Below are 103,861 nucleotides of genomic sequence, written 5' to 3'. Positions count from 1 at the left end.
TGCCCCAAACAGACACATTCCACTCCGTCGCTGAAGCCTCAAGCGCAAAGCTCAACGAAACGAGACCGGCAACGCCGCCAACGGCAAATTTATTCATGATGTTTCTCCCTTGGTGCGGGACCTTCTGGCCCGCTTGGGTCAGAGGCTAGCGCGGCAACACCGCTCTGCCAAGTCATGCATGGGTATCAGGGATGTGGGCTGATCGGCTTTTCCCGCGATTCGTGCGCATCCTCAGGGAATGACGACGATGTTGCCCACATGCGCCTTGTCGATAAATGCCTGCTGTGCCGCGCGCAGATCTGCGAGCGGATAGGTTGCGGCGACGAGGGGGCGGACGTCACCCGCAGAGATGTAGCCGACAAGATCCTGAAACACGTGGGGTGGGATGACGGTCGATCCGGTGAACGTCAGATCCCGCAGGTAGAGCGTGCGCAGATCAAGTTCGACCATTGGCCCCGCAATCGCACCGGAACATGTGTATCGCCCTCCGCGCGCCAGCACGTCGATCATGGTCGGAAAATATGGGCCGCCCACGATGTCGGCCACGACGCTGACCGTGTCCCGGCCAATCGCCGCGCGTAGCGCCGCACCGAGATCCTCCGGCGCGCGTGGCAACAGGGCGTCTGCACCGAGCTCCGCCATCTGGCCGTGCTTGGCCTCGGACGCCATGCCGATGACCGTCGCGCCGCGTCGTTTGGCCAATTGGATCAAGGCGGATCCGACCCCGCCGGACGCGCCGGTGACGAGAACGGTATCCTCCGCCGTCACGTTCGCACGGACCAGCATGCCCTCGGCTGTGGAATAGGAACAGGAAAACGTGGCCAGTTCGGCATCCGACATGTCGCTATCGATCACGGCAACATTGCGCCGGTCGGCGGTTGTGTATTGTGCAAAGCCGCCGTCGCGTTCGCTGCCGAAATAGCCGGTCTTGTCTCGGTTCATCGGATCGGACCAATCGCGCAACCAGCAATCCACGATGACCCGCTGGCCGATCAGATCCGCATCAGCGTTGGCGCCCACGGCGACCACTTTGCCCACCGCATCAGCGCCCTGAATACGCGGGAACTGAACCGGCGCGCCACCCCATGCCGGGTCGTCCTCACCCACATCGGAATAGCCATCGCCGCTGGTCGCGGCACTCACGGATTTCGAATACCACCCGGAGCGGGTGTTCACGTCCGTGTTGTTCAACCCGCAGGCTCCGACTTTGATCAGGACATCATCGGCGCCGATCTCGGGCACCGGCCAAGCGGGCTCAAACTCAATGGCATCCATGCCGCCGTGGCGCTTGAGCACGAAGGCATTCATCGTTGCGGGTAGTGTCATTGGGGTGTCCTTTGCGATCGGGCTTTGTCACTCTGCGTGACACAAAGGCCGATGCAATCTCAAGGTGTTTGCACAAACCGTGTCGTGTACCCAGAAAGGGTACAGCATTTGCATCCCCTCCACAGTAAGACAAGGACCCGAACCATGAGCCTCTTCGACGAAGACCTTTTCACAACCGGGCTGACCCAGCGCAAGGCGACGCTGGGCGCGGAATACGTCCAGCGCAATCTGGACGCCTCGGACGATTTCAATCGACCGTTTCAGGAGGCCATGACCGCGTGGTGCTGGGGCTTCGGCTGGGGTGACGATGCCATCGACGCCAAGACGCGCAGCCTGATGAACCTCGCCATGATCGGCGCATTGGGCAAGATGCAGGAATGGGAACTGCACTGCAACGGCGCGATCAACAATGGCTGTTCCGTCGAGGAAATCCGCGCCGCGGTGCACATGGTCGCGATCTATTGCGGGGTGCCCCAAGGCCTCGAAGCGTTTCGGGCCGCGCGCAAGGTGCTGACCGAGCGCGGCATGCTGTAATCAGGCGTTGATTCTGGACACGGCGGGGCTTCGCGGGTGAGCCGAGACACAATATGTCACACCACCCATGTCAATGCGCATGAATATTCCGCGGGCTCACTTTTCCCTCTGTCAAACAGGCATGCGGCATGCTTTGACATTCAAATCCGCGAAATCGCGGACAAATTTACTGATCTGTAAGAAAATTTTACAAATACACTATGCGCGGGGAAACTGATTTACATTAAAACCCTTATAATCCAGCCTTTTATTCCTTTCTTTTCAGTGATGCGTATTATCGCGACACGGGGAGAGAGGACCCAGCACACATGCACTAGCCATGGAGGACGGCTTTGCCTTGTGTGCCCTGTACCCCAGCGACCAAAGTGAAGATCCGGAGGACCCCGCATGCCAGACACGAAAACCTTTGCCCCATCGGCGGACATGGTGGCGAATGCCCATGTGGATGCCGCGACCTATGACGCCATGTATGCCGCGTCGATCAACGATCCGGACGCGTTCTGGGCGGAACATGGCAAGCGGATCGACTGGATCAAGCCGTTCACCCAGGTCAAGGACGTCAGCTATGATTTCGGCAACGTCAACATCAACTGGTATGCCGACGGCACTCTGAACGTCTCGGCCAATTGCATTGACCGCCACCTTGCCAGCCGGGGTGATCAGACAGCGATCATCTGGGAACCGGACAGCCCCGAGGATGAGGCGCAGCACATCACCTACACGCAGCTGCACGCCGAGACATGCAGAATGGCGAACGTGCTGAAATCGATGGGCGTCGGCAAAGGCGACCGGGTTGTGCTGTATCTACCCATGATCCCCGAGGCCGCCTATGCCATGTTGGCCTGCACCCGCATCGGGGCAATACATTCCATCGTGTTTGCCGGCTTCTCGCCGGATGCGCTGGCGGCGCGTGTGTCGGGCTGCGACGCCAAGGTTGTGATCACCGCCGATGGCGCGCCACGCGGTGGACGGACCACGAACCTCAAGGACAATGTGAACCAGGCGTTGATCAACGTGATCGACCCCACCAAGTGCCTGGTCGTGCAGCGCACCGGCCAGCAGATCGCATGGCGCGACGGGCTGGATTTCTGGCTGCACGAAGAGGCCGCCAAGGTCGACGCCGACTGTCCACCCGAAGAAATGGCGGCCGAAGACCCGCTCTTTATTCTCTATACATCCGGCTCCACCGGCCAGCCCAAAGGCGTCGTGCACACCACGGGCGGCTATCTGGTCTATGCGGCGCTGACGCACCAGATGACCTTTGATTACCATGACGGTGATGTTTACTGGTGCACCGCGGATGTCGGCTGGGTCACGGGTCACAGCTATATCGTCTATGGTCCGCTCGCCAACGGGGCCACGACCCTGATGTTCGAAGGGGTGCCGACCTATCCGGACGCGTCGCGGTTCTGGCAGGTCTGTGAAAAGCACAAAGTGGCGCAGTTCTACACTGCGCCGACCGCGCTGCGTGCGCTGATGGGACAAGGCAACAGCTTTGTCGAAAAGGCGGACCTGTCGTCACTGAAGCTGCTGGGCACCGTGGGCGAGCCGATCAATCCAGAGGCGTGGAACTGGTACTACAATGTCGTCGGTGGCGGACGTTGCCCCATCGTTGACACATGGTGGCAGACCGAAACCGGCGGCCACCTGATGACCCCCCTGCCCGGCGCGCACGCGACCAAGCCCGGCTCGGCGATGAAACCGTTTTTCGGCATCAAACCGGTTGTGCTGGAGCCTGCCTCGGGAGAGATCACCGAAGGCAACGGGGTCGAGGGCGTTCTGTGCATTGCCGACAGCTGGCCCGGACAGATGCGCACCGTCTGGGGCGACCATGAGCGGTTCGAGAACACCTATTTCTCTGACTACAAAGGGTATTATTTCACTGGCGACGGGTGCCGCCGCGATGAGGACGGCGATTACTGGATCACCGGACGCGTGGATGACGTGATCAATGTGTCGGGCCACCGGATGGGCACGGCCGAGGTGGAAAGCGCGCTGGTCGCCCATGCCAAGGTGGCCGAGGCCGCGGTCGTCGGATACCCGCACGACATCAAGGGTCAGGGCATCTATTGCTATGTCACGCTGATGAACGGCGAAGAGCCAAACGAAGAGCTTCGCAAGGAATTGCGCACATGGGTGCGGCAGGAAATCGGCCCCATCGCGTCGCCTGACCTGATCCAGTGGGCTCCGGGTCTGCCCAAGACGCGGTCGGGCAAGATCATGCGCCGCATCCTGCGCAAGATCGCCGAGGATGATTTCGGCGCTCTTGGGGATACATCGACGCTGGCCGATCCATCCGTTGTGGACGACCTGATCGAAAACCGCATGAACAAGGGCTGAGGTCATGGACGGTACATCCCACCCAGCGACACCCCCCGTTCTGATCCTGCTTGGCCCGCCCGGAGCAGGCAAGGGGACGCAAGCCCGCATGCTTGAGGAACGGTTTGGTTATGTTCAACTGTCCACAGGTGACCTGCTGCGTGCCGCCGTGGCGGCGGGCACTGATGCGGGCAAGGCCGCCGACGCCGTGATGAAGGCAGGCGGGCTGGTCAGCGACCAGATCGTGATCGACATCCTGCGCGACCGCATCGCCGAGCCTGATTGCGCGCAGGGCGTCATCCTTGACGGCTTTCCACGCACCACCGTCCAGGCCGAGGCGCTGGACACGCTCCTGATCGAAAGCAGCCAGCAGATCGACGCCGCAATTTCACTTGAAGTGGATGATGCCGCCATGGTGACCCGAATTGCCGGGCGCTATACCTGTGCGGGATGCGGCGAAGGGTATCACGACAGCTTCAAGATCCCGACGCGGGACGGCATCTGTGACAATTGCGGCGGGACCGAGATGAAGCGGCGTGCCGACGACACGGTCGAGGCCGTCGGCGCGCGGCTGGAGGCCTACCACGCGCAAACCGCGCCATTGATTTCGTACTATGATGACAAGGGCGTGCTGCAACGCATTGGTGCGATGGGCCCCATCGACGAGGTCGCAACAACTTTGGGTCGGGTGGTCACAGCCGCCACCACAACATAAAATCGGGGAGCGTCCTGCGACGCTCCCCGATGTAACCACTCACCATACATATCGTTTATCCGGCGACGCGCTCCAGCTGGATATTCCCCACACCCACTGCAAGGTTCACACCGGTTTGCGTGCCAAGGCTGACCGGTTGGAGAGTCAACTGGTCTTCCCCACCGCCGACCATCACGTTGCCTTCAACACCGACGCCAAGCGTCGCCTGGGCCGACACACCTCGATAGGTGCCGTCAAGGCCTGCTTCGGGAATGCCGCGCTCTGTCGGAGCCAACACGGCCCAGCGCATCACACCTTTTTGCGTGGCACCCACATTCAGGCCGAAACGCGTGATTTCACCGGTATAGATTTCATCAGACAGAGAACTGTCCGCCGGGTTGAAGGTGCAGCTCAGGTCACGGGCCTGCTTCAGCTCGATGAGCTTGTCTGTATCGGCGACATCACAGGACAACATGCCCACTTCGATGTGATCCACGGTTTCACCGTCACCAATTGTCCCGGTGTCGGCCAAGGCCGCGGTTGCCGTGATCGCTGTCATTGCCAGTGCGCCTGCAAACGTGCGTTGACGTGTCATCGTATGTCTCCTTCATGTCTTCTCTGAGCGGTCAACGCGCTGCGGTCGCTTTGGTTCCACCTGATCCGGATTGCAAATCGCGCCATCCAGCAATCAATTCGCGCCAAGGCTCTGGCCTTGATCACTCATCCACCCCATTTTTAAGAGATGACCCAAGACACCCAGATCCGATACAAGATCGCCCGCACCACCCAACAGTTGTGCGGGCTGCTGCAAATCGATCCGGTCGCCGTGCTGCGGCGGATGCGCTATCCGCCCGACTTTTTCGAAACCGAAGGGCGCGGTGTTACAGCGGCAGAATATTTCGCGGGCTGGAACGCGCTAATGGCGGAATCCGGTCGGGACGACACCCCGATCTTTCTGGGGCAGGCCTATGCGCGCGGTCCGTTCAACCCTGCGTTCTTCGCCTTTACATGTAGCCCGACAGTGGCGGTCGGTCTGGACCGGCTGGCCCTGTTCAAACCCCTGACCGGGCCGCTCTGCCTGGGTTCAAAGCGTACCGAGACCGGGGATCTGCGTATAATCAAATCGTCGAATGTCCCGGCGATACCCCTGCCCGCCACATTTGCCGCAACCGAATTTGTGTTTCTGATCGAAGCCATCCGCGCCTGTACCGGGCATCACGTCGTGCCGCGGGCGGCAACCTTGCCAGCGACGGTGCCTTGCCTGAAACAGATCGAGGATTTTGCGGGATGCGCGGTCACCATCGGTCCGGCGGCAGCTCTGACGCTGCATCAGGACGACGCGGACCGGGTTCTGCTGTCGGCAGACCCGGATCAGTGGGCACAGCTGGAACCGAACTTTCGGCGGCAGATGCAGGTGCAACTGTCCGAACAGGCCGTCAGCGCACGGGTACGCGCCATCCTTCCCGAAATGCTGCCCGCAGGTGAGGCCACCATAGACGCCGCGGCGGCGCGCCTGCGGCTGAGCGGGCGGAGCCTGCAGCGCAAACTCAAGGACGAAGGCACGCGGTTTCAAAACTTGCTGGATGAGACGCGCGAAGATCTTGCGCGGCAATATCTCGGGCTGACCGATCTGAACGTCGAAGAGATCAGTTACCTGCTGGCCTACCGCGATCCGAACTCTTTTTACCGCGCGTTCCAGAACTGGACGGGCCAGACCCCGTTGGCGGTGCGCCTCGATGCTCAGGGGGCGACCGTCACGTCGTGACGGTACACCCAGTCCTGCCGCGCATGGATCAGACCGGGGGCCAATCGCGCGCCTATCGTCATGGGCCCGTAAAATCCGACACGGCCCAGCCATGTGGCCCGGTGGAACAGCCGCGCATTGGCGCGCGATCCGGCCTGTATCCGTGATACCCGGTCAATGCGCGCATCACGGAACGCCTGCAAGGCTGCGGGTATATCCGCATGGCCCACGTCAAGACAGGCAGCCAGCACCCAGGCATCCTCCAGCGCTTGCACGGCGCCTTGCGCCATTGATGGCAACATCGGGTGGCTCGCGTCGCCCAGCAGGACGACGGGCCCGTCATGCCATCGCGGCAGTGGCGCGCGGTCGAAGAGCGCCCATTTGTTCAGCAGCGGAGCCTCGGCAATCAGCCGGGCGATGGTCGGGTGCCAGCCGTGGAAGTCCGCTTGCACGTCCGCCCGCGACCCTTCGATCCGCCAGCCTTCGGGCCCGGGATCCGGCGTTTCGACCATGCCGACGAAATTGGCCAACGTACCGCCACGCAGCCGGGTCGTGACCGCGTGCCGCTTGTTTCCCGCCCAGACGCATGCCGTGGGCGGTGGCGCATACGCGCCGAGCGCATCCACGGGCACAACCGCGCGCCACGCCACATTGCCGGTATAGATTGGCTGGTCCGGCCCCAGGATCTGTGTGCGGATCACCGAGTGCAGCCCGTCCGCCCCGACGATAACGTCACCTTCCTCGGCCGTGCCGCCGACCTTTAACGCGGCCCGTGCGCCGATCTTTTCGTATCCGGTAACTGTCTGCCCGGTGTGCACCGCGTTCGGGGAAATCTCGGCCAGGCGCGCCGCAAGCGCATCAACTAGATCCGCCCGGTGCACGTGCATGTAGGGTGCACCCCAACGCTCCTTCGCATAACCCTTCATGGGCAGTCGAAAGACCGGGCGCCCGGACCGGCCCATGCGCATCTCGATGGCCTCCGGCTCAAACGCCGTGAGGCGCAGTCGGTCAACAACACCAAGCGCCTTCAGAACCTTCCAGCCATTGGGAGAAATCTGAAGACCCGCACCAATCTCGGACAGGGCCGGTGCTTGTTCGTGTACCGACACGGCGTGCCCGCGCAGCGCGCAGGCGATGGCCGTGGCAAGCCCACCAATGCCGCCCCCTGCGATGACGATTTTCACGTCAGAACCCCGTCGGCGCGCAGCTGCTCAATCGCTGCTGTATCGTATCCCAGCCTGTCCAGAATTGAGTGCGTGTCCGCCCCTGGCCCGGTGGGTGCGGTGATGGCACGGGCAGGCGTCGCACTCAGCCGCGGCGCGGGTGCCGCCTGTTGCACACCGTCCACGGTGACATAGACACCCCGGGGGCCAAGATGGGCGTCCTCTGCCGCCTCTTGCAGGGTCAACACCGGCGCCACGCAGGCATCCGTGCCGGCAAACACCTCCACCCAGTGGTCGCGGTGGTGGCGCGCAAAAATCCCTGCAAACCGTTCCGAGGTGGCGGGCCACCCCGCGCGGTCCATCTGTTCGGGCAGATCCGCCGAATCAACGCCAAGACCTTGCAGCAGCAATTCGTAGAACTGCGGCTCCAGCGCGCCTACAGCGACATCGCGCCCGTCCGCGCAACGGTAGCAGCGATAGAACGGCGCCGCGCCATCCAGCCAATTGCCGCCCGGATTGTGCCAGCCGCCGCTGGCCATCATCCCGTGGATCAAGCCCATCATCGCGGGCACTCCGTCAATCATTGCGGCATCAACCACCTGTCCTTTGCCTGTCACCCCGCGCGCGATCACAGCCGACAGAAGACCATACAGCAGGAACATCGTCCCACCGCCATAATCCGCGACAAGGTTCAGTGGCGGGCGCGCTGGCGCGTCCGCCGTGGCCATCAGGCTCAGCACGCCGGTTTGCGCCAGATAGGTGATGTCGTGACCCGCAGTGTGCGCCAGTGGGCCGGTCTGCCCCCATCCCGTCATGCGCCCGTAAATCAGGGTGTCAGAGCATGCCTCGGGGCCAAGGCCCAAGCGTTCCATAACGCCGGGGCGGAACCCTTCGATCAGGACATCCGCATCGTTGATCAGAGCCTTGGCAATGTGCAGACCGTGGTCAGACTTGAGGTTGAGCGCAATCGACGCCTTGCCGCGTCGGTTTACATCATGCGCCTGCGCCGGGGCCGAGGCACGGTCGATCACAGTCACCTCTGCGCCCATGTCCGCCAGCATCTGCCCGGCCAGAGGCGCGGGACCGAGCCCCGCAAATTCCACCACCTTCAATGTCGCCAGAGGACCATCCATGCCTGTGCCCTTGTTTCGCCGTCCAGCCGATTGGACAGAATGCGCGAGCCAGGTGCAAGTCCGTTCCGTCCGATGCGATCAAACCCCGTCCAACAGGAGATCGCGCGCGAAGGCAATGCGCGGATGCCGCAAGGCCGATCTGGTCCAGACAAGAAAGATCTCGTTTTCCGGAGCGCGTGCCCCACTGCCCAACATGTGCAACGTGCCTGCATCCATCGACCTTGCACAAAGGTAGTCAGGGATCACCGACCATCCTGCCCCGGCCTCGACCAGCGCGCGCAACACCCGGATGTCCGGGGCGGTGACCGCGGGCTCCTGCGCCGCCATCGTGACATCGTTCTGTGCGCACCAGTCGCGCACAAGGGGTAAGTCTGTGTCGTAGGCCACGAACGGTTCGCTGGCGAGCGCCCCGGACATATCCGCCGCTGCATTGATCCGCGCGGCCATGGCGGGTGCTGCAACGGCGAGCAGCTTTTCGGAACTGACCCTTTGCCCGGCCAGTTGCGGGCCGTCGGGGCGAGACGCGGTAAAGGCCAGGTCCACCTCGCCTGCTTGCAAGGCCTCATAGATCGATGACCGCCCGCCCAGGCGCACACGCGCCTGCACCCCTGCTTCGGCCAGCTTGCACAGGTGAGGCGCGATTTTTTCCGCCATCAATTCCGCCGGGCCCGCAATATGCACCACGCCCGACAGGTTGGATGATCGGGCCTGCATCCGCGCCAGCGCGGCTTCTGCCCGGTCGAGACCATCGCCGACTTGTGCGGCCAAATCACGGGCAAAGGCCGTGGGCTCAACGCCACGCGGCTTGCGCTCGAACAGTTTGCGATCCAGCTGTGCCTCAAGTGCCATGATGTGCTGCGACACCGCAGGCTGCGTAAGATTGAGATTGCGCGCCGCCGTACTGATCGACTGGCAGCGAAATGTTTCGATGAACGATCTGAGGTTTTGCAAGGACATGGAGTTATATCAATATTTTTATGCCTAAGCGCAAATCGTTTTATTTTTCCTTATGCAAGCTCGCACCTACCTGCCCCTGAGACAAAAAAACAGGAGACAGTCATGACACCCGCAAAAATCCTCATTATCGCCACTTCGGCCAAACAGATGGACAATGGCGAGGCCACGGGCCTTTGGCTCGAGGAACTGACCACACCTTACTATGCGTTCACGGATGGTGGGGCGGATGTCACGGTGGCCTCCATCGCCGGCGGCAAGATCCCCGTCGATGACCGCAGCTTGTCGCCCGAAGGCGAGAACGACGCGTCTGTGGAACGCTATCTTGCGGACGAGGACACCCAAGCCCTGTTCGCCGCAACCCCAAAGTTCACCGAGATCGATACATCCGGCTTCGACGCGGTCTTTTTGCCGGGCGGACATGGCACGATGTTCGATTACCCCCAAGACCCGGACCTGGCTGAACTGGTCACAACGTTCAACGCGCAGGGAAAAATCGTGTCCGCGGTCTGCCATGGCCCTGCCGGTCTTGTCAGCGCCAAGGCCGCAGACGGGAGCCCATTGGTCAAAGGGCGCAAGCTTGCCGCCTTTACCGACAGTGAGGAAGTCGCCGTGGGGCTTCAGGATGCGGTGCCTTTCCTGCTCGAGAGCAGGTTGAAGGAGCTTGGCGCGCACCATGTATCCGCCCCTGATTTTCAGGCCTTTGCAGTGCGTGATGCGAACCTGATCACAGGCCAAAACCCGGCCTCGGCAACCAAGACCGCAGCTCTGGTAATGGATGCCATCGCCGAGCGCGCATAGGCACTGATGGTGGCCCCTTGCCACCGAACCAGGTGCAAGGGGCACAAACCGCCATGTCGCAAACCTGACCGCCCTGCGCAATGCGCGGAACGGTCAGGTTCTATTGTGACACCTTACAAAATCAGGTCTGATGCCAAGATCGCCGGGCCACCATCCAAGAGCAGCACAGCGTTGGCGGCGCCGTTCCCGCTGGTGTCGATCATCAGCGCCCCGGTCCCGCCAAAGACACCGTAGATGATCTCGTCCTCTGTGCCCGAGAAGAAGCCCATGCTGTTGAAGGTGAACGCCTGATCCCCCACCGCGCTATCTGTATCGATGAGCGAGAAATCAATCATGTCGATGCCGCTTTCAAAGTCGGTAATCCGATCAAAGACCGTGACCGACGATCCAATGTCCGAGACAGAGTCAAAGATGAACGTATCCATCCCCGCGCCGCCGGTCATCGTGTTCTGCGAGGACCCCGCAAGGAACGTATCATTGCCAGCGCCGCCATCGGCATCGGTGATCGAGTTCAAATTGAAACTATCGTCAAAACCTGAGCCGATGATCATGTCGATATCACGCAAGGTGTCCGTTTCAGATCCGCTCTTGGTCACGCTGGAGGACACCAAGGTGATGCCTTGGCCCCATGCCGAATAGTCAGCCGTGTCAAAGTCCCCACTTGCAACAGAAGAGCTTGGCGCGCCGTCAAGGAGGTCGTTGCCGGCCGATGCAAGCAGAACATCATCGCCACCGCCCCCCTGCACGGTGTCGTTGCCGATCCCGCCGTCCAGCGTGTCATTGCCAAGGTCACCCGCAAGGTTGTCATTGCCGACCCCACCAAGCACAGAGTCATTTCCATCCCCACCGGACAGCGCGTCGTTTCCGTCCAAACCGTTGAGAATGTCATTGCCGCCCGCACCAAACAACCGGTTCACAGCGGCATCACCCGTCAACACATCGTTCTGGTTCGAGCCTTCGAGATCTTCGATGTCTCTGAGACGGTCGGTCCGGTTTGCATTGACGGATTGGAAACCACCGAGGCGCAGGTCAACGGTGACGCCAAGTGACGCGTCAATGTAGGACGCCATATCCGTGCCGGTCCCACCGTCAAGCGCATTGGTGCCGGTGCCGCCAAGCAACAGATCGTCGCCTGTTTCACCAAAGAGGAAATCGTCCCCGGCCCCGCCAATCAGAGTATCCAAACCAGCGTCGCCGCGGATCGTATCATTGCCGGCCTGGCCATCGATCAAATTGTTGCTGGTATTGCCCAGCAAAAGATCGTTGGCCTGTCCGCCAATCAGGTTTTGAATATTGGTGATGGTGTCGACATCTCCGCCCAAAGTATTCTGTGCGACCGTGATATTCAGATCCACACGGACATTTGTCAGGATGTCCGAATAGCTGGCCGTGTTGTTTCCAAGACCACCATCAATTTCATCGCGACCAAGGCCGCCTTGTAGCAAGTCGTCGCCCTCGTTCCCGAACAGCCGGTCATTGTCCGCGCCGCCGACAAGAGTGTCATTGCCCTCGCGCCCTTCAATAAAGTCCCGACCGCCACCGCCCAGTATTTCATTGTCCAGCGCGTTGCCACGCAGGATGTCGTTGAAATCGGTGCCGATCACACCTTCGAGCTGGGTTTGCGAAGCAATGCCAAGCGCCGAGTCAATCGCAGTCAACACGTTTGCACTGTCGCTGGCCAATTGCACGACTGATCCGAACCCAAACTGACCAACCAGGTTGTTGTAGTTGCCTATTTGGCTGCTCGTGACAGCAAAGATCGGCAGGATCCCCGCGTTCAACAAGGCCAGCCGTACCTGTTCTACCGTCGGATAGTCCTCGCCAGTGCCCGGTGGGGTGCCGTCGAGCTGATCGTCACCGTTGTTCGGGGGCGCCGTCGAAAAATCGCCCGCGCGGTGGTAGTCGGCATCCGTAAAGAGCACCACAATCCGGTTCGAGTTGCTGTCAAATCCTACCTCCTCCTCACGGTTGGCAATCTGCAGCAGCGCCTCAAGTTGCGACTCCTGTCCGTCACCGCCACCGAGGATGGTCAGATTTGCGTAAGCGGCCTGAATCGCAGCGGCATCCGTGGTCATGCTCAGATCCGTCCGGTACGGATAGTCCGCACCTGACCCGAAACCGGCGACCGGTTTATCGACATAGCTTGTCACGGCAAAGGCCGCAGAGCTGGAGAACGATTGTACAGAACTGACAATGTCAGGCACCAGCGCAGTCACATTGTCGATGTCATCGCTAAACGAACCCGACAAATCCTGAGCAAAGGCAATGTTGATGCCGCCGCCGATATCATCAATGCCGCTGGGGTCCACGATAATGTCACGGCCATCCATCGTCCCGATCTTGGTGCGCGTCAGGTCGATGTTCACCCCGGACATGCCCGCCGACAGATCAACCGTATCGACGCCGAGGAAGTCATCGATGTTGACAGTGCCCGTTCCGTTCGACTGTACTACATAAAGATCGTCACCCGAGCCGCCCACCAGGGTATCTTCGCCCTCGCTAGAGACAAGCGTATCGTTTCCAAATCCGCCAAAGGCGGCATCGTCTCCGGGGCCGGTTAGGATGTAGTCGTCTCCATCGCCGCCCAGCAAAGTATCATTGCCCTGATTGCCGAACAGCCGGTCGTCACCCTCGAACCCGTCGATCAGGTTGTCGCCCGACGTGCCCCGAAGTGTATCGTTCATCGTCGTGCCGATGATATTTTCGATCTGGAGGAACCTGTCGATCGATCCGTCGCCGGTGGTCTGGAAGCCAGTCACCCGCAAGTCGACATTTGCACCGGTGATCGCGGCGATGCCGGACAAATCGGCGGTGTCGGAATCGCCGCCACCGACCAGAACGTCGTTGCCGCCGCCCCCGGTAAGCGTGTCATCGCCATTGCCACCGCGCAGCGTATCATTGCCGCCGCCGCCCAAGAGCACGTTGGCACCATTGTCGCCCGTCAGGTCATCGGCAAAATCCGACCCAACAACGCCTTCGATTCCCGACAGAATGTCGGCCCCATCCGGTCCGGCGCTTGTACCGGCCAATAGGTCTACGGTCATGGCCCCGGTCGCGGTGGAATAGTCGGCAAAGTCAAACCCGGCCCCGCCGTTCAGACTGTCATTGCCCAGACCACCGCGCAATGTGTCATCGCCATCACCACCCTCGAGCGTGTCGTTGCCGGCATCGCCAATCAGCAGGTCGTCACCGTCCTCGCCGCGCAGCAGGTCAAGGCCCCCGCCACCGACAACCGTGTCGTCTCCGCTGCCCGCGAGGATGGTGTCATCGCCGGCGATCCGTCCTGTCAGACTGTCATCAAAGCTTGATCCGATCAGCTGTTCGAAGTTTCGGATCTGGTCGGTTCCGGCTCCGCCTGTGTTTTGCAGACCGGTGTTGTTCAGATCGACCGTCACGCCCGCGACTGCATCAAAATAGGTGACGGCATCAATGCCAGCGTTGCCGTTCAGATCATCGTCGCCCGCGCCTCCACCGATAGTATCGTCGCCGCCATTGCCGGTGATGGTGTCATCCCCATCGCCGCCGAGGAGTTCGTTGTTCAGGACATTGCCTTCCAGCGAGTCGTTGCCAATTGACCCGTGCAGGTTCTCGATACTGATGAACGTGTCATTTCCGCCTGCGCTCGTGGCTTGGACAACGCCCTGCGTCCGCAGGCTCGCATTCACACCCGTGCTGGACGTGAGGGATGCGTAGCTGACCGTATCGTTGCCATTTCGACCATCCAGAACGTCATCTGAAAAGCGCGAATTGCCACCATCGAGGATGTTGTCTCCGTTGCTGCCGGTCAGCGTGTCGTCGCCCGTCCCACCAATCAGGTTCTCGACAGAAATCAAGCGGACGGTTCCTGTGGACACCGTCTGTGCCGCCGTTGTGAGTAGGCTCAGGTTCAACGCCGCCGAGGTGTTGGCGTGATACGTGTCACTGCCCGCGCCACCATTCACCGTGTCATTGCCACGGATGTCGAAGGAAACAAAGCGGTCGTCCCCGTCAAAGCCGTTGATGCGGTTATCAAGTTCGTTCAACCCAATCAGGTCGTCGAAATTCGAGCCGTTTAGATTTTCGACCCCGTCCGAAAAGGTGTTGCCCGATGACGTATCAATGCCACCCGGAACAAAACTGTTCAGCGTTGACAGCGACCCGTCCAGATTGATGCGGATACCGGTTGTCATCATCGACGCATTGATGGTGTCAATCTCCGTGCCACCGCGCACCGTGTCGCCCGCATCGACGCCAAGAAACAGGTCATTCCCTGCGCCGCCATCCATGGAGTCGCGCCCGTCACCACCAGCTAACGTATCGTTGCCAATCTGCCCGCGCAGAGTGTCATTGCCACCGTCACCGCGCAGATTGTCGTTGTTGTCCCCACCGTCCAGAAGATCATTTCCAGCACCGCCATCCAACGTGTCGTTGCCGAGGTCACCAAACAACTGGTCGGTGCCATCGTCGCCACGCAGCATATCGTTGTCGTCGCCGCCGCGCATCGTATCGTTGCCTGCGCCACCGTTCAGCGTATCCAATCCGGCACCGCCAAGAATCGAATCGTTCCCGTCGCCGCCGTTCAAAAGGTCATTGCCCAAGCCACCGTCCATCGTGTCGCGCTGGTTCGTTGCAGAAAGCGTATCGTTGCCAGTAGACCCGGTGAACACGTTTGAGAATTCCTGGATCAACGCGACCAGAGTTGCCGGATCAAGAGACGCAGAGAACGTCGAAGCAGGCACCGAAAAACCACTGACGTCGTAAACCGGGCTACCGCCGTTGGTCACAATAATGCTTGTGACCGTTCCCGTATCAGGCAACGCACCCGAGCCGCTCGGAACCGTAAAGCCCGAGCCCACGATTTGGACGGTAAAACCGGCTTCCGGTCCGGAATTGATCGTGAACGTGAAGGACGTCGTTGTCTGCACACCGGCGGTTCGAGGCTGGTTCGTAAACGTCAGAAAATTCAGGTTTGTGTTTACAGCAGTCGAAAAAATGAAATCGGTCATATCGTTTCGCCTTTCAAGTCAATTCAAATAAAAGCCGACCTCGGGGTCGCGGCCAATTCGATGAAAAAATCTGAGCCGGTGGCCGTGCAAAATAGTGCATCTAGGAATCACGCTAGGATGATGCGCGACGTTATCGACGTTTCGCAAGGATTCATTTTGAGTGAATATCGAGGAAAATCGAAGGAAATGCGGCTGGTTTCTCACGATCCCCATGGGCGGGCCTTGTCGGTCGAAAGACGGGAAAGAGGGCCTACCCACTGAACTCAATTTGAAAAAACTATTTGTCGGCCAGCCAAATCCGAGGCGACGGTAAAGGTTTGGCGCAGGAAACGCGCCAGCTCAACTTAGGGATTTTGCCGCCGTCATGCGTACCGTCTGACGTCATATGCCCGATCCCGAGACATTGCCGGAGGCGCCAGATCGCAACGAATTCGAGAAAATCTGGTGCGGCCGAGAAGACTCGAACTTCCACGGGTGTTACCCCACAGCGACCTCAACGCTGCGCGTCTACCAATTCCGCCACGGCCGCACGCCTTGACTTGGTGCTGGGTCTTTAGCTGCGAACGCACGCAATGCCAAGACCGAAATACCAAAGAAATCCGGGACCCCGATGGGTCCCGGTCATCAGTTGCTGTCTGTCAGTCACTGACAATTCCGAACGTGGGCAAAGCCGCGGGTTGAACGGTGGGTTGTGCAGGTGCCGCTCCGCCCACCGTCAGGGACGCCTTGCGCAAAAGCTCGGTGCGCTCGGGCTGGCCTGGCGCGAACACGGCCGCCTGCCCTTGATCAACCGCGCGGATGCCCTCGGCGTACCAGACACGCGCCGCATCGACCCGTTTGGACGTGCCGAACCCTTGGGCCAAATGGTGTCCCATCAGCTCACCATAGACATGATCCCCCATCGCATAGAGCATCAAGGCTGACCCAAGTGCGACATCCAGGTCATCGGTGCGGTATCCGACCCCCATGCAGATCTTGGCCGTGCCCTGCAACTGCGCGGGCGACATTCCCGTCGTCAGAATGAAGCCAGCGACGTCGCTGACAACCTCGGCTTGCGGCTTGAGCGCCAATGCGGCCACGAATGGCTGCATGGCGGGGCCGAACTGTTTGCACTGCGTGGCGATCTGATCAGGAGTGAACCCCTGCACCTTGGCGATCATGTCCTCGCTCTTGGCGATGGCATAGGTACGAGCAAGGCAGAACTGTTCGTTCAGCACCACGTTCGGATCGGACATGGACGCCACGGTTGTGAAACCGCCATTGGAATTGGTCAGCAACGATACCGTGTTGCAATGCGATGCAAGGGACTGCTGCGCGCCGCCGCCCAGAAAGTTCGGAAGGGCGGCAACAACCGGCTCTTGTGGCTGTGGCGCAGGCGTTGACGGCTCCACGGCTGTGACCACAGGCGCCGCGGTCTGTCCTGCCAATTCCGCGCGATAAGTCTTGAGCAGTCCTCGGGTGCCTTCCGGTGTGGCGGCGATCTGTTGGGTGACAGCATAGCCCCCGGCTTGCGCCCTGTTGTAGGAACTGATCAGCAGGTTCTGCTCGAACGGGGTCAGGGCACCCGTTGCCGGGTAGCCCATATAGGCCTGATAGGATGAAATGGCGTTCCGCGATCGTTGCCCCAGCTGGCCGTCCACCGATCCGGCGTTGAACCCAAAGTAATTAAGCGATGCCTGAATTTCGCGGCCTTCCTGCGTGGACGGCAAACGTGGCTTGTACGTCTTTTTGGTGCTGTAGCTGCGTGTCGCCGCTTTCTTGCGTTGGTTCTGTTTGGTGGCTGCGTGCCCGACAATTCCGCCGATGATCGCACCCGCAACGAAATCTCCGGCATCGGCGCTCACGCGGGTGGCGGGAACCATCGCCATGGACAGCGCCACCACGGACGCCGCAATCGTCTTTGTAAACATCAAATTCCCTCCGTAAAATATACACCCAGCCTACCACCTGAGGGCGATTTGCATAGTCTCGAATTCCTGACCATGACGGTGCTACCCTTGAAATCCCCTCGCGGGACAGCGATGTAATTTGCCTTGCTGCACAAACAAAAGCGACCATCTGCCATGCCCCAAGACGCCCCATTCATCGATATCGACATTGTGTCCGATGTCATGTGTCCTTGGTGCATTGTCGGCTTTCGCCAACTGGAACAAGCCCTTGCCATGACAGGCTCGGGCGCGCGCATCCGGTGGCATCCATTCGAATTGAACCCGGCCATGCCGCCGGAAGGCCAGAACCTGACCGAACATATCGCAGAGAAATATGGCGCGTCCGCCGAGCAATCGGCACAGAACCGCGCCCACCTCGTTGCACTGGGCAAGACGCTCGGCATCGATTTCGCGTTTTCAGCACAAAGCCGCATCTACAACACGTTTGCGGCCCATCAGGTGTTGGATTTCGCCCTGTCCCAGGGCGTGCAGCACCCACTGAAACTGGCCCTGTTCGAAACCTATTTCACTGGCCAGCGCGATGTGTCGGACTGGGACGTGTTACGCGACGTCGCTGAAACCGTGGGCCTTGACCGCGACGACGTCACAGACGTTCTTGAAAGCGGCCGATTGGCGCAAGGCGTTCGGGAAAAGCAGCAGTTCTGGACAGCGAACGGTATTTCTGGCGTGCCGAGCATGGTGTTTGACGGCAAGTACCTTTTGACAGGCGCACAGGGCGCTGACACTTACGCACAGTTGTTGCAAAAGGTGGCCGTCGAGGCGGCCTAGACCCCGGCCGCGCGCCCCTCAAGCCGGGCACGCGCCCCCGCAAGGACAAGCGCCGCGATCCCGGCTGCGATCACCGCATAGCCCGCTTCGGGCGTGTCGGGAAAAACCATGCGATTGGTCGTTCGCTCGGGCAGAAAGTTGAACAGACCGGCGACGCATAGGCCGCGCCAGTAAAGCGAGCGCATCACGACCCTGTGCAGGGTGACACGGCCCTGAAAAATGTGTCGCATGCCTTCAAAGAGCGACCACAAGGCAAAGAGTGCGAGCAAGTGGATCGGGCTGAACGGACCGATGACCGGGAAGCTGTGGATACCAAAGGACGACAGGGCCGCAGCCCCCATTGCCAGCACCCAGACATAGCCCATGATCTTGTGCACCCGCAATTTACGGCGCCCGTAAATCACAAAGGGCCCCAGTATCAGTGCAAGCACGGCGCTGACCACGTGCAGCTGGATGATCGGCGAGGCGGACAGGAGTGGAAGCAAAGTCATGGCGGGGTCTTTCCAGTTGCGGTGTCGAACGACCCTCAGCTAGACAAGGCACAGGCGGCCATTCCATTGTGTTTGCGTGAAAAAGGGGGCGTGCTTCGTGAATGACGATGAACCGCAATTCACGCTTCGTGAATGGCGGCTGCACATGGCCCACCCCGCGACATTGACGGCCTTGGCCGGGGTGGCGCTTGTGCTGGCGATGGCAGGCCCCTTTGGCACCGACATGCGGCTGAGCTTTGGTGCTCGGCTCGTTTATTGGCTGACAACCGCAGTCCTGTGCTATGGCGTCGGTGCCCTGAGTGATGTGGCGTTGCGCCCGGTCCTGAACGGGCGCGACATCTGGTTGCGCATTGGGATCACGGCCCTTTTCAGCGGTATTTGCATTGCCGGGGTCGTCACGCTAATCAATCTGCTGGCGTTTGGATTGCTGCCCGATCTGAAAGAATTACCCGGTGCTCTGGGCCCCGTGATCGCGATTGCCGCAGTCATCACTGCCGTTCTCGCCGTGGTGCGGCTCCAACTGCCGGACGCACCGGCACGGCCCACGCCTGAACCGGCCCGCATTCTTCGTCGCATCGCCGTCGAAAAACGCGGTGCGCTTGTGGCGCTGTCGGTCGAAGACCACTATGTGCGCATCCAGACCACGAAGGGAGAGGACCTCGTCCTGATGCGCCTGTCCGACGCCATAACAGAGACCGGGGAGACCCCCGGCGCACAAGTGCACCGGTCGCACTGGGCCGCTTTCGATCAGGTTCACAGTGCCAGGCGTGCGGGCGACCGTGCAATCCTGACCATGTCCAACGGTGCCGAAATTCCCGTGAGCCGCGCCAACGTGGCTGCCATCAAGGAGGCGGGGCTTTTGCCCTGAACCGAGCATGGTGGAATGGATCACGAGCCCCGGCCTGACGGACTATCGCACGGCCGAAACCTGGATGGAGAACCGCGCCAACGCCATCGCCGCCGGTGACGCGGCCGAGTGCATCTGGCTGCTGGAGCACCCGCCCCTATATACCGCGGGTACCTCAGCAAAGGCCGAGGACCTGACCGACCCGGACCGGTTTCCGGTCTTCGACACCCGGCGTGGTGGCCAATACACCTATCACGGACCGGGACAGCGCGTGGCCTATACCCTGCTCGACGTGGGCAAACGCGGCCATGATGTCCGCGCCTTTGTCCACGACCTTGAAACATGGGTGATCGACACGCTGGACAGCTTTAATGTCCGGGGGGAAATCCGGGAGGGCCGTGTGGGTGTCTGGGTTGAACGGCCCGAAAAACCGCCCCTGCCCGACGGCACCCCTGCAGAGGACAAAATCGCCGCCATTGGCATTCGCCTGCGCAAATGGATCAGCTTTCACGGCCTGTCGATCAATGTCGAACCCGACCTGTCCCATTTTGACGGCATCGTGCCATGCGGCATCGCAGACCACGGCGTGACGTCGCTGGTTGATCTTGGCCTGCCTGTGACGATGGACGATGTGGATGTCGCCCTGCGCCGCAGTTTCGAAACCGTCTTTGGGGCTGATTAACCAAGCATCCCGGCCAGCGCACGCGCCTCATACCCTTTCATCACCGGACGCACGCACCGGCTGGCGCACATCAGCAGTTCAGGGAAGATACGCGCGATCTCTGCGGCGACGGCGCCCTCTTCGGCATCGCCGTATTCAGCTGCATCTACCGCCTCGCGGGACAGATGGAAGCTTTCGGTCGCGGCGCCTTCGGCAAAGATGATCTCGTGCCGGTCCAGCAGGATGTGGTAATAGGTCACCTGCGGGACAGGCGCACGATAGATCATGTCGCCCCGCACGAGATTGATCGCGCTCACCAGCACCTCATCGGCACCAAAGAGCATCTGCGCCCGCCAATCCGAGATCAGCATCCGGTGGGCCGGGGACACGATCAGGTCGCGGTCGTTGTCCAGCGCACCGGCAGAGATATGGACAGGTGCAAGCTCACCCGATCCGTTAACACTGCGGCGCAGAACGGCGCGCACAGGCCGGTCGCCATTGTCATACGTGCGCAAGCGCATGCCGCGGCGCAACTGTTCCACGGGCACGGGGCCGTCAACCGTGTCGATCAGCACCCCTGCGGTGAAGCAGGCCACGTTTGTGTTGTCGAATGTCAGGTCGTTCGCGCCAACACCTGTCATGGTGATCGAGCCACCGAGCGCCGTGTTGTCCGCGAAATCGCCGACAGATTGGTTCAGCACCCCGTCATCGGCCAGATCCGACCGCAATTCGTGAATGTGGGAGTAGTAGGCGCTCAGATCGATAAAATCGTTGTTGGTCTGATCGCCATCATCCAGCGCGCCGCTATTGCCCGCGTTGAAATCGGTGATGACATCATTGCCGTCGCCGGGCGTGTAGACAAACACATCATCCCCGTCGCCGCCTGTCAGGGTGTCGTCGCCAGTTCCGCCGGTCAGCGTGTCGTCTGCCCCAACCGCGAGGCCGGACTGGACGGACGCCAGAGTGTCGTTTGGATCATCCGTGGCAATGACCGACAGGTTGTCGATGGCAAAGCTTTCGTCTGTCGTCGACTGATCCAGCGTACTGCCAAAACCGATGGTCAGATTTGCGGGCGGGTCTTCGACCGTGATCTTGACGGCAAATGTCGCGTCTTCAAACCCGCCACCCGATCCGCTGGAGAAGGCAAATGCGCCGTGGGCGGTCGGAGTGTAATCGACCGTGTAGGTTGCGCCATCCGATCCGACAAAGCTCTGGCTGCCGCCGACGGCGGGCTGATTGTAAACGTGGGTGAACGACACGTCTTCGCCGTTCAGAGTGATGACAAAGCTCTCTCCGTCCCAACTGTCGATCAGGTGGGCGTCGAATTCGATAACCGCGAAATCCTTGGTGGCATCAAGGGCAAAGGTCTTTTGCGTGGCGTTCACGCCGTCAGCGGAACCAAAACGGCCCAGCACCTCGCCAACACCCGGGTCCGTTTCGGTCGCGTTGTCGGACCAGCCGCTGGCGCCACCCTCGAAATCCTCAACCGCGAGGACAGAGCCCGTAGTAGCACCGGCCCCTCCGAGCGTATCGCCAACCAGAATATCGTTGCCCGCCCCCCCGAACAGATTGTCAGACCCCAGTTCGCCCAGAATGGTATCATTGCCATCCCCGCCCAAGATCTGATCGTCGCCGGTTCCGCCGGTCAAAAGGTCTTCACGCGCGCCGCCGTCAATGGTGTCGTTGCCGCTGCCGCCGTCGATCGTGTCGTCGGAGAGGGCGCCGCCAGTGTCCGTTATGCTGTCGTTGCCCGCCCCGCCGTAGATGAAATCAGTATTGTCGCCGCCATCAATGACATCGTCGCCGCTGCCGCCATCGATCGTATCCTGACCCGCACCGCCCAAAAGCGTGTCATTTCCGCCGTCTCCGTCGATACTATCGGCACCGGCCCCGCCATCGATATAGTCATCTCCTTCGATGCCCGCCGGCGTGCCGGTGACCGAATATTCCGGTCCGGGCGGCATGCCGATCATATCAGTGGTCAGCAGGCTTTCGGATACATTGCCGGTGTCCGGCCCGCTGATCGTGGCCGCCAGCGTGTCACCGCCCTGATTCTCCCAATAGCGGATCTGGATGGTGTAGGTTTCATTCGGGTCCAGCACCACGTCGCCGAACCGCGTGGTGGTGCCTTGGTGGAAATCGTTATTCAGATAGTCGAGCGTGCCGCCGGACTGGTTGGCGAATTGCAGGGGATTGCCCGCGGAATCAAAGATCTGGATCGTAGAGCCGTCGTCCGACGACGTGGTCAGACGATACGTCCCCCCCGAAACGACGTTCAACGTGCTGGTATAGATGACGCCGAAGTTTTCCGGGTTGCTGCCGGGCGTGCCGCGCACGGTGTTGGTCAGGCCGCCTTCGTTGAAGTCGCTGACATAGCCCGATCCGGTGCGCACACCGTTCTCGATGTCAAACGCCTGCCCTGCGGCAGAGGTGAAATCATAGTCGAAGGTTTCGAAATGCCATGCGCCCTGAACCGGACCGTCACCGCTTAGCACATCTGCGCTGTCGCCGCCGTTGATCGTGTCCGAGCCGAACGCACCCGTCAGTGTGTCCGCGCCAGTTGTCCCGCTGATAACCTGGTCACCCTCGGTTCCGGGATTCGTATTGTCATTCGTTGCCATTGATCTTCACTCACTCCACAGCGCTTTGCACGCATTCACGGAGCGTTAATGGCGGTGGAATCAGGTTTATCGGTGGATGAAAGATGCGCACAAAGCCACGAAACCTAGGCCATTTTGTGCGGTCGGCCCTGATTTGGAAACGCAAGCACAAGACAGGCGCGATCGTTTCCACGGTGGAAACACCGGCACCAATTTGGCTGGGTTTTCAAACCAGACCCCAACGGACTATGCATCATGGTTCACACGCGACAATTCATCCCGGTCCCAAAGGCGATCTTCCATTGATGCGGGCGTGCCAAAACTCTAGAACCACTCAAGAATCCGTGTGCGGATGGGAACCCCGCGCGCGTTAACAGTTCCAAGCCAGGAGGCACCGCATGGCAGACGCAGCCATTCACGGGCACGAGCACGAAGACGAACGGGGCTTTTTCACCCGTTGGTTCATGTCCACCAACCACAAAGATATCGGTATCCTGTACCTCATCGTTTCGGCCCTTGTCGGCTTTGTCTCGGTGGCGTTCACGGTTTACATGCGCCTCGAACTTATGGATCCGGGCGTACAGTACATGTGTATGGAAGGCGCACGCCTGACAGCCGCGGCCGCGGGTGAATGTACGCCCAACGGCCACCTCTGGAACGTGCTGATCACCGGACACGGCATCCTGATGATGTTCTTCGTCGTGATCCCCGCGCTTTTCGGCGGGTTCGGCAACTATTTCATGCCGCTGCAGATCGGTGCTCCGGACATGGCGTTCCCGCGGATGAATAACCTGTCCTTCTGGCTGTATGTGGCCGGTACCACGCTGGCGATCTGTTCGGTGCTCGCCCCCGGTGGCAATGGCCAGGCCGGCTCGGGCGTGGGCTGGGTTTTGTACCCGCCGCTGTCGACCAATGAACAGGGCATGTCGATGGACCTCGCTATCTTTGCGGTCCACGTTTCGGGTGCCTCGTCGATCCTGGGTGCAATCAACATGATCACGACATTCCTGAACATGCGGGCCCCCGGCATGACATTGTTCAAGGTGCCGCTGTTCTCTTGGTCGATCTTCATCACGTCGTGGCTGATCCTTCTGTCCCTGCCGGTTCTGGCGGGCGCGATCACCATGCTTCTGATGGACCGTAACTTTGGCTTCGCCTTCTTTGACCCCGCAGGTGGCGGTGACCCGGTGCTGTACCAGCACATCCTGTGGTTCTTTGGTCACCCAGAAGTGTACATCATCATCCTGCCCGGTTTCGGCATCATCAGCCACGTGATCGCAACGTTCAGCCGCAAGCCGGTCTTTGGCTACCTGCCGATGGTCTGGGCGCTGATCGCAATTGGCGTGCTGGGCTTTGTCGTGTGGGCGCACCACATGTACACGGTCGGCATGTCGCTGAACCAGCAGGCCTACTTCATGCTGGCGACGATGGTCATCGCGGTGCCCACAGGGGTCAAGGTCTTTAGCTGGATCGCCACCATGTGGGGCGGTTCGGTCGAGATGAAGACACCCATGCTGTGGGCCTTCGGCTTCCTGTTCCTGTTCACCGCAGGTGGGGTCACGGGCATCGTACTCAGCCAGGCCGCCGTGGACCGCTACTATCACGATACATACTACGTGGTCGCGCACTTCCACTACGTGATGAGCCTTGGCGCCGTGTTCGCGATCTTTGCGGGGGTTTACTTCTACTTCCCCAAGATGACAGGCCGCATGTATCCCGAATGGGCAGGAAAGCTGCACTTCTGGGCGATGTTCATCGGTGCCAACATCACCTTCTTCCCCCAGCACTTCCTGGGTCGCCAAGGGATGCCGCGCCGCTACATCGACTACCCCGAGCAGTTTGCTTATTGGAACGAGTGGTCGTCGTGGGGTGCATTCCTGTCCTTCGCGTCCTTCGTGTTCTTCTTTGGTGTGATTGGCTATTCGCTGCTGCGCGGCGCCAAGGTGACCGAGAACAACCCGTGGAACGAATATGCGGACACGCTGGAATGGACACTGCCCAGCCCGCCGCCAGAGCACACGTTCGAAATCCTGCCCAAGCAGGAAGACTGGGACAAGTCGCACCGCTATCCGGATAACTTTGACGAGTGGGTCGACACCAGTCACCCGCGAGACGGACAGTACAAACCGGAATAGCCCGGTCTGAGACATGAAACTGAAACAGGGCTCCGGTGGCGACCGGGGCCCTTTTTATTTGGCGATGGTCGTGTGGCCAGTCCGGGTCATGAATCACGGCGCCTTGCCGCCTGCTATGCAATAACAGCGCGACGTCACACGCGGTTCGTTGCTTGTTCGCGCCGAGAAACGTGCAGATTGCCGCCCATTTAGGGCGCGCGGCGCTATCGCGGTTTCATGCCCCGCTAAACGTCCCATATGCCGAGTGTGCCGCACATGGACCACGCTGCCCGAACACGTGCCCCCTTGCGCACCCTGATACAGCCAAAGGAGCATTCCAATGCGTCTGCCAAAACTGACAACCGGCGCCCTCGTGGCCGCCATCGCCCTCGTCCCCGCCACCCGCGTTGCCGCCGACGGCAAGGATTTCATCACCGGTGCCCTGATCGGCGGTGTCGCCGGTGCCATCATCCAGAAAGAGGTGCGCAAGAAGAAAGCACGCGACGCCCAGATCCAGCAGCAACAGCGCGCCCGCACCCGCGCCACCGCCCCGACGGCGACCTACAAGCCCAAGCCCCGCAAATACACCGCCAAGAAAGCCTATCGGCCCAGCATCCCCGCCACCACCGAAGGTCGCGAGATTCAGTCGGCGCTGACCTATTTCGGCTTTGATGCAGGAACTGTGGACGGTCGCGTCGGCCCCAAGACACGCAGCGCGATTTCGAATTACCAACGGTATATGGGCTATGAGGCCACCGGGACGTTAACCACGTTTCAGCAGCATCTGCTGACCACGTCCTACCTCCGCGCCGAGGCGGGCGGCAACAGCACTCTGGGCCAGATTGCGGCCCTGCCTGACGGGACACGCGGGCTGCTCAAGCTTTACCGGCAGGACCTCGCCTCCGGTACGGCGCAGCGACGCACCCTTACGCCGGAGCCGTCAGTGGCCTATACCGATCTCTGACCAGATCGCGGTGCGGGCCCGAAACACCCGCGCCGCGACACCCTGTCGTTCGACAAGGGCGCGAGACAGATTATAAATCCTGTCATGCCATATCGTTGGACCACAGAACCGGACGCACAGGTGCAAGAGCTCCTGCTCTGGCCGCACAATTCGCTGCCCCCGCACGGGATGGCGGCTTTTGTTCTGGCGACATTCACCTTGATCCTCATTCCCGCACTGCCGCTTTTGGGGAGTGTCGTGTTATGGGGGGTACTGCCCTTCCTGATGGTGGCCGTGTGGGGCATCTACTATGCGCTCCGCCGCAATCGCCGTGCCCGCCAGATCATCGAAGTGCTGCGACTGGATGCAGAGGAAACGCACCTGACCCGGACCGACGCCAACGGCGCGGTCCAGACATGGGATTGCAACCGCTACTGGACGCAAGTGACCAAGCATGAGGACAAGGGCCCTGTGCCCAACTACATCACGCTCAAAGGCAAAGGGCGCGAAGTAGAGATCGGCGCGTTTCTCAGCGAGGAAGAGCGGCTTGACCTCTTCGAAGACCTACAGCGCGCCTTGCAGCGGCCAACGGCGGTCTAGGACGCGCAGAGCCGATCCTTGACCATCGGACCAACAGTGCCGAAATCCATCTGGCCGGTATATTTCGACTTGAGCACACCCATCACCTTGCCCATGTCGCGGATGCTGTCCGCGCCGACCTCGGCGATGGCGGCATCGACGGCCTTGGCGCTGGCATCGTTGTCCAACTGCTGTGGCAGGAATTCTTCGATGACCTTGATCTCCGACAGCTCGCGTTCCGCCAGATCCAGCCGCCCGCCTTCCTCATAGGTGCGGGCACTTTCGGTGCGCTGCTTTGACATTTTCCCAAGGATCCCAAGCACTTCGGCCTCTCCGACACCGTCATCTTCGCCTGCCGCGCGGGCGTCGATATCCTTGTCCTTGATCGCGGCATTGATCAGCCGCAGCGTCGACAGACGCTCCGCATCCTTGTCTTTCATGGCCTGCTTGAGAGCGGCCGAAATCTTGGCGCGTAAATCCATTTGTGATGTCCATCCCCATGGGCACGTGTTGAACTTGGGACCATACTGAAAACGGATATACGAGGCAACCCGGACGAAGCGGCACAAGTTACTGTTTTAAAACGAAAACTCAAAATTCCGATCTTGCTTGACCCTGTGCCCTGCGCACACTAGTTTCCGCGCAATTTGCCGACATTCCACATGTTCCCCCTGCTGCCAGAGGTCCGCCCATGAACGCCGCCGCCACACCTGCACCGACTGCCTGCCTCGCCCTTGCTGATGGCACATTGTTCTTCGGCCACGGGTTCGGAGCCACAGGCCAGACCGAGGCCGAACTGTGTTTCAACACGGCCATGACGGGATACCAGGAAATCATGACCGACCCGTCTTATGCCGGGCAGGTCGTGACCTTTACCTTTCCGCATATCGGCAATGTGGGCGTGAACCCCGAAGATGACGAAACAGGCGATCCGGTTGCCTCTGGTATGGTGGTCAAGTGGATGCCCACAGACCCGTCGAACTGGCGCGCCGCGGAACACCTGTCGGGCTGGCTGGCTGCGCGCGGGCGGATCGCCATCGGCGGCGTGGACACGCGGCGTCTGACGCGCGCGATCCGGCAGGCTGGCGCACCACACGTGGCCTTGGCGCACAGCCCCGATGGCACATTTGACACTGATGCGCTGGTTGCTGCCGCGCGCGCCTTTGCGGGCCTCGAAGGGATGGATCTGGCCAAGGAGGTCACCTGCGCCCAATCCTATCACTGGAACGAGATGCGGTGGGCCTGGCCCGAAGGCTATACGCCCCAGACCGACCCCAAGCACAAAGTGGTCGCCATCGACTATGGCGCCAAGCGGAACATCCTGCGCTGTCTTGCCTCTGCGGGCTGCGATGTGACCGTTCTGCCCGCCACCGCCACTGCCGAAGAGGTGATGGCCCACAATCCAGACGGCGTGTTCCTGTCCAACGGCCCCGGTGATCCGGCGGCCACCGGGGCTTACGCGGTACCGATGATCCAAGATATCCTGGGCCGGGACGTACCCATGTTCGGCATTTGCCTTGGCCACCAGATGCTGGCCCTCGCCCTGGGTGCAAAGACGATCAAGATGAACCACGGTCACCACGGCGCCAACCACCCGGTCAAGGATCTGGACACAGGCAAGGTAGAGATCACCTCGATGAACCACGGATTTGCCGTGGATGCGCAGACCCTGCCTGATGGCGTCATCGAAACCCACACGTCGCTCTTTGACGGCTCCAACTGTGGCATCCGGGTCGAGGGCAAGCCGGTTTACTCGGTCCAATACCACCCTGAGGCAAGCCCCGGCCCGCAAGACAGCTATTACCTTTTTGAACGATTTGCCGACGCGATGGCGGCGCGCGCCGTCTGAGGCGGGATTGCATCGCGCTTTGGTTGATTGATCCGCGCAACGCCACAACCTTAACGCTTCGTTAACTGGACAGCTTCACAGTGGGCCCGAGCCATATGTTCGGACCCCATCATGAGCGATCCGTTACTGCGCCTTTCCCAGCCCCGCCCGGTCCTGCGGCGGGATCGGCCCACCTTGCCGGTGGGGCGGCAATTGGTGAATGCGGGTCTGATCACTCAGACGACGTTGATCGAAGCACTCGGCAAACAGCACACCTATAATGCACCATTGGGTGAGATTCTCGTCGCCGATGGGCATGTGGACCGGCGCGACGTGTTGCATGCGCTTGCAACGCAGCACGACACCGATCATGTCGACCTAAGGCTCGATCCACCCAGCCCGCTGATGGCCCGCGCCCTGCCCGCACGCCTCTGCCAGAAATTTAGCGTTGTCCCGTGGCGATGGATCGGCACAACGCTGCTTGTCGCGACAACCCGGCCGGACCGTTTTGATGCCTTGCGGGCCGCAGCGCCTGCCCCTGGCTTTGACATCCGACCCGTGCTGGCCGATCAGGACCAGATCAACACGCAAATCAGCACGCTGCACGGCGCGGAACTGGCGCACCGCGCGGTGACGCTTGTTCCACAAGAGATCAGCTGCCGCGACTGGTCACCTCTCAAGGCTCTGGGAGACGGCGGGCTGGTGTTGCTTGCGGCGCTCTTCGGCGCCGCACTGATCGCCTTTCCGCTATGGGTGATGACCGCCTTGATCGGATGGGGTGTGGTTACGCTGGTCCTGACGACCGTGCTGAAATTGTTGGCGCTTGTTACACAAATGACCGACCGGGTGCCGACGGCCCCCGAACCGCTGCCCAAGGTCGTCCCGCACCGGTTGCCGCGTGTGTCAGTCATGGTGCCATTGTTCAAGGAAGAGCGGATCGCCGAGGCGCTTGTTGCCCGACTTTCCCGCCTCACCTACCCAAAGGCCCTGCTCGAAGTGGTGCTGGTGCTCGAAGCCAAGGATGCCGTCACCCGCGCCACCCTTGCCCGGACCAAGCTGCCGCAATGGATGCGCGTTGTCGAAGTGCCCGATGACGGTACGATCACGACCAAACCCCGCGCGTTGAACTATGCACTGGATTTCTGCGACGGGGACATCATCGGGGTGTGGGATGCCGAGGACGCGCCGGAGATTGATCAGATCGAAAAGGTCGTGGCGCATTACGCCCAGGCAGGACCGGATGTGGCCTGCCTGCAGGGTATCCTCGACTACTACAACTCCAGCTACAACTGGATCGCCCGCTGCTTTACCATCGAATATGCCAGCTGGTGGCGGCTTGTCCTGCCTGGCGTCGCGCGCATGGGTTTGGTCCTGCCCTTGGGTGGCACCACACTCTTCTTTCGACGCGAGATCCTAGAAGAGCTTGGCGGCTGGGATGCGCATAATGTGACCGAAGACGCCGACCTGGGCGTGCGACTGGCGCGGCGGGGATACCGGACCGAACTGATCCCCACCGCCACGTTCGAAGAAGCCAATTGCCGCGCCTGGCCTTGGGTCAAACAGCGGTCGCGCTGGCTCAAGGGCTATCTGATCACCTATTGCGTGCACATGCGGAACCCGCGCGCGCTGTTGCACGATCTGGGCTGGAAACGGTTCATCGGGTTTCAGGTCATGTTTCTGGCGACATTCTCGCAATTCGTGACCCTGCCGCTTCTGTGGAGCTTTCTCCTGCCCACATTCGGCCTGCCTCACCCGGTTACCGAAACGCTGGGCGCAGGTGTCATCTGGCCGCTTGCCGGGTTCTTCATCTTTGCCGAAATCCTCAACGCGCTGATCGGCATCCTTGCAACGTCTGCCAAAGAACGCAGGCACCTGATCCCGTGGGTGTTCACGCTTCCGCTCTATTTCCCGCTGGGTGCGCTGGCCAGTTACAAGGCGCTCTACGAACTGGTCTTTGATCCCTACTATTGGGACAAGACCCAGCACGGCACAGCGCAACCCTAGCCGTCTTCCTTGCGCGCCTCGGCATCCTGTTTCAAACGGGTCATGAACGCGACGGAGATGTGATCCCGCAGCGCCTGACCCGCGGCGGCCTCATCCTTGGCCTCGATCGCCGAAACGATGGCGTCATGCTCGGACTGCGCGATGCGTGTCCGTCCCACCGCGGCCAGAGATGTCGTCGCCATCAGCGCCATGGTGCGGTGCACCAGATCGAGTTGCTGCACAAGATAGCGGTTATGCGAGGCAAGGTGGATCTGCTGGTGAAACCGGCGGTTGGCCCGCGCCAGCGCGGGTGGGTCACCGATCAGCGCGTTGTCCTCCTCGACCATCTCGCGCAGGATGCGCACCTCTTCGGACGTGGCGTGACGCGCCGCAAGCGATGCGGCCAACCCCTCCAACTCGCGCCGCACCACATAAAGTTCGGACATCTGGTTGTGATCCAGAGACGCGACGATCAGGCTGCGCCCGTCGCGCGACAACAGCGATTGCGTCTCGAGCCGCTGCAAGGCCTCGCGCACCGGCGTGCGGGACACGCCGAACCGATCCGCCAGCTCGCTTTCCACCAGCCGGTCACCGGGGCGATAAGTGCCGATGTCGATCGCGTCGAGGATCATGGAATAGGCGTCTGTGTTGTTCGGGCGTGGGGCAGGCATGCGGGCCTCGCAAGTCATTGAATTGCATCACACTAGAGCGTGCGCCGACCTGCACGCAACCCTCGTGACTTGCACCCCGCCCGGTGGCGGCCTAAGCAGTTGCCATGTCCGCATCCGATTTCTCCCATGTCCGCGCCTGGGTCTTTGACCTAGACAACACGCTCTATCCGCCCTCCGCACGGCTGTTTGATCAGATCGAGGTGCGCATGACGGCCTATGTGATGGACGCGCTTGGCGTCTCGCGCGCCCGCGCCGATCAGTTGCGAACGCAGTATTGGCACGATCACGGGACCACTCTGGCGGGCTTGATGCGCGAACATGACCTCGATCCACTGCCCTATCTCGAGGACGTGCACGACATTTCCATGGATCACCTCGAACCCGACAGCGCGCTTGCCGACCGCATCGGCGACCTGCCGGGACGGCGCATCGTCTATACCAACGGCTGCGCGCCCTATGCCGAACGCGTCTTGGCCGCGCGTGGTCTGTCGGGCCTGTTCGACGCGGTTTACGGCGTCGAGCACGCGGATTTCCATCCCAAACCGGATCGCGCCGCCTTTGACCGCGTGTTCGGACGCGACGGTATCGACACGCGCGTCGGCGCCATGTTCGAGGACGAGCCGCGCAACTTGGCCGTGCCGCACGCGCTTGGCATGCGCACGGTGCACGTGGCCAGTGCCGCAGCACCTGCGCCGCATATCCAATATCACACGGATGATCTGACCGGTTTCCTCACCCGGTTGCAGGGGTAGGACAGGATGCCGCCTTGGCGCGGTGCGCAGGCAGCTTAGATTGCCTGTCAAAGGAGACGTCATGAGCGACATCACATCCTGCGATATCCTGATCTCCGGCGGCGGCATCGCCGGGCTGACAGCTGCCGCGGCCTTTGGGACTGCCGGTTTTTCCGTCATCTGCGTGGACCCTGCCCCGCCCGTCACCGATGGCGATGACGCGGGCGCGGATCTGCGTACAACCGCCATGCTGCAACCTGCGCACGGGGTGCTCGAGGCCGCAGGCCTCTGGTCCACACTGGAACCACATGCCGCTGCTCTGGAGGTGATGCAGATCGTCGATGCCGGTGGCACAGATGGCACCGCCCGTGCGGCCAAGGCGTTTCGCGCCTCCGACGTGTCGGACCTGCCCTTTGGCTGGAACTTTCCCAACTGGCGGCTGCGGCGCGAGATGGTGGCCCGGCTGGACGCGCTGGAGACCGTCGATTTCCGCCCGGGCGTCGGCACGAAAACCTTTGTGGGCCGCACCGCCGAAGCCCGCGTGGGCCTGACGGATGGCACGCGGGTCGCGACCCGTCTGGTGATCGCGGCAGACGGGCGCAATTCCCCGATGCGGCAAGCCGCGGGCATCGGCGCGCGCACCCGCAGGTTCGGGCAAAAAGCGCTGGCCTTTGCGGTGACCCACCCGATCCCCCACGACAATATATCGACCGAGGTGCACCAGACCGGTGGCCCCTTTACCCTCGTGCCCCTGCCGGACCGGGACGGTCGCCCCTGTTCCGCAGTCGTCTGGATGGACGATGGCCCGCGCAGTATGGCCCGGACGGTCGCAGATATTCCCGCGTTCGAGGCAGAGATGTCCGCGCGCAGTTGCGAGATCCTGGGCCCCCTGACCCTTGCTTCACGGCGCACGGTCTGGCCGATCATCAGCCAGATTGCGGACCGAATGTCCGGCACGCGCATGGCCCTGATCGCCGAAGCGGCCCACGTCGTCCCACCCATCGGCGCGCAAGGATTGAACATGTCGCTCGCCGATACCGCCAGCCTGCTGGAGCTGGCCCAGGCCAATCCGGACACCCTTGGCGACGACGCGATGCTGACCGCCTATCACGATGCCCGCTATGCCGACATCCGCAGGCGTGTCACAGGTGTGGACCTGCTCAACCGTGCAAGCCAGGCGCAGGCACCGCTGATGCGCGAGGCGCGCGCTCTCGGGCTGAACGCCCTGCACCAGATCACACCCGTACGCAAAACGCTGATGCAACTGGGGCTGGGCACGCGGCCCGCGGGCTGACCCTCAGAGAACCTGATCGACCACCCGGCGCAGCCGCGCGACGGTGCCGTCCACATCATAAAGCTTGTCCAGGCCAAAAAGACCAATGCGGAACGTCCGGAAATCCGCCGGCTCATCGCATTGCAGTGGCACGCCCGCCGCAATCTGCATGCCCTGGGCGGCAAAACGCTTGCCTGTCTGGATCTCCGGATCGGCGGTGTAACTGACCACAACACCCGGTGCGCCGAACCCGTCCGCGGCCACAGACGTCACACCCTTCTCCGACAACATGGCGCGCACCGCGCCACCCAGCGCCCATTGCGCCTCTTTCAGCTTGCCGAAGCCGTAGCCCTCCGTCTCGCGCATGGTGTCGCGGAAATCGCGCAAGGCATCGGTCGGCATTGTGGCGTGGTAGGCATGGCCGCCGCTCTCATAGGCCTGCATGATCTGATGCCACTTCTTGAGATCAATCGCAAAACTATCGGACGTCGTCTCTTCCATTCGCGCCACGGCACGGTCCGACAACATGACCAGCCCGGCACAGGGCGACGCGCTCCACCCTTTTTGCGGCGCAGAGATCAGCACATCCACCCCAAGCGCCCGCATATCCACCCAGGCACAGCCCGACGCGATGCAATCCAGAACCATCAGCGCGCCCACCTCATGCGCCGCAGCGGCCATCGCCGCCACATAGTCATCGGGCAGGATCACACCCGCGCTGGTTTCCACATGCGGCGCAAAGACGACATCCGGCTTTTGATCCCGAATGGTCGCCACGACCTCCTCGATGGGCGCGGGCGCAAAGGGCGACGGCGATGCATTGCCCGTCTGGCGCGCCTTCAGCACATGGGTCTGTGCGGTCAGACCGCCCGTTTCGAAAATCTGGCTCCAACGGTAGGAAAACCACCCGTTGCGCACCACCAGCACATCTGCGCCACGCCCGAATTGCCGCGCGACGGCCTCCATGCCAAAGGTGCCGCCACCGGGCACAACCACCACCGCATCTGCCTGATAGACGGATTTCAGCATCGCCGAGATGTCGTTCATCACCTCCTGGAACGCAGCGCTCATATGGTTGAGCGACCGGTCCGTGAACACGACGGAAAACTCCTCCAAACCTGTGGGATCAACAGTATCAAGCAATGCAGCCATGGGTATGTCCTCTCTGTTTGCAGAGGACATAACCCAACGCCGCGGCCCCGACAAAGCCTATGACAGTATACATTCGCGGCACCGCAGCACGGTGCGCCGCATATCGGAAAGCTTTTCAGCCAATCGGCCCCGGACGCCGCTCCTCGGACAAAAGCACATTCGCCTCCACCTCGCCCGCGCCGGGCAGGGTCATGATCCGCCGCCGCAACACCCGTTCGAAATCGGGAAGATCCCGCGCGACCACCCGCAGGCGGTAGTCATAGAGGCCAAGCACATGCTCCACTGTCTGCACTTCGGGGATCGCAGACACCGCGCGCTCGAAATCCTCAAGGCTCACCCGCCCCTTGGTGGCCAGTTTCACCCCAAGAAAGACGGTCACCCCGAACCCCAGCTTCTGGGCATCAAGGCGCAGACGCTGCCCCCGGATCACGCCAGCGTCGCGCAGCCGCTTGATCCGCCGCCACGCCGCCGGTTGTGACAACCCGCACGCGCGCCCGATCGCACCCGCCCCTTGCCCCGCATCCTCGGACAGATGGCGCAGGATCGCAAAATCCATGTCGTCCAGATCAATCACAGCGGCAGCGCCTCATCGCTCTTGATCCGCGCCACATGCATCAAGGCCTCTATGTCCGAGATATGCGGCAGGGTCAGGATTCGGCTGCGATAGAGATGCTGGTAATGGGCCATGTCGCGCGCAATAACCGAAAGGCGTACATCCACACGGCCCAGAAAGGTCTGGATCTCGATCACCTCGGGCACGTCCCGCGCCGCATCGATAAACTCGTCAAAGGCACTGCCTTGCGTTTTGTCCAACGTCACGCGCAAGGACACCTCAACCGCGTATCCCAGCGCCGCCCAATCAATCATCGCCTGCACGCCGTGCACCAACCCAGCGGCCCGCATCTTTGCCTGTCGGCGCGCCAACTGGCCCGCGCTGACACGCGCGCGCTCCGCCAGTTCAGTCGGCGCAAGGCTTGGGTCGGACTGCCAGTGCCTCAGGATGCGCCGGTCCACGTCATCAAGCATGATTTTCCTGCATATTTGAAGAACAATGAATGATTAGCGCTTCATTGTTCCAAAAATATGCAAATTGCAACGCAGAAAACCCGCATGCCCCATCCTATAACGCACCCAGACATCAAACGGAGGACTCTTCATGCGCGTTTATTACGACCGCGATTGCGACATCAACCTGATCAAGGACATGAACGTGGCCATCTTGGGCTACGGCTCCCAGGGCCACGCCCACGCTCTCAACCTGCGCGACAGCGGCGCAAAAAACGTCGTCGTCGCCCTGCGCGAAGGCTCGCCCTCGATCGCCAAGGCCGAAGGCGAAGGCCTGAAAACCATGGGCATCGCCGAGGCCGCCGCCTGGGCCGATCTGATCATGTTCACCATGCCCGATGAATTGCAGGCCGAAACCTACAAGAAATATGTGCACGACAACATCCGCGAGGGGGCCGCGATTGCCTTCGCCCACGGCCTGAACGTGCATTTCGGCCTGATCGAACCCAAAGCTGGCGTTGACGTGGTGATGATGGCGCCCAAGGGCCCCGGCCACACCGTGCGTGGTGAATATGTCAAAGGTGGCGGCGTGCCTTGCCTCGTGGCGGTCGACAACGACGCGTCGGGCCGTGCCCTGGAAATCGGCCTGTCCTACTGCTCCGCCATCGGCGGCGGTCGCTCCGGCATCATCGAAACCAACTTCCGCGAAGAATGCGAAACTGACCTCTTCGGCGAACAGGCGGTTCTGTGCGGTGGCCTCGTGGAACTGATCCGCATGGGCTTTGAGACCCTGGTCGAGGCGGGTTACGCCCCCGAAATGGCCTATTTCGAATGCCTGCACGAAGTGAAGCTGATCGTGGACCTGATCTACGAAGGCGGCATCGCCAACATGAACTACTCGATCTCGAACACGGCGGAATATGGCGAATACGTCTCAGGCCCGCGCGTTCTGCCCTACGACGAGACCAAGGCGCGCATGAAAGCGATCCTGACGGACATCCAGACCGGCAAGTTCGTCCGCGACTTTATGGCGGAAAACCAGGTGGGCCAGCCGTTCTTCAAAGGCACGCGTCGCATCAACGACGAGCACCAGATCGAAGCCACTGGCGAAACCCTGCGTGGCATGATGCCGTGGATCTCCGCAGGCAAAATGGTCGACAAATCCAAGAACTAAGAACCGCAGGTTGCGCCTTCACGGCGCACCTTCGCTCAGGCGCCCTTCGGGGCGCCTGTTTTACCTGACGGCAGCCGCATACCGTTCGCCCAGAACGAAATCCCAGCCGTTATCGTAGTTGCCGCGTTTGTCTGCCGCCTGATCGCCCCAGACCTCCCAACCGCTATGGGTCAGCGTGACGCGGCATCCCCCGTCCGGCAGGTCATCAAACACGACTTCCACGCGCGTCGGGTTGTCTGCATTGTTGCCCGGATGCCAGGTCATCGCCAGCTTGCGGCCCGGCTCAAACTCCAGAATCTCGCCCCAATCCGTGCGCGTGCCGTCATACATGGTTTCAAAGACCGCCCCTCCCACCTTGGGTTCAATCGTCACCGCCACTGCCACCTTACCCGCCGCCGCAGAGACCGCGTGCCCGTCCAGCGGCCACCAAGCCGCGATGCGATTTACAAAGATATCAAAGGCTTGCGCGGCATCACACGACACGTCGAGCGTTTTGATGATTGGGTCAGTCATGGCGTTGCCCTTCCATATTTCGAACTTCGGCGGCAAATCCTGCCATCACATCATCCCAGAATTGATCGAGATAGGCGCGCAGATCGGCGATCCCGGCCGCGCGAACCGAATAAATGCGGCGCGTACCCTCGGCGCGTACTTCCACCAGGCCTGCGTCGGACAACACCTTGAGGTGTTGCGACACCGCCGGCCGGCTGACCGGCAGATCCTCCGCAATCGCAGAGACCGAATTGGGCCTGCGCGCAACGCTTTCAAACACCATCCGGCGGGTCGGGTCCGACAATGCAGCAAGTGATTCTCCGTAAGTCATGACTTACGGTAAGCAATGACTTACACTATGTCAAACTGTGGGAAACGCCTCGTCGAATGCGACCTGTCCCGTGGCGGACATGATCACCGCCCGGCTCTTGGGATCTCGGCGCAACCAACCGCTGTCTTCCATCCGGGTCAACATCGCGCGACCGAGGCTGCCTGCCAAATGATTGCGCCGCTCTGACCAATCAAGGCACGTGCGGCACAGCTTGGTCCGCCCCGCCTTCAATCCGTTGATATCAATACCGAACTCACCCACAAACGTGACCCCCAACGGCGTCAGCGTCACGTCTTCGCCCTGTTCCACCAGAATGCCTTGGGCCAAGAGGCTGCGATACATCTGCACCCCCAAGCGCCCCGCCAGGTGGTTGTAACAGACCCGCGCTGTCTGCATCTGCGCATCACGGGGGCCGGTGCGCACGCGCGTTGCCCCGCGCCGCGCGGCAAGGCCCATCAGCGCCTCCAGCACCTCTGCCACATCCGCGCCTGCAAGCTGAAAATACTTGTGCCGCCCCTGTTTGCGCGGGCTGAGTAGCTCCGCATCCACCAGTTTCGACAAATGCCCGCTGGCCGTGGACAGGGTCACGCCCGCATCTTCGGCCAGCTCGGACGCCGTCAGTGCACGGCCATCCATCAGCGCCGTCAGGATATTCGCCCGCGCCGGATCACCAATCAGCGCCGCGATATGAGAGATGTCAGGACCTTCTTTCATAGTTTGATCATAGCCGAAGCATTCTCGCATCGCCAAGTGCTATTCATCGCCCATCACGAAAGGAACACCCATGCTCACTTGTATCATCCAGTACCAGATCGACCCGACCAAACGCGCAGCCTTTGCCGAATACGGCGACCGCTGGGGCCAGTGCATCCCCCGCTGCGGCGCGGACCTTGTGGGATATTTCGCACCCCACGAAGGATCATCAACCTTGGCCTATGGCATCTATCACATTGAAAACCTTGCCGCTTACGAGGCATATCGCGCCCGCCTCGCCGCTGACCCGCTGGGGCAAGAGAATTACCTGTTTGCACAATCCGAGAAATTCATTCTCAAAGAAGACCGGACATGGCTCAGGAACGTGTCCAAGCCAATGGGAGGTCCCGCATGATCGCAGTCATCTTCGAAGTCTGGCCCAAGCAGGGCCATCGCACGCCCTATCTGAACCGCGCGGCTGCGCTGAAACACCATCTCGCGGACATTCCCGGTTTTATTTCGGTCGAACGGTTCGAGTCGCTTATGGAACCGGGCAAGCTCTTGTCCCTGTCGTTCTGGGAGGACGAAGCGGCACTCGAACACTGGCGCAAATTGCCGGACCACCGCGACGCTCAGGGCGCGGGCCGCGACATCCACTTTGACAATTACCGCCTGCGCGTGGCGGGCGTGATCCGCGACTATGGCATGACCGAACGGGACCAAGCCCCGGCCGACAGCAAGGCGTTGCATGACCGCTAGCGCCAATATCACGTGGTCCAGCTGGGCCATGGTTGCCACGCTGGGCCTGACCTGGGGTGGCACATTTCTGGTCACGGAAATCGCGCTGACCGGCATCACGCCGTTTTGGCTGGCTGCCGGTCGGATTGGTTTTGCCGCCGTCTTGATGATCATCATCTGGCGCGCTCTGGGGCTGCGCCTGTTTTCCGCACCTGCATCGCGTAGCACCCTGCTGGCCGTCATCGCCATCGGCGGGTTCAGCACGGCCATCCCTTTCATGCTGCTGGCATGGGGTCAGCAATATGTCACTGGCGGGTTTGCGGGGGTTTCCATGGCCTCGGTCGCGCTGATCGTCCTGCCCCTGTCGCATTTCTTTGTCCCCGGAGAGCGGATGACCTGGCGGCGGACGCTGGGCTTTGTGATCGGCTTTGTCGGGGTATGCATTCTGATCGGCGGGCAAGCCTTTGAAAGCTCCGGCGCATCGCTGGAAACAGCGGGGCGGCTGGCCTGTGTCTCCGCCGCATGCTGCTACGGCATCAGTTCGGTGTTGATGCGCCGCCTGCCCGCGGTGGATCCCATCGGCCTCTCCACCGTCCTGCTGCTAATCGCCGCCATTATCACCATCCCGCTCGCAATCATCATCGAAGGGCCGCCGCCGCGCCCCGACACCCAAACCCTTGTGGTGATTGCCTTTCTCGGCCTGATCCCCACCGCAGCCGCCAATATGCTGCGCGTTCTGGTGATCCGCAGTGCGGGCCCTGTGTTCATGTCCTTGACGAATTATCAGGTGCCGTTGTGGTCGGTGCTGCTGGGCGCTTGGTTCCTTTCGGAACCCCTTCCGCCCAGTCTGTTGCTGGCAATGAGCCTGATCCTTGTTGGTGTCGGGCTCAGCCAATATGGCGCGCTGCGACGGCTCTTCCGCCGCAGCGATGCGCCTTAGTACTTGCCCAGCTTCATGCGGGTTTTGTCCAGCACCTTGCCATTGGCATCGACAGCCTTGACCACGGCCTCATAGGTGTTGCCGCGCCCACCGGAACAGGGCGGCAGATAGCCGGGTGAGGCATAGTTCCCGGTGCTCTTGGCCGCCGCGATCAGCTGAACGCCCTTGGGCATCCGCGCGGACATGCCCGGCACCGCCGGGAAACTGCCCGAAGTCCCCTTGACCGCATACCCGATTGTCCCGTGACCGCCGTTGCGCGACAGCGGCTTATAGCTCTTGTCGTTGTACTCGACGATCAGCCAAACGGCACCGGCTGGAATGCCCGTGGCCTGAAACGGAGGTGTCGATCCCTTGCCCCCGTCAAGGACGCAGTTCTGACCTGCGGGCACCTTCTTGCCGTCCCAGGGCGACGATACCTGGGCCTTCAAATCGGCAAAGGCGGCACCCGCGCTCAGGGCAAGAATGGAAAGGGAAAAGGAAACGATCTTCATTGTGCGTACTCGGTTTTATTGACAATACGCCAACCCTACAGAAACCCAGTGCAGGCGCGTCAAGAAGAAACCGCAGATTCAACAGCCTGCACAACGTGGTCGACGCTGGCCGTCAACACGGCTTCGTCCTCGCTCTCGGCCATCACACGGATCAACGGTTCCGTGCCGGACTTGCGGATCAGCAACCGGCCATTGCCGTTCAACTGCCCTTCGGCATCTGCAATCGCCGCCTTGACGCTGTCCATCTCCAGCGGCGTTTGCCCAGCGGCAAAGCGCACGTTCTTGAGCAGTTGCGGCACCGGATCGAATACGTGCAGAACCTCGCTCGCGCGCTTGCCCGATTGCACCAGTTCCGCGAGGAATTGCAGCCCGGCCATCAAACCGTCGCCGGTTGTGGCATAATCCGTCATCACGATATGGCCCGACTGTTCACCGCCAAGGTTGAAACCACCCTGCCGCATCCGTTCCACCACATAGCGGTCGCCAACACCGGTGCGTTCCAGACCCACACCATGGCCCTGCAGAAACCGCTCAAGCCCCAGGTTGGACATGACAGTCGCCACCAGCGCGTTGCCCTTCAACCGGCCCTCGGCGGCCCAGCGTGCGGCCATCAGGCCCATGAACTGGTCGCCATTACCGACGCGTCCCTTTTCATCAAGCAGGATTACCCGGTCCGCATCGCCGTCCAGGCAGATGCCCACATCGGCACCATGCGCCACCACCGCCTCGGCGGCGGTTTGCGGGTGCATTGACCCGCAGCCCTTGTTGATGTTGTGGCCGTTGGGATCGACCCCCACCGGAATGACCGTCGCCCCAAGCTCCCATAGCGCCTCTGGTGCGACGTTGTACGCGGCACCGTTCGCGCAATCGATTACAACCTTCAGCCCATCGAGCCGCATCTGCCGGGGAAAGGACGACTTGACCCGCTCCACATAGCGATAACGCCCGTCATAGACGTGTTTCGCGCGGCCGATCTCACCGGCGGCGACCGGCTCAACCCCATCATCCACCAGCCGTTCAATCTCGGCCTCTGCCGCATCGCTCAGTTTGAAGCCATCAGGGCCAAAAAACTTGATCCCGTTGTCATGGGCGTGGTTATGGCTGGCCGAGATCATCACGCCGAGATCGGCGCGCATCGACCGGGTCAGCAGGCCCACGGCCGGGGTCGGCACCGGGCTGAGAAGCAGAACATTCATGCCCGTACTGGTCAGGCCAGCGGTCAACGCGTTCTCGAACATATATCCGGACAGGCGCGTGTCCTTGCCGATCACCACGCGGTGCACGCTGTCACCGTCGCGGCGGAAATATCGCCCGACTGCGGCGCCGATCCGCAACGCGATCTCTGCTGTCATGGGGCTTGTATTGGCTGTGCCGCGCACGCCGTCGGTACCGAAAAGCTTGGTCATGCCTCAGGATGTGCCACAGCCGCGCGCCATAGTGCAATGGCTTGTGCATGATCGGCCACATCATGCGCACGGATGATCTGCACCCCCTGCCCCAGCGCGGCCAGCGCGACGCCGACAGATCCCGGCCCGCGGTCGGCAGCATCGGGCACATGCGCAAGCGTCCCGATGAACCGTTTGCGCGACACGCCCAGCAGGATCGGCACACCCAGCCCGTGAAACAGGCTGATCCGCTGCAAGAGCGCAAGGTTGTGATCCAGCGTCTTGCCAAAGCCGATGCCCGGGTCGGCAATGATCTGTCCCCGGTCAATCCCGGCCTCCACCAGCGCCGAAATCCGCCTATCCAGAAAGTCATAGACGTCCAGCAGAACGTCGTCATAGCGCGGATTGTCCTGCATGGTCTGCGGATCGCCCTGCGCGTGCATCACGCAGACTGGCACACCGCGCGCCGCACACAGGGGTGCAAGACCCGCATCAAAGGTAAAGCCCGACACGTCATTGACCAGCGTGGCACCTGCGTCCAGCGCCGCCTCCGCCACCGCCGCCTTGCGCGTATCGATGGAAATGGGGGGCTTCACGCCCGCCTCCCGCAGGGCGCGGATCACCGGGGCCGTGCGTGCGATCTCTTCCTCTACCGGCACCAGTTGCGCGCCGGGGCGCGTCGACTCACCGCCCACGTCGATGATCTGCGCGCCATGCCGCACCAATGCCTGACCATGCGCTACCGCATCCGCCGTCCCGCTGTGCTGTCCCCCGTCCGAGAAACTGTCCGGCGTGGTGTTGAGAATGCCCATCACCTGCGGGGCAACCACGCCCTCGGAAAACCGTGCAAGGTCTTCCTCCGGCAAGTCCTCCAGCCCGACAACATACGGGTCCGCATCTCGCGCCAGCACCTCGACTTGTGTGTACCAGCATGCCCCGAACCGCCGCGCGCCTTGGGGCCGCGCGGGCCCCACCTGCATCAACGGGCGCAGATAGCGCATGGGTCTAAAGGGTCTCTTGGCTGGCGGGTACAGCGCGGACCGTGACCGGCGCCGCCGCGGGCGCATCCGCGCCGATCACCAGCATTTCTCGCGCATCGAACGTGGCCGCAAACCAGCAGGCCAACGCAACCGCATCCGCCCCCTTGGCCGACGGCCCGTCAACCGCATCCAGCACGATCTTGGACGGTGCCCAGACACTGATCTGCCCGTTGCGCATCGCCCAGTCGAGCTCGGTCCTGGTGTCGACCACCTTGCAGCGTGCATCGCGCGCGGCCAGCACCCACGCATTCTGCTCAATTGCCAGCAAATCCACGCGGCGCTGCGCCAGCGGATGGCCTGCCTCAGGCGCGGGCTGATCACCGGGCCCCACGCAGAAGATCAGCGGGCGGCCCATTTGTTCAAGCTGATCGATCCAGCCACTCAGGTTCTCCGACGCGATGGCCGCATTGGACAGGAACACCAGTTCGGGGTGCAGCACGTCTTCTTCGATTTCGGTTGCGCTGACGGGCTGTGCCGCGTCGCGGCTGCGCACGATTTCCACACCCAGAGCGCCCGGACCCCGGTCGAGCTTTTCGACACGCACGAAGGTTCGCACCGCCTGCGGCTCCATCAGAATGCGGTCCGCCACTCGTTCGGCCAACGTCTCCAGCAGATTCAGCCGTTCCTCGGCCAATTCAAATGCGATGGCCTCCGTCACCTTGTCATAGCTCAGAATACGGTCCACATCGTCATCGATCGGACCGGTCAGCGGGCGCACCTCGACCACGATGTTGAAACAGATGCGCTGCGTGACCCCGCGTTCGGCCTGAAACGCCCCGATCTCGACATCAACCGTATGCTCGCGCACCGAGATGCGGTCCAGCGGCTCGGCACTGGCGGTCGCCGCAGCGCGCTCCGATGGATGGGCGAATGCAAGCCGGATTTCAGACGCCATCAACCATGTCCTTTGCAAGCGGGTCAGAGCCGCACTTCTAACGTCGCGGCCAAATGAGGGACAGGGGCAAAGGCGTCGCCTTTGGGCGCAAAAACGTCAGTTCGACGCGGTGCGGAACGTGTGCCGGTAGAAGATGTGCACGCCGATCTTGGCGGTCTTGGTATAGACCCGCGCCCAGTTAGGGCGAACAGCCGTGGTGTGGTAATGCGTGGCCCCGTTCGTCAGGTCCGGCGCACGACCGTCCAGAACCGTGCGCGCGACCTTGCCCACTTGCGCAAAGGCGCGCGGCTCGTGGATCGTCTCGGGCGCACCGTCGCAGGTATAGGTGAACTGGCATTGATACTTGCGGCCCGTACCCTGATTGATCACCCCGCAAACCGAAGACGGAAAGCGCGCGCTTGCCACCCGGTTCATGATCACTTCGGCCACGGCGAACTGGCCCTTGACCGTCTCGCCGCGCGCTTCGAAATAGAGCGCCTCGCTCAGGCACCGCCACTGTGCACCGCCCGACGCATTGGGCTGTTCGTTCAACCAGCTGCGGGTAAAGGACACCTGAGACGCTTCGGCCGGTTCGGACAGGAATTCGCTCAACCGCTGCGGAGGGACCGCGTTCAACCCGCGTTCCTCGGCTTTTTGCAAAGCGTTTGCCGTGCTGTCCACCGATGTCTCCGCCGTGGCAAGGCCACCCGAAAACGCCAAAAGCGCCAGCGCAGCAGCGCCTTTCAGAATCCGTTGCATGAAAACCCCAGGTTTCTTTCGATCTGGGGCATGTAGTCAAAAAATGCTGGTTCGTCCAGTTTTTGCCCAATGGCTGGGCACATACCCGCCATGCACAAGCGTATGCAACGTTGATGCACACGCCCATAAAGTGTGCCGGATCGGGGGACCTACCCTATCTTGTGACCAATCGCCAACTGGGCTGCGGCTAAACGTGCCACCGGAACACGGAACGGGGAACAGGACACATAGTCGAACCCGGCATTGCGACAAAAGGCAATCGATTCGGGATTGCCGCCATGCTCCCCGCAGATCGACAGCGTCACGTCGGGCCGCGCGGCGCGGCCACGTTCGGACCCAAGTTGCAGCAATTCGCCCACCCCGTCGATGTCCAGCGTGTGGAACGGATCCTCCACGAACACCCCCTGACGGACGTAATCGGACATGAACCGGCCCGCGTCATCGCGGCTGAGCCCATAGGTCATCTGGGTCAGATCGTTGGTGCCGAAACTCAGGAAACTGCAATGCTGCGCGATCTCTCCGGCGCGCAGCGCGGCACGCGGGGTCTCGACCATGATGCCCAGACGATAGGTGAACTCGGCCCCCATCTCAGCGGTCACGGCAGCGGCTACGGCATCCACATTGGTGCGCACCAGCTCGACCTCGCGCTTGGCGCTGACCAGCGGGATCATGATCTCGGGCACCACCGGATCGCCATCACGGCTGGCCTCTACCGTGGCCTCGAAAATCGCGCGCGCCTGCATCTCGTAGATTTCCGGCACGGTCACACCCAACCGCACGCCGCGCAGGCCCAGCATGGGGTTGTATTCCATCATCGCCTCGATCCGCCGGGTCACGTCCGACAGGGGCAGATCCAGTGCGTCGGCCAACTCGCGCTGGCCGTTCCGGTCGGTGGGCAGAAACTCGTGCAGGGGCGGGTCAAAGAGGCGTATGCACACCGGCTGGCCCTGCATGATGCTGAAGAGCTGGATGAAATCCGCGCGCTGCATCGGCAGCAACCGGTCCAGCACGGCGCGTCGGTCGTCGCTTGTCTCGGCAAAGATCATCTCGCGCATGACCGTCAGCCGCCCGGCCTCAAAGAACATGTGTTCCGTCCGGCACAGCCCGATGCCTTGTGCTGCAAAGTTGCGGGCGGTCTGCGCGTCGGCAGGCGTGTCGGCATTGGCACGAATATCGATGTCGCGTTCGGCATCGGCCCAGTCCATCAGGTCTTGGAACGCGTCGTCCAGCGCGGCCTCCTGCATGTTTGGCGCGCCCATCAGAATGGTGCCGTTGGTGCCATCAACCGTCACCGTCTCGCCCGCGGAGATGACGCGTCCGTCGTCAGTCACCAATTGCCCGCGGCGCGTTTGAAACCGCATATTGCTGACACCCACCACGCACGGCAGGCCAATGCCACGCCCGATCACCGCCGCGTGGCTGGTGATGCCCCCGCGCTCGGTGATCACCGCCTTGGCCGCATGCATGCCGCGAATGTCCTCGGGCGAGGTTTCGCGCCGCACGAGGATGCAATCTTCGCCGCGAGACGCGCTGGCCTGCGCGTCCGCGGCCGAAAACACCAGCCGCCCCGTGGCCGCCCCCGGGCTGGCGGCAATGCCCTGACCCAAAACGTCGCGCTTGGCGTGCTTGTCCACCTGCCGGTGCAGCAATTCGTTCAGGCGGTTGGGTTCGACCCGCATCAACGCCTCCTGGCGCGGAATGATCCCGTCGCGCGCCAGTTGCACCGCAATCCGCACAGTCGCCCTCGACGACCGCGCCACGCGCACCCCGTCAAGGATCCGCAAGGCCCCGTTCTCAATGGTGAATTCGACCTGCATTTCCTCACGCAGCTTGGTGCGCATCAGGCGGGCGTGATCGACCAGTTGGGCGAAGCACTCAGGCACCTGCTCTTCAAGCGACGGGCCGCGGCTGTCGCGGGTGATATATAGGCTCGACGCGTCGCTGCGCAGCGCGTCGCGCCCCTGGCTCTGACGCAGGTAGCGCCCGGTGATCTGCGGCTTGCCTGTCTGCGACGACACCAGCTGCAAGACGCCTGCCCCGCTTTCGCCCTGACCGATGCCAAAGACCATCTGCTGCACCACGAGGCCCAGGCCCGCATCCGCAGGCGCGCCCTTGGCCTGCCGTAAAAGTCGCGCAGAGGTCCCCTCCCACGCACGCGCCATGGATTTCAGAACACCGGCCAGTTGCTCAGCACGCGTGGTCGGAAAGGCCAGCTCGGTCTCGTCTTCATAGGCGCGCAAGACCTGCGCCATCGCCTCCGGCCCCTCGCCCGCGATGTCGTCGAACATGTCAGGATCAAGCCGATCCACATGGATCGCATAGCTTTGCACAAAGCGGGTATAGAGCGCCGAGGCCGCATCCGGCCCCAACGTGCCGCAGAGAACTTCGTAGCGCGCGTCGTTCATCCCGATGTTCAGGATCGCGGACGGGCCGCCCCAGTCCGGGTCCTCTGACGATGGTCGCACGCACAACAAGGCATCGTCCGGAAACTGCCGCAGGATCGCGTCGATATCGGGCAAATGCCCGCTGGCAATCGCGTGAACCGCATCAAAGGACAGCGCCACGGTGGTCGGCACCGGCAGCGCCAGCCGCGCCAACCGCTGCAAACACTTGGCCCGCCCCCCATGGGTCGCCGTGGCGATTGGGGCGGTGGGTGTCACCAGCGTGGTATTCGGATTATTCTGCACTGCGGCGTTCCTCTCGCGGCGCAGCATAGACTGTCGCATTGACGTGACAAGTGTTGATGTCAGGTTCGTCACGGGTCAGGGGGCGCCGCCCCCGTCGCGTGCCGCGACTCCCCCGAGGTATTTGCAGCGAAAGGAAGGGGTTATCCGTCGATCTTGGACAGGTCCGCCACGGATAGGCACAGCGTCCGGATGCGGCTGAGCAGGTTCAGACGGTTGCGGCGCACGGTTTGCGCGTCCGTGTTGATCTGCACCGCTTCGAAAAACGCATCGATCGGACCGCGCAGCGCTGCCATCGCGGCCATGGCAGTCGCGAAATCCTGTGCGTCCATAGCGGGCACAATTCGGGCATCCGCCTGATCCAACGCGTCAAAGAGTGCGCGTTCCTCGTCTGTTTCTGCGTATTTCCGGTCCGCGCCAAAGGAATATTCCACCCCGTCCGCCGCCTCGGCCTGGCTTAGGATGTTGTTGGCGCGCTTGAACCCCTGGATCAGGTTTTCGCCGTCATCCGTGGCCAGCGTCGCGGAAAGCGCTCGCGCACGGTTGACCAAGAGCGTGAGATCATCGTTGCCCTCCATCGCGATGCACGCATCAATGACGTCATGACGAATGCCCTGATCGCGGAGATAAACTTTCAACCGGTCGTGGAAGAAGGCCAGCAGGTTGTCGGACCACGCGTGTGGGCCAAAGGTCCCGCCCAACGGCAGTGTCAGCCCGTTGTCCAAAATCAACCGGATCACCCCCAGCGCCGCACGGCGCAGGGCAAAGGGATCCTTTGACCCGGTGGGTTTTTCATCAATCGCCCAGAAGCCTGTCAGCGTGTCCAGCTTGTCCGCCAGCGCCACGGCGACAGAGACCGGCGCGGTCGGCACCTTGTCCGAGGGGCCAAGGGGCGAATAGTGATCCTCTGCCGCCGCCGCAATGGCCGCATCGCGGCCTGATGCTTCGATGTAATAGCGCCCCATAAGCCCTTGAAGTTCGGGGAATTCATAAACCATTTCAGAGCTCAGATCCGCCTTGGCCAGTCGTGCGGCCTCTTCGGCCATGTCTGCATCCGCGCCGACCACGGGCGCCAGGTCACGCGCCAGCGCTGCAATGCGCCCGATCCGGTCGGCTTGCGATCCAAGCCTGTTGTGGAACGTCACGTTTTCAAGCGCTTGCGTCCAGATGCTCATGTCCGACTTGGCCACGCGCAGGTCGTTTTCCCAGAAGAACTTTGCATCCGCCAATCGCGCGCTCAGCACCTTTTCGTTGCCCGCAAGAATGGTCGCGCCATTGTCCGCCGTCTCGCGGTTGGCCACGGTGACAAACCGTTCGATCTGACCACTCTTGGGATTTCTTACAGAAAAGAACTTCTGATGCTCTTTCATCGAGGTTTGCAGAACCTCGGCTGGCAAGTCCAGAAAATCGCTCCCAATTTCCCCCATCAGCACCACGGGCCATTCCACCAGACCCGCAACTTCGGCCAGCAGGCCCGCATCTTCGACCACCCCAAGCCCAGAGGCAAAGGCCGCATTGGTCGCATCATGCCAGATGGTCTCAGCCCGCGCCTGGCTGTCCAGCACCACAAAGGATCGCTTCAGTTTTGCCTCGTAATCCTCGAAAGACGTGACCGAAAATCGGCCCGGCGCCATGAAACGGTGGCCTTCGGTCGTGTCGCCAAAGGCGATGCCGTCCACGTCACCCGGCACGACCTGCGCGCCTGCCTCGTCGGCAAGGATGCACAGGATCGACTGCAACGGGCGCACCCATTTCAACGCGCCGCTGCCCCAGCGCATCGACTTGGGCCAAGGGAAATCGCGCACCGTCTGCGCCAATACTTCGGCGATGATGTCCGCCGCAGGGCGGCCCGGTTTTTCAATCACCGCGAACAACACATTGCCCTTGGGCGTGGGCCGCGTCACGACCTGATCACGGGTCAGGCCCGCGCCGCGCAGGAACCCTTCGATCGCCTTTTCCGGCGCGTCGGCACGCGGCCCCTTGCGCTCTTCACGTAGGGTGGGCGATTCGCCCACCACGCCCTCGACCGTCAGGCACAACCGCCGCGGCGTGGTGAACGCCGCCGCCGAGGCATAGGTCAGCCCCGCCTCTACCAGACCATCCGTGATCCGCTTTTGCAGATCCTCACCGGCACGTTTCTGCATCCGCGCGGGGATTTCTTCGGAAAAGAGTTCGATCAGCAGGTCAGGCATTATTCAGTGTCCCGTCTCGGGCATTCTTCGCCCACAATCGTTCCGTCATAGGCTTTTTCGCCGCAATCATTCAGCTCGTGCCAGATATAGCCACGCCCGTCCTCGGTGATCGCGACAATCCGGTCCACGCCGAAATGCACGTTCTTCTGGCCGAGAAAAGTCAGCGCGGTTCCCGCCTCAATCTCTGCGCCCAACGCTTCGGCGTTAAAGCACTCGAACCAGGGCGGCGCGTTTCGCGGTGTCACAGGTTCGAGACCGACAAAGGTCTCGGTCAGCATGGCCAGCGACGCCTCTGTTTCGAAGCAGGCGCGGAACCGGATCGGCGAGCTGTCGGCGTCGATGGCCTGCAATACATGAACGAGCAGCGGCTCGGGCACGCCGGATACAATCGACACCATTTCGATCTCGTTCGGAACGTCAAAATCCACGTCCTCGTAAAAGCCATAGACTTGCAGGTAATAGAGACCTGCGCCCGCGATGATGCCAGTGAGCAAGAGGATAATTCCTATGATTTTTCCGCTCATGCGTCTTGCCCAAAGCAAAGGACATTGCCGTCCGGATCGGTCACTTCGATTTCTCGCATGTTGTAGAATGTGGTTTCCGGGCCTTTGAACGGCTGCTTTAGCGTTGTCAGCTTGGCGATCATCGCATCCAGATCGGGGCAGTAGAAATACCCGCGCCACCCGTCCCAGGCCGCCTCCGGCCCTTCCCAGCTGTGCAGAAAGACGCGCGCGCCACCGGCCACGAAAATGCCAAAGCCTGTCACCGGCTCCCCCGCCTCGTTCACCACGTCGAACCCCAGTACGTCCATGTAAAACGCCTTGGCCCGTTGGTAGTCAGAGACGCGCAACACAGGGGTCGCATTCAGGTAAGTCATGCCGCGCCCTCCGGGGTCCAACCCCCGGCCCGTGTCTGCACAAACGCATCAGCACATTGTTTGGCCAGCGCCCGCACGCGACCGATATAGGCCTGCCGTTCCGTGACAGAGATCACGCCGCGCGCGTCCAGCAGGTTGAACATGTGCGACGCCTTGATGCACTGGTCATAGGCCGGATGCGCCATGACGATGCGCTTGCCGGTCTTGGGGTCGACGTGGTCCTGGCTCAGGATCTTCTCGCATTCTGCCTCGGCCTCTTCGAACTGGCGCAGCAGCACGTCGGTGTTGGCCACGTCGAAATTCCAGCGGGCATATTCCTCTTCGGTCTGCTTGAAGATGTCGCCATAGGTCAGCGGAATGGGCGTTTGCGGGTCGTTAAACGGCATGTCCATGACGTGATCCACGCCAAGGATATACATCGCCAGCCTTTCGAGCCCATAGGTCAGCTCGCCCGAGACAGGGTGGCAATCATGCCCGCCCACCTGCTGGAAATAGGTGAATTGCGACACTTCCATCCCGTCGCACCACACTTCCCAGCCAAGGCCCCACGCGCCCAGCGTCGGGCTTTCCCAGTCATCCTCGACAAAGCGGATATCGTGCAGCGCCATATCCACCCCGATCGCCTCGAGCGAGCCGAGGTACAGGTCCTGCAGATCCGGCGGGCTGGGTTTGATCAGCACCTGGTACTGATAGTAGTGCTGGAGCCGGTTGGGGTTCTCACCGTACCGCCCGTCCGTAGGCCGCCGCGAAGGCTGCACATAGGCCGCGGCCCATGGCTGATCACCCAGCGACCGCAGGGTCGTCGCGGGGTGGAACGTACCCGCCCCCACTTCCATGTCATATGGCTGCAATATGGCGCAGCCCTTCGTCGCCCAATATGTCTGAAGCCGCAGGATGATTTCCTGAAACGAACGCGGGGTCGAAACGGTGTCGGACATGGGGCACGGACCTTTGGAAGATGCGCGCCTTTCCTACGGCCCACCCCGAACGAGGTCAATTGCGCGCGAGGTCTCTTTTTGGAGGTATTCCCCCATTTTCATTGCAGCGGTTTCCTGCTTATCTTTGGCCGAACAAAAATGGGCACAAAGACCAATCAAGGGGATGTCGGGTGATTATTAGAAAACTGGCGCTGGTGTGGGCGGTTCTGGTCATGACGGTCGGGGTCGTGCGGGCCCAGACAGAGACCGTGTGGATCCAGGTCGAAGCACAGCCAAGCCTGGCCACGGCAACCCAGCGGGCGCAGGACTATGCGGCCGAATTGCCTGATGTGAACGGATTTTCGCTGGGCGGTGGCTGGTATGGCATCGCGCTGGGCCCCTATGCCCGGTCTGACGCCGAACAGGTGCTGCGCGTCTACCGCGCCGAGGGCGTGATCCCGCGCGACAGCTACATCGCCCTGCCCTCCAGCTTCCGCCAGCAGTTCTGGCCCGTGGGTGCAAACGTGCTGGACCGCGGCGTGGTGCAGGCGCCCGCAACGGCCACCCCGGCGGCCCCGGTGATCGAAACTCCACCTGCCGACGAAACCCCCGCCCAGGCCCAGCGTAGCGAACGCGAACTGTCCCGCGCGGAACGCGAGGCACTGCAAGTCGCGCTGCAATGGGCGGGCACCTACCAGGGCGGCATCGACGGCGCCTTTGGCCGTGGCACACGCAACGCGATGGCCGCATGGCAGGAACGCAAGGGCTTTGACGTCACCGGCATCCTGACGACGAAACAGCGCGCCGTGCTGCTCCAGGATTACAACTCCGTCCTTGATGGTCTCGGCCTCGACACCGTGCGCGACGACACCGCAGGCATCGAAATGCTGCTGCCCACAAATGTCGTCAGCTTCGAGAAATACGAATACCCCTTCGCCCATTACACCCGATCAGGCGATATCGACGCGACCGTCCTGCTGATCAGCCAGGCAGGCGACCAGACCACGCTCTTTGGCCTCTATGACATCATGCAGACGCTGGACGTGGTGCCGCTGGACGGCCCGCGCGACCGCAAGAACAGCTCGTTCGTGCTGGTGGGCGAGGACGCCAACCGCGTCTCCGAAACCCGCGTCGCTCTTGAGGATGGCATGATCAAGGGGTTTACCCTCGTGTGGCCCAGCGGCGACGAGGAACGCCGCACCCGCCTGATCGACCAGATGGAGCAGAGCTTTACCCGCCTCGCAGGCGTGATCCCGCCCGAGGCCAGCACGGGCGAACAGGCCATCGATCTGGTGGCGGGTCTGCAAGTGCGCAAACCGCGCCTGTCGCGGTCGGGCTTTTTCGTGGATCGGCGTGGCACGGTCATCACCACCGCCGAAGCGGTGCAGAACTGTACCCGCCTGACACTGGACACCGAAACAGAAGCCGAGCTGACGGTCGTCGATGCCGCGCGCGGTGCCGCCGTGCTCAAACCCAAGACCGCGCTTGATCCGCTGGCCGTCGCCCGGTTCAGCGACCGCGCGCCGCGCCTGAACTCCGAGGTCGCCGCCGCGGGCTACAGCTTCGAAGGGGTGCTGGGCGCGCCGTCGATGACCTTTGGCACGCTCAACGATCTCAAGGGGCTGGCGGGCGAACCGGACCTGGCCCGCATCGCGATGGATACGCTGCCCGGCGATGCCGGTGGCCCGGTACTGGACGCCGGGGGCGGTGTGCTTGGCATGCTCCTGCCAGAAACGCAGTCGGGGCGCGCCCTGCCTGCGGGTGTGCGCTTTGCCCTCGACCGCGAGGCTCTACAGGATGTGCTGGCACAGGCCGGCATGGCCGCCGGTATCACCAACAGCAGCACGCCGATTGACCCCATCGACCTCACAGGCGAAGCCACAGGCATGACCGTGCTGGTCAGCTGCTGGGATTGACGGCAATTCGTTAAAATCCGGCGCAAGACACCGCTGGCCGTTAGCCCGCTGTTAACGGCCAAAAGACCATTGTGACACCGAGGCGTGGGAGCGCTGTCAACGTCATCAGTGATCGGAGTGTGTCATGTTCAAGTTTATTCTCAAATCCACCGCAATGGTCGCAACCGTCGGCATGGTCATGGGCCTCGCGGCCCCCGCCAGCGCCGCAGTTGTCAAGCCGCCCGTGTCCTATCAGGGCCAATGGTGGGTGCATCCGCTGGGCTGTGAATACAGCCGTGCGGGCCGTCCGGGCGAAACCATGTGGTTCCTCATCATCAACACCCGCAAAAAGGGCTGCCCAAGCTATATCGCAGGCACCACATGGGGCGGTATCTACCGGGCCGAAGGCTCAAAAATGTAAGCGTACTCCGTCATCACAGGATGTCTGGGGTGAGGTAGACCAAGGTCGGACCGTCTGCGCCAAATGCGGCGCGGACGGTTTCCTGCATCTCGGCCAGCGTTTTGGGCGCTGCCGCATGGGCACCAAAGGCCTCTGCCAACTTGCAGAAATCAGGGTTGTGCGCCACCACCGCATTGGGCGCGATCTGCGCACGGATCATGCTGTCCTCGATCTCGCCCAGCTTGGTGTTGTCCCACAGGATGATCGGCAGTGGCAGGCCCAGTTCCACCGCCACGCCCAATTCCGCCATCGTATAGTGAAACCCGTAATCCCCGATGATCGCCACCGTCGGCAATCCCTTGCGCGCGACAGCACCGCCGATGGCCGCAGGTGTGGCATAGCCCAGCGTGCCGAACCCTGTCGGGTGATGCCAGTGGCCGGGGCGGTCCATGTCCCAGACCTCCTTGGCGGTATAGGCCAGCTGCGTCATGTCCGAATAGATCATGGTGCCTTCCGGCAGGCAGGCACGCAGCGCATCACAGACGGGCACAATCCCCGGACGCTCCGCATCCACCTCGGCGCGCCAGCGGTCGCGATAGCCCGCAATAACATCCGCCGACCAGCCAGCTGCGGCCTCCCCGCTCAGATGCTCCGCCAAATAGGCAATCGCTTCGACCCCGTCCGTCAACAACCGCATGTCCTGCGGATGCGCGCGCGCCAGAACCTCGGGATCCGTGTTGATATGGATGGCTCCCGGACGGTGCCCCGGCTCTGCGCGCCACAGGTCCCCCTCGGACAGATCCGTGCCGATGAACAGGACACAATCGCTCGCCTCCAGCAGCTTGGCACTGTCGGGGCGCGCGAGCGTCGCGCCAAGCCGCAAGGGATAGTCCGCCGCCACAAGGCCGCGCCCGGCATAGGTCGTGAACGCCGCCGCCCGGCATGTCTCCAGCACCTCGGCAACGGCGCGCTCTAGTCCATCGACAGCCACACCCCCGCCAAAGACGATCAGCGGACGCGTCGCCGTCATCAAACGCTGCGCGACGCCGTCCAGTTGCGCGGGGTCGATGGGCAAACGCTCTGCACCTGCGCCTTCGGACCCACGCGGCACTGCAGGCGCCGCCTCCGCCTCCAGCTGTGCAATCGGCACCTGAATATGTTTGGGCCGTGCGCGGCGCGTCGAAAACTCCACCAACGCCCGGTCCACCAGCTGATAGGCCGCGGCGGCCGTGCGCGCCTCTTCGGACCAGTCGCACACGGTCCCTGCCGCCGCGCGCTGGTCCTTCATCTGGTGCAACTGCCCCCGTGTCGCCGCCACCTCGTCGAGGCAGGACGAAATCACCAGCATCGGCACGCTGTCGGAATAGGCTTGCCCCATCGGCGTCATGATGTTGCACACCCCCGGCCCGGTGATCACATAGGCCACCCCCGGCTTGCCCGTCGCGCGCGCATAGCCATCGGCCATGAACCCGGCCCCCTGTTCGTGCCGCGCCAGCACATGGGTGATCCCCGCCTCTTCGATCCCGCGGTACATTTCCTGATTGTGCACGCCCGGAATGCCGAAAATCGTATCGACCCCCCGATCCTTCAGCATGTGGGAAATTTGCGCGCCAAGGGGCCGGGTTTGCGACATCAGGCTCTCCAGAATTGCAGGGTAAAGATTACGTAGACGGCCATCAGCTCCAGCCGCCCGATCAGCATCGCCGCCGCCAGCAGCCATTTGGCGGTATCGTTGAGGCCCGCGAAGTTGCCCGCCGGGCCGATCTGATCGCCAAGGCCGGGGCCGATATTGGCCAGCGCGGTCGCCGCACCCGATACGGCGGTCACGAAATCCAGGCCCGTCATCGCCAGCGCAACCGCCAAAAGGCCCAGCGTGACGGTAAAGAACATGAAAAATGACATGACCGAGTTCAACACATCCTCGCCCACGGCCCGGCCTGCATAGCGGGGCGTGAAAATGCCGTGGGGGCTGCGCGTCTTTTGCAGCTGTGCGCGGATCGACGCAAAGAGCAGCTGATACCGGAACACCTTGATCGAACAGGCCGTAGACCCCGCACACCCCCCGATCAATCCGGTAAAAAACAGGACCGTGATCGCGAAACTGCCCCATTGCATGTAATCCGCATTGGCATAACCGGTGCCCGTCATCAGCGATACGGAGTTAAACAGCGCCGTGCGCACCGCAGGCTCACCCCACGCGCCGCTCTGCCACACGTTCCAGATGGCGATCAGCCCGACAATGATGCAGGCCGTGGCCAGAAACACGTGGATCTGCGTGTCCTGCAAGAGCGGCCGCGCCGTCCCGGCACTCAACTGCACGAATCGCACGAACGGCAAGGCGGCGAGGATCATGAAGGCCGTCGCCACATAAGATGCCGCCGGACCAAAGGCCGCGAAAGACGCATCATAATTGGCGAACCCGCCCGTGGCGATCGTCGTCATCGCATGTACGGTGGCATCGAAACTGCCCATCCCGGCGGTGATGTAACACAAGGTACAGATCAGGGTCAGCGTGACATAAATCACCGAAATCCGGCTCGCGATCTCGGTCGCGCGGGGCAGAATTTTTCCAAAGGTGTCAAAGGCTTCGGTGCGGAAAATCTGCATCCCCCCAACCCGCAATTCGGGCAGGAAGACCATGGCCACAACGATGATCCCGATCCCGCCCAGCCATTGTAGAATGCCGCGCCACAGCAACAGCCCCTTGGGCAATTCCTCCAGCCCCGAGAACACCGTGGACCCGGTGGTGGTCAGCCCGGACATCGCCTCGAAAAACGCGTCCACAAACCGTGCCTCAGTCGCGCCAAAAAAGAACGGCAGCGCGCCAAAGATCGGCAGCGCCAGCCACACGCCCGTGGTCAACAGGAACGTCTGCTGGATCGTCAGCCCTTCGCGCACGCCGTTGGCACAGCTCAGGGCGATGACACCGCCGGTCAGAATGGTGATCAGGGCGCTTTCTGCGAAAACGGGCCAATGCCCGCGCCCCTCGGCCAGATCGACCAAAAGCGGCAGCAGCATCGCAATGCCAAGAACGGCCACAAGCAGGCCGATCACATATCCAACGGGGCGCAGGTCAATCATCGCGCCCAGCGTTGAAGCCCTATTGCAAGGGTGTCAAGCCGACAGAGCGGGCAAGGCGTGGCACCCCGCGTCAGGCGAGGTGCCGGGGCACAGATCAGATGTGCATCAGGTCGCGAAACACATATGCCGGAATGTCCGCACGGCGCAGGTTCATCGCGTGCAGTTCTGCGTCTGTCTTGGCGTTCAGCGCGTCGATCCGGCGCATGCGGGCGTCCATTGCATAGGACACGGAAAGCGCACGGCTCACCGTTACGAAAAAGCTGGAAATGCCGTCCCAGATAGTGGACAGAACGGAAGTGTTGTTGTGTGTGATATAGGCCATCGGATACCTCGTGGGTCTAGAATTTCATGTCCTCCCGATGGCTCAAATATAGAATGCCGCAGCGCAGAATACCAATGCCCATCCTGCATGGCCGGGTTGCGGCAGACGGGTAAGCGCTTTGTTTACACTTGTTTATTGACCGCACCTGAACATGAAAAAGGCGCACCCGGCAGGCGCGCCCCTCATGCGTCATTCCATGGATGCTCAGCCCACGTGGAACAGTGTCGCGAACATCCTGGGATCAATGCTGTCGGTGGCGAATGTCTCGCCTTCGGTCAGGACGGACACCGCGTCATGGCTGTGCAGGCTTTCCTGATGGCTGGCCACCACGCGGAAATCGCCCACGCGCACATCCGCCAGCAGCTGTTCACAGAACAGACGCGCCGCATCCTCGACAAAGATCGGGTTGGCCGCGTTCAGCTCAGCAAAGGCCTGTTCATCCTCGCGCTTGACCATCACCTGCGTTTCGGTTGGCACTGCGCGGCGGCAAGCCTCGATCAGATCCTCGAACCACAGCACATCCGCATCGCCATCCAGCACCACGGACACCCGCGCCACCGACCGCTGCGAATGCGGCGTGGCCAGTTGCCCGCGCGTGGCACGTGCATGTTCGGACAGCTCCAGTGAGCACGGGCAGGTCGACGAATAGACATAGTCGAGGTGCATGATCTTCTTGCGCACACCCGCCTTTTCCACCAACTCCAGCGCGATGTCGTAATACTGGTATCCCGACAGGCCCGACCGCAGGCTCTCCACCTTCATCGGAAAGGAAAACCGCACCTGGATGCGCGCGTCAAAGCTTTCGAGATCGGCCTTGTAGTCGTCCAGCGCCGCCTCGATCACCTCAAAGCTGAAGGTCTCCTCGGCATGTTTGTAAAACGACCGCATGATCCGGGACATGTTGATGCCCTTCTTGTCGGCCTCAAGGCTGACGGTGCCGGTCACCGACGTCTCCAGCGTCAGCGCATCACCCGACCGGGTTTGCACCCGCAGCGGCAGGCGGAAGTTCGAGATGCCCACGTGCTGGATCTGCTGCTTGGCCCCGCGGATCAGGCTGGATGGCCCGTTCTGCAAATCGGGCAGCGTGTCCTTGTAAGCGCCGTCCACGACAAATTCGTCCGGATAGCTGCGCGCAAAGGACGGATAGTTCACGGCATCTCCGCCGGGCACCAGCCGCGCCACGGACGGGTCCAGCTCAAGAATTTCGGTTGTCGAGGCGGTTTTGGCCCAACGGCGCAGCACGTCCAGTGCGGCCTCGGCGTCATCGCGTTCGGGTATTGCGGTGATATCGGGCGTATGAATATTCATAAAGTAGCCCCCCTTTTTGTCTGCGTGTGATGAGTATGTAAGCCACCTCACCGCACTTTTCCAATATTGCTAACGTTTACGTGTAGAACTGCAACTTGGATGACAAATAGTTCACGCTGCTGACGGCCCGTGTCACCACGGGCCGTTTTGGCATTATACTGCCTTTTCCAATGCTTGCAGGACATCGGCCACCAGATCGTCGGCATCCTCGATGCCCACGGACATACGGACCAGTCCGGGCGTGATGCCCAGCACATCCTTCTGATCCTGCGGCAGTCTCTGATGCGTTGTCGTCGCCGGATGGGTCAGGATCGACTTGGCATCGCCCAGGTTGTTCGAGATCACCGGGATCGTCAGCGCATTGAGAAAGGCAAACGCCGCCGCCTGCCCGCCCGCGAGATCCAGCGACAGGACTGTGCCGCCCTTGCCGCCCATCTGGCGCGCGACCAGATCGTTCTGCGCGTGGCTCTCCAGTCCGGGATAGATCACCCGCGCCAAGGCGTCGTGCCCCTCCAGCGCCTGCGCCAGTTGCAACGCCCCGGCCGCCTGCGCGCGGACGCGCAACTCCATGGTCTCCAGACCCTTGAGCATCACCCAGGCCGTGAACGGCGACATCGACCCGCCGGTGTGTTTCATGTAGGGCTCGACCGTCTTGCGGATGAAATCGCGCGTGCCTAGGATGATGCCGCCCAGCGCGCGGCCCTGCCCGTCGATATGCTTGGTTGCGGAATAGATCACCACATCCGCCCCCTGCGCAATCGCGTCGGAAAAGACCGGCGTAGCAAACACGTTGTCCACCAGAACGGTGGCCCCCACCGCGTGGGCAAGGTCCGACACCGCCGCGATGTCGACAACTTCGAGCGTAGGGTTCGAGATACTCTCGAAAAACACCGCGCGCGTGCCCGGCGTGATCGCCGCGCGCCACTGGTCCAGATCGGTGCCGTCGACAAATTCCACCTCGACCCCATAGCGGGTCAACACCTCTTCGAGCACGTAAAGGCACGACCCAAAGAGCGCCCGCGACGACACAACCCGGTCGCCTGCCTTGAGCATCGAGGTCAGCGCACCTGACACTGCCGCCATGCCGGACGCGGTCGCAAACCCGTCCTCCGCCCCTTCGAGCAACGCAATACGTTCCTCGAACATCCGCACCGTCGGGTTGCCATAGCGGGCATAGATGAACTCGTCCTCGCCCGCCTGTTCGAACCGCTGTGCCGCGGCTTCGGCGCTGTCATAGACAAACCCCTGGGTAAGAAAAATCGCCTCGCTGACCTCGCCATATTGACTGCGGCGCGTGCCGCCATGAACCGCGCGGGTCCGCGCTTTCCAACTTTCGGACATCATAGTCTCCGTCACGGGCCTGAAATGGGGTCAGGCCACAAAAAACCCCCAGACGCGGGTCAAGCGAAAGGGGGGCTTTCATCCTGACCTTTTAGCGGAATTTTCCGACGCACCGCCGAGGGGCAGCAGCCGGTGTGGCCCGCAATCCGGTAACAAATCGCCACGCGTCATGGGATACGCAGGAAGGTGTTGCGCGTCAACACCGTCACGGTGCTGTAACTTTAAATTCATCCACGCGTCATATGCCTCACCCATATGGGCCCCACGAGATGTGGTAGGAGGTGGTGCAATGCCGATCCTGAGACTGAATGCAGGGCCCGAGGGGCTCCGCCTGCATGGCTCGCCCGCTTCGGCCCGGTCCGCCATCGCGACCGCCGCCAGCGGCCAGGGGCCGATCATCATTATGGTGCACGGTTTCAAATACGACCCCGACACGGTGCGCTTTTCCCCGCATACCTCGATATTCGCTCATGCCCGCCACCCCGACCGCGCGGGGTGTGTCCAGTGGCTGCGGCACCTGGGCTTTGGCGCGGGCCACCCGGACGAAGGGCTGGCCATCGCCTTTGGCTGGCGCGCACGCGGCAATCTGTGGCGCGCGCTGCGGTCAGCGCGTGCGGCGGGGCGGCACCTCGCAGGCGTGATCCAAGATCTGCGCACCCGCGCGCCCCTCCGCCCGATCCACGTCATCACCCACTCCATGGGATCCGAGGTCATCTTCGAGGCGCTGCACCGCCTGCCTGCGCAAAGCGTTGACCGCATCATCACGCTGACCGGCGCCTCCTTTGCCAGTCGCGCGTACGACGCGATGACCACACCCGCGGGGTCCACCGCCACGCTGCTCAACATCACCAGCCGGGAAAACGACCTCTTCGACCTGATCTTTGAACGGCTGATGCCCGCGCCCCGCCGTGGCGACCGTGCCATGGGCTACGGGCTGTCCCTATCCCACGCCGTCAACATCCAGATCGATTGCCCCCGCACGCTCAGCCTGCTGCGCGGGTTCGGCGGCCATATCGCGCCACCGCAAGCGCGCGTGTGCCACTGGTCCGGCTATACCCGTCCCGGCGTGATGCAGTTCTATGCCCGCGCCCTGCGCGATCCGGCATCCGTGCCCCTGGACGCGCTGCAACAGGTGCTGCCCCGACGGGCCGCGCCCCGCTGGTCACGTATCTTTGCACGCCCCAACCGCCCCCTGCCCTTGCCCGCCGCGCACAAAACGGCATCATGATCCCCTACACACAAGGGGACCCACATGATCGACCTGTATTTCTGGCCCACGCCCAATGGCTGGAAAATCTCAATCGCGCTCGAGGAATTCGGCCTGCCTTATACCACCCATCTGGTGGACATCGGCGCAGGCGACCAGTTCAAACCCGACTTTCTGAAAATCGCGCCAAATAACCGGATGCCTGCCATCATCGACGCGGACGGCCCGGACGGCGCGCCCATATCCCTCTTTGAAAGCGGCGCAATCCTGCAATACCTCGCCCGCAAGACCGGCAAATTCGGCGGCGCCACGGAACGCGACCGCATCGCGGTGGATCAATGGCTGATGTGGCAGATGGGCGGCGTGGGGCCGATGGCCGGGCAAACGCACCATTTCCTGAAATACGCGCCCCAGATGGGCCACGACATCCCTTACGCCAAGGACCGCTACCGGGGCGAGACATCGCGTCTTTATGGCGTGCTCGACCGGCAACTGGCTGACAATGAATACGTGGCGGGTGACTACTCCATCGCCGATATGGCGATCTGGCCCTGGGCCTCGCTGTGGGAAGGGCAGGAACAGACGCTCGACGACAAACCGCACCTCGCGCGCTGGCTCGACGCCGTGGGCAACCGACCCGCAGTTCAGGCCGGTCGCGCCCTGCACGCCGACCGCCGAAAGACCACCCACGACAAGGACAGCCAGGACCGCCTGTTCAAGCAAAAGGGGTAATTCGTTCACAAATGCAGATATCGGGATGTAACGTCCCGAAAAACGCTTTGAGATCATCCCGTTCCGGTACAAATTCTGCGCCGGGACGGAGACAAATCATGCTGAACGACTTGGTGCCAGCCGAAACCATTGTGCTGCTGGCCGGCATCGCCTTTACACTGGCCTACCTGATCATCAATCAGGTGGTGCTGCGGCTGATCATCCTTGTGGGGACGGCGCTTTATATCTGGTATTACTGGGTTGTGGCCGACGCACCGCTGTGGACCGCAATCTATACGTCCGTCGCGATGGGCACCGCCAACCTGATCGGTCTGGGCAGCCTGTTCTGGCGTCAGTCGAAACTGGCCGTACCCCATCAACACCGCGATATCTATACGCAATTCAGCAGCCTGCCGCCCGGCGATTTCCGCGATCTGGTCACCTGCGCGCGCCGCTATACCCTGGCGGATGACGCCGACATCACCACCGAAGGCGCGCCCGTCGAAAACCTCTTTTACGTGATCTCGGGCCAGATCAAGATCGAAAAACGCGGCGAAACGTTTCCCATGCCCGCAGGTGTCTTTGTGGGCGAAGTCGCGTATCTGTCGCGCCAACCCAGTGCCGCCAGCACACGCCTCAGCGCAGGGGCCGAAGTGCTGGAATGGAACGTCGCCGCCCTGCGCCGCCAGGCCGCGCGCAAATCGCGGTTCAAACTGGCGCTCGAGGCGATGATTTCGCGCGATCTGGCGGTCAAGGTCGCCTTTGCCGTGGCCCCCCGTCAGGACGGCTGGCGCAACGAGGTCGCCCGCGCCCGCGGGTCCTAGGCGTCCTCGTCTTCCTCGTCTTCCTCGTCTTCCTCGATCAGATAACCCTGAAGCGCGCTGAACTGCAAAAACAGGAAAACGACCAGCGCAATCGGAAAGCCGAATGTCTCGATCTTGAACCATGTATCGGTGGACATGGTGCGCCAGACGATCTCATTGGCCACCGCAAGCCCCGCAAACATCAGGCACAGCCGCCGGGTCAGGATCATCCAGCCTTCGTCCTCCATCGGCATCGTGTCCTTGAGAACAAAAGCCAGCCAGCTTTGCCCGCGCAACAGGCCGATCCCAAGCAAAAGCGCAAACATGCCATAGACGATCGACGTCTTCATCTTGAAGAACCGCTCGTCGTTGAACCACGCGGTCAGCGCGCCGAAAAAGACGATCATGAAGGCCGTGAAAACCTGCATCCGACTCAGCTTGCCGGTCAGCGCCGACAGGACCGCCATCGCGATCAGCATGATCGGCACAAAAACCAGCGTGGCCACGATGAACCCGGAATATTCCGTGCCACCCATCACATAGGTGTTGTCGCGGATGCGCAGGTAGATCAGGAAAAAGACCAGCGGCGGGCCCAGTTCCAGTACTTGTTTGAGGATCGGGTTAATGTCGCGTGCGTTGCTCATGGCTGCCCCTTATCCGCCCATCTCGACGATCACCGCGCCCAGCGCGATCAAGGCCATCAGGGCAATTCTGCGCGGTCCTACCGTTTCTTTGAGCACCAGCCAACCGATAATGGCGGCAAAGACGGTCGAGGTCTCGCGCAGGACCGCCGCCTCGCCCACCTTGTCCAGTCGCGTGGCCAGCATGATCGCGCCAAAAGACAGCGGCGCCACGATCCCGCCTGCCAGCCCGCGCAGCATCAACGGCCCGATGGCGGGCCGGTCCTGCATCCGTCGCCAGCGCAGGTAGGCAATGGGCGGCATGCCCAGCCCGTCGATCAGGAAAAACCACGCCAGAAAGGTGAACGGGTCGGCCGTGGCGCGGATGCCGTATGCGTCGTAGGTCGTGTAGGCCGCCACAAACAGACCGGTCAGAACCGCGAGCCCCAGCGCCATCTTGAGCGTGTCACGTTCGGTCTCGAGATAGCGCAGGTTATAGACGGCAAGCCCAAAGATCCCCGACAACAGCACCGCCACGCCCAGCCATTGCACCCCGGTGAACGTCTCGGAAAACAGGAAATAGGCGCCGATCACCGCAAAGAGCGGCCCGGTGCCGCGCACCACCGGGTAGACCACCGTATAGGCCCCCTTGGAATAGGCCCAGGCTTGCAGGATTTTGTACCCCATGTGGATCAGGAACACGACGGCAAAGATCGGCCACATATGCGGTTCGGGCCAGGGCACAACGAACAGCGCAAAGGGCAGCGCCATCGTCCCATAAGAGATGTCCACCGCGCCGCGGGTCAGCCAAGGATCGTGCCGCCCCTTTTGCAGCGCGCCGAACACCGCGTGCAGAAACGCGGCCATGATCGCAAGGCCCAGCGCGACGGAATGGCCGGTTTCTGTGCCTTCAATGCTGATCAGCCACTCGGTCATTCAGCATCTGTCCCCGCGGGGACAGCTGGAACCCGTTGAAATCGCGCGCTATTCATTTTCAAGACCGGTGAGTGCGGCAGCAAATTCCTCAGGATCAAAGGGCGACAGGTCGTCGATCTGTTCACCCACGCCAATGGCGTGGATCGGCAGGCCGAACTTATCGGCCAGCGCCACCAGCACGCCGCCCTTGGCGGTGCCGTCCAGCTTGGTCATCACGAGGCCCGACACGTCCGACACTTCCTGAAACACCTTGACCTGATTGAGCGCGTTCTGACCCGTCGTCGCATCCAGCACCAGCAGTGTGTTGTGCGGCGCGCTTTCGTCCTTCTTGCGGATGACGCGGACGATCTTGGCCAGCTCTTCCATCAGGTCGCCGCGATTTTGCAACCGGCCCGCGGTGTCGATCATCAAGAGGTCAGCGCCCTCGGCCTGCGCGCGGCTCATCGCCTCGAAGGCGAGGCTGGCGGGGTCCGACCCCTCTGGCGCGGTCAGCACGGGCACGCCCGCCCGGTCGCCCCAGACCTGCAACTGTTCGACGGCTGCAGCCCGGAAGGTGTCACCGGCGGCGATCACCACGGATTTACCCGCCGCGCGGAACTGGCTGGCCAGCTTGCCGATTGTCGTCGTCTTGCCCGACCCGTTCACGCCCACGACCAGCACCACCTGAGGCGTCTGCGGATAGAGCGGCAGGGGCTTGGCCACGGGCTCCATGATGCGGGCAATTTCCTGCGCCATCAGTTCCTTGATCTCGCGCACCGACAGCTTCCTGCCCATGCGACCCTCGGCCATGTTGGCGGTGACGCGCAGGGCTGTGTCGACGCCCATGTCGGCGGCGATCAGCAGCTCTTCGAGCTGTTCGAGCATGTCGTCATCGAGCGTGCGTCGCATGACGGGGGCCGCATCCCGGCGCCCCAGAAGCCGCCCCAAAAGACCGCGCGATGGTTGCTCCGGCGCGGGGTCTTCGTCCAGCAGGGATCCGGTGTCCAATGCGGCGGGCATAGGGGCCGGTTCGGGGTCGACCGCGTCGGGCACGTCCTCGACCGCCGCGGCGGGGTCCTGCATTTCGACGTCGACGGGGCGCGGCTCTGGCTCTGGCTCTGGCTCTGGCTCTGGCTCTGGCTCTGGCTCTGGCTCTGGCTCTGGCTCTGGCTCTGGCTCTGGAAGAATTTCCTCTGCCGCCACAGCGGGCAAGTCCGGGGCCTCCGGCACCGCGGCCTGCACAGGAGCCTGCACTGGGGCTGTCACCTCTTCGGCGCTCTCTTCGACACCGCCATCCTCGACAATCGCTTCCAACCCTTCATCGATCTTGGACGAGGATTTGAACAACCGGTTCTTGAGCTTTTTGAAAAACGCCATTGCGCCTCCGGAGGTTGGGCCTTGGGTCTAGGTACTGATGCCTTGCCCGATGGGCAACCCGTCGCTAGCGTGTCGCGCATTGCAACAAAGAATTTTAAAATGTCTTCTCAGTCTTCGAAAACACAGTGGCGGGCGCTGTCCCAGACACGCGACATGGGCAGTGCGACCCTGTTTGACCAGCCATGGGGCGCGCATGAACCGGGGGCGCTGCAACGGGCGCTGATTGCTCTGACGCAGAACACGGTGCTGCAACGCGGGGCCGCGCGGGCGATGATGGCGCGGCGGATCCTGAGCTTGGGGCGGCCGCTGGATATCCGGTTTCGCGGCTGTGCCTACCGGATCGAAGGGCGCAACAACCTGATCGAGACCGGGCTGCTGACGCGGCCCAGCTATAACGCGCAGGAGATCGAGTTTCTGTCGGAAGCCGTGCGGGATGGCGGGGTGGCGGTGGATATCGGGTGCAATATCGGCCTGTATGCCTTGCCGCTGGCGCAGGCAGCGGGGCCCGGCGGGCAGGTCGTGGCCATAGATGCCAATGCGGACATGATTGCACGGTTGGAATTCAACGCGCAGGCCAGCGATCTAGGGAATGTGCACGCCGTCCACCGCGCCGTGGGGGGAGAGACCGCGCGGGTCGATCTACAAATCCGGCAGGACGATGTGGCGATTGTCAGCGTCGCCGCCAGCGACGATGGCCGTGTGCAGATGCAGCCCTTGCTGGACATTCTGGCGCAGGCAGATGTGACGCGGATCGATGCGCTCAAGATCGATATCGAAGGACACGAAGACGCGGCCCTTGTCCCGTTCCTGCAACAGTCGTCCGCAGATCTGCGGCCCACGCGCATCGTGATCGAACGCATGGGACCGGACGGCGACTATCCCGGATGCGTGGCGGAGTTCGCGCGGCTGGGTTACCGGCTGGTCGGACGCACGCGCAACAACTCCTTGTATGCGCTGGATTAAACTTCGTCCGCGAAGTGCTGCATCACCAGTTTGATCGGGTTGGGTGCGGCCTGCCCCAGCCCGCAGATCGACGCGTCGGTCATCGCGGTGCAAAGTTCGGTCAGCAGACCCTGATCCCAGCTGTCCGCCTGCATCAGTTTTACCGCTTTTTCACAACCCACCCTGCAAGGTGTGCATTGGCCGCAGCTTTCGTCCTCGAAGAACCGCAGCATGTTGAGGGCGGCGTCGCGGGCGCGGTCGTGATCGGACAGGACAACCACCGCCGCAGATCCGATGAAGGTGCCGTGCGGTTGCAGCGTGTCGAAATCAAGCGGAACATCGTGCATGGACGCGGGCAGCAGGCCCGAGGACGGGCCGCCCGGTTGGTAGGCCTTGAACACGTGTCCGTCGGCCATGCCCCCGGCGGCCTCGATGATGTCGGTGATGGTCGAGCCTGCGGGCAGCAGGTAGACGCCCGGTTGCGCCACGCGCCCCGAGACGGAGTAGCTGCGCAGGCCTTTGCGGCCATTCTTTTCGGTGCTGTTCAGCACCTCTGGCCCCTCGCGGCAGATGCGCGCGATCCAGTGCAGGGTTTCGACATTGTGGACCAGCGTGGGCTGATTGAAGATGCCGACCTGCGCCACATAAGGTGGCCGGTGGCGGGGCATGCCGCGCTTGCCCTCGATGCTTTCGATCATCGCGGATTCTTCGCCGCAGATATAGGCACCGGCCCCGCGGCGCAGATCGATATAGCCCGGGGCCACGACGCCTGCGTCTTCCAATGCCTTGATTTCACGCGCCAAAATCTCGAGCACGGCGGGGTATTCGTCGCGCATGTAGATAAAGGCGGTGTCAGCCTCGACCGCCCATGCGGCGATCAGCATCCCCTCGAGGAAAAGGTGCGGGGTGCGTTCGAGGTAGTAGCGGTCCTTGAAAGTGCCGGGCTCGCCCTCGTCGCCGTTGACGGCCAGATAGCGCGGGCCGGGGTTGCCACGGACAAAGCCCCACTTGGTCCCCGAGGGGAAGCCCGCGCCACCCAGACCGCGCAGGCCGCTTTCCTTGATCTGCGCCTGGATGTCTTCCCATTTGCCGCTGTCGCGCAGGGATTTGAGCGTCTCGTAACCACCCGCCGCAGCGTAGGCGTCGTAGGTTTCGTAGTCGGGTACGTGGGCGTGGGTGTCACCGGCGGCGATGGCCGCCTGCACCTTTTCGGGCGTGGCGTTGTCGATGTGGTTGTGGCCCAGTTCCAGCACGGGGGCGGTGTCGCAACGGCCCATGCAGGGCGCGCGCACCACGCGGACCTGTGATGCATCCAGCCCGTCCTCAAGTGCTGCCTTGAGCTGCTGTGCGCCGGCCAGTTCGCAGCTGAGCGAGTCGCAGACACGGATGGTCAGCGCGGGGGGCGGTGTCTCTCCCTCCTTGACCACGTCGAAATGGGCATAGAAGGTCGCGACCTCGTAGACCTCGGCCATGCTGAGGCGCATTTCCTCGGCCAATGCGCGCATGTGAGCCGCAGAAAGGTGGCCGTGGGCGTCCTGAACAAGATGCAGGAATTCGATCAGCAGATCGCGGCGGCGGGGGCGGTCCCCCAGAAGGGCGCGGATGTCGTCCCAGGCCTCATCCTCGAGCGCGCGGCCCTTGGGGCGCACCCGCCCCTTGCCCTTGCCGGACTTCCAGACACCTTTGCCTTTTTCCGCTTGATCCAGTGCCATGCCACGCTCCCTCGGTCGGATTTGGGGCGACACTAACAGCGGGGCCCGCGCGCAATCAGCCCAAAAGCGACCCGTCAGCGCGCAAATCACGCGCCGATCCACATCGCCGTGACGCCGATCGGGAACGCGCAGGAGGTTAAGACGGGATGCACGGGGCTGTGCTACACCCACGCGACTGAAATTTCGGAGTGATTCTGTGTGATGCCTGCCCTGCTGCCTTTTGCCGTGGCGACATTGGGGCCTGCCGGTCTGTTGCTCGCCGCCTGTTTCATGGGCGGGGTGTGGGCCGTGGCGGGGATTGTCCTGATGACCGTGGTGGTGTTTCTGGCCGACCGGATGCCCGGCCCGTCGCAAAGGCCTGAGGCCGCGGGGCACAGGTTGTCCGAGCTGTTGGGGGTCGTGCATTTCGTGCTGCTGGGCACGGCGGTCTGGGCCATGGGCGGGCCGCTCGCTGTGCTGGACAAAGTGCTGATCGTGGTGGGATGCGGGCTCTATTTCGGGCAGATCTCGAACTCCAACGCGCATGAGCTGATCCACAGGGCGGACCGCTGGGCGTTCCGGTTGGGGGCTGCGAATTACATCAGCGTCCTTTTCGGCCATCACACCAGCGCGCACCGGCTGGTGCACCATGTGCATGCCGCGACACCGCAGGATCCGGCGACGGCGCGCAGGGGCGAAGGGTTCTGGGCCTATCTGCCGCGCACGTGGATCGGCAGTTTCCGCGCAGGCCTGCGGGCCGAACGCCATCGGCGCGGCGGGGTGCGCTGGCCCGCGCCTTATGTGGCCTATACAGGCGGCGCGGTGTTGAGCCTTGGGGTGGCCTATGCGCTGGCTGGGCGCGCAGGCGTGCTGGGGCTGGTGGGGATCGCGGTCTATGCGCAGATCCAGCTGATGCTGTCGGATTACGTGCAGCATTACGGGTTGGAACGCGACGCACGAGCCGGTGGCGGCTATGACCCGATGGGTCCGGCCCATTCGTGGAACGCGCCGCATTGGTGTTCGGCGGCCATGATGTTGAACGCGCCGCGCCATTCCGCACACCACACACGGCCCGCGCGCGCCTTTCCGCAGCTGGATCTGGACGCGGAGACCATGCCGATGCTGCCCCATTCGCTGCCTGTGATGGCGGTGATCGCGCTGGTGCCGCCGGTCTGGAAACGGATGATGGCCCCCCGCGTGGCACAGTGGCGGGTTGCTGCCTGATCACGGGCTTGCGGGTGGTGCATGGGCGCGGTGCGTGGCAGAGTGCGGACATGTATTTGCGATATGCCGTTGCCCTTTTCGCCCTGATTGGCACGCCATTGGCCGCAGAGCCGATGACCGCCGCCCAATTCGAAGCCTATGTCACGGGGAAGACGCTGTTTTATGGCCGTGGCGGCACGGCCTACGGAGCGGAGGAATACCGTGAGAACCGGCGCGTGACGTGGTCGTTTCTGGATGGTGAGTGCAAGGACGGGTATTGGTACAACGAGGGGCGCAACATCTGTTTCGTCTATGAGGACCGGCCCGATGATCCGCAATGCTGGAGCTTTGAGAAAAGCGGTGGCGGTCTGATCGCGACATTCGAGAACGACCCGGCCACCACCACGCTTTATGAGGCGCAGGACGTGGGCGAGGAGATGGTGTGCCTTGGCCCCAAGGTCGGCGTGTGACGGCCCTAGAAGAGTGAGCCCTGTTCCGGCGGTTTGGCGGGCTTGCCGCCCTTGCGCGCGGGCGTGGCGGTGCCGCCCAGACGGAAGCGACCGTCGGCAAATTCGATGTCCAGCGCACCCGCCTGTTCGGCCTGTACCTTGGTGGTGACGATGTCGCCCGTGCCGCCGCGCACCACCGCATATCCACGCGCCAGCGTGGCCTTGTAGCCCAGCGTTTCGCGCAGCCGGTCCATGGCGATGAGGCGCTGCGACAGACGGTCGATCTGTTGCGTGCCTGCGCGGTGCAGCCGGGCCACGATGCTGTCGAGCCTGTCGCGCGCGCGCTGTGCATCTGTGCCCAGCACGCGGGGGGCCAGCCGTGCGGCGCGGGCGGTGAACGCGTCACGCTTGACCTGCGCCACACGCGCCAGTGCGGGCGACAGGCGCGCACCAAGTCCCTGAACCCGCTGCTGTTCCGCGCGCATCTGACGGCCCAGAAGGCTGGGCCGCAGGCTGCCTGCGACGTCCGAGAGGCGCACCCGCCGCCCCTGCACCCCGGTCATCAATGCAGGGCCCAGCCGGTCCGCCGCCCGGTCGAGCCGCTGGCGCGGACCGTCCAGCAGGGCGTCGGCGCGCGGCAACGCCCGGCCCAGATCGCGCAGCCGTTGCGACCGGCGCTGCAACCCGCCGCTGATGCTGCCCGTCATGCGCGCGCCCGCCTGTTCGACCCAGGCCAGCAATTCGTGCCGTACGGGCACCGCGATTTCAGCCGCGGCAGTGGGTGTCGGCGCGCGCTGATCCGAGACGAAGTCGATCAGCGTCGTGTCGGTCTCGTGGCCCACCGCCGAGATCAGCGGGATGTCCGAGGCGGCTGCCGCGCGGGCCACCACCTCTTCGTTGAAGCCCCATAGGTCCTCGACCGAGCCGCCGCCACGGGCGACGATGATGAGGTCGGGCCGTGGCATCGCCCCGCCAGGCGTCAGCGCGTTGAACCCCGCGATGGCCTGGGCCACCTGCGGCGCGCAGGCCGCCCCCTGCACTGCCACGGGCCAGATCATCACCTTGCGCGGAAAGCGGTCGCGCAGCCGGTGCAGGATGTCGCGGATCACCGCGCCCTGTGGCGAGGTCACGACGCCGATCACCTCGGGCAGGTATGGCAGGGGTTTCTTGCGCGCCGGGTCGAACAGCCCCTCGGCGGCAAGCGCCTTTTTGCGTTTTTCCAGCAGCGCCATCAGCGCCCCCTCGCCCGCAATCGCGATCCGCTGCGCGTTGAGCGAGAATTTCGACTGGAAGCCGCTGGCGGTCATGCGCCCTTCGGCCACGACTTCCATCCCCTCTTCGGGCATGGTGCCAAGTTCGGGCACCTGCCCTTTCCACGTCATGCAGGACAGCACGTTGCGGTCATCCTTGAGGTCGAAATAGAGATGCCCGGAGCGTGCGAGCACCACGCGCCCCACCTCGCCCTTGATCCGGACCCAGCCCAGTTCGCCCTCGATCAGGCGTTTGACCTTGCCCGCGATCTCGGAAACGGAGAATTCCGGTGTGTTCGAGCCGGGGATCGGATCGTCGAGAAGGTCCATAGCGCGTCCTTGTGCAAGGCTGGCGCTCAGCTTAGAACGCGAGCCAGCAAAGGCCAAGGAGCAGCGCGCATGAATATCCTGATCTTGGGCGGTGGGGGCCGCGAACATTCGTTGGCCTGGGCCGTGTTGCAGAACCCCAAATGCGACCGTCTGATCGTGGCGCCGGGTAATGCGGGCATTGCCGCGATTGCCGATTGCGCAACGCTGGACACCGAGGATGGTGCCGCAGTGGCGACTTTCGTGGACGAAGAGGCGATTGATTTCGTGATCGTCGGCCCGGAGGCGCCGCTGGCCGCAGGCGTCGCCGACCGGTTGCGCGACGCGGGCGTTCTGGTCTTTGGCCCCAGCCAGGCGGCGGCCCAGTTGGAGGCGTCCAAGGCCTTTACCAAGCAGATCTGCGATGCCGCGGGCGCGCCCACGGCCGCCTATGGCCATTTCACCGATGCCGCAGCTGCCAAGGCCTATGTCACCGCGCAGGGCGCACCGATCGTGGTCAAGGCTGACGGTCTGGCGGCAGGCAAGGGCGTGATCATTGCCGAGACGGTTGAGGCCGCCCATGCGGCCATTGACGACATGTTCGGCGGGGCCTTTGGCGGCGCGGGCGCCGAGGTGGTGATCGAGGAGTTCATGCAGGGCGAAGAGGCCTCGTTCTTTGTGCTGTGTGACGGTGCGGATGTGCTGCCCATCGGCACCGCGCAGGACCACAAGCGCGTGGGCGAAGGCGACACCGGCCCCAACACGGGCGGCATGGGGGCCTATTCTCCGGCGCCGGTGTTGACCGATGCCATTGCCGAACGCGCGCTGGCCGAGATCATCCGCCCCACCATGGCCGAGATGGCCGCGCGCGGCATGCCCTATCAGGGTGTGCTCTATGCCGGGCTGATGATCGAAAACGGCGCGCCGCGTCTGGTGGAATACAACGTGCGTTTTGGCGATCCGGAGTGTCAGGTTCTGATGATGCGTCTGGGTGCGCAGGCGCTGGACCTGATGCAGGCCGCCGCCGAGGGGCGTTTGCGGGACGCGCAGGTCAACTGGGCCGATGATCACGCGATCACGGTGGTGATGGCCGCCAATGGCTATCCGGGCTCTTATGAAAAAGGCAGCGTGATCAAGGGGCTGGACACCCTGCCCGAAACCAGCAGCCAGATGGTGTTTCACGCAGGCACCAGCCTGCGCGATGGACAGATTACGTCGTCTGGGGGCCGTGTGCTGAACGTGACCGCGCGCGGCACCACGCTGGCGCAGGCGGCGGCGCAGGCCTACGGGATGATCGACGGCATTGATTTTGCGGACGGGTTCTGCCGCCGCGACATCGGCTGGCGCGCCTTGGGCGACTAGGCGCGCGCGCTCACTCGGCGCAGGTCATCGCGCGGGCAAAGGCGGGGCGGCTTGTGTCCTGCTCGATATAGGTGCGGTCAAAAGCGTCCCCGTCCCAGGTGATCGCGACCAGATCGCTCCAGTTGCCGGTGGCGAGGATCATTTCGGGCGTGCCGTTGCAGGTGCGGATGCCGCCAGCGATGTCCGGCTCGCCGATGCGGTGGTTGGTCAGCCCCGCAAGGGCCGCAACCTCGACCAACGTGTCGCCGCGCACCTGTGCGATGCGCAGTTCCTTGGCCAGATGGGGCCGGTCGATCCACATGACCTCCACCGTGCCATCCCCGTCCAGATCGGCAGCGCCCAGAGGCGCATACCAGCGGTTCTGCTGGCCGATGAACGGGCCGGTGATGGCGCGAATGCCGTCGGCGTTCACGTCGAGGATCATCAGACGCGCACCACGGCCGCGTTCACTGTTGACCACAAGAACTTCGGGTAACGGGTCGGTGTCCAACGCGATGACGCGCGGGGCGACATCCTCGAAAATCCCGTCCTCAAGCCGCATGACCAGCGCAGGCGCGCCGCCGGTATAGGCGGGATTGGCGGACGGGCCCCAATCGAGGGTCAGGTTGGCCCATTCGGGCGTGTTGCCCAGAATGTCATGGCCATAGCGTTGCGCAGGGGGCGGGTCGGCCCGAAAACAGGCCTGCGCCAACACAGCCCCGTCACCGGGCGTGCACGCTTCCTGCGCCAGCGCGACTGTCGGGGCCGCGCCCAGCAGCGCCAGCCACAGGCACAGAGGGTGCAACGCGCCGCGGGCTTGACCGCGCCAGCGGCGCAACAGCAGACGCGGCGCCCCCTTGGGCATCAGATCTGCTTTTCGGGCATGTGCACGACCAGACCGTCCAGCGCATCGGTCACTTTCAACTGGCAGGTCAGCCGCGACCGGGTCTCGTCCGGCTCGTAGGCGAAATCCAGCATATCGGTTTCCATGTCATCCTTGGCGGGCAGCTTCTCGACCCAGGCCGCATCCACATAGACGTGGCAGGTCGAACAGGCGCAGGCCCCGCCACAGTCCGCTTCGATGCCCGGAATGTTGTTGTCGCGCGCGCCTTCCATCACGGTCAGGCCGGTCGCCACGTCCACCACATGTTCTGTGCCGCCGTGTTCGATATAGGTGATCTTGGCCATGTCTCAGCCCCCCTTGTTCCTTGGTTTCGCACGGTTCTACCCGGCCCGTTTTCGCCCCGCCAGCCCCTTTTGCGACACAGCCGCTTTTCACTTGCGACAGATCGCATATGTTCTATCTTTGTTCTTATGCAGGTCCTCACCGCCCCCACCGCAAAACCCCGCCAGGCCTGGCCGCGTCCGCCGGCCTGCCTGCGGGCCTGCGACTTGGGCGCGCCACCCGTGAATGCACGCGTCGCCGTGGCCGGTCTGGTGATCCTGCGCCAGCGTCCCGGCACGGCCAAGGGCGTCATCTTCATCACGCTGGAGGATGAAACCGGCGTCGTGAACATCATTGTCTGGCGCCACATCTACGAACGGTTTCGCCGCGCCGTTGTGGCCGGGCGCATGTTGCGGGTGACCGGGCGGATGCAGCGGGCCCACAATGTCACCCATGTTCTGGCCGAAGACATCGAGGACATCTCGCCCCTGCTGGATCAGCTGCTGGCCCAGGGCACCGGGCGCGCCGTGGCCGCAGAGGCACGCACCGACACATGGGACAGCCGCAGCGCCCGCTGAGGACTAGGCAGATCGGGCGCCCCCGGCTATGATGCCACAAAAGCCCAGTCAGAGGCCCGAGCATGACACGTCACATTCTTACCTCCGCCGCAGTTGTGGCGGCGCTTGCCCTGTCGGGCTGTGCCCCCAACGGTGTGGTCACCTCCAACGCCAATATCGACCCGATTTCGCTGGCCACGGCCCCGCCCGGCGCGGCGCCCGGCACCTGCTGGGGCAAGACGGTCACCCCCGCCGTGGTCCAGACCGTGACCCGCAAGGTGCTGCTCCAGCCCGCACAGATCAGCAGCGATGGCCGCGTGCAGGCCGCCCCGATCTACAAGAGCGAAGATCAGCAACAGGTGATCGAGCCGCGGCGCGAGAACTGGTACGAGGTGATCTGCGCCGACGCCCTCACCCCAGACTTCCTGTCCTCGGTCCAGCGCGCGCTTGAGGCGCGCGGGCACTATTCCGGCCCGATCACCGGCGCGCTGGATCCGCGCACCCGCGCGGCCGTACGCCGCTATCAGGCCGCCGAAGGCATCAACAGCAGCACCCTGTCCATCGCCGCCGCCCGCAAGCTGGGGCTGGTCGCGGTGCCGCAGGCACCTGCCGCGACACTCTGACCGCGGCGTCACGCTGGTAGGAACGAAAAAGGGCGCCCCGAAAGGCGCCCTTTGTTCCTGTCAGACCGTGGTTTACTCGCCCAGGCTGAGCGCCACGAAACGCGGATCACCGGCGCGGCGCACCAGAAGCAGCAGCGACTTGCGCCCGGCCTCTTTCACTTCGCCCAACCGGGTTTCGAAATCCGAGATCGTGGTGACCTTTTGCTGGCCCGCCTCGGTGATCACGTCACCGGCGCGCAGGCCTTTTTCATAGGCTTCGGTCGTCTCATCGACCGACACCACGGCGAGGCCCTGTTGGTCCTGCGCCACGCCCAACTGCTCGCGCAGCTCGTCCGTGAGGCTGCTGAGGGTCAGGCCCAGCACATCCTTTGTCTCCGGCTCGTCCGGTGTGTCGGGCGCGGGTGCGGCGGCAGGCACCGCACCTTCGGCCTCTTCGCGGCGGCCCAGCGTCACGCGCAGGGTCACCGTATCACCATCGCGGAACACCACGACGCGCACCGTCTCGCCCACAGGGCTGTTGCCCACCTGGCGCACGAGGCCACGGGTGTCGGCCACGTCCACGCCGGCAAAGCTGAGGATGACGTCGCCGTCCTGCATGCCTGCGTCCTTGGCCGGGCCGTCGGGCACGGATGTCACCAGCGCGCCTGCGACCTCTTCGAGGCCGATGGCCTCTGCGATATCATCGGTCACGTCCTGGATACGCACACCCAGCCAGCCGCGGCGGGTTTCGCCGAATTCCTGCAACTGGTCGACCACGCGGGTGACCACGTTGGAGGCCATGGAAAAGCCGATGCCGATCGAGCCGCCATTGGGCGACAGGATCGCGGTGTTCACGCCGATCACCTCGCCGTCCATGTTGAACAGCGGGCCGCCGGAGTTGCCGCGGTTAATGGCAGCGTCGGTCTGGATGTAGTCGTCATAGGTACCCGACAACGCGCGGTTGCGGGCCGATACGATGCCTGCAGAGACAGAGAACCCCTGCCCCAGCGGGTTGCCCATCGCCACCACCCAGTCGCCCACACGGGCCTCGTCGCTGTTGCCAAAGGGCACGTGCGGCAGGGGGCCGTCCGCTTCGACCTTGAGCAGGGCGATGTCGGTGTTGGGATCGGTGCCGATCAGTTCGGCCTGCAATTCGTCACCGTTGAAGAATTCGATCAGGATCTCGTCGGCACCCTCGATCACGTGGTTGTTGGTGACGATGAACCCGTCCTCGGAAATCACAAAGCCGGAGCCCAGCGCCGAGGACCGGCGGGGGCGGTCGCCCTGGCCGTTGCGGTCCTGGAATTCACGGAAAAAGTCTTCGAAGGGGGAGCCTTCGGGCACAATGCCCTGCGGGCCGGTCCGGCCTTCGACAACGGTGGAGGTAGTGATATTCACCACCGACGGGCTGATCTGTTCGGCGAGGGGCGCGAGGCTTTCGGGTCGCGCATTGGCCATCAGGGTTTGCACCAGCACAAAGGCCAGCGCCAGCGCGCCCATCATCAGGGCGCGGATCGCATTCACATCTGAAATCTGTCTCGAAAGGGCAATTGCCTGTCGCTGCATCAGGTCTCTCCTGGATCGTCTTTGGCCATTCCGGCCATTTTGCACACACTCATGCGCGATTGCGCACAGCGTGCATGTAGGGTTGCATCCTTGCAACATTAAAGATGGTTTTCCGCACGCAGCTTTCAACACCGCGTTACCATTCCGTGAACAGGGCGCGATCAGAGGCCAATGAAGAAGGCCAGCCACAGGCAAATCAGGCCTGACACCAGCACCAGCGCGCCAAACTGGCGGCGCACGGCCTCGGGCATGCTGCGCAGCACTTCGAGCACACGTTCGATAAGCGAAGGGGCCAGCACATAGGCCAGCCCCTCCACAACCATCACCAATCCGAGGGCCAACAGGACCCACGCCATGGATCAGTCTCCTTCTGCGCTGCGCGTGCCCTGATCGGAGCGCAGGTAGTTGAAGAACTCGCTGTCCGGCGACATCACCATGGTCGAATTGTCGCCTTGCAGCGCGCGTTCATAAGCGGTGAGCGACCGGTAGAATTCAAAGAATTCCGGGTCCGCGCCGAAGGCTTCGGCAAAAATCGCGTTGCGGCGGGCATCGGCTTCACCACGAATGATTTCAGCCTGCCGTTCGCTGTCGGATACCAGTTCGACCACGGTACGGTCGGCCTGCGCACGGACACGCTGCGCGGCTTCGTTACCACGGGCGCGCTCGTCCGTCGCCTCGCGTTCACGTTCGGCGCGCATCCGCTCAAAGGTCGCGTCGAGGTTTTCAGCCGGCAGATCGGTGCGCTTCAGGCGGACGTCGATGATTTCGACGCCCAGCGCGCGCGCCTGCGGGATGGACGAATTGCGGATGCGCAGCATAAGCGCCGCCCGATCCGAACTAAGGATGTCATTGGAGGACACTGAACCCAGCACTTCGCGCGTTTCAGAACGCAGGATCGAGTCCAGCCTGTCTTCGGCGAATGCAATGCCACCCGAGCCAACAGCCTGACGGAACTGGTTAACATCGACAATGCGATACCGCGCAAAAGCGTCCACGACGAGGCGGCGGTCGTCCAGAGGTGTAACTTCCAGAGGGTCGATATCACGGCTCAGGATACGGTCATCATAGCGGACGACTTCCTGGATAAGCGGTATCTTGAACGCCAGTCCGGGATCTTCCTTGACCGCGACGACGCGCCCGAATTGCAGCACCAGCGCCTTTTCACGTTCGTCCACGATAAAGATAGACGACAGGCCCACGGCTGCGAGGATTACAATAATCGGCAAGAGATAGGTCGTGCGAGACATCAGTTTGTCCCTCCCGTGCTGCGACGCAATTCGTTAAGCGGCAGGTAGGGCACGACACCCTGCCCCCCGCCGCCGGAAGTGGATTCGTCCAGAATGATCTTGTCCATCTGGCCAAGCACCTTCTCCATAGTTTCAAGATACAGGCGCTTGCGAGTCACATCGGGTGCCTTGCTGTATTCTTCGAGGACGGCAGAAAACCGCGATGCCTCACCTTCGGCCTGGTTGACCTGCTGGGCGCGATAGCCTTCGGCCTCTTCCAGAAGCTGTGCAGATTGACCACGCGCTTCGGCGAGTACGCGGTTAGCATAGGCATCGGCCACGTTTTGCAGGCGGTCGCGTTCCTGTTCGGCGGCCTGAACGTCACGGAAAGCATCGATAACCTCGACCGGCGGGTCGGCCTTGTCGAAGTTGACGCGGATCACGTTGACGCCGCTGTCATAGCTGTCGAGCGTCGACTGGATCAGATCCTGCAAACGGTCGCCGATCACACCACGGTCGCGGTTCAGGATCGGAGCCAGATCGGACTGGGCGATGATTTCGCGCATGGCCGATTCAGATACGGCGCGGATCGTGGGGCGCGGGTCGCGTAGATTGAACAGGAATTTGGCAGGATCGTTGATGTTCCACTGAACCTGAAAATCGATGTCGACGATGTTTTCATCGCCAGTCAGCATCAGACCCGCTTCGGACCCTCCACGGCCTACCCCGATTTCCTCGGTGCGTTCGGTGGTGACCGGGATCACCTCTGCGGTGATGACAGGCCACGGCGCAAAGTTCAGGCCCGGCTCGCCGATGCTGTTGAACTCGCCCAGAAACAGCTCGACCGAGCGTTCCTCGGGACGGACCGTGTAGAAGGACGAAAAGAGCCATAGGCCCACCGCCGCCGCGATACCCAGAAGCGCCGTGCCGCGTGTCAGGAACGGACCACCGCCACCGCCGGATCCACGACCACCACCGGTGTTACCACCGCCGCGACCGCCCATCAGGACGCGCAGTTGTTCCTGGCCCTTTTTGACCAGTTCGTCGATTTCGGGGATCTGCGGACCGTCGTCGCCGGGACGTCGCCCGCCATTGCCACGATCAGGGTCACGCGGGCCGTTGCCGCGCCCACCGTCGCCACCAGAATTTCCGCCACCCCCCCAGGGGCCGCCTGTATTGCCAGCCATATGGTGTATGTCTCCTCTTGTCGCGCAGCCGTTGCCACGCCTTGGCCCATTACCTGTGATTTTTTATCGGAAATTCAAGCAGTACGCATGGGCGTCTTCATGGTTACAATTTCTTCCGACATGGTCGGGTGCACGGCAACCGTCCGGTCGAAATCTTCTTTGGTAGCGCCCATCTTGATCGCGATGCCCGCCAGTTGGATCATCTCGCCCGCATCCGGTGCGACGATGTGACAACCCAGTACGACGCGGGTGGCCTTGCTGACCACCAGTTTCATCAGCACGCGGCTGCTTTGACCGGCAAAGGCCGATTTCATGGGGCGGAAGGAGGTGCAGTAGATCTCGACCTCCTCCTTTTCGCGCGCGGCTTCTTCGCTCAGGCCGATGGTGCCCATTTCGGGTTGGGTAAAGATCGCCGAGGGGATCAGCTCGTGATCGACGGCGGTGGGATTGTCCTTGAACGCGGTTTCGACAAAGGCCATGCCTTCTCGGATGGCGACGGGCGTCAGGTTCACACGGTTGGTCACGTCGCCGATGGCATAGACGCTGTCCAGGGCCGTTTTGGAGTATTCGTCCACCACGATCTCGCCCCGGCGGCCGATCTCGATGCCCAGATCCTCGAGGCCCAGATCGCGGCTGTTGGGATCGCGGCCCGTGGCAAAAAGCACGAGGTCGAACTCGCGTGGTTCGCCGGATGTCGGTTTGACCCAGACGGGCCCCTTGGCATCTTCGTCTTCCTGCACGAGGGCAGCGGATTGTTCCGCTGTGGCACCCATCGCCGCGTCCGACGCGGTGCCGGTAGCGCCCAGGCGTTCGGCGCTGGCGGGGGCCATTTCGACGATATTGGTGCCGGTCTTGAGGTCGATGCCCTGTTCACGCATCGATTCCGCGATCAGGCCGCGCGCCTCGTCGTCAAAGCCGCGCAGGATCTGGGCTCCACGATAGTATTGCGTCACCTCCACCCCGAGGCCGTTGAAGATGCAGGCGAATTCGCAGGCAATATAGCCGCCGCCGACAATCAGGATCGATTTCGGCAGGGTTTGCAGATGGAAGATGTCGTCGCTGACGATGCCGAGGCCCGCATTGGGCATGTCGGGCCGCACGGGGTGGCCGCCAGTGGCGATCAGGATGGTCTTGGCTGTGCGGGTTTCGCCGTTCGACATCTCGACCGTGTGGGCATCGCGCAGGCGGGCGCGCGCGTCGAACGTATCGACGCCCGAATTCTTGAGCAGCGACCGGTAGATCCCCTCGAGCCGGTCCAGTTCGGTGTTCAGATGTCCGCGAAAGGTGGGCCAATCAAACGTGCCGTCGTTGATCTGCCAGCCATAACCGCGCGCCATCTCGGGCATGTGGGAAAATTCAGAGGCGAAGACCATCAGCTTTTTGGGCACACAGCCCCGGATCACGCAGGTGCCGCCATAGCGGTCCTCTTCGGCGAGCGCCACGCGGGCGCCCGTGTCCGATGCCGCAACGCGCGCGGCACGCACGCCGCCCGACCCGCCGCCGATTACAAACAGGTCATAGTCATAGTCTGCCATTTTGGCCGTCCTCAGTCTGCCAGTTCGGTGAAGAGGTTGTCGCTTTCCAGAAAGTCCAACCGCTCGTGTTCCACCGTTCCTTCGTTGATATCCCGCACCTCGACACGCCCATCGCCATAGCCGATCACGACAGCGTCACAGATATCGATAAACAGGCCGTTTTCAACCACGCCCGGCATCTGGTTGATCACCAGGCTCAGCTGGCGCGGGTTGCCGATCCGTTGCAGGTGCAGGTCCAGGATATAGTTGCCCTCGTCCGTGACAAAGGGGCGGTCGCCGTTCATGCGCAAGCTGGACTGGCGGCCCAGAACATCCATGGAAATAAGGGTTTCCTCGACCAGCGCCTGCGTTGTCTGCCAGCCAAAGGGGATGAGTTCGATGGGCAGGGGAAAAGACCCCAGATGCTCGACCTCTTTGCCGATGTCGGCGATCACCACCATTTGATCGGAGGCGGTCGCCACGATCTTTTCCTGCAGCAGTGCGCCGCCGCCGCCCTTGATCAGGTTGAGGTTGCCGTCAAACTCGTCCGCGCCGTCGATGGTGATGTCGAGCCATTTGGCCTCGTCGAGGCTGATCACGTCGATCCCGACCTCACGGGCCAGATCGGCGGTGCGAGTCGATGTCGGCACTCCCTTGAAGCGCAGCCCGTCCTCGCGGACCTGTTCGCCCAGACAGCGCACCAGCCAGGCTGCGGTCGATCCGGTGCCAAGGCCCACGCGCATGCCATCCTCGACATAGTCGGCGGCCCGCTTGGCCGCGACATATTTTGCCTTGTCGATGGGTGACAATTCTCCGGTCATGCTGCGACTCCCCACGTGCTGCGGGGCTTATACGCCCGTGTGGCTGGCGTTGCGACCCCCAAGGGCGCAATTTGCCGTGTCCGGTCGGGGAATTGCGCGTCGTCAGGCGGGTGCGCCCAGCATGCTGACCGCATCCAGCACCTCGTCGAGTGCCACGCGGCCATCGCCGTCGAGATCAAAGGTCATCATTGCCCGCATCGACGCCGCGGTCTGGTCGTTCAGCCCGACATTCGCCCGGAGTGCCGCAAATTGGCGCAGTTCCTGCCAAGATGCGGTGCCGTCCCCGTCGCGGTCCGCCGCCCGGTGCCACACCAGCAGACGCCCCCGCATTGTGGCCGACGCCGCGCGCAAGATCACCGCCATTTCGGCGCGCGTCACCGCCAGATCATCGTTCAGGTCCGCCTCGAGCAGGCGGCGCATTTCGCGGGCCCGCAGCCGCGCGCGTTCCGCGGCGATGGCGGTCTCGATATCCTGCGCCGACAACCCGTCCGGCCCGCCATAGCCGAGGATCAGGCCCGCGGCCTCTTCGACAAAGGCGTCGGGACGGGCGCGCAACCGGTTGAGCGTGGTGCCCGGCGTGCGCGCCGTCAGTGCATCGATCACCGCCTGGCCCGACACCTCCTGGGCCAGGGCGTAGCGCCACGGCATCACGCAGGCGGCGAGCGACAATAGAACCAGAATCCAGCGCATGGGACTTCCTCCTGGCCCGCATCCAACGTCAAGTTGGTGAATCATCCGTTAATCCGCGGCCAAAGCCGATGGAATTGGTCGTTTTGAGACGTGGTTGCGCGGCGCAGGCGCGGTACATGCCGGACATGACGTACAGATTGCACTACGCCCCGGACAATGCATCGCTGATCGTGCGCCTCGTGCTCGAGGAATTGGGCCTGCCCTATACCGTGGCACTGGTCGACCGTGCCGCAAAGGCGCAGGAGCAACCGGCCTACCGGGCCGTGAACCCGACGGGCCTCATCCCTGCGCTGGAAACCGGGGACGGCGTCCTGTTCGAGACAGCGGCAATCCTGCTGTGGCTGGCAGATACCCATGGCCGCATGGCACCCGCGCCGGACAGCCCGGCGCGCGGCCCTTTCCTGCGCACGCTGTTTTTCGTGTCCAACACCCTGCACGCCCAGATGCGGATGGTGTTCTATCCGTGGAAATATGTAGGCGACGACCCCGCGGCCCAGGACGCACTACGCACCAAGCTGCTGACGCCACATGCGACGGACATGTCCGTGCCAGGCGGTCTTGCCCTGCTCGACGCCTATTTGGGCACCTGTGCCCGCTCTGCGGATGACATGCCGAGCATCCTTGAGTGTTACGCTGCGGCGCTGGTCCGCTGGTGCACGATCTACCCTGCGGACCGGGCGGGGTGGTTGACCCTCGACACCTACCCGCATTTGCAGACCCTCGTCCGCAGATTGGATGCACGCCCAGCCACCAGGACGGTTGCAAAGGCCGAAGGTTTGGGCCCACATCCGTTCAGTCAAGCGACACTTCCCAACCCGCCCGAAGGATCCGCACTCTAATATGTTTCTGTCAGTCTTCGACATGTTCAAGGTGGGCATCGGCCCATCCTCGTCGCACACCATGGGCCCCATGGTGGCCGCCGCGCGTTTCCTCGAGATGATGCGCGCCTCGCCCTTCCAGTTTGCCGGTCTGCGCGCGTCCCTGCATGGCAGCCTCGCCTTTACCGGCGTAGGCCACGCCACCGACCGCGCCACCATTCTGGGCCTCGCAGGTTTCGTGCCAGACACCTACGACCACGACAAGGCCGAGGCGACCCTGGCCGAGCTGTCCAAAACACACCTGCTGCACCCCGACGGGCTGCCCCCGCTGCGCTTTGATCCCGCGCAGGACCTCGCCTTTGACTATGACACCGTGCTGGGCGGACACGCCAACGGCATGATCCTGATGGCCACGGACGCCCAGGGCGACGTCACGCTGCGGCAGGTGTTCTATTCCATCGGCGGTGGGTTCGTCATGACCGAAGAGGAACTGGCCGCGGGCAAGGCCACCGACGAAGGCGCGCCCGTGCCCTACCCGTTCAAATCCGCCGCCGAGATGCTCGAGATGGCGCAGGCCTCGGGCAAGTCCATCGCCCAGATGAAACGCAGCAACGAGGAATCGCGCGGCGGAGCCGACAGTCTGAAATCGGGGAGCAAGCGGCTCTGGCAGGTGATGAATGACTGCATCACCCGAGGCCTGACCACGGATGGCATCCTGCCCGGTGGCCTGAACGTCAAACGCCGCGCCAAGGGAATCCACGACAAGCTGCTGGAAGAACGCGGCATGAACCTGACCGCGCCGCACACGATCAATGACTGGATGAGCGTCTATGCCATGGCGGTGAACGAGGAAAACGCCGCCGGTGGTCAGGTGGTCACCGCGCCGACAAACGGTGCTGCGGGCGTGCTGCCCGCCACCTTGCGCTATTACCTCGACCATGTGCCCGGCGCGTCCGAGACCCATGTCGAAGACTTCCTGCTCACTGCCGCCGCCATCGGCGGGCTGGTGAAATACAACGCCTCCATCTCCGGCGCTGAAGCGGGCTGCCAGGCCGAAGTGGGCTCCGCCGCCGCCATGGCTGCTGCTGGCCTCTGCGCCGTGATGGGCGGCACGCCCGAACAGATCGAAAATGCTGCCGAGATCGCTCTCGAACACCATCTCGGCATGACCTGCGACCCGGTGCGCGGGCTGGTGCAGGTGCCGTGCATCGAACGTAACGGGCTGGGCGCGATCAAGGCCGTCTCCGCCGCCTCCCTCGCCATGCGTGGCGATGGCACCCACCTCGTACCGCTGGACGCCTGTATCGAAACCATGCGCCAGACCGGCGCGGACATGAGTGAAAAATACAAGGAAACCTCGCTCGGCGGGCTCGCCGTCAACGTACCCAACTGCTGACCCCGCAGCCCATGTGCAGGGTCGGCGGGTGGGCGCCTTTCGCGCATCGCGCGAAACAGACCAGCCCCCCGACCGCATGACGCGCAACCGCGTCACGTACGGTGCAAATCCCGCGTTGTGTTCTGATACCCCACTGCTAACCTGCGCCAATGGCTCAGGACAGACCCCTGTTGGGCATTCTTCTCATGCTCGGTTTTTGCGTCGTGGCCCCCATGGGGGACGCGGTCGCAAAACTGCTTGGCCAATCCGTCCCTCTGGGCCAACTCCTGCTCATCCGTTTTGCCGTGCAGGCGCTGATCCTGATCCCGATAGTCTGGCTGGGCCGCAGGCTTTGGCGGATGCGCGGACGGGTGCTGCAACTGACCATCCTGCGCACCCTGCTCCACATCATTGGCATCGGTGCGATGTTTACCGCCCTGCAATACCTGCCACTGGCCGACGCCGTGGCAATCGCCTTTGTCATGCCCTTTATGATGCTGCTGCTGGGCAAATACGTCCTTAACGAAGAGGTCGGCAGCCGTCGCCTGCTGGCCTGCCTCGTGGGGTTCATAGGCACGCTGATGGTGGTCCAGCCCAGCTTTGCCGAGGTCGGCTGGCCCGCACTTCTACCGCTGCTCGTAGCCGTCAACTTCTCGGTCTTCATGTTGGTCACGCGCCAGATCGCCAAACATACCGACCCCATCGGCCTGCAAGCAGTCAGCGGCGTGATGGCGGTGGTGATCATGGGCCCGCTTCTGCTGATCACGCAAAACGCAGGCATCGCGCCCCTGTCACTGATCACGCCCTCGCCGCAGGAATGGACCCTGCTCGCCGCCATTGGCGTTCTCGGCACGCTGGCACATCTGCTCATGACGTGGTCGCTGCGTTACGCCCCGTCTGCCACGCTCGCACCGATGCAATATCTCGAGATCCCGGTGGCCACGGTGATCGGCTACATCGTGTTTCTCGATCTGCCCAACGGCATGGCCAGCGCGGGCATCTGCATCACGATTGCGGCTGGTCTTTATATCGTGCTGCGCGAGCGGTCCATCGCGCGGATGGGCGCGCAGACGCCAGCGCCCGCGTAACCGCCCCCAGCAGCCGGCGCGGCAGGATCACCAGGGCGCCCGGCGCATCCATCTCCAACGTCACCGGACCCAGCGCACGATTGGACGTGCCAATCTTGGCCATTGGATCAAAGGCCAGCCCATTGATGGGCCACTCGAGGCCCTCCGACCGCCCCGACACCTTCCCCATGGGAAAGACCGACACCACATCACCCGCCGCACAGGGCACCGACAGGATCGGCGGGCACAGCAACGTGATCTCGTCCCGCCCCAACAGGATGCAGGGCCGGTCCGGATGAAAGGCCAACGTGTGCAGGGCGGCAAGCTGATGATCAAGACGCGCACCGGTAAATCCCACGGCCACGACCACCGGGGCCGCGATGTGGCGCAGCGCCTTGTCAAAATCCGTGCTGTCCTGTTCGGCCACGTGCCACTGCCGGTCCTGCGGGATCTGCGCCGCGACACCCGGCGCCAGGGAATCAAAATCCCCGATCACTGCGGCCAGCTCCACGTCGCCCGCCACGGCCAGCGCCGCCCCCCCGTCCGCCGCCACACATGTCGGCGCGAGAGACAGGGCCGCGCGCAAGTCGTCCAAATCCGCCTCTCCACCCCCGACAAGGGTGACAGGCTCCAAACTGTGAACAATGCGCGCGCTCATCCTCTTTTAATGCAATTTTCGGAAACAGATCACAATGTCGCCCTGAAATGATACGCTGCCGGGCACAGATTCGGGCCGCTTTGGTCCGGCATTGCCACTTATAGAAACCTCCGCAGACTGGCAGAGGACGAGCATCCGATGATGAGTAACAATAAAATTTTGACAGTTTCCTACGGCACGTTTTCCTGCACGTTGGAAGGATTTGACGACAGTTTTGGCACCATGAAGGCCATTGCGGAGTATTTCCGCGATCTGGCCGCCGATGACAGGTATTTCGGAGCCGAACCGCCGCAACCGGATGCGGAAATGCTGGCGCGCATTGCCGAACGCGAAATTTCGCGCCGCGTCGAGGCGCGCGAGCAGGAAGGACGCATCGTCTTGAGTGCGGGTGATGCCGCAGCCCCTGCCGTGGCCGCCGCCGCGATCGCGGCCCCTGCTGTAATGGATGACAATACGCACGCAGACGACCAGAGTGCAGAAGCGCCCGCCATCGACGAAACCCCGGTCGCAGACGAAATGGCAGACGCCGCTGTGGACATTGTCGCAGACGCAGAAGACGAGGCGGTCGAAGCAGCCGAAGTCGAAGTGGCCGAGGCCGCAGATGACGCGGAGCCTGTCGAAGCCGAGACGGAAGAAATGTCGCACCCGGCCGCCGAGCTGCCCGAGGAGGCCGCCGCATTCTTTGCCGAGGCCGAGGATGAAGACGAGGACATCGCCGGACCGAGTGCGGCCGCCACCGACGTGGACGACGCCCCGGAAAACAGCATTGCAGCCAAGCTGCAACGCATCCGCGCCGTCGTGTCACAAAGTCAGGACGACGCCGAAGAGGGCGAAATGTTCGAGGACGAGCATGCCGAGGACTTTGCCCCGCAAAGCGACATCGCGGATGTGGCCGACGCGCAGGACGAGGACGAACAGGACGCGTCCGATGTGATCGGCGACGCCGCCCGCGCTGTGGCCGAAAGCCAGGATGTCGAAACACAGGCCGCTGCCGAAGAGGACACGACCGAGGACGAAGACGACATTGCCGCGATTCTTGCCCGCTTTGACACGGACGCAAGCGATACCGCTGCGGTGGTGACCGCCCCCGAAAAAGACACCACCCAAGAGGATGCCGTCGAAGAAGCCGCATCCAATGAGGAAGATGATCTGGGGCTGGACACGCTGGCCGCGTTGATGGCGGCCGATACCGATGAGGGTTCGGACGAAGACGCGGGCGAAAACCTGTTCGATGCGGATGAAGCGCCTGCGCCCGCGACACCGCGTGCGCGTGTGCTCAAGGTCAAGCGCGCCGATATCGACGCAGCCATCGCAAGCGGTGCACTGGAAGAGATCGCGGACGAGGCGGATGACGAAGACGAGACCACGCTCTCGGACGAGGACGAGGCGGAGCTGATGGCGGAACTGGCAGATGTGGAGGCCGAGTTGGCCGAAACCGATGCCGAAGCCGAGACAGCCGAAACACCCGTCGAACCTGCGCCGCATGTGGGGGACGACGACGTGTCCCGCCTGATGGCCGAGGCCGACAATCAGATGGAAGAGCCCGAAGGCTCCAGCCGTCGCAATGCGTTTGCGCATCTCAAGGCCGCCGTGATGGCCAAGAAGGCGGATGCCGGGATCGGTGCGGACAGCGTCGAAGACGAAGGTGCCTTCCGGTCGGATCTGGCCTCGGTTGTGCAGCCGCGCCGCCCTGCGGCCCGTGGCGCCCGTGCCGAGCGCCCCGATGGCAAGCGCCCCGCGCCGTTGAAGCTGGTGGCCGAGCAGCGCGTCGATGTGGATAGCGCGCCCAAGGGCCCAGTGCGTCCACGCCGTGTTGCCGCGCAGGCAGATGTGGTCAAATCACCCGAAGATGCGGCAAGCTTTGCCGACTATGCCTCTGACATGGGTGCCAACGACCTGCCGGCCCTGCTCGAGGCTGCGGCCAGCTATCTCAGCTTTGTCGAAGGCCGGGACCAGTTCTCGCGTCCGCAACTGATGACCAAGGTGCGTCAGGTGGAGCAAGGCGAGTTCAGCCGCGAAGACGGGCTGCGGTCCTTTGGTCAGCTGCTGCGCGCGGGCAAGATCGAAAAGATCAAGGGTGGCCGTTTTGCCGTGACCGGCGACATCGGCTACCGCCCGGACCAGCGTGCCACGGGCTAAGTCCGGAAAGCAGACATTGAGAAGGGGCGGCCCAGATCGGGACCGCCCTTTTTTCTATTTGGGCACATCCGTGCAAAAGATCAGCCTGTTCCCAAACGGATCGGAGATGCTCATGTCGTCCATCCCCCAGGGCTGGCGCTGCACCCCCGGCCGGGCATGGCGGTAGCGTTTGGCATTCAGCGTGGCGCAGTAGGCATGCACATCATCGACCCCGATCCGCATCGACGCGCCGGGGCTGGCGTCGCCGAAATGTTCCGACAGATGGACTTCACAGGATCCAAGCCGCAGCCCCATGTAAAGCGGTGTATCCGGTTCGAAACGAAACTCGAACGTCACCTCGAACCCCAGAAAGTCGACATAAAACGCGCGTGCCTGCGCTTCGTCAAAGCTGCGCAGGATGGGAATGGGCGGGGCAAATGCGGGCATGGTGCTTTCCTCGGTCATGACTGCACCGAAGATAGCATAAGTCAGACATCCGGGTCAGGTTGTCCGATACCCTTGAACACCGCCTTGAGCGGGATGGCCCACAGGATGCCAAGGCCCACATAGACCGCCAGTTCGACCAAGATCGAGGGCCGGTCAAACAGCGCAACGACATTGACGGCCACGATGATATAAAGCGGCAGCCCCACGATCAGGATCAGCAGAGCCAGCCATTTCCGGGTCTTGTATCGCAGCGCCATGGGGCCTCCCTCAGTCGGCGAACGGATCCCGGACGAGGATCGTGTCCTCACGCTCGGGCGATGTAGACAGTAGGGCGACGGGGCAATCGATCAACTCTTCGACGCGGCGCACGTATTTGATGGCATTCGCGGGCAAGTCGGCCCAGCTGCGCGCGCCTTCGGTCGATTCAGACCAACCGGGCATTTCCTCGTAAACCGGGGTGCAGCGCGCTTGTTGATCCGCAGCGGTCGGCAGGTAATCCATACGCACGCCGTCCAGCTCGTAGCCGACGCAGATCTTTAGCGTCTCGAACCCGTCGAGCACGTCCAGCTTGGTCAGGGAAATGCCGTTTACGCCGGAGGTGGCGCAGGTCTGGCGCACGAGGCAGGCATCAAACCAGCCGCAACGGCGCTTGCGACCCGTGGTGGTTCCGAATTCGTGGCCCCGTTCGCCCAGCCGCTGGCCGTCTTCGTCGTGCAGTTCGGTCGGAAACGGCCCCTCGCCCACGCGGGTCGTGTAGGCCTTGACGATGCCCAGAACGAAATCGATGCTGCCCGGCCCCATGCCCACGCCCGTCGCCGCCTGACCGGCGATCACGTTCGAGGACGTCACAAAGGGATAGGTGCCAAAGTCGATGTCGAGCAGCGCGCCCTGCGCCCCTTCGAAAAGGATGCGTTTGCCCGCCTTGCGTGCGTCGTTCATCACCTTCCAGACCGGGGCAGCGTATTCGAGGATCGCAGGCGCGACCTCTTGCAGCTTGGCGATCAGGGCGGCGCGGTCGACGGGATCCAGGCCCAGCCCGCGGCGCAGCGCGTCGTGGTGCACCAGCGCGCGGTCCACGCGCAATTCGAGCGTGGCGGGATCGGCCAGATCGGCCACACGCACCACGCGGCGGCCCACCTTGTCCTCGTAGGCGGGGCCGATGCCGCGCCCGGTGGTGCCGATCTTTGCGACGGAATTCTGCGATTCGCGGGCCCGGTCCAGCTCGCCATGAATGGGCAGGATCAGGGGCGTGTTTTCCGCGATCATCAGCGTGTCGGGGGTGATCTCGACCCCTTGCGCCCGCAAGGTTTCGATTTCGGACACAAGGTGCCAGGGGTCCAGCACGACGCCATTGCCGATCACCGACAGCTTGCCGCCGCGCACAACGCCCGAGGGCAATGCATGCAGTTTGTAAACCTCGCCGTCGATGACAAGCGTGTGGCCCGCGTTGTGTCCGCCCTGAAAGCGCGCGATCACATCGGCCCGTTCACTCAGCCAGTCGACGATCTTGCCCTTGCCCTCGTCGCCCCATTGCGCGCCGACAACCACCACATTGGCCATGCTGATCCCTTTCATGCAAACCCGCGCCCGTATAGCGACGCGCGCCGCGGACGCAAACCGCTAACTGGTCGAATTGGGAAAATGCCGCGGGCGGGCGCCGCTCATATTGCACATCCCGTCCATGCGCGGCATCAAGAGGAAACGCCCCCAAGTCCGGACGACACACGATATGGTATTTATTTGGCGCTGGCTCTTTGCTCTTGTTCTGCTGGCCGCAACCTACAATCCGACGCCTTACAACTATGTCACATGGGTGATGACGCATGGGGCGACGAACCTGTCCATCGCGGTGCTGTGCGGTTTGGTCCTCGTAATCGGCTACATCATCTACCTGCGGGCCACGCTGCGGTCGATTGGCGGGTTTGGCATGGCGCTGGTTCTGGCACTTGTTGGTGCGATCCTCTGGGTGCTGTATGATCTGGGGCTGGTCAAGCTGGACAATCCGGGCATCAACACGTGGTTAGCGCTTGTGGCGCTGTCGGTTGTTCTGGGTGTCGGTCTCAGCTGGAGCCATGTGCGCCGTGCCCTGTCTGGCCAGGCGGACATGGACGACGTCGACGAATAGCGATCAATCCAGCGTGACGGGCGCGCCATGGGGGGTGCGCAGATAGGCGGCTTCCCACGCGGCGCGCATGTCCTGCAATGCCTGCGCCTCGGCTGCGCCGGTTTCGGTCAGCAGGGTTTCCAGCGTTTCGAGCCAGGCCAGAAAATAGTCGTCGCCGCCATTGAGGCTGCGGTCCACCCCGTGCCGTTTCAGCGTTGCGCCAAACCGGTCGGCCCAGTCGGGCCAGGCGAAATGCCCCGCCTCATTCAAATGGACGGTCAGGGCGAAGAGTTGCGCGTGCCACGGCGCCTCAAAGGCGGGTTCGGGCCTCATGCGCGGGTCAGGTAGCTTTGCCAGAGGTCGGCCACGACCTCGTCACCTGCATGTTCGGGATGCGCCCAGAGGTCGGCGGCGCGAAAGGCCACGGCATAGAGCGGCTCGGGCGCCTCGCCCTGCCCGTGTGCGGCGCTGTCGGGCAGGACATGGGTGCCGTGGTGGCGCAGGATGACGCCCGTGTGCCCCGCGAGATAGGCGGGAAGCCGTGTGTGACCGCCTGCCACCACCATATTTTCCGCGTGCGCGCGCACCGTCACCCGGTCGCCGGGTGTGAACGTGGCGGCGGGGCCCCCACCCCGCGTGGCCGGGCCGCCCTTGGCCAGAACAGCTGCAACGGCGCTGGCCGGCAGCCGTTTTGCTGCCAGATCACTGTTGCCCATGGCCCGCCCCTCGGCCAGTTCCGCGCGGGAAAGCGCGCCCTTGGCCACCAGCAGATCGGCCAGTGCCGCGATCCATTTCTCATAATAGGCAAAGCGGGCGTAGTCCTTGGGCGCGAGTGCCTCACGGGCGTGGCGGGAGGTGTCGATGTTCCAAAGCCCCAGACTGCCCGATGCAAGTGTCAGCGCCAGTGCGCGCGGATGCCAGTCGGCGTGAAAACGGACCTCTTCGGCCTCTGGCGTGACGGGCCCGTCGCCGAACCGTCCTCCCATATCGTGGGGCCGGGTCACGGGGCCACCGCCAGTCCGCAGCCGATCATGCTGTCGCGTGTGACCAGATCCATCAGCGCGGCTTCGTCCATCCCGTCGGTGCCGGCGGGGCGTTGCGGCAGCACGAGATAGCGCACCTCTGCCGTCGAATCCCATACGCGCACGGATGTATCCTGCGGCAATGTCACGCCGAATTCGGACAGCACCTTGCGGGGCTCGCGCACCGCACGGGCACGGTAGGCGTCGGATTTGTACCAGCCCGGCGGAATACCAAGCAGCGGCCACGGATAGCAGGAACACAGCGTGCACACGACCATGTTGTGCACGTCACCTGTATTTTCCACGACGACCATATGTTCGCCCTGCCGCCCGTAATAGCCCATTTCGGCCAGCACCGGATCCGCATCCGCCAGAAGGGCTGCGCGGAATGCCGCATCGGACCAGGCCCGCGCCACCACATGCGCGCCATTCTTGGGACCAATGCGGTTTTCGTATGTGTCAATGATCTCGTCCAGTGCGGCGGGATCGACCAGCCCCTTTTGGGTCAGAATCGTCTCGAGCGCCTTGACCCGCAGAGCGGGATCGGAGGGCAGCAGGCTGTGCGGGTGGTCGTGATGATCATGTGGCATGGCCGGATCATGGGCCGCGTGCCGCACAATTGTCCAGTCCCCCAAAGGCCCACTTGCCCCGGCCCGCATTCTTGCATAGATACCGCCCATCGCGCAGCACGAAGGGCAACCCCTCGCATGGAAAACGTCGTTCTTATCGTCCACCTGATCCTCGCCCTCGGCCTTGTCGCCGTGGTGCTGATGCAGCGTTCCGAAGGGGGCGGTCTGGGTATGGGCGGCGGCGGCGGTGGCGGTGCCATGACCGGGCGTGCAGCGGCAACAGCCCTGTCCAAGGTCACCTGGCTCCTGGCCATCGGGTTCATCATCACGTCGATGACACTGACCATCTTTGCCGCGCAGAACGCATCCGGGACATCGGTGATCGACCAGCTGGGCATCACCCCGCCTGCGCAAAACGCACCGTCGAACGACCTGGTGCCACCGGGCGGCGACCTGCTGCCCCCCTCGGCCGGGGACAATGCGCCATTGGTGCCCAGCGCCGACTGAACGAAATATTGAGGGTATGGCCAATGTCGCAACATCATGTTGCGGCATCCTTGCCCTTGTGAACCGAATCCTGTTATACTGAGGTCCCGTGGGGAACGCTTTGTCGCGTATCCTGCATCCGGCCTTGGGCCAGACTGAACCACGGGAGACCGCAGCACATGGCGCGCTATATTTTCATCACCGGTGGCGTTGTATCATCGCTTGGCAAGGGCCTCGCCTCTGCGGCGCTCGGGGCATTGTTGCAGGCCCGCGGCTTTTCCGTGCGATTGCGCAAGCTTGACCCCTATCTGAATGTCGATCCAGGCACGATGTCACCGTTCGAACATGGCGAAGTGTTCGTGACGGATGATGGTGCGGAAACCGACCTGGATCTGGGCCATTATGAACGGTTCACCGGCGTCGCCGCGCGCAAGACCGATTCCGTATCCTCGGGCCGCGTCTATTCCACCGTCCTCGAGAAAGAGCGGCGCGGCGACTATCTGGGCAAGACCATTCAGGTGATCCCCCACGTCACGAACGAGATCAAGGATTTCATCAATATCGGCGATGATGAGGTCGATTTCATGCTGTGCGAGATCGGCGGCACGGTGGGTGACATCGAGGGCCTGCCGTTTTTCGAGGCCATCCGCCAGTTCAGCCAGGACAAGCCGCGCGGGCAGTGCATCTTTATGCACCTGACGCTCCTGCCCTACATCAAGGCCAGCGGCGAGCTGAAGACCAAGCCCACACAGCACTCGGTCAAGGAGCTGCGCTCCATCGGGATCGCGCCGGATATCCTTGTCTGCCGGTCCGAAGGGCCGATCCCCGTCAAGGAACGCGAGAAGCTGGCGCTGTTCTGCAATGTGCGCCCTGAATCCGTGATCGCCGCGCAGGATTTGTCGACGATCTACGACGCGCCGCTCGCCTATCACCGCGAAGGGATGGATCAGGCCGTGCTGGATGCGTTCCAGATCTCGCCCGCGCCCAAACCGGATCTGTCAAAGTGGGAAGACGTCTCCGACCGCATTCACAACGCCGAAGGCGAAGTGAAGGTCGCCATCGTCGGCAAATACACCCAGCTCGAAGACGCGTATAAGTCCATCGCCGAGGCACTGACCCATGGCGGCATGGCCAACCGCGTGCGGGTCAAGGTCGAGTGGGTGGATGCGGAGCTTTTTGATCGCGAGGACCCGGCCCCGCATCTCGAAGGGTTTCACGCGATCCTCGTGCCCGGCGGGTTCGGCGAGCGCGGCACCGAGGGCAAGATCAAGGCGGCCGAGTTCGCGCGCACGCACAAGGTGCCCTATCTGGGCATCTGCCTCGGCATGCAGATGGCCGTGATCGAGGCTGCGCGCAACGTGGCCGGTCTGTCGACCGCCGGGTCGGAGGAATTTGACCACGAGGCGGGCAAGAAACGGTTCGAGCCGGTGGTCTATCACCTCAAGGAATGGGTGCAGGGCAATCACAAGGTCGAACGCAAGGTGGGCGACGACAAGGGCGGCACCATGCGCCTTGGTGCCTATGACGCGGTGCTGGGCGACGGCACGCGGGTGGCCGAAGTCTATGGCACCACGGCGATCGACGAACGTCACCGCCACCGTTACGAGGTGGACATCAAGTACCGCGAACAGCTTGAAAAGGCCGGGATGCGGTTTTCGGGCATGTCCCCGGATGGCCGCCTGCCCGAGATCGTGGAATGGCCGGACCATCCGTGGTTCATCGGTGTCCAGTTCCACCCGGAACTGAAGTCAAAGCCGTTTGCGCCCCACCCGCTGTTTCAGGACTTTGTGCGCGCGGCACGGGATGTGTCGCGGCTGGTCTGAGCCTGCTCAATCCATCGCGCGCAGCAGCGGGCCCATGTCCTCGATCCGGTTGGTCCAGACATAGCCGTCAAAGTCCGTGGGCACGCGGCGCGCTTGTGTCGTGTCGTCTATCCCGCTGGTGAACCCGGATCCGTCATAGGGCCCGATGAGGATCACATCCGTGCCGACGGATTTGAGCCTTTGCGTGAACCTGTGCGGCCAACCCCATAGGAATCCGGCGTAATTCTGCGGCACGAGGACCATTGTGTTATGGCAGCTGTCCGGCACCCGGCCACTCCACCCGCGCAGGGCGTAGTCCAGCAAACATCCCTTGATCGAGGCCCGGTCAAACCCGCGCAAGCCCGGTGTGTGATCCATCGCGGCACGGGTGGGCGGCGCGCCGCCATATACGCCAAAGATCTGATCCCGATACGCAGGATCTGACAGCACTTGCGCCAATGCGGTGCCGTCCTCGGCGCGACGGCTTTTGAAATTCACGAGAAACTGCCCGCCCATCTCCGCATCCAGCACTTGGGTCAAGGACGGCATCAGCCCCACACCTGTGCCGCGCAGCGGGAACTGTCCCGTCCCGTCGTCAATGTTGTAAGCGACGTCGAGGGCCACAAGCGTTGCGAAATCCTGTTTATGCGTGACGCCCGCGCCATTCGTGCGGCAATCAAGTGTCCAGTCGTGAAACACCGCGAACACATTGTCCGAGGTCAGATGCACATCCAATTCCACCACGTCAGCACCCAGCCGGAACGCTTCTTGCATCGAGGCGCGCGTGTTTTCGATGAACCCGTGGGTAGTGGGTGCCACCGGTGCCGCGTGGCAGGAATCGCTGGAGCGGTCCGTCCCAACATAGATCTGATGCACTCCGCGATGAGCGATCAGCCGCGTCTGGTGCGCGTCGGTTGATATAAAGAGCGACGTGTTGGCCACCCAAAGCGCAACCGCAGCGCACCCGGCGACCGCAAGCACCCATTTGAGCATCCGTTTCATTTCTGCACTTTACGGCGCAAATCGTAGCGCGCGAAACCTCGAAACCTGTCGCGTGGTTGCGCATGGGCGGCAATTCGCTACACCCGTCCCCATGCTGAGTTACCAACATATCTATCACGCCGGCAATCTGGCCGATGTGCACAAGCACAGCCTGCTTGCCTGGATGCTCGACTACCTCACCGCCAAGGACAAGCCGGTAAGCTATATCGAAACCCATGGCGGGCGGGCGCTCTATGATCTGGGCGCGGCGGAAGCCATCAAGACGGGCGAGGCCGCACGCGGAATTGCGCGCGTCCGGCATTGGTTTGACCACGCCCACCCCTACATGAAATCGTTGCGGCAAACGGCGGAAGAAGCAGGGGAAAACGCCTATCCCGGATCTCCGAAAATCGCGGTGCAGCGACTGCGTGACACGGACACGATCACCATCGCCGAACTGCATCCGGCCGAACACAACGCGCTGGAACTGGCGCTGCCCACCGCCACCTGTCGGCGCATCAACGGTTTTGACATGGCGCATGGAATGCTGCCTCCGACGCCACGCCGGGGTCTGATGCTGATCGACCCCAGTTTCGAGATCAAGGACGACTATGTCAGCATCCCGCAGCACATCAAAAAATTTGTACGGGCGTGGAATGTAGGGATCATCGCGCTCTGGTATCCGATCCTCATGTCAGGTGCGCATGACAACATGTTGAAAGCACTTGCGAAAGATCATCCAGATGCGTTGCGTCACGAGGTCCGCTTTCCACCTGCCCGCCCCGGTCACGGAATGATCGGGTCGGGGATGTTTGTCATTCGACCGCCCTTTGGTCTTGCAGCAGAGGCCGCAAAGCTGAAAAATCGCTTTGACCAACTGAAGTGATACCCATGTTTGAACGCCTGTTTCCCAAAAGACCGAAAGAAACCAAACCCTTGCCCGACCCCACGCCCCAACTGGCGCTTGGCGCCTTGCTGGTTCGGATTGCCATGTCAGATCGGGATTACCAGGCGCCCGAGGTGGCCGCCATCGACAAGATCCTGTCGGGCACATTTGATCTCAAACCGCTGGACGCGGCCAAGCTGCGCGCCACCTGCGAGGCGCTCGAGCGGCACGCGCAGGGCACGTCGGAATATGCTGAAATCCTAAGGGAATCAGTTCCCTATGCCGATAGGCTCGGGCTGGCATTTGCCATGTGGCAGGTGTTGTTGGCGGACGGCGAACACGCCGCCATCGAAGAAGCAACCCTGCATGACATCGAGGCGGCACTCGGCATCACGCCCAAGGACAGCGCCGACATCAAGGCGCGGGCGCTTGGCTAATCCCGCCGCAGCCCATATATAACGCCCATGTTCCAAGACCTTCTTAAGCGGCTGATCCAGCCCGACCCCGCGCCCATCGCCGATGCGGATGCGCGGCTCGCATTGACGGCACTGCTGGTACGCGTGGCGCGATCCGACAACCATTACAGCGGCGATGAACGCGCGTTGATCGATCAGATCACCCAGGATCGCTATGGGCTTTCTGCAAGCGATGCCAATGTGTTGCGCGCCGAAGCCGAAGCGATGGAGGAAGAGGCGCCCGACACCGTACGCTTTACCCGTGCCATCAAGGATGCGGTGGCCTATGAAGATCGCCTCGCGGTGATTGAAGCCTTGTGGAAGGTCGTTCTCGCAGATGGGCAGCGCGCCAAGGAAGAGGACGCGCTTTTGCGACTGGTCGCCAACTTGCTGGGCGTGTCCGATCCGGACAGCGCGATGGCACGCCAACGGGTCGGCGGATGATCGCATCGCTCGGCATGTACGCCATGCCGCATGCCGCCGCTGCACATGATCGCCTCTGGGCTGCCATTCGCGCCAACCTGGGGGACGGTCCTGCGCAGCTTGATCCATCAGACGACAGTTGGGGCATCTGGCAATCGCCGGATCTGCTTTTGGCGCAGACCTGTGGCCTGCCCTACCGCGCGCGGCTTTATGATCAGGTGACGTTGGTGGGCACGCCGGATTACGGTCTGCGCGAGTGCCCGGCGGGGTACTACTACAGCTATGTCATCCGCCGCAAAGGCGATCCACGCAGCCTGCGGGACCTCGGACGAACAGGTGTGTTGGCCTATAACGATGGTCTTTCGCAATCGGGGTGGGCCGCGCCTTGCGCCGCCCTCGCGGCGCTGAACATGCGCCCCGGCGCGACTTTGCAGACCGGTGCGCATGTGGCCTCCATGGAATCCGTCCTGACGCAGGACGCGGATTACGCAGGCATTGATGCCATCACCTACATGATGTGGGAACATGCGCACCCGGACGTTGCTCAAGGGCTCGAGACGTTCATGCGCACCGAACCGACACCCGGTCTGCCGTTGATCACCGCCAAGGGGCGCGACCCAGCCCCGATCGCCCGCGCGGTAACACTTGCCATCTCGAAGATGCCCCAGGTGGACCGGGATATCCTGTTCCTAAAGGGGTTGGTCAGAATCCCGTCCGAAACCTATCGCGCCCTGCCCATTCCCGCCATGCCGTGACCAATTCGGCGTCACCCGGCGTCAAATTGGGCAACTGCGGTCCAAAACAGGCGAATTGCCCGTGGACTCGGGCCAGAATTTGCGCCCTTATATCCGCTGACCATCTTCAGCGCGGCGTGCCCCTTGACCGACCAACCCGTTATCGAAATCCGCAACCTCCACAAGGCCTATGGCGCGCTTGAAGTGCTTAAAGGTGTTGATATCGCGGCCAAACGCGGGGATGTCGTGTCGCTGATCGGGTCGTCCGGGTCTGGCAAGTCGACCCTGCTGCGGTGCTGCAACCTTTTGGAAGACAGCCAACAGGGCGATGTGACCTTTAAGGGGGAGCCGGTGACCTGGAAAGGCGGCGGCCACGGGCGGCGGCCTTCGGACCCCAAACAGGTGCTGCGCATCCGCACCAACCTGTCGATGGTGTTCCAACAGTTCAATCTGTGGGCCCACATGACCATCCTGCAAAACGTGATGGAAGCCCCGGTGACCGTGCTGCGCCGTGATCCGGCAGAGGTCGAAACGGCGGCGCGGGCCTATCTGGACAAGGTCGGTATCGGCGACAAATGCGACGTGTATCCGGCCCAACTGTCCGGCGGCCAGCAGCAGCGCGCGGCCATCGCGCGCGCTTTGTGCATGGAACCTGAGGCGCTGCTGTTTGATGAGCCCACCAGCGCACTTGATCCGGAACTGGAACAGGAAGTCGTCAAGGTGATCAAGGATCTGGCCGCCGAAGGGCGTACAATGCTGATCGTGACGCATGACATGAAACTGGCCCATGATGTGAGCGATCACGTCGTGTTTCTGCATCAGGGGCTGATCGAGGAACAGGGCCCGCCCGACACGCTGTTCGGCGCGCCCAAATCAGAACGTCTGCGCGGGTTCCTTTCTGCGACCCACGCCGCGTAAACCAAAAAAAAACGGGAGTATCACTCATGAAATCCATTCTTCTTTCGACCGTCGCCGTTGCGATGACTGCGACGCTGGCGCTGGCCGACGGCCATTCGGTTGTGCGCATGGGCACCGAGGGCGCCTACCCTCCCTACAACTTCATCAATGACGCGGGCGACGTAGACGGGTTCGAGCGCGAGTTGGGCGACGAGTTGTGCGTGCGTGCCGAGCTGACCTGCGAATGGGTCAAAAACGACTGGGACAGCATTATCCCTAACCTCGTGTCGTCGAACTATGACACCATCATGGCCGGCATGAGCATCACAGACGAACGTGATGAAGTCATTGATTTCACGCAAGACTACTTCCCACCCACCGCGTCGGCCTATGTTGGCGCCTCTGACGGTGCGGATTGGGAAAACGGTGTTGTCGCGGCCCAGACGGCCACGATCCAGGCGGGTCACATCGCCGAAGGTTCCGCCACGCTGGTTGAATTCGCCACGCCCGAAGAAACAGTCGCGGCCGTGCGCAACGGCGAGGCAGACGCCGTGTTTGCCGATGCCGATTACCTCGCGCCGCTGGTCGAGGCATCGGGCGGTGATCTGGTATTCATCGGTCCCGACGTGCCGCTGGGCGGCGGTGTGGGCATGGGCCTGCGCGAGAGCGACACCGAGTTGAAGGAAAAGTTCGATGCGGCCATCACGTCGATGAAAGAGGACGGCACGCTAAATACGCTGCTCGTCAAGTGGTTCGGCGAAGGCACGGCCCAATATTGATCAAGGCACGGGCGGGGATCATCCCCGCCCAACCGCCGTTCGACGATGTTCTCCTATTGCACCGATCCCGATGCGCTTGACCGCCTGCGCTGGTTAAGCTGCTACCTCACCACGGGGGTGCATTTTTCGTTCTATCTGAGCTTTTTGAAGGTGATCGGCATTCTGGCCGTCACGGCCCCTGTTGCGCTCGCCTTTGGGTTTTTCGGCGCGATGTCGGCGCGGTCGTCCATCGCGCCGGTGTCCTGGTTGGGCAAGGGGTATATCGCGGTGGTGCGCGGCGTGCCGGATATCGCGTTTTTCCTGTTTTTTGTCATCGCCCTCGATCAGGGGTTCGAATGGCTGCGCCATCAGGCGCTGTGCCCCGACTGGACCGATCCGATCCGGCAGGGCAATGATTTTCTGGTTTGTCCGCAGGCCAAGCTGCCACTGGGCACGGCCCCGCAAGCGGTGCATCAGACCTATGCGTTCGGGCTGGCTGTGGTCACCTTTGCGTTGGTTTTTGGTGCCTTTGCGGCCAACGTGATTTTTGGCGCGATGCGCGCGGTGCCCAAGGCGCAGCTGGAGACGGCGGAGGCCTATGGCATGTCGCCGCGCCAAACATTCTGGCGCATCCTCGTGCCGCAGATGTGGGTTTATGCCCTGCCCGGCCTGTCGAACCTGTGGCAAGTGTTGATCAAGGCGACGCCTTTGTTGTTCCTGCTGGGGATCGAGGATGTCGTCTATTGGGCGCGCGAGTTGGGCGGGACCAAGACGGCCCGGTTCACCGCTTACCCGCATGGCGACTGGCGAATGTGGTATTTCCTCGCCCTGCTGGTGTTTTACCTGTTCATGACCTGGGGGTCGGAAAAGATCCTGTCGCGATTGATGACCCGGCTGACCCGCGGTCAGGCCACCACGGGTGGAGAAGCGCAACGCCGGGGGGCTGCGGCATGAGTTGCGTGCAAACCATTCAGGACTATGCGCTGCGGTCCATCGGGATCGGCGAACGGCTGTTGCCGCGCAGCGATTTTACGGTGTGCGAACAGGTTGTCCTGATCGGGTCGGGCATGATCTGGAACGTGTATTTCGGGTTCATGGCGCTGGCGACCGGGTTCTTTCTGGCCACGGCCGTAGCCCTGGGCAAAGGGTCGGCCAACCCGTGGTTGCGCAAACCTGCGGAATTGTACGTGTTCCTCTTTCGTGGCTCGCCGCTCTTTATCCAGTTCTTCTTTGCCTATTTCGTGTTTTTGAACCTCAAGCGGGTCTATCCGTTCTTTGATCCGTTCACCGCCGCATGGCTGGGCGCGTTGATCGTGCTGTTCCTGAACACCGGCGCCTATTCGGCCCAGATTTTCCACGGCGCGTTGCAGTCCATTCCCAAGGGCGAGGTCGAAGCGGCCGATGCTTATGGCCTGTCGGGATGGTCGCGGTTTCGTCGCATCATCTGGCCCACGATGCTGCGGCTGGCCTGGCCCGCCTATACGAACGAGGCGATCTTTCTGTTCCATGCCACAACGCTTGTCTATTTCTCGGGCTTTCCGGCGTGGCAGCAGCGCGGCGATGCGCTGTATTACGCCAGCTATTTCGCGGACAAGACGTTCAACCCCTTTGTGCCCTATCCGATCCTTGCCGGGTATTTCATTCTGTTGACGCTGGTTATCATCGGGGGGTTCGGGCTGGTGAACCGGCGTCTGAACCGCCACTTGCCTGCAAATGCGCGCAGCAAGATGAAACTGCGCCCCAACCTCATCCGCTGAGAGATTTCGTGCCTCCGGCGGGCATATTTTTGGAACAATGAAGCTCCATGCATGATTGGCTGATCGAAAACCCTGAAATCCGCGCGATCCGTGTTGCGGCCTCTGACCTGAACGGCGTGGCGCGGGGCAAGCGGATGCCCGTGCGGTTTGCCGACAAGGTGACCGAAACGGGCACGCGGTTCCCAATGTCCGTTCTGAACCTCGATATCTGGGGCGAGGACATCGAGGACAGCCCGCTGGTCATGGAAAGCGGCGATCGGGACGGTGTGCTGCGCCCGACCGAGCGAGGGTTCATGCCGATGCCGTGGCTCGACACGCCCACGGGGTTGCTGCCGATCTGGATGTTTCACGAAGATGGGAGGCCCTTTGCAGGGGATCCGCGGCATGCACTGGCGGCAGTGCAGAAACGGTTCACGGACAGAGGGTTGACGCCCGTTGTTGCGGTGGAGCTTGAATTTTTCCTGATCGACGACGCGGGCAACCGGTTGCGCGTGCCGCCATCGCCCAGGTCCGGCAAGCGGCGGGTGGCGGGCGAGATCCTGTCGCTGCGCGCGCTTGATCAGTTCGATGCGTTTTTCACCGAGCTGTATGATGCGTGTGAGGCGATGGACATTCCCGCTGATACCGCCATTTCCGAGGCGGGACTGGGCCAGTTCGAGATCAACCTGATGCATCAGGCGGATGCATTGAAAGCCGCAGATGATGCCTGGCTGTTCAAGATGCTGGTCAAGGGGATGGCGCGCAAGCACGGGTTTGCGGCGTCCTTCATGGCCAAGCCCTATCCCGATTATTCCGGCAACGGGTTGCACATGCATTTCTCTGTGCTCGATGCCGCAGGCAACAACGTGTTCGATGATGGCACCGCGGCGGGGAGCGCCACCTTGCGCCACGCCATCCAGGGCTGTCTGGCCGGGATGCCGGGGGCGATGTTGATGTTTGCGCCGCATGCCAATTCCTATGCCCGTCTGGTGCCCGGTGCCCATGCGCCGACAGGGATTGCATGGGCCTATGAGAACCGCACGGCCGCGATCCGCGTGCCTTCCGGGCCACCTGTGGCGCGGCGGATCGAACATCGGTTGGCGGGGGGCGATGTGAACCCCTATCTGTCGGTCGCGGCTGTTCTGGGGGCCGCTTTGAACGGGATCGACGATGCGCTGGATCCGCCCCCGCCCATCACCGGCAATGCCTATGCGCAGGAGTTGCGTCAGGTTCCGAGCACATGGGCCGACGCCATCGACGCGTTTGAAAACAGCGCGGAGCTGGCCCGGATTTTCGCGCCCGAGCTGATCGCCAACATGGTCATGACCAAGCGGCAGGAGCTGCGCGAGATGGCCGAATTGAGCGAGGAGGAGCAAACGGAAATCTATCTCGACACGGTGTGACGCCCCCTTTATCAAAGGGGCGTAACCCTCAGGTGATCCATGAAAATCGGCATTTTGCAAACCGGTCATGCCCCCGACGAAGTGTTGGATACGATCGGTGACTATGACGCCATGTTCCATCGTCTTCTTGGCGGGCATGGCTTTGAATTTGAAACCTTCAACGTGGTTGATATGGAGTTTCCGGACGGACCCGACATCTGCGATGGCTGGTTGATCACCGGGTCACGGCATGGTGCCTATGAGGATCTGCCGTTCATCCCGCCGCTTGAGGATCTGATCCGCGCCGTGCATGGGGCGGACCGGCCGATGGTCGGGGTTTGTTTCGGCCATCAGATCATCGCGCAGGCCATGGGCGGCAAGGTCGTCAAGTTTGACGGCGGATGGCGCGTCGGGCGGACGGAATACGACCTGCACGGGCAGCCCGTTGCCCTGAACGCCTGGCATCAGGACCAGGTGGTCGAGGTTCCGGACGGGGCCGAGGTCATCGCATCCAACGACTTTTGCGAGAACGCGGCCCTTGTCTACGGAGATCGGATCTGGACCATACAGCCGCACCCTGAGTTCGGGGCCGAGATGGTCGAGGCACTGGCGACGTTCCGCGGCCCTGGCGTCGTGCCGGACGACCAGTTGGAAGCGGCGCGTGCGGCGCTGCCTGATCCGGTGGCCAATGTAACGATTGCGGCCCGGATGGCCGCTTTTTTGAAGCGCGAGGGCTGAACCATGCCAGATCCAATGATCCCCGATTTGCCGGACGCGGCCCGGCTCTATCTCGAAGGCAAGCGGCTGGACGAGGTTGAGTGCATTATCTCTGATCTGCCGGGTATCGCGCGCGGCAAGGCGGTGCCTGCATCCAAGTTCGCCCGGCAGGAGTTCTTTCACCTGCCTGACAGCATCTTTTACCAGACCATCACTGGTGACTGGGGCGAGGCGGCTGACGAAGACGGGTTCATCGAGAAGGACATGATCCTGCGCCCGGACATGAGCACGGCGACGGCGGCCCCATGGACGGGGGACTGGACGTTGCAGGTGATCCATGACGCGTTCGACCGCAAGGGCGTGCCGGTGCCGTTCAGCCCGCGCAATGTGCTCAAGCGGGTCGTGCAGATGTATCACGACAAGGGGTGGAAGCCGGTTGTCGCTCCGGAAATGGAGTTTTTCCTGATCGCGCGCAATCTTGATCCGGCGCAGGAGATCAAACCGATGGTGGGCCGGTCCGGCAGGCCCGCGGCCGCGCGGCAGGCCTATTCGATGACGGCGGTGGACGAGTTCGGGCCGGTGATCGACGACATCTATGATTTTGCCGAGGCGCAGGGGTTCGAAATCGACGGGATCACGCAGGAAGGCGGCGCAGGACAGCTCGAGATCAACCTGCGCCACGGCAATCCGGTAAAGCTGGCGGATGAGGTGTTTTATTTCAAACGTCTGATCCGCGAGGCAGCGCTGCGGCACGACTGTTTTGCCACTTTTATGGCGAAGCCGATCGCGAACGAACCCGGCAGCGCGATGCACATCCACCATTCGATCATCGACATGGAGACAGGTGAGAACCTGTTTGTGGGTCCGCAGGGCGGCGATACGGATGCGTTTTTCCACTTTATCGCCGGATTGCAGAACCATCTGCCCGCCGCGCTGGCAGTGATGGCCCCCTTCGTGAACAGCTATCGCCGCTATGTCAAAGACCACGCAGCGCCGATCAACCTGGCCTGGGGCCGCGACAACCGCACGACGGGCATTCGCATTCCCTTGTCGGACCTTAAGGCGCGGCGGGTGGAAAACCGGATCGCTGGCATGGATTGC

General features: G+C 62.7%; 101 protein-coding genes, 1 tRNA gene and 1 pseudogene (1 of these 103 only partly in view). 48 read left to right on the top strand and 55 right to left on the bottom strand.

The window, feature by feature from the left end; genetic code table 11:
• Nucleotides 1-231: 231 nt before the first annotated feature.
• Nucleotides 232-1,326: an alcohol dehydrogenase family protein gene (locus Q0949_RS14540; protein WP_299373640.1), complete on the bottom strand. Its 1,095-nt coding sequence runs from the start codon at nucleotides 1,324-1,326 to the stop codon at nucleotides 232-234.
• Nucleotides 1,327-1,470: 144 nt separating this feature from the next.
• On the opposite strand from Q0949_RS14540, the gene Q0949_RS14535 reads away from it, so the two are divergent.
• The 3 genes from Q0949_RS14535 to Q0949_RS14525 all read left to right on the top strand — a co-directional run bounded on the left by Q0949_RS14535 (nucleotide 1,471) and on the right by Q0949_RS14525 (nucleotide 4,894).
• Nucleotides 1,471-1,860, top strand: a complete 390-nt coding sequence (locus Q0949_RS14535; RefSeq protein WP_299373638.1) for a carboxymuconolactone decarboxylase family protein — start codon at nucleotides 1,471-1,473, stop codon at nucleotides 1,858-1,860.
• Nucleotides 1,861-2,247: 387 nt separating this feature from the next.
• Nucleotides 2,248-4,200 (top strand): acetate--CoA ligase, encoded by a 1,953-nt coding sequence (gene acs / locus Q0949_RS14530; protein WP_299373636.1) that lies wholly within the window; start codon nucleotides 2,248-2,250, stop codon nucleotides 4,198-4,200.
• 4 nt (nucleotides 4,201-4,204) lie between these two features.
• Nucleotides 4,205-4,894 (top strand): adenylate kinase, encoded by a 690-nt coding sequence (locus Q0949_RS14525; protein ID WP_299373634.1) that lies wholly within the window; start codon nucleotides 4,205-4,207, stop codon nucleotides 4,892-4,894.
• 55 nt (nucleotides 4,895-4,949) lie between these two features.
• Here the strand turns inward: Q0949_RS14525 and Q0949_RS14520 are convergent, their stop codons facing one another.
• Nucleotides 4,950-5,468, bottom strand: a complete 519-nt coding sequence (locus Q0949_RS14520) for a DUF992 domain-containing protein (protein ID WP_299373632.1) — start codon at nucleotides 5,466-5,468, stop codon at nucleotides 4,950-4,952.
• 147 nt (nucleotides 5,469-5,615) lie between these two features.
• Here Q0949_RS14520 and Q0949_RS14515 point away from each other — a divergent pair, with 147 nt between their 5' ends.
• On the top strand, nucleotides 5,616-6,638 hold the full coding sequence (locus Q0949_RS14515) for an AraC family transcriptional regulator (RefSeq protein ID WP_299373629.1): 1,023 nt from the start codon (nucleotides 5,616-5,618) through the stop codon (nucleotides 6,636-6,638).
• Here the strand turns inward: Q0949_RS14515 and Q0949_RS14510 are convergent.
• From Q0949_RS14510 to Q0949_RS14500, 3 genes are all read right to left on the bottom strand, one after another.
• Nucleotides 6,614-7,801 carry an FAD-dependent monooxygenase gene (locus tag Q0949_RS14510; protein WP_299373625.1) on the bottom strand — a complete coding sequence of 396 codons (1,188 nt, stop codon included), beginning with the start codon at nucleotides 7,799-7,801 and terminating at the stop codon, nucleotides 6,614-6,616. The genes Q0949_RS14515 and Q0949_RS14510 overlap by 25 nt on opposite strands.
• Nucleotides 7,798-8,913 carry a CaiB/BaiF CoA-transferase family protein gene (locus Q0949_RS14505; protein ID WP_299373622.1) on the bottom strand — a complete coding sequence of 372 codons (1,116 nt, stop codon included), beginning with the start codon at nucleotides 8,911-8,913 and terminating at the stop codon, nucleotides 7,798-7,800. Before Q0949_RS14505 ends, Q0949_RS14510 begins: the two co-directional genes overlap by 4 nt.
• Before the next feature lie 78 nt (nucleotides 8,914-8,991).
• Nucleotides 8,992-9,870: a LysR family transcriptional regulator gene (locus tag Q0949_RS14500; RefSeq protein WP_299373618.1), complete on the bottom strand. Its 879-nt coding sequence runs from the start codon at nucleotides 9,868-9,870 to the stop codon at nucleotides 8,992-8,994.
• A gap of 102 nt (nucleotides 9,871-9,972) precedes the next feature.
• Between Q0949_RS14500 and Q0949_RS14495 the strand changes: the two genes are divergently transcribed.
• Complete coding sequence (locus tag Q0949_RS14495; RefSeq protein ID WP_299373615.1) at nucleotides 9,973-10,668, top strand: type 1 glutamine amidotransferase domain-containing protein; 696 nt, start codon at nucleotides 9,973-9,975, stop codon at nucleotides 10,666-10,668.
• Between the two features lie 113 nt (nucleotides 10,669-10,781).
• Here Q0949_RS14495 and Q0949_RS14490 read toward each other — a convergent pair whose 3' ends face one another.
• From Q0949_RS14490 to Q0949_RS14480, 3 genes are all read right to left on the bottom strand, one after another.
• On the bottom strand, nucleotides 10,782-15,653 hold the full coding sequence (locus Q0949_RS14490) for a hypothetical protein (protein ID WP_299373612.1): 4,872 nt from the start codon (nucleotides 15,651-15,653) through the stop codon (nucleotides 10,782-10,784).
• 442 nt (nucleotides 15,654-16,095) lie between these two features.
• Nucleotides 16,096-16,182 (bottom strand) — tRNA-Leu (locus Q0949_RS14485).
• A 109-nt stretch (nucleotides 16,183-16,291) separates the two neighbouring features.
• A complete protein-coding gene (locus tag Q0949_RS14480; RefSeq protein ID WP_299373610.1) occupies nucleotides 16,292-17,563 on the bottom strand; it encodes a peptidoglycan-binding domain-containing protein in 1,272 nt (423 codons plus the stop codon).
• 153 nt (nucleotides 17,564-17,716) lie between these two features.
• Between Q0949_RS14480 and Q0949_RS14475 the strand changes: the two genes are divergently transcribed.
• Entirely contained in the window at nucleotides 17,717-18,370 is a 654-nt protein-coding gene (locus tag Q0949_RS14475; RefSeq protein WP_299373608.1) for a DsbA family oxidoreductase, read from the top strand.
• On the opposite strand, the gene Q0949_RS14470 is transcribed toward Q0949_RS14475, so the two are convergent.
• Entirely contained in the window at nucleotides 18,367-18,861 is a 495-nt protein-coding gene (locus Q0949_RS14470; RefSeq protein WP_299373605.1) for a DUF2306 domain-containing protein, read from the bottom strand. The genes Q0949_RS14475 and Q0949_RS14470 overlap by 4 nt on opposite strands.
• Nucleotides 18,862-18,958: 97 nt before the next feature.
• Between Q0949_RS14470 and Q0949_RS14465 the strand changes: the two genes are divergently transcribed.
• Nucleotides 18,959-19,729: a LytTR family DNA-binding domain-containing protein gene (locus Q0949_RS14465; protein ID WP_299373602.1), complete on the top strand. Its 771-nt coding sequence runs from the start codon at nucleotides 18,959-18,961 to the stop codon at nucleotides 19,727-19,729.
• 7 nt (nucleotides 19,730-19,736) lie between these two features.
• On the top strand, nucleotides 19,737-20,390 hold the full coding sequence (gene lipB, locus Q0949_RS14460) for a lipoyl(octanoyl) transferase LipB (RefSeq protein ID WP_299373600.1): 654 nt from the start codon (nucleotides 19,737-19,739) through the stop codon (nucleotides 20,388-20,390).
• On the opposite strand, the gene Q0949_RS14455 is transcribed toward lipB, so the two are convergent.
• The gene (locus Q0949_RS14455) at nucleotides 20,387-22,990 is read right to left on the bottom strand and encodes a Hint domain-containing protein (RefSeq protein WP_299373597.1); all 2,604 of its coding nucleotides are present in this window, start codon (nucleotides 22,988-22,990) and stop codon (nucleotides 20,387-20,389) included. The genes lipB and Q0949_RS14455 overlap by 4 nt on opposite strands.
• A gap of 377 nt (nucleotides 22,991-23,367) precedes the next feature.
• Between Q0949_RS14455 and ctaD the strand changes: the two are divergent.
• The 3 genes and pseudogenes from ctaD to Q0949_RS14440 all read left to right on the top strand — a co-directional run.
• Nucleotides 23,368-25,038 (top strand): annotated as a pseudogene (gene ctaD / locus Q0949_RS14450) (cytochrome c oxidase subunit I); the annotation flags it as partial.
• 385 nt (nucleotides 25,039-25,423) lie between these two features.
• Complete coding sequence (locus tag Q0949_RS14445) at nucleotides 25,424-26,047, top strand: peptidoglycan-binding domain-containing protein (RefSeq protein ID WP_299373594.1); 624 nt, start codon at nucleotides 25,424-25,426, stop codon at nucleotides 26,045-26,047.
• A gap of 84 nt (nucleotides 26,048-26,131) precedes the next feature.
• Complete coding sequence (locus Q0949_RS14440) at nucleotides 26,132-26,626, top strand: DUF2244 domain-containing protein (protein ID WP_299373592.1); 495 nt, start codon at nucleotides 26,132-26,134, stop codon at nucleotides 26,624-26,626.
• Here Q0949_RS14440 and Q0949_RS14435 read toward each other — a convergent pair.
• A complete protein-coding gene (locus Q0949_RS14435) occupies nucleotides 26,623-27,087 on the bottom strand; it encodes a GatB/YqeY domain-containing protein (RefSeq protein WP_299373590.1) in 465 nt (154 codons plus the stop codon). The genes Q0949_RS14440 and Q0949_RS14435 overlap by 4 nt on opposite strands.
• A 209-nt stretch (nucleotides 27,088-27,296) precedes the next feature.
• On the opposite strand from Q0949_RS14435, the gene carA reads away from it, so the two are divergent.
• Nucleotides 27,297-28,454 carry a glutamine-hydrolyzing carbamoyl-phosphate synthase small subunit gene (gene carA / locus Q0949_RS14430; RefSeq protein WP_299373588.1) on the top strand — a complete coding sequence of 386 codons (1,158 nt, stop codon included), beginning with the start codon at nucleotides 27,297-27,299 and terminating at the stop codon, nucleotides 28,452-28,454.
• Between the two features lie 111 nt (nucleotides 28,455-28,565).
• On the top strand, nucleotides 28,566-30,437 hold the full coding sequence (locus tag Q0949_RS14425) for a glycosyltransferase (RefSeq protein WP_299373585.1): 1,872 nt from the start codon (nucleotides 28,566-28,568) through the stop codon (nucleotides 30,435-30,437).
• Here Q0949_RS14425 and Q0949_RS14420 read toward each other — a convergent pair.
• Nucleotides 30,434-31,087 (bottom strand): GntR family transcriptional regulator, encoded by a 654-nt coding sequence (locus Q0949_RS14420; protein WP_299373582.1) that lies wholly within the window; start codon nucleotides 31,085-31,087, stop codon nucleotides 30,434-30,436. The two genes, Q0949_RS14425 and Q0949_RS14420, sit on opposite strands and share 4 nt — an antisense overlap.
• A gap of 104 nt (nucleotides 31,088-31,191) precedes the next feature.
• Between Q0949_RS14420 and Q0949_RS14415 the strand changes: the two genes are divergently transcribed.
• Both Q0949_RS14415 and Q0949_RS14410 read left to right on the top strand, forming a co-directional pair.
• Nucleotides 31,192-31,839: a pyrimidine 5'-nucleotidase gene (locus Q0949_RS14415; RefSeq protein ID WP_299373579.1), complete on the top strand. Its 648-nt coding sequence runs from the start codon at nucleotides 31,192-31,194 to the stop codon at nucleotides 31,837-31,839.
• A 61-nt stretch (nucleotides 31,840-31,900) separates the two neighbouring features.
• On the top strand, nucleotides 31,901-33,112 hold the full coding sequence (locus tag Q0949_RS14410) for a UbiH/UbiF family hydroxylase (RefSeq protein ID WP_299373577.1): 1,212 nt from the start codon (nucleotides 31,901-31,903) through the stop codon (nucleotides 33,110-33,112).
• A gap of 3 nt (nucleotides 33,113-33,115) precedes the next feature.
• Here the strand turns inward: Q0949_RS14410 and Q0949_RS14405 are convergent, their stop codons facing one another.
• The 3 genes from Q0949_RS14405 to Q0949_RS14395 form a co-directional block, all read right to left on the bottom strand.
• Nucleotides 33,116-34,243, bottom strand: coding sequence for an aminotransferase class V-fold PLP-dependent enzyme (locus tag Q0949_RS14405; protein ID WP_299373575.1), 1,128 nt, complete (start codon nucleotides 34,241-34,243; stop codon nucleotides 33,116-33,118).
• A gap of 115 nt (nucleotides 34,244-34,358) precedes the next feature.
• The gene (locus Q0949_RS14400) at nucleotides 34,359-34,817 is read right to left on the bottom strand and encodes an Lrp/AsnC family transcriptional regulator (RefSeq protein ID WP_299373573.1); all 459 of its coding nucleotides are present in this window, start codon (nucleotides 34,815-34,817) and stop codon (nucleotides 34,359-34,361) included.
• Nucleotides 34,814-35,269 carry an Lrp/AsnC family transcriptional regulator gene (locus Q0949_RS14395; RefSeq protein WP_299373571.1) on the bottom strand — a complete coding sequence of 152 codons (456 nt, stop codon included), beginning with the start codon at nucleotides 35,267-35,269 and terminating at the stop codon, nucleotides 34,814-34,816. The genes Q0949_RS14400 and Q0949_RS14395 overlap by 4 nt, the downstream gene beginning before the upstream one ends.
• Nucleotides 35,270-35,399: 130 nt before the next feature.
• Here Q0949_RS14395 and ilvC point away from each other — a divergent pair, with 130 nt between their 5' ends.
• Complete coding sequence (gene ilvC / locus Q0949_RS14390; protein ID WP_299373569.1) at nucleotides 35,400-36,422, top strand: ketol-acid reductoisomerase; 1,023 nt, start codon at nucleotides 35,400-35,402, stop codon at nucleotides 36,420-36,422.
• Between the two features lie 60 nt (nucleotides 36,423-36,482).
• On the opposite strand, the gene Q0949_RS14385 is transcribed toward ilvC, so the two are convergent.
• Genes Q0949_RS14385 through Q0949_RS14375 form a run of 3 tightly spaced genes read right to left on the bottom strand, consistent with a single transcriptional unit; the run spans nucleotide 36,483 to nucleotide 37,959 of the window.
• Nucleotides 36,483-36,935, bottom strand: coding sequence for an SRPBCC domain-containing protein (locus Q0949_RS14385; RefSeq protein WP_299373567.1), 453 nt, complete (start codon nucleotides 36,933-36,935; stop codon nucleotides 36,483-36,485).
• Complete coding sequence (locus Q0949_RS14380) at nucleotides 36,928-37,245, bottom strand: metalloregulator ArsR/SmtB family transcription factor (RefSeq protein ID WP_299373564.1); 318 nt, start codon at nucleotides 37,243-37,245, stop codon at nucleotides 36,928-36,930. Before Q0949_RS14380 ends, Q0949_RS14385 begins: the two co-directional genes overlap by 8 nt.
• A gap of 30 nt (nucleotides 37,246-37,275) precedes the next feature.
• The gene (locus tag Q0949_RS14375; RefSeq protein ID WP_299373561.1) at nucleotides 37,276-37,959 is read right to left on the bottom strand and encodes a winged helix-turn-helix domain-containing protein; all 684 of its coding nucleotides are present in this window, start codon (nucleotides 37,957-37,959) and stop codon (nucleotides 37,276-37,278) included.
• A 70-nt stretch (nucleotides 37,960-38,029) separates the two neighbouring features.
• Here Q0949_RS14375 and Q0949_RS14370 point away from each other — a divergent pair, with 70 nt between their 5' ends.
• The 3 genes from Q0949_RS14370 to Q0949_RS14360 are packed head-to-tail and all read left to right on the top strand — an operon-like array spanning nucleotide 38,030 to nucleotide 39,616.
• Nucleotides 38,030-38,353 carry an NIPSNAP family protein gene (locus Q0949_RS14370; protein WP_299373558.1) on the top strand — a complete coding sequence of 108 codons (324 nt, stop codon included), beginning with the start codon at nucleotides 38,030-38,032 and terminating at the stop codon, nucleotides 38,351-38,353.
• Nucleotides 38,350-38,697, top strand: a complete 348-nt coding sequence (locus Q0949_RS14365; protein WP_299373555.1) for an antibiotic biosynthesis monooxygenase — start codon at nucleotides 38,350-38,352, stop codon at nucleotides 38,695-38,697. Before Q0949_RS14370 ends, Q0949_RS14365 begins: the two co-directional genes overlap by 4 nt.
• Complete coding sequence (locus tag Q0949_RS14360; RefSeq protein WP_299373552.1) at nucleotides 38,687-39,616, top strand: DMT family transporter; 930 nt, start codon at nucleotides 38,687-38,689, stop codon at nucleotides 39,614-39,616. The genes Q0949_RS14365 and Q0949_RS14360 overlap by 11 nt, the downstream gene beginning before the upstream one ends.
• Here Q0949_RS14360 and Q0949_RS14355 read toward each other — a convergent pair.
• From Q0949_RS14355 to Q0949_RS14310, 10 genes are all read right to left on the bottom strand, one after another.
• A complete protein-coding gene (locus Q0949_RS14355; protein ID WP_299373549.1) occupies nucleotides 39,613-40,107 on the bottom strand; it encodes a hypothetical protein in 495 nt (164 codons plus the stop codon). The genes Q0949_RS14360 and Q0949_RS14355 overlap by 4 nt on opposite strands.
• 59 nt (nucleotides 40,108-40,166) lie before the next feature.
• Entirely contained in the window at nucleotides 40,167-41,513 is a 1,347-nt protein-coding gene (glmM, locus tag Q0949_RS14350; protein WP_299373547.1) for a phosphoglucosamine mutase, read from the bottom strand.
• Nucleotides 41,510-42,493 (bottom strand): dihydropteroate synthase, encoded by a 984-nt coding sequence (folP, locus tag Q0949_RS14345; protein ID WP_299373544.1) that lies wholly within the window; start codon nucleotides 42,491-42,493, stop codon nucleotides 41,510-41,512. The genes glmM and folP overlap by 4 nt, the downstream gene beginning before the upstream one ends.
• Before the next feature lie 4 nt (nucleotides 42,494-42,497).
• Nucleotides 42,498-43,427 carry a dihydroneopterin aldolase gene (locus tag Q0949_RS14340; protein ID WP_299373541.1) on the bottom strand — a complete coding sequence of 310 codons (930 nt, stop codon included), beginning with the start codon at nucleotides 43,425-43,427 and terminating at the stop codon, nucleotides 42,498-42,500.
• 96 nt (nucleotides 43,428-43,523) lie between these two features.
• Nucleotides 43,524-44,165, bottom strand: a complete 642-nt coding sequence (locus Q0949_RS14335; protein WP_299373538.1) for a cell wall hydrolase — start codon at nucleotides 44,163-44,165, stop codon at nucleotides 43,524-43,526.
• 149 nt (nucleotides 44,166-44,314) lie between these two features.
• Nucleotides 44,315-46,879: a putative PEP-binding protein gene (locus Q0949_RS14330; protein WP_299373535.1), complete on the bottom strand. Its 2,565-nt coding sequence runs from the start codon at nucleotides 46,877-46,879 to the stop codon at nucleotides 44,315-44,317.
• Nucleotides 46,880-46,992: 113 nt separating this feature from the next.
• Complete coding sequence (glyS, locus tag Q0949_RS14325) at nucleotides 46,993-49,041, bottom strand: glycine--tRNA ligase subunit beta (protein ID WP_299373532.1); 2,049 nt, start codon at nucleotides 49,039-49,041, stop codon at nucleotides 46,993-46,995.
• Nucleotides 49,041-49,565 (bottom strand): DUF6446 family protein, encoded by a 525-nt coding sequence (locus Q0949_RS14320; RefSeq protein ID WP_299373529.1) that lies wholly within the window; start codon nucleotides 49,563-49,565, stop codon nucleotides 49,041-49,043. Before Q0949_RS14320 ends, glyS begins: the two co-directional genes overlap by 1 nt.
• A complete protein-coding gene (locus Q0949_RS14315; RefSeq protein ID WP_299146239.1) occupies nucleotides 49,562-49,918 on the bottom strand; it encodes a glyoxalase superfamily protein in 357 nt (118 codons plus the stop codon). Before Q0949_RS14315 ends, Q0949_RS14320 begins: the two co-directional genes overlap by 4 nt.
• Nucleotides 49,915-50,856 carry a glycine--tRNA ligase subunit alpha gene (locus Q0949_RS14310; RefSeq protein WP_299373527.1) on the bottom strand — a complete coding sequence of 314 codons (942 nt, stop codon included), beginning with the start codon at nucleotides 50,854-50,856 and terminating at the stop codon, nucleotides 49,915-49,917. The genes Q0949_RS14315 and Q0949_RS14310 overlap by 4 nt, the downstream gene beginning before the upstream one ends.
• Before the next feature lie 170 nt (nucleotides 50,857-51,026).
• On the opposite strand from Q0949_RS14310, the gene Q0949_RS14305 reads away from it, so the two are divergent.
• Both Q0949_RS14305 and Q0949_RS14300 read left to right on the top strand, forming a co-directional pair.
• The gene (locus Q0949_RS14305) at nucleotides 51,027-52,751 is read left to right on the top strand and encodes a serine protease (RefSeq protein ID WP_366524037.1); all 1,725 of its coding nucleotides are present in this window, start codon (nucleotides 51,027-51,029) and stop codon (nucleotides 52,749-52,751) included.
• A 124-nt stretch (nucleotides 52,752-52,875) separates the two neighbouring features.
• On the top strand, nucleotides 52,876-53,151 hold the full coding sequence (locus Q0949_RS14300; RefSeq protein ID WP_299373524.1) for a hypothetical protein: 276 nt from the start codon (nucleotides 52,876-52,878) through the stop codon (nucleotides 53,149-53,151).
• Nucleotides 53,152-53,164: 13 nt separating this feature from the next.
• Here Q0949_RS14300 and Q0949_RS14295 read toward each other — a convergent pair whose 3' ends face one another.
• The 5 genes from Q0949_RS14295 to metZ form a co-directional block, all read right to left on the bottom strand.
• Nucleotides 53,165-54,763: a thiamine pyrophosphate-binding protein gene (locus Q0949_RS14295; RefSeq protein WP_299373522.1), complete on the bottom strand. Its 1,599-nt coding sequence runs from the start codon at nucleotides 54,761-54,763 to the stop codon at nucleotides 53,165-53,167.
• Nucleotides 54,763-56,211, bottom strand: coding sequence for a TrkH family potassium uptake protein (locus tag Q0949_RS14290; RefSeq protein WP_299373519.1), 1,449 nt, complete (start codon nucleotides 56,209-56,211; stop codon nucleotides 54,763-54,765). The genes Q0949_RS14295 and Q0949_RS14290 overlap by 1 nt, the downstream gene beginning before the upstream one ends.
• A 94-nt stretch (nucleotides 56,212-56,305) precedes the next feature.
• The gene (locus Q0949_RS14285) at nucleotides 56,306-56,533 is read right to left on the bottom strand and encodes a hypothetical protein (protein ID WP_299373516.1); all 228 of its coding nucleotides are present in this window, start codon (nucleotides 56,531-56,533) and stop codon (nucleotides 56,306-56,308) included.
• Between the two features lie 204 nt (nucleotides 56,534-56,737).
• Entirely contained in the window at nucleotides 56,738-57,841 is a 1,104-nt protein-coding gene (gene folE2, locus Q0949_RS14280) for a GTP cyclohydrolase FolE2 (RefSeq protein ID WP_299373514.1), read from the bottom strand.
• A gap of 153 nt (nucleotides 57,842-57,994) precedes the next feature.
• Complete coding sequence (gene metZ, locus Q0949_RS14275) at nucleotides 57,995-59,182, bottom strand: O-succinylhomoserine sulfhydrylase (protein WP_299373511.1); 1,188 nt, start codon at nucleotides 59,180-59,182, stop codon at nucleotides 57,995-57,997.
• A 289-nt stretch (nucleotides 59,183-59,471) separates the two neighbouring features.
• On the opposite strand from metZ, the gene Q0949_RS14270 reads away from it, so the two are divergent.
• From Q0949_RS14270 to Q0949_RS14260, 3 genes are all read left to right on the top strand, one after another.
• A complete protein-coding gene (locus Q0949_RS14270) occupies nucleotides 59,472-60,410 on the top strand; it encodes an alpha/beta hydrolase (protein WP_299373508.1) in 939 nt (312 codons plus the stop codon).
• Nucleotides 60,411-60,434: 24 nt separating this feature from the next.
• Nucleotides 60,435-61,121, top strand: a complete 687-nt coding sequence (locus Q0949_RS14265; protein WP_299373505.1) for a glutathione S-transferase N-terminal domain-containing protein — start codon at nucleotides 60,435-60,437, stop codon at nucleotides 61,119-61,121.
• A 98-nt stretch (nucleotides 61,122-61,219) separates the two neighbouring features.
• Nucleotides 61,220-61,924 (top strand): cyclic nucleotide-binding domain-containing protein, encoded by a 705-nt coding sequence (locus Q0949_RS14260; RefSeq protein ID WP_299373503.1) that lies wholly within the window; start codon nucleotides 61,220-61,222, stop codon nucleotides 61,922-61,924.
• Here the strand turns inward: Q0949_RS14260 and Q0949_RS14255 are convergent.
• From Q0949_RS14255 to ftsY, 3 genes are read right to left on the bottom strand one after another with little or no spacing between them, the layout of a single operon-like run.
• Complete coding sequence (locus tag Q0949_RS14255) at nucleotides 61,921-62,547, bottom strand: inner membrane-spanning protein YciB (RefSeq protein ID WP_299373500.1); 627 nt, start codon at nucleotides 62,545-62,547, stop codon at nucleotides 61,921-61,923. The genes Q0949_RS14260 and Q0949_RS14255 overlap by 4 nt on opposite strands.
• Before the next feature lie 9 nt (nucleotides 62,548-62,556).
• Nucleotides 62,557-63,459, bottom strand: coding sequence for an EamA family transporter (locus tag Q0949_RS14250; protein WP_299373498.1), 903 nt, complete (start codon nucleotides 63,457-63,459; stop codon nucleotides 62,557-62,559).
• Between the two features lie 48 nt (nucleotides 63,460-63,507).
• Nucleotides 63,508-64,815: a signal recognition particle-docking protein FtsY gene (gene ftsY / locus Q0949_RS14245; protein ID WP_299373495.1), complete on the bottom strand. Its 1,308-nt coding sequence runs from the start codon at nucleotides 64,813-64,815 to the stop codon at nucleotides 63,508-63,510.
• Between the two features lie 99 nt (nucleotides 64,816-64,914).
• Here ftsY and Q0949_RS14240 point away from each other — a divergent pair, with 99 nt between their 5' ends.
• On the top strand, nucleotides 64,915-65,778 hold the full coding sequence (locus Q0949_RS14240; protein WP_299373492.1) for an FkbM family methyltransferase: 864 nt from the start codon (nucleotides 64,915-64,917) through the stop codon (nucleotides 65,776-65,778).
• On the opposite strand, the gene Q0949_RS14235 is transcribed toward Q0949_RS14240, so the two are convergent.
• Nucleotides 65,775-67,469, bottom strand: coding sequence for an NAD(P)H-dependent oxidoreductase subunit E (locus Q0949_RS14235; RefSeq protein WP_299373489.1), 1,695 nt, complete (start codon nucleotides 67,467-67,469; stop codon nucleotides 65,775-65,777). The two genes, Q0949_RS14240 and Q0949_RS14235, sit on opposite strands and share 4 nt — an antisense overlap.
• A 201-nt stretch (nucleotides 67,470-67,670) precedes the next feature.
• On the opposite strand from Q0949_RS14235, the gene Q0949_RS14230 reads away from it, so the two are divergent.
• Together Q0949_RS14230 and Q0949_RS14225 are read left to right on the top strand one after the other, a co-directional pair.
• On the top strand, nucleotides 67,671-68,672 hold the full coding sequence (locus tag Q0949_RS14230; RefSeq protein WP_299373486.1) for an alkane 1-monooxygenase: 1,002 nt from the start codon (nucleotides 67,671-67,673) through the stop codon (nucleotides 68,670-68,672).
• A 50-nt stretch (nucleotides 68,673-68,722) separates the two neighbouring features.
• Nucleotides 68,723-69,121 carry a hypothetical protein gene (locus Q0949_RS14225; RefSeq protein ID WP_299373484.1) on the top strand — a complete coding sequence of 133 codons (399 nt, stop codon included), beginning with the start codon at nucleotides 68,723-68,725 and terminating at the stop codon, nucleotides 69,119-69,121.
• Nucleotides 69,122-69,126: 5 nt separating this feature from the next.
• Here Q0949_RS14225 and xseA read toward each other — a convergent pair whose 3' ends face one another.
• Nucleotides 69,127-70,680 (bottom strand): exodeoxyribonuclease VII large subunit, encoded by a 1,554-nt coding sequence (gene xseA, locus Q0949_RS14220; protein ID WP_299373481.1) that lies wholly within the window; start codon nucleotides 70,678-70,680, stop codon nucleotides 69,127-69,129.
• A 69-nt stretch (nucleotides 70,681-70,749) separates the two neighbouring features.
• On the opposite strand from xseA, the gene purD reads away from it, so the two are divergent.
• The gene (gene purD / locus Q0949_RS14215) at nucleotides 70,750-72,018 is read left to right on the top strand and encodes a phosphoribosylamine--glycine ligase (protein ID WP_299373478.1); all 1,269 of its coding nucleotides are present in this window, start codon (nucleotides 70,750-70,752) and stop codon (nucleotides 72,016-72,018) included.
• 10 nt (nucleotides 72,019-72,028) lie between these two features.
• Here purD and Q0949_RS14210 read toward each other — a convergent pair whose 3' ends face one another.
• Nucleotides 72,029-72,862, bottom strand: coding sequence for a VCBS repeat-containing protein (locus Q0949_RS14210; RefSeq protein ID WP_299373475.1), 834 nt, complete (start codon nucleotides 72,860-72,862; stop codon nucleotides 72,029-72,031).
• Complete coding sequence (locus Q0949_RS14205; RefSeq protein ID WP_299373472.1) at nucleotides 72,862-73,185, bottom strand: 2Fe-2S iron-sulfur cluster-binding protein; 324 nt, start codon at nucleotides 73,183-73,185, stop codon at nucleotides 72,862-72,864. The genes Q0949_RS14210 and Q0949_RS14205 overlap by 1 nt, the downstream gene beginning before the upstream one ends.
• A 126-nt stretch (nucleotides 73,186-73,311) precedes the next feature.
• Between Q0949_RS14205 and Q0949_RS14200 the strand changes: the two genes are divergently transcribed.
• Together Q0949_RS14200 and Q0949_RS14195 are read left to right on the top strand one after the other, a co-directional pair.
• On the top strand, nucleotides 73,312-73,740 hold the full coding sequence (locus Q0949_RS14200) for an OB-fold nucleic acid binding domain-containing protein (protein WP_299373469.1): 429 nt from the start codon (nucleotides 73,312-73,314) through the stop codon (nucleotides 73,738-73,740).
• Between the two features lie 62 nt (nucleotides 73,741-73,802).
• On the top strand, nucleotides 73,803-74,342 hold the full coding sequence (locus Q0949_RS14195) for a peptidoglycan-binding domain-containing protein (RefSeq protein WP_299373465.1): 540 nt from the start codon (nucleotides 73,803-73,805) through the stop codon (nucleotides 74,340-74,342).
• A 72-nt stretch (nucleotides 74,343-74,414) separates the two neighbouring features.
• Here Q0949_RS14195 and Q0949_RS14190 read toward each other — a convergent pair whose 3' ends face one another.
• From Q0949_RS14190 to Q0949_RS14160, 7 genes are all read right to left on the bottom strand, one after another.
• The gene (locus tag Q0949_RS14190) at nucleotides 74,415-75,887 is read right to left on the bottom strand and encodes a Do family serine endopeptidase (protein WP_299373462.1); all 1,473 of its coding nucleotides are present in this window, start codon (nucleotides 75,885-75,887) and stop codon (nucleotides 74,415-74,417) included.
• Between the two features lie 161 nt (nucleotides 75,888-76,048).
• Nucleotides 76,049-76,243, bottom strand: a complete 195-nt coding sequence (locus tag Q0949_RS14185; protein ID WP_299373459.1) for a DUF2065 domain-containing protein — start codon at nucleotides 76,241-76,243, stop codon at nucleotides 76,049-76,051.
• A 3-nt stretch (nucleotides 76,244-76,246) separates the two neighbouring features.
• Nucleotides 76,247-77,134: a protease modulator HflC gene (hflC, locus tag Q0949_RS14180; RefSeq protein WP_299373452.1), complete on the bottom strand. Its 888-nt coding sequence runs from the start codon at nucleotides 77,132-77,134 to the stop codon at nucleotides 76,247-76,249.
• A complete protein-coding gene (gene hflK, locus Q0949_RS14175) occupies nucleotides 77,134-78,300 on the bottom strand; it encodes an FtsH protease activity modulator HflK (protein WP_299373449.1) in 1,167 nt (388 codons plus the stop codon). The genes hflC and hflK overlap by 1 nt, the downstream gene beginning before the upstream one ends.
• Nucleotides 78,301-78,374: 74 nt before the next feature.
• Entirely contained in the window at nucleotides 78,375-79,835 is a 1,461-nt protein-coding gene (locus Q0949_RS14170) for an FAD-dependent oxidoreductase (RefSeq protein ID WP_299373446.1), read from the bottom strand.
• Nucleotides 79,836-79,846: 11 nt separating this feature from the next.
• Nucleotides 79,847-80,635 (bottom strand): ribose-5-phosphate isomerase RpiA, encoded by a 789-nt coding sequence (rpiA, locus tag Q0949_RS14165; RefSeq protein ID WP_299373443.1) that lies wholly within the window; start codon nucleotides 80,633-80,635, stop codon nucleotides 79,847-79,849.
• 102 nt (nucleotides 80,636-80,737) lie between these two features.
• Nucleotides 80,738-81,325 (bottom strand): EF-hand domain-containing protein, encoded by a 588-nt coding sequence (locus Q0949_RS14160; protein WP_299373440.1) that lies wholly within the window; start codon nucleotides 81,323-81,325, stop codon nucleotides 80,738-80,740.
• A 116-nt stretch (nucleotides 81,326-81,441) separates the two neighbouring features.
• Here Q0949_RS14160 and Q0949_RS14155 point away from each other — a divergent pair, with 116 nt between their 5' ends.
• From Q0949_RS14155 to Q0949_RS14145, 3 genes are all read left to right on the top strand, one after another.
• Nucleotides 81,442-82,164, top strand: coding sequence for a glutathione S-transferase family protein (locus tag Q0949_RS14155; RefSeq protein WP_366524036.1), 723 nt, complete (start codon nucleotides 81,442-81,444; stop codon nucleotides 82,162-82,164).
• A 1-nt stretch (nucleotide 82,165) separates the two neighbouring features.
• On the top strand, nucleotides 82,166-83,539 hold the full coding sequence (locus Q0949_RS14150; RefSeq protein WP_299373437.1) for an L-serine ammonia-lyase: 1,374 nt from the start codon (nucleotides 82,166-82,168) through the stop codon (nucleotides 83,537-83,539).
• A 149-nt stretch (nucleotides 83,540-83,688) separates the two neighbouring features.
• Entirely contained in the window at nucleotides 83,689-84,606 is a 918-nt protein-coding gene (locus Q0949_RS14145; protein WP_299373434.1) for a DMT family transporter, read from the top strand.
• Here the strand turns inward: Q0949_RS14145 and Q0949_RS14140 are convergent.
• Nucleotides 84,524-85,243, bottom strand: coding sequence for a thiamine diphosphokinase (locus Q0949_RS14140; protein ID WP_299373431.1), 720 nt, complete (start codon nucleotides 85,241-85,243; stop codon nucleotides 84,524-84,526). The two genes, Q0949_RS14145 and Q0949_RS14140, sit on opposite strands and share 83 nt — an antisense overlap.
• Before the next feature lie 159 nt (nucleotides 85,244-85,402).
• Between Q0949_RS14140 and Q0949_RS14135 the strand changes: the two genes are divergently transcribed.
• A complete protein-coding gene (locus Q0949_RS14135; RefSeq protein WP_299373428.1) occupies nucleotides 85,403-87,382 on the top strand; it encodes a hypothetical protein in 1,980 nt (659 codons plus the stop codon).
• 54 nt (nucleotides 87,383-87,436) lie between these two features.
• On the opposite strand, the gene Q0949_RS14130 is transcribed toward Q0949_RS14135, so the two are convergent.
• Genes Q0949_RS14130 through Q0949_RS14120 form a run of 3 tightly spaced genes read right to left on the bottom strand, consistent with a single transcriptional unit; the run spans nucleotide 87,437 to nucleotide 89,368 of the window.
• Nucleotides 87,437-87,826: a glyoxalase superfamily protein gene (locus Q0949_RS14130; protein ID WP_299373425.1), complete on the bottom strand. Its 390-nt coding sequence runs from the start codon at nucleotides 87,824-87,826 to the stop codon at nucleotides 87,437-87,439.
• 23 nt (nucleotides 87,827-87,849) lie between these two features.
• Complete coding sequence (locus tag Q0949_RS14125; protein ID WP_299373422.1) at nucleotides 87,850-88,065, bottom strand: DUF2842 domain-containing protein; 216 nt, start codon at nucleotides 88,063-88,065, stop codon at nucleotides 87,850-87,852.
• A gap of 10 nt (nucleotides 88,066-88,075) precedes the next feature.
• The gene (locus Q0949_RS14120; RefSeq protein WP_299373664.1) at nucleotides 88,076-89,368 is read right to left on the bottom strand and encodes an adenylosuccinate synthase; all 1,293 of its coding nucleotides are present in this window, start codon (nucleotides 89,366-89,368) and stop codon (nucleotides 88,076-88,078) included.
• 169 nt (nucleotides 89,369-89,537) lie between these two features.
• On the opposite strand from Q0949_RS14120, the gene Q0949_RS14115 reads away from it, so the two are divergent.
• Nucleotides 89,538-89,933 (top strand): DUF6524 family protein, encoded by a 396-nt coding sequence (locus tag Q0949_RS14115; RefSeq protein WP_299373420.1) that lies wholly within the window; start codon nucleotides 89,538-89,540, stop codon nucleotides 89,931-89,933.
• Nucleotides 89,934-89,936: 3 nt separating this feature from the next.
• On the opposite strand, the gene Q0949_RS14110 is transcribed toward Q0949_RS14115, so the two are convergent.
• Genes Q0949_RS14110 through nthA form a run of 3 tightly spaced genes read right to left on the bottom strand, consistent with a single transcriptional unit; the run spans nucleotide 89,937 to nucleotide 91,524 of the window.
• Nucleotides 89,937-90,245, bottom strand: coding sequence for a nitrile hydratase accessory protein (locus Q0949_RS14110; protein WP_299373417.1), 309 nt, complete (start codon nucleotides 90,243-90,245; stop codon nucleotides 89,937-89,939).
• Nucleotides 90,242-90,916 carry a nitrile hydratase subunit beta gene (gene nthB, locus Q0949_RS14105; protein WP_299373414.1) on the bottom strand — a complete coding sequence of 225 codons (675 nt, stop codon included), beginning with the start codon at nucleotides 90,914-90,916 and terminating at the stop codon, nucleotides 90,242-90,244. Before nthB ends, Q0949_RS14110 begins: the two co-directional genes overlap by 4 nt.
• The gene (gene nthA, locus Q0949_RS14100) at nucleotides 90,913-91,524 is read right to left on the bottom strand and encodes a nitrile hydratase subunit alpha (RefSeq protein WP_299373412.1); all 612 of its coding nucleotides are present in this window, start codon (nucleotides 91,522-91,524) and stop codon (nucleotides 90,913-90,915) included. The genes nthB and nthA overlap by 4 nt, the downstream gene beginning before the upstream one ends.
• A 117-nt stretch (nucleotides 91,525-91,641) precedes the next feature.
• Between nthA and secG the strand changes: the two genes are divergently transcribed.
• A complete protein-coding gene (secG, locus tag Q0949_RS14095; RefSeq protein ID WP_299373409.1) occupies nucleotides 91,642-92,010 on the top strand; it encodes a preprotein translocase subunit SecG in 369 nt (122 codons plus the stop codon).
• Nucleotides 92,011-92,168: 158 nt separating this feature from the next.
• Nucleotides 92,169-93,812, top strand: a complete 1,644-nt coding sequence (locus Q0949_RS14090; protein ID WP_299373406.1) for a CTP synthase — start codon at nucleotides 92,169-92,171, stop codon at nucleotides 93,810-93,812.
• A 6-nt stretch (nucleotides 93,813-93,818) separates the two neighbouring features.
• On the opposite strand, the gene Q0949_RS14085 is transcribed toward Q0949_RS14090, so the two are convergent.
• Entirely contained in the window at nucleotides 93,819-94,793 is a 975-nt protein-coding gene (locus Q0949_RS14085; RefSeq protein ID WP_299373403.1) for a glycerophosphodiester phosphodiesterase family protein, read from the bottom strand.
• A gap of 91 nt (nucleotides 94,794-94,884) precedes the next feature.
• Here Q0949_RS14085 and rlmJ point away from each other — a divergent pair, with 91 nt between their 5' ends.
• The 11 genes from rlmJ to Q0949_RS14030 all read left to right on the top strand — a co-directional run.
• Nucleotides 94,885-95,658, top strand: coding sequence for a 23S rRNA (adenine(2030)-N(6))-methyltransferase RlmJ (gene rlmJ, locus Q0949_RS14080; RefSeq protein ID WP_299373400.1), 774 nt, complete (start codon nucleotides 94,885-94,887; stop codon nucleotides 95,656-95,658).
• Between the two features lie 5 nt (nucleotides 95,659-95,663).
• Nucleotides 95,664-96,095 (top strand): TerB family tellurite resistance protein, encoded by a 432-nt coding sequence (locus Q0949_RS14075; RefSeq protein WP_299373396.1) that lies wholly within the window; start codon nucleotides 95,664-95,666, stop codon nucleotides 96,093-96,095.
• A gap of 27 nt (nucleotides 96,096-96,122) precedes the next feature.
• Entirely contained in the window at nucleotides 96,123-96,557 is a 435-nt protein-coding gene (locus Q0949_RS14070; RefSeq protein WP_299373393.1) for a TerB family tellurite resistance protein, read from the top strand.
• Nucleotides 96,554-97,291 carry a PhnD/SsuA/transferrin family substrate-binding protein gene (locus Q0949_RS14065; protein ID WP_299373390.1) on the top strand — a complete coding sequence of 246 codons (738 nt, stop codon included), beginning with the start codon at nucleotides 96,554-96,556 and terminating at the stop codon, nucleotides 97,289-97,291. The genes Q0949_RS14070 and Q0949_RS14065 overlap by 4 nt, the downstream gene beginning before the upstream one ends.
• Nucleotides 97,292-97,414: 123 nt before the next feature.
• Nucleotides 97,415-98,188, top strand: coding sequence for an ATP-binding cassette domain-containing protein (locus Q0949_RS14060; RefSeq protein WP_299373387.1), 774 nt, complete (start codon nucleotides 97,415-97,417; stop codon nucleotides 98,186-98,188).
• A gap of 26 nt (nucleotides 98,189-98,214) precedes the next feature.
• Complete coding sequence (locus Q0949_RS14055; protein ID WP_299373384.1) at nucleotides 98,215-98,946, top strand: transporter substrate-binding domain-containing protein; 732 nt, start codon at nucleotides 98,215-98,217, stop codon at nucleotides 98,944-98,946.
• A gap of 45 nt (nucleotides 98,947-98,991) precedes the next feature.
• Nucleotides 98,992-99,879, top strand: a complete 888-nt coding sequence (locus Q0949_RS14050; RefSeq protein WP_299373381.1) for an ABC transporter permease subunit — start codon at nucleotides 98,992-98,994, stop codon at nucleotides 99,877-99,879.
• The gene (locus Q0949_RS14045; protein WP_299373378.1) at nucleotides 99,876-100,682 is read left to right on the top strand and encodes an ABC transporter permease subunit; all 807 of its coding nucleotides are present in this window, start codon (nucleotides 99,876-99,878) and stop codon (nucleotides 100,680-100,682) included. Before Q0949_RS14050 ends, Q0949_RS14045 begins: the two co-directional genes overlap by 4 nt.
• Before the next feature lie 47 nt (nucleotides 100,683-100,729).
• On the top strand, nucleotides 100,730-102,064 hold the full coding sequence (locus Q0949_RS14040; protein WP_299373377.1) for a glutamine synthetase family protein: 1,335 nt from the start codon (nucleotides 100,730-100,732) through the stop codon (nucleotides 102,062-102,064).
• A 39-nt stretch (nucleotides 102,065-102,103) separates the two neighbouring features.
• The gene (locus tag Q0949_RS14035) at nucleotides 102,104-102,781 is read left to right on the top strand and encodes a type 1 glutamine amidotransferase (protein ID WP_299373375.1); all 678 of its coding nucleotides are present in this window, start codon (nucleotides 102,104-102,106) and stop codon (nucleotides 102,779-102,781) included.
• A gap of 3 nt (nucleotides 102,782-102,784) precedes the next feature.
• Nucleotides 102,785-103,861, top strand: partial view of a glutamine synthetase family protein gene (locus tag Q0949_RS14030; protein ID WP_299373373.1) — the 5' portion only. 285 nt of this gene lie beyond the right edge of the window; 1,077 of the gene's 1,362 nt are visible here — the first part of the coding sequence; its start codon is at nucleotides 102,785-102,787; its stop codon lies off the right edge, out of view.

Origin of the sequence: uncultured Tateyamaria sp. (assembly GCF_947487805.1) — a bacterium.
In the GTDB taxonomy this organism is placed as follows: Bacteria; Pseudomonadota; Alphaproteobacteria; order Rhodobacterales; family Rhodobacteraceae; genus Tateyamaria.
The sequence above is the reverse complement of the archived record's forward strand: the minus strand, read 5'-3'. Positions and strand labels throughout refer to the sequence as shown.

Excerpts from the sequence above, each read along its gene's own strand:
- Q0949_RS14205 (WP_299373472.1), bottom strand. The coding sequence starts at position 73,185 with ATGGCCAAGATCACCTATATCGAACACGGCGGCACAGAACATGTGGTG.
- Q0949_RS14140 (WP_299373431.1), bottom strand. The coding sequence starts at position 85,243 with ATGAGCGCGCGCATTGTTCACAGTTTGGAGCCTGTCACCCTTGTCGGG.
- Q0949_RS14520 (WP_299373632.1), bottom strand. The coding sequence starts at position 5,468 with ATGACACGTCAACGCACGTTTGCAGGCGCACTGGCAATGACAGCGATC.
- lipB (WP_299373600.1), top strand. The coding sequence starts at position 19,737 with ATGGTGGAATGGATCACGAGCCCCGGCCTGACGGACTATCGCACGGCC.
- glmM (WP_299373547.1), bottom strand. The coding sequence starts at position 41,513 with ATGACCAAGCTTTTCGGTACCGACGGCGTGCGCGGCACAGCCAATACA.
- Q0949_RS14130 (WP_299373425.1), bottom strand. The coding sequence starts at position 87,826 with ATGACCGAGGAAAGCACCATGCCCGCATTTGCCCCGCCCATTCCCATC.
- Q0949_RS14260 (WP_299373503.1), top strand. The coding sequence starts at position 61,220 with ATGCTGAACGACTTGGTGCCAGCCGAAACCATTGTGCTGCTGGCCGGC.
- ilvC (WP_299373569.1), top strand. The coding sequence starts at position 35,400 with ATGCGCGTTTATTACGACCGCGATTGCGACATCAACCTGATCAAGGAC.
- metZ (WP_299373511.1), bottom strand. The coding sequence starts at position 59,182 with ATGTCCGAAAGTTGGAAAGCGCGGACCCGCGCGGTTCATGGCGGCACG.
- Q0949_RS14035 (WP_299373375.1), top strand. The coding sequence starts at position 102,104 with ATGAAAATCGGCATTTTGCAAACCGGTCATGCCCCCGACGAAGTGTTG.
- Q0949_RS14500 (WP_299373618.1), bottom strand. The coding sequence starts at position 9,870 with ATGTCCTTGCAAAACCTCAGATCGTTCATCGAAACATTTCGCTGCCAG.
- Q0949_RS14055 (WP_299373384.1), top strand. The coding sequence starts at position 98,215 with ATGAAATCCATTCTTCTTTCGACCGTCGCCGTTGCGATGACTGCGACG.
- Q0949_RS14145 (WP_299373434.1), top strand. The coding sequence starts at position 83,689 with ATGGCTCAGGACAGACCCCTGTTGGGCATTCTTCTCATGCTCGGTTTT.
- Q0949_RS14515 (WP_299373629.1), top strand. The coding sequence starts at position 5,616 with ATGACCCAAGACACCCAGATCCGATACAAGATCGCCCGCACCACCCAA.
- ftsY (WP_299373495.1), bottom strand. The coding sequence starts at position 64,815 with ATGGCGTTTTTCAAAAAGCTCAAGAACCGGTTGTTCAAATCCTCGTCC.
- Q0949_RS14445 (WP_299373594.1), top strand. The coding sequence starts at position 25,424 with ATGCGTCTGCCAAAACTGACAACCGGCGCCCTCGTGGCCGCCATCGCC.
- Q0949_RS14475 (WP_299373608.1), top strand. The coding sequence starts at position 17,717 with ATGCCCCAAGACGCCCCATTCATCGATATCGACATTGTGTCCGATGTC.
- Q0949_RS14195 (WP_299373465.1), top strand. The coding sequence starts at position 73,803 with ATGACACGTCACATTCTTACCTCCGCCGCAGTTGTGGCGGCGCTTGCC.
- Q0949_RS14290 (WP_299373519.1), bottom strand. The coding sequence starts at position 56,211 with ATGATTGACCTGCGCCCCGTTGGATATGTGATCGGCCTGCTTGTGGCC.
- Q0949_RS14470 (WP_299373605.1), bottom strand. The coding sequence starts at position 18,861 with ATGACTTTGCTTCCACTCCTGTCCGCCTCGCCGATCATCCAGCTGCAC.
- Q0949_RS14045 (WP_299373378.1), top strand. The coding sequence starts at position 99,876 with ATGAGTTGCGTGCAAACCATTCAGGACTATGCGCTGCGGTCCATCGGG.
- Q0949_RS14335 (WP_299373538.1), bottom strand. The coding sequence starts at position 44,165 with ATGCAACGGATTCTGAAAGGCGCTGCTGCGCTGGCGCTTTTGGCGTTT.
- Q0949_RS14415 (WP_299373579.1), top strand. The coding sequence starts at position 31,192 with ATGTCCGCATCCGATTTCTCCCATGTCCGCGCCTGGGTCTTTGACCTA.
- Q0949_RS14295 (WP_299373522.1), bottom strand. The coding sequence starts at position 54,763 with ATGTCGCAAACCCGGCCCCTTGGCGCGCAAATTTCCCACATGCTGAAG.
- carA (WP_299373588.1), top strand. The coding sequence starts at position 27,297 with ATGAACGCCGCCGCCACACCTGCACCGACTGCCTGCCTCGCCCTTGCT.
- Q0949_RS14190 (WP_299373462.1), bottom strand. The coding sequence starts at position 75,887 with ATGCAGCGACAGGCAATTGCCCTTTCGAGACAGATTTCAGATGTGAAT.
- folE2 (WP_299373514.1), bottom strand. The coding sequence starts at position 57,841 with ATGAATATTCATACGCCCGATATCACCGCAATACCCGAACGCGATGAC.
- Q0949_RS14200 (WP_299373469.1), top strand. The coding sequence starts at position 73,312 with ATGCAGGTCCTCACCGCCCCCACCGCAAAACCCCGCCAGGCCTGGCCG.
- Q0949_RS14150 (WP_299373437.1), top strand. The coding sequence starts at position 82,166 with ATGTTTCTGTCAGTCTTCGACATGTTCAAGGTGGGCATCGGCCCATCC.
- hflC (WP_299373452.1), bottom strand. The coding sequence starts at position 77,134 with ATGTCTCGCACGACCTATCTCTTGCCGATTATTGTAATCCTCGCAGCC.
- Q0949_RS14235 (WP_299373489.1), bottom strand. The coding sequence starts at position 67,469 with ATGGCACTGGATCAAGCGGAAAAAGGCAAAGGTGTCTGGAAGTCCGGC.
- Q0949_RS14360 (WP_299373552.1), top strand. The coding sequence starts at position 38,687 with ATGACCGCTAGCGCCAATATCACGTGGTCCAGCTGGGCCATGGTTGCC.
- Q0949_RS14495 (WP_299373615.1), top strand. The coding sequence starts at position 9,973 with ATGACACCCGCAAAAATCCTCATTATCGCCACTTCGGCCAAACAGATG.
- Q0949_RS14185 (WP_299373459.1), bottom strand. The coding sequence starts at position 76,243 with ATGGCGTGGGTCCTGTTGGCCCTCGGATTGGTGATGGTTGTGGAGGGG.
- Q0949_RS14490 (WP_299373612.1), bottom strand. The coding sequence starts at position 15,653 with ATGACCGATTTCATTTTTTCGACTGCTGTAAACACAAACCTGAATTTT.
- Q0949_RS14070 (WP_299373393.1), top strand. The coding sequence starts at position 96,123 with ATGTTCCAAGACCTTCTTAAGCGGCTGATCCAGCCCGACCCCGCGCCC.
- Q0949_RS14380 (WP_299373564.1), bottom strand. The coding sequence starts at position 37,245 with ATGACTTACGGAGAATCACTTGCTGCATTGTCGGACCCGACCCGCCGG.
- Q0949_RS14420 (WP_299373582.1), bottom strand. The coding sequence starts at position 31,087 with ATGCCTGCCCCACGCCCGAACAACACAGACGCCTATTCCATGATCCTC.
- Q0949_RS14040 (WP_299373377.1), top strand. The coding sequence starts at position 100,730 with ATGCATGATTGGCTGATCGAAAACCCTGAAATCCGCGCGATCCGTGTT.
- secG (WP_299373409.1), top strand. The coding sequence starts at position 91,642 with ATGGAAAACGTCGTTCTTATCGTCCACCTGATCCTCGCCCTCGGCCTT.
- Q0949_RS14480 (WP_299373610.1), bottom strand. The coding sequence starts at position 17,563 with ATGTTTACAAAGACGATTGCGGCGTCCGTGGTGGCGCTGTCCATGGCG.
- Q0949_RS14050 (WP_299373381.1), top strand. The coding sequence starts at position 98,992 with ATGTTCTCCTATTGCACCGATCCCGATGCGCTTGACCGCCTGCGCTGG.
- Q0949_RS14525 (WP_299373634.1), top strand. The coding sequence starts at position 4,205 with ATGGACGGTACATCCCACCCAGCGACACCCCCCGTTCTGATCCTGCTT.
- Q0949_RS14170 (WP_299373446.1), bottom strand. The coding sequence starts at position 79,835 with ATGGCAGACTATGACTATGACCTGTTTGTAATCGGCGGCGGGTCGGGC.
- Q0949_RS14385 (WP_299373567.1), bottom strand. The coding sequence starts at position 36,935 with ATGACTGACCCAATCATCAAAACGCTCGACGTGTCGTGTGATGCCGCG.
- Q0949_RS14230 (WP_299373486.1), top strand. The coding sequence starts at position 67,671 with ATGCCTGCCCTGCTGCCTTTTGCCGTGGCGACATTGGGGCCTGCCGGT.
- purD (WP_299373478.1), top strand. The coding sequence starts at position 70,750 with ATGAATATCCTGATCTTGGGCGGTGGGGGCCGCGAACATTCGTTGGCC.
- xseA (WP_299373481.1), bottom strand. The coding sequence starts at position 70,680 with ATGGACCTTCTCGACGATCCGATCCCCGGCTCGAACACACCGGAATTC.
- Q0949_RS14155 (WP_366524036.1), top strand. The coding sequence starts at position 81,442 with ATGCCGGACATGACGTACAGATTGCACTACGCCCCGGACAATGCATCG.
- Q0949_RS14110 (WP_299373417.1), bottom strand. The coding sequence starts at position 90,245 with ATGAGGCCCGAACCCGCCTTTGAGGCGCCGTGGCACGCGCAACTCTTC.
- Q0949_RS14395 (WP_299373571.1), bottom strand. The coding sequence starts at position 35,269 with ATGCTTGATGACGTGGACCGGCGCATCCTGAGGCACTGGCAGTCCGAC.
- Q0949_RS14065 (WP_299373390.1), top strand. The coding sequence starts at position 96,554 with ATGATCGCATCGCTCGGCATGTACGCCATGCCGCATGCCGCCGCTGCA.
- Q0949_RS14320 (WP_299373529.1), bottom strand. The coding sequence starts at position 49,565 with ATGAGCGGAAAAATCATAGGAATTATCCTCTTGCTCACTGGCATCATC.
- rlmJ (WP_299373400.1), top strand. The coding sequence starts at position 94,885 with ATGCTGAGTTACCAACATATCTATCACGCCGGCAATCTGGCCGATGTG.
- Q0949_RS14240 (WP_299373492.1), top strand. The coding sequence starts at position 64,915 with ATGTCTTCTCAGTCTTCGAAAACACAGTGGCGGGCGCTGTCCCAGACA.
- folP (WP_299373544.1), bottom strand. The coding sequence starts at position 42,493 with ATGCGCTATCTGCGCCCGTTGATGCAGGTGGGGCCCGCGCGGCCCCAA.
- Q0949_RS14125 (WP_299373422.1), bottom strand. The coding sequence starts at position 88,065 with ATGGCGCTGCGATACAAGACCCGGAAATGGCTGGCTCTGCTGATCCTG.
- Q0949_RS14115 (WP_299373420.1), top strand. The coding sequence starts at position 89,538 with ATGGTATTTATTTGGCGCTGGCTCTTTGCTCTTGTTCTGCTGGCCGCA.
- Q0949_RS14255 (WP_299373500.1), bottom strand. The coding sequence starts at position 62,547 with ATGAGCAACGCACGCGACATTAACCCGATCCTCAAACAAGTACTGGAA.
- Q0949_RS14310 (WP_299373527.1), bottom strand. The coding sequence starts at position 50,856 with ATGTCCGACACCGTTTCGACCCCGCGTTCGTTTCAGGAAATCATCCTG.
- Q0949_RS14120 (WP_299373664.1), bottom strand. The coding sequence starts at position 89,368 with ATGGCCAATGTGGTGGTTGTCGGCGCGCAATGGGGCGACGAGGGCAAG.
- Q0949_RS14085 (WP_299373403.1), bottom strand. The coding sequence starts at position 94,793 with ATGAAACGGATGCTCAAATGGGTGCTTGCGGTCGCCGGGTGCGCTGCG.
- Q0949_RS14300 (WP_299373524.1), top strand. The coding sequence starts at position 52,876 with ATGTTCAAGTTTATTCTCAAATCCACCGCAATGGTCGCAACCGTCGGC.
- Q0949_RS14285 (WP_299373516.1), bottom strand. The coding sequence starts at position 56,533 with ATGGCCTATATCACACACAACAACACTTCCGTTCTGTCCACTATCTGG.
- Q0949_RS14330 (WP_299373535.1), bottom strand. The coding sequence starts at position 46,879 with ATGCTGCGCCGCGAGAGGAACGCCGCAGTGCAGAATAATCCGAATACC.
- Q0949_RS14440 (WP_299373592.1), top strand. The coding sequence starts at position 26,132 with ATGCCATATCGTTGGACCACAGAACCGGACGCACAGGTGCAAGAGCTC.
- Q0949_RS14370 (WP_299373558.1), top strand. The coding sequence starts at position 38,030 with ATGCTCACTTGTATCATCCAGTACCAGATCGACCCGACCAAACGCGCA.
- Q0949_RS14540 (WP_299373640.1), bottom strand. The coding sequence starts at position 1,326 with ATGACACTACCCGCAACGATGAATGCCTTCGTGCTCAAGCGCCACGGC.
- nthA (WP_299373412.1), bottom strand. The coding sequence starts at position 91,524 with ATGCCACATGATCATCACGACCACCCGCACAGCCTGCTGCCCTCCGAT.
- Q0949_RS14160 (WP_299373440.1), bottom strand. The coding sequence starts at position 81,325 with ATGCGCTGGATTCTGGTTCTATTGTCGCTCGCCGCCTGCGTGATGCCG.
- glyS (WP_299373532.1), bottom strand. The coding sequence starts at position 49,041 with ATGCCTGACCTGCTGATCGAACTCTTTTCCGAAGAAATCCCCGCGCGG.
- Q0949_RS14425 (WP_299373585.1), top strand. The coding sequence starts at position 28,566 with ATGAGCGATCCGTTACTGCGCCTTTCCCAGCCCCGCCCGGTCCTGCGG.
- Q0949_RS14315 (WP_299146239.1), bottom strand. The coding sequence starts at position 49,918 with ATGACTTACCTGAATGCGACCCCTGTGTTGCGCGTCTCTGACTACCAA.
- Q0949_RS14375 (WP_299373561.1), bottom strand. The coding sequence starts at position 37,959 with ATGAAAGAAGGTCCTGACATCTCTCATATCGCGGCGCTGATTGGTGAT.
- hflK (WP_299373449.1), bottom strand. The coding sequence starts at position 78,300 with ATGGCTGGCAATACAGGCGGCCCCTGGGGGGGTGGCGGAAATTCTGGT.
- rpiA (WP_299373443.1), bottom strand. The coding sequence starts at position 80,635 with ATGACCGGAGAATTGTCACCCATCGACAAGGCAAAATATGTCGCGGCC.
- Q0949_RS14265 (WP_299373505.1), top strand. The coding sequence starts at position 60,435 with ATGATCGACCTGTATTTCTGGCCCACGCCCAATGGCTGGAAAATCTCA.
- Q0949_RS14365 (WP_299373555.1), top strand. The coding sequence starts at position 38,350 with ATGATCGCAGTCATCTTCGAAGTCTGGCCCAAGCAGGGCCATCGCACG.
- Q0949_RS14270 (WP_299373508.1), top strand. The coding sequence starts at position 59,472 with ATGCCGATCCTGAGACTGAATGCAGGGCCCGAGGGGCTCCGCCTGCAT.
- Q0949_RS14535 (WP_299373638.1), top strand. The coding sequence starts at position 1,471 with ATGAGCCTCTTCGACGAAGACCTTTTCACAACCGGGCTGACCCAGCGC.
- Q0949_RS14455 (WP_299373597.1), bottom strand. The coding sequence starts at position 22,990 with ATGGCAACGAATGACAATACGAATCCCGGAACCGAGGGTGACCAGGTT.
- Q0949_RS14340 (WP_299373541.1), bottom strand. The coding sequence starts at position 43,427 with ATGGCGTCTGAAATCCGGCTTGCATTCGCCCATCCATCGGAGCGCGCT.
- acs (WP_299373636.1), top strand. The coding sequence starts at position 2,248 with ATGCCAGACACGAAAACCTTTGCCCCATCGGCGGACATGGTGGCGAAT.
- Q0949_RS14210 (WP_299373475.1), bottom strand. The coding sequence starts at position 72,862 with ATGCCCAAGGGGGCGCCGCGTCTGCTGTTGCGCCGCTGGCGCGGTCAA.
- Q0949_RS14355 (WP_299373549.1), bottom strand. The coding sequence starts at position 40,107 with ATGAAGATCGTTTCCTTTTCCCTTTCCATTCTTGCCCTGAGCGCGGGT.
- Q0949_RS14225 (WP_299373484.1), top strand. The coding sequence starts at position 68,723 with ATGTATTTGCGATATGCCGTTGCCCTTTTCGCCCTGATTGGCACGCCA.
- Q0949_RS14435 (WP_299373590.1), bottom strand. The coding sequence starts at position 27,087 with ATGGATTTACGCGCCAAGATTTCGGCCGCTCTCAAGCAGGCCATGAAA.
- Q0949_RS14505 (WP_299373622.1), bottom strand. The coding sequence starts at position 8,913 with ATGGATGGTCCTCTGGCGACATTGAAGGTGGTGGAATTTGCGGGGCTC.
- Q0949_RS14090 (WP_299373406.1), top strand. The coding sequence starts at position 92,169 with ATGGCGCGCTATATTTTCATCACCGGTGGCGTTGTATCATCGCTTGGC.
- Q0949_RS14410 (WP_299373577.1), top strand. The coding sequence starts at position 31,901 with ATGAGCGACATCACATCCTGCGATATCCTGATCTCCGGCGGCGGCATC.
- Q0949_RS14075 (WP_299373396.1), top strand. The coding sequence starts at position 95,664 with ATGTTTGAACGCCTGTTTCCCAAAAGACCGAAAGAAACCAAACCCTTG.
- Q0949_RS14250 (WP_299373498.1), bottom strand. The coding sequence starts at position 63,459 with ATGACCGAGTGGCTGATCAGCATTGAAGGCACAGAAACCGGCCATTCC.
- Q0949_RS14405 (WP_299373575.1), bottom strand. The coding sequence starts at position 34,243 with ATGGCTGCATTGCTTGATACTGTTGATCCCACAGGTTTGGAGGAGTTT.